Raw genomic sequence first — 113,920 nt, forward strand, 5'->3', positions numbered from 1 at the left:
GATATCGAGATCCGCCTGATGTCGCCTGCCGACGAAGCGGCAGTGCTCGCCTTTGGCAAGGGCCTGCCGACCCATGACCTCTTGTTCCTGCCGCGCAACATCAGCGAGCCGAAGGTGCTGTCCGCCTGGGTCAAGGAGATCGAGCGCGGCGCAATTCAGAGCCTGCTCGCGGTCAGGGGTGGCACGGTCGTCGGCTGCGGCACCCTGGTGCGCGACCCGCATTCCTGGTCGCCCCATGTCGGCGAGATCCGCATGGTGGTGTCGCAGGACGTGCGCGGGAAGGGGGTCGGGAAGGCGCTGTCGCAGGAGACCTTCGCGCTCGCGCTCGGAGCGGGGCTGGAAAAGCTCTCGGTCCAGATGACGGTCGACCAGCAGGCGGCGATCGCGCTGTTCGAGAGCCTCGGCTTCAAGGCCGAGGCGCTGTTGCGGGACCATGTCCGGGATGTCGGCGGCAAGACTCACGACATCGTGGTGCTCGGGCACAACATCGCGCAGGTCCAGGCCCAGATGGAGGCCTATGGGCTGCCAGGCGCCGTCCAGCACTAAAAGCGCCGTCCAGCACTAAAAGTGCCATCCAGCACTGAGAGCGCCGTCCAGCACTGGGGTGCCATCGGGGACCAAAAAACTGGAAAACAACCCCATGCACAGTAGGCGAGCCTAAAGGCAGCGGGTCGCCTCCCGCAAGATTATTCACGATTTCGTGATATCGCGATGCAACATGTATATTGCATCGCACAATTAACTGTGTCATATAAGCCGTGCCCCGGGCCATCGAGGACGGGGTGAGCCCATAGCTCAACCCAATGAGGATGGAGAGAACCCCATGACCACCGAAACCAACACCGCTTTCGAGGGCTTCAAAGACGCTTTCAAGAACATCCAGAATCTGGAAGTTCCCGAGGCTGCCCGCGAATTCGTCAAGAAGACCGCCAACACCGCCAAGGACCGTGCTGCCGAGGTGTTCGCTGGCTCCGAGCGCGTGACCGCCGCCGTCGAGAACGCGGTGACCGAGTCCGTCACTGAAGCCGGCAAGATCAGCCGCAACATCCAGCAGGCGATCTACGACGACGCCCAGGCCTTCTTCTCGGGCATCGACAAGCTCGCGTCCGCAAAGTCGTTCAGCGAAGCCGTCGAGATCCAGTCCAGCCTGCTCCGCGCCCGCGGCGAAACGTTCGTCTCGCGCGCCAAGGCGACCAGCGACTATCTCGGCAAGCTCGCTGCCAACGGTGCGAAGTCCGCTCAGGACAACTTTGCTAAGGTCTACAAGACCGCCTGATCTGGCAGCCTGAGACCAAACTGAAATTTGAGGCCCGCTTCGGCGGGCCTTTTGTTTTCAGCGCCGCTGCGGCCGTCATTGCGAGCGTAGCGAAGCAATCCAGAGTCTTTCTACGGAGGCAGACTGGACTGCTTCGCTTCGCTCGCAATGACGAGTACTGTGATGCAGTCATGGACTCATCTGCCAGTTTCTCCTTTGAGACACCTGCCGACGCCGAACGCGCGGCAGAGCTGCGCCGCGTGAAGGCGCTGGCGACGCTGGTGCTGGTCTCGACGCTGGCGCTGTTTGTCGTCGCGAAATGGCTTGTGCCCGTGCATCCCGTGTTCGGTTTCATCGCCGCCTTCGCGGAGGCCGCGACCATCGGCGGGCTCGCCGATTGGTATGCCGTGGTTGCGCTGTTCAAGCGGCCGCTCGGCCTGCCGATCCCGCACACGGCCATTATCCAGAGCAATCAGGCTCGCATCGCCGACAAGCTCGGCGAATTCATACAGGTCCATTTCCTCGAGGCTGGCCCTGTCGAGGCCAAGCTCAGGGAGATCGACTTTGGGTCCTTCGTCGCTGACTGGTTGCGCGACCGCAAGCGCAGCGATGACCTTGCACGCTTTGCGTTGCGCCTGCTGCCGGAGGCCGTCTCTGCGACGGAAAGCTCAGGCCTGATGACTTTCATCATCCGCCGCATGTCCTCGCAGATCCAGGCGATCGACCTCGCGCCGCTCGCGGCCGGCACGCTGCGTGGCTTCGTTGCGGAGGGGCGGCACCAGATCCTGTTCGACGATCTGCTGCGCGTGATGCACGAGACGCTGAATCAGAAAGAGACGATGGCAATGATCCGCGAAAAGGTTCGCGAGGAGTTGCCGACCCTGCTCAGGCTCTATCGCGCCGACAAGTTTCTGGTGAACAAGATCGTCTCGTCTGCCACCGCCTTCTTCAATGAGGTGCGCAGCGACCCCCGGCATCCCTTCCGCGGCGAGTTCGATCGCATGGTGCTGAGCTTCGTCGATCGGCTCGGCACCGACCAGGCCTATATCGACCGCATCGACGGCTTGAAGCGCGATCTCCTGGCGCGGCCCGAGCTTGGCGATCTCGCCCGCACCGTCTGGGCTAACGCGCGCTCGTTCATCGAACGCAGCGCGAGCGGCGAGACGCAGGTGCTGCAGCATCATCTCGCCGGCATGTTCGTTTCGGCGGGCGATGCGCTTGCCGGCGATGCCGAGCTGCGCGGCGAGATCAACAAGGGCCTCGTGACGGTGCTGCGCAGCTTCGTGGCCGACCAGAAGAGCGGCGTTTCGACCTTCATCTCCGACCAGGTCAAGGCCTGGGACATGGCGCAGCTGATTTCGCTGATCGAAATCAACATCGGCCGTGACCTGCAATACATCCGCTTTAACGGCTCGCTGATCGGTGGGCTCGCTGGTCTCACGCTCTACTCCGTCGAATTCCTGCTCCGATTGCTGTGACTTTTGCGTCACGCCCGTTAGCATTAGCGCGGGGCCCTATTGTCGCCCCGCATGTCTCCCGCTTGAATGGGCGGAACCGGCCGCCTAGCTGATTCATGTTGCGCTGCGGAACGTTCAAGAAGCCGGCGTATTGGAATTCATGCCCATTGCCGGCATCGCGTCCGGCGTCTTCTCCAGGGGATATCTTGATGACCGCTACTGCCCAGACGCTGCGTCCGCCGTCCCGTACTCTGATGTTTCTGGAGGGGCGCGCGATCCACGAGTTCGGTGCGTTCCTCGGCGCGTTGCCGCTGTTGAGCCTCGCGCCGCGCGGCGACGGGCATCCAGTGCTGGTGCTGCCGGGTCTCGTGGCCTCCGATGTCTCGACGCGCGCGTTGCGCACCTTTCTGACCAGCAAGGGCTATGCCGTCAGCGGTTGGCGCCAGGGCCGCAATTACGGCCTCCGCGAGGGCGTGCAGCATGCGATGGTCGATCTGGTCAAGGAGCTCAGCGACAAGCACGGCCGCAAGATCAGCCTGGTCGGCTGGAGCCTTGGCGGCCTCTATGCGCGCCAGCTCGCCAAGATGATGCCCGACCACGTGCGGCAGGTGATCACGCTCGGCAGTCCCTTCGCCGGCGATCCCCGGTCGACCAATGCCTGGCGCGTCTACGAATGGGCCAGCGGGCGGAAGTCCGACGAGGTCGATCCGGAGTTCGGCGGCGATCTCTCCGTTGCGCCGCCGGTGCCGACCACCGCAATCTTCAGCCGCACCGATGGTGTGTGCGCCTGGCAGGGCTGCATGGAGAAGGCGGGCGCGCAGACCGAGAGCATCGAGGTCGAGAGCAGCCATTGCGGCATGGGCCATCATCCCGCCGTGGTCTATGCCGTTGCCGACCGCCTCGCGCAGAAGGAAGGCCAGTGGCGTCCCTTCGACCGCAGCGGCTGGCGCAGCCTTGCGTTCCCAGATCCGCATCGGTGATCTCGTAGCGGTACCGGAAGCGAGAGCGGCCGTCGCCGCGACCGTCGCGTCTGTCCATTGTCGCGCCCGCACCAAACGCGCTATGCCTCGCGCATGGCGCATCCGCTCTCTCGCATCATCGACCAGCTCAAGCGTGAGCCGTCACGCACGGGCTCCATCGTCGTCACCATGTTCGGCGATGCCATCGTGCCGCGCGGCGGTTCGGTGTGGCTCGGCACGCTGCTGGCGTTCTTCGAAGGCCTCGATATCGACGGCAGCGTGGTGCGCACGGCGATGTCACGGCTCGCTGCCGATGGCTGGCTGACGCGCGAGAAGGTCGGCCGCAACAGCTTTTATCGGCTCGCCGACAAGGGCCGCGAGACGTTCGAGGCCGCGACGCGCCACATCTACGATCCGCCGCCGTCGGACTGGACCGGTCGCTTCGAGCTGCTTCTGATCGGCAATGGCTGGGATCGTGATGCCTCACGCGAGGCGCTGCGCAATGCCGGCTTCGGCAGCCCGCTGCCGGGCGTGTGGGTCGCGCCGTCAGGCGTGCCGGTGCCGGAGGAGGCTGCGGCCGCCATCCGCCTCGAGGTCTCGGCCGAGGATGATAGCGGCCGCCGCCTGCTCAGTGCGAGCTGGCCGCTGGAGCGCACCGCCGACGCCTATCTGAAGTTCATGAAGACGTTCGAGCCGCTCCGCGCCGCACTCGCGCGCGGCACGGATCTGTCCGAGGCCGACGCCTTCACCGCGCGCATCCTGCTGATCCACTACTACCGCCGTGTCGTGCTGCGCGATCCGCTGCTGCCCGAAAGCCTGTTGCCGGCGGATTGGCCGGGCAGGGCGGCACGCGAGCTTTGCGGCGACATCTATCGCGCGCTGCTTGCCCCGTCAGAACAATGGCTTGATGGTCATGGAACCAATGAGAAGGGCCCATTGCCGCCGGCCCGAAAACTCCTGGAGAGGAGGTTTGGCATCTGATTTATATGTTACAGAAATATCTTGCATGAAGTAATTTTTGTTATATATTGCCTCCCAACAAACGGGAGGAATGCGCATGTATACCCAGGCGCTGAATACGTCCGAGGCCGACGATCGCGGCCTCGAGGACGCGGCCAAGGCCGCGCAGTTCCAGGCCCGCATCGATGCCGAAGAGCGCATCGAGCCGAATGACTGGATGCCGGCGGCCTATCGCAAGACGCTCACCCGTCAGATCTCCCAGCACGCCCATTCCGAAATCGTCGGCATGCTGCCCGAGGGCAACTGGATTACGCGCGCGCCGACCTTGCGCCGCAAGGCCGCGCTGCTCGCCAAGGTGCAGGACGAGTGCGGCCACGGGCTCTATCTCTATGCCGCGGCGGAGACGCTCGGCACCTCGCGCGAAGAGCTGGTCGACGCCATGCTCGCGGGCAAAGCCAAATATTCCTCGATCTTCAACTATCCGACGCTGACCTGGGCCGACATCGGCACCATCGGCTGGCTGGTCGACGGTGCCGCGATCATGAACCAGATCCCGCTGTGCCGCTGCTCCTATGGCCCCTATGCGCGCGCGATGATCCGCGTCTGCAAGGAGGAATCGTTTCACCAGCGCCAGGGTTACGAGATCATGCTGACGCTCTGTCGCGGCTCGGACGAGCAGAAGGCGATGGCGCAGGACGCGCTGAGCCGCTGGTGGTGGCCGGTGCTGATGATGTTCGGCCCGCCGGATGCGACGAGCCAGCACAGCGACACCTCCACGAAGTGGAAGATCAAGCGCTTCTCAAATGACGAGCTGCGCCAGAAGTTCGTCGATGCCACCGTGCCGCAGGCGCAATATCTCGGCCTCACCATTCCCGATCCCGGCATGACCCAGGATGCGGATGGGCACTGGCGCTACAGCGAGATCGACTGGACCGAGTTCAAGCAGGTGCTCGCCGGCAATGGCCCGTGCAACCGCGACCGCATAGCCGCGCGCCGCAAGTCGCATGACGAGGGCGCCTGGGTGCGCGAGGCGGCTGCGGCCTATGCGGCGAAGCGCGCGCGGCGCCAGACCGCCCAAGCCGCGGAATAGGAGATCAATATGGCCACGCCGAACACGCCGTTGTGGGAAGTCTTCATCCGCAGCCGCAACGGGCTCGCACACAAGCATGTCGGCTCGCTGCATGCGAGCGATGCCACCATGGCCTTGCAGGCCGCGCGCGACATCTACACCCGCCGCGGCGAAGGCCTGTCGATCTGGGTCGTGCCGTCGACCGCGATCACTGCGAGCGATCCCGCTGAGAAGGGCATGATGTTCGAGCCGGCGGAATCGAAGGTCTACCGGCACCCGACGTTCTACGAGGTGCCGGACGAAGTGGGGCACATGTGATGGCCGCCGCCAACATTCAGGTCTCCGAAACGCCGCTGGTGCTGTACGCACTGCGCCGTGCCGACGATGCGCTGATTCTCGGTCACCGGCTGTCGGAATGGTGCGGCCATGCGCCGATGATGGAAGAGGACATGGCGCTGTCCAACATCGCGCTCGATCTCATCGGTCAGGCCCGCGAACTCTACACCTATGCCGCCAAGGCCGAAGGCGGGGACAACGACGAGGACAAGCTCGCGTATTTGCGTGACGTCAGGCAGTACCGCAATCTGCTTCTGGTCGAACAGCCGAACGGTGACTTTGCCCAGACCCTGGTGCGGCAGTTCTTCTATTCCGCCTTCGCCGACCTCTATTGGCGCGCAATGATGGCCTCACGCGATACGACGCTTGCGGCGATCGCGGCGAAATCGGAGAAGGAGAGCGCCTATCATCTGCGCCACACTTCGGAATGGATCATCCGCCTCGGCGACGGCACGGAGGAGAGCCACGCGCGCGCGCAAGGCGCGATCGATCACCTCTGGGCCTTCACCGGCGAGATGTTTGCCGTGGATGACGGCGAGCGCGCCCTGATCCATGCCGGTATCGCCATTGATCCTGGTACCTTGCGCGGCCGCTGGGCGACGACGCTTTCCGATGTCGCGCGTGAAGCAACTTTGACGCTGCCGCAAAACGACTGGATGCAGCAAGGTGGCCGCGCTGGCCGTCACAGCGAGCATCTCGGCCATCTTCTGTCGGAGCTGCAATCGATGCAGAGAACATTCCCGGGGCAGACATGGTGACGGTTCTCGAGCGTGACAGTGAGCTGCGCCAGCGCGCCTGGGACGCCGCTGCGAGCGTCGTCGACCCCGAAATTCCGGTGCTGACGATCGCCGATCTCGGCGTGCTGCGTGATGTCGTTCTCGACGGAGACCATGTCGAGGTCGCGATCACACCGACCTATTCGGGCTGCCCGGCGATGAACATGATCGCGCTCGAAATCGAGATCGCGCTGGAGCGCGCCGGGTTTCATCGCCCGAAGGTGCGCACGGTGCTGTCGCCGGCCTGGACCACGGACTGGATGAGCGAGCAGGGCCGCCAGAAGCTGCGCGCCTACGGCATCGCGCCGCCGCAAGCCTCGCAATCGCGCCGTGTGTTGTTCGGCGAGCAGGTTGTCGCGTGCCCGCAATGTGGTTCAGGGAATACCGAGGTCTTGTCCGAATTCGGCTCGACCTCCTGCAAGGCACTGTGGCGCTGCAAGGCCTGCCGCGAACCCTTCGATTACTTCAAGTGTCATTGAGGCGCACGATGCCAACCACATCGTCATTGCGAGGAGCGAAGCGACGAAGCAATCCAGAATGTCTCCGCGGAGGGGTTGTGGATTGCTTCGCTTCGATCGCAATGACGACGTCTCAGATCTAGGGCAATCCTGATGTCAGCAGCCGCACCGCGCTTCCATCGCCTGGCCGTCAACGATCTCCGCCGCGAGGCGTCAGACGCCGTTTCGATGACGTTCGCTATCCCGCACGAACTCGCCAACGACTATGCGTTCAGTCCCGGTCAGTATCTCACGCTCCGGACGACGCTCGACGGCGAGGAAGTGCGCCGTTCCTATTCGATCTGCTCCGGCCCTGACGACGGCGAGATTCGTATCGCCGTAAAGAAGGTGGACGGCGGCGCATTCTCGAGCTGGGCGGCGGACGATTTGAAGCACGGCGACGAACTCGACGTCATGACGCCGACCGGCCGTTTTGGCATGGTCCCACCCGCCGAAGGCGGGCGTATCCACGTCGGCTTTGCTGCAGGCTCCGGCATCACGCCGATCCTGTCGATCGTCAAGGGTATCCTCGCACGCGAGCCGGTCAGCCGCTTCTTCCTGTTTTACGGCAACCGCGAGACCGACAACATCATGTTCCTCGAGGCGCTCGAGGAGCTCAAGGATCGTTTCATCGATCGCCTCTCGATCTTCCACGTCATCTCCGGCGAGGAGCAGGACATCCCGATCCTGCATGGCCGGCTCGACGGCGACAAGGTGAGGGTGCTTCTGCGTTCGCTGGTGCCTGCGGCCAGCGTCGATCACGTCTTCATCTGCGGCCCGTCCGGCATGAGCGAGGACGTCGAGGTGACGTGCCGGGATATCGGCATCGCGGATGAGCGCATTCACGTCGAACGCTTCGTCTCGGAGTTCGGCGGCAAGCCGCGGCCCAAGAAGGTCGTTGCGCCCGATGCGCCGCCGAAGGCCATAGCGTCGCTGATCATCGACGGCAAGCGCCGCGACGTGCCGGTCGCCGAGGACGAAGCGATCCTCGATGCCGCGCTTCGCGCCGGTGTCGATCTTCCCTTCGCCTGCAAGGGCGGCATGTGCTCGACCTGCCGCGCCAAGCTGGTCGAGGGCGAAGCGCCGATGGAGCTCAATTATTCGCTGGAGCCCTGGGAGCTGAAGGCCGGCTTTGTGCTCACCTGCCAGGCCAAACCTTCGTCGGAGCGGGTCGTGGTCGATTACGACCACGTTTGACAGTGTTGGCTATCGAGCAGAACATCATGAGCAGGAAATTCGCCCGGAGAAGCGCGTGAACGTCAAAGCCACCCTGTCGCCCGAGGATGTTGCCCGCGCCTGCGCCGACGCGATGTGGGCGGAGGACGATGCCTCCAAGGGGCTCGGCATGGAGATCGTCGAAGTCGGTCCTGGTTTTGCGACACTTGCCATGACGGTGCGGCCTGACATGGTCAACGGTCAGCGGATCGCCCATGGCGGCTTCATCTTTACGCTCGCTGATTCCGCTTTCGCCTTCGCCTGCAATTCGCACAATGATCGCGTGGTCGCAGCGCAAGGCCAGATCACCTTCATCAAGCCGGGGAAGCTTGGTGACCGCCTCGTTGCGAAAGCGCGTGAGGTCACCCGTAGCGGCCGTTCCGGCATCTATGACGTGCGCGTCACCGCAGGCGATACTTTGATCGCAGAATTCCGTGGGCATTCGCGTGTCATTCCCGGCACGTGGCTGCCGGCGCAAGACCAATAAAGAGAAGAACAAATCAGTGTGGGGAAACGAGAATGGCTTCGACGAAGCTGAAGGACGGCGGCCACACCTATAAGGCCGAGATGGATGCGCAGGAGCGCGCGTCGCGCGACGAGATCATGACGCTGCAGAAGCAGCGGCTGGCCTGGTCGCTGAAGCACGCCTATGACAACGTCGCGCATTATCGCAACGCGTTCGACAAGGCCGGCGTGCATCCGTCCGACTTTCGCGAACTGTCCGATCTCGCGAAGTTTCCGTTCACGGTGAAAACGGACCTCCGCGACAACTATCCCTTCAACATGTTTGCGGTGCCGCGCGAAAAGCTGGTGCGCGTTCATGCGTCCTCGGGCACGACGGGCAAGCCGATCGTCGTTGGCTATACCCGGCGCGACATCGATACCTGGTCGGATGTGATGGCGCGCTCGATCCGCGCTGCCGGCGGCCGCACCGGCATGATCATCCACAACGCTTACGGCTATGGTCTCTTCACCGGCGGCCTGGGCGTCCACTCCGGCGCCGAAAAGCTCGGCTGCACGGTGGTGCCGATCTCCGGCGGCATGACCGAGCGACAGGTGCAGCTCATCAACGATTTCAGGCCCGACATCATCACGGTGACGCCGAGCTACATGCTGGCGATCCTGGACGAGTTCAAGCGCCAGAAGCTCGATCCGCGTCAATGCTCGCTCAAGGTCGGCATCTTCGGCGCCGAGCCCTGGACCAATGCGATGCGCAGCGAAATCGAAGATGCCTTCGACATGGACGCGACCGACATCTATGGGCTCTCCGAGGTGATTGGCCCCGGCGTGGCACAGGAATGCATCGAGACCAAGGACGGCCTGCATATCTGGGAGGATCATTTCTATCCCGAAGTGATCGACCCCCAGACGGGCGCGGTGCTCCCGGATGGCGAGAAGGGCGAGCTGGTCTTCACTTCGCTCACCAAGGAAGCTTTCCCGGTGATCCGCTATCGCACCCGCGATCTGACGCGGCTGCTGCCGGGCACGGCGCGGCCGGGCATGCGGCGTATGGAGAAGGTGACCGGTCGCTCGGACGACATGATCATCCTGCGTGGCGTCAACCTGTTCCCGACCCAGATCGAGGAAGTGCTGCTTGCGACCGACTGGTGCGGTGGACATTTCATCATGGAGTTGACGCGCGAGGGCCGCATGGACGAGCTGACCATCATCGCAGAGGCGCGGCCAGAGAGCTGGGACGGAAAGGGTCTGGTCGATCATGCCGACCGGATTTCGACCCATATCAAGAACACGATCGGGATCAGCTCCAAGGTACAGGTGGTCGCGCCGGCGACGCTGGAACGCTCGTTGGGCAAGGCCAAGCGGCTCTACGACAAGCGGGCCAAGGACTGACTTGACGGATTGACTTGACCGCCCCCAAAGGCGACAAGGCCCGCGAGAAATTGCGGGTCTTTTCCATGTCGCCAGCCGATAAAGCCGTCGAAGCGCGTTGCGTCCGCCTCAATGCCAAGGCCGAGAATGCCGCTGCAGTTGCCCCGGTGGTCGAGCATCATATGCTGTCGCGCGGGCCGAACGATCTGCTGATCGAGGTGAAGGCTGCGGCCGTCAATCCATCCGACGTCAAGGCCGCGACCGGGCTGATGCCCTATGCCATATTCCCGCGTACGCCCGGCCGCGACTACGCGGGCGTGGTGATCGATGGGCCTGCCGGCACACCAGGGCGCGAAGTGTTCGGCTCCTCCGGTGATCTCGGCATCCGCCGTGATGGTACGCACGCGAGCCATCTCGTCGTTGAGGCCGATGCCGTGGTTGAGAAGCCCAAGACGGTATCGTGGGAAGAAGCCGCAGGCATTGGTGTCCCCTTCGTCACCGCGATGGAAGGCTTTCGCCGCGCCGGCATTCCGAAGTCCGGCGAAACCGTGCTGGTGTTCGGTGTCAACGGCAAGGTCGGGCAATCAGCGGTGCAGATCGCGACCTGGCAGGGCGCGCGCGTCGTCGGCGTGGTGCGCAAGCCTGAGGCTTATGAAGGCCATGGCAATACGCCGATCGAGGTGGTCGACGCCTCCGCGATCGACGTCGCGACGCGCGTGCGCGAACTGACCGGCGGCAAGGGCGCCGACATCGTCTTCAACACGGTCGGCGATCCCTATTTTCAGGCCGCACACAAGTCGCTCGCGCTGCGCGGTCGCCAGATCCTGATCGCTGCGATCGACCGTATCGTGGAGTTCAACATTCTCGAATTCTATCGGGGGCAGCACACCTATGTCGGCATCGACACGCTCGGGCTGTCCTCGATCGCAACCGGCGCCGTGCTGCGCGAGCTCGGTCCGGGCTTCGCGAGCGGGCACTTGAAGCCGTTCCCGATCAAGGCGAGTGCCGTCTATCCGCTCGAGCGTGCCAAGGAAGCATATGCTGCGGTCGCCGGCTCTTCGCGTGATCGCGTGATCCTGAAGCCCTGATCATGGATCCCACTCAACTCGTCATCCTCGCTGGCCTTGCCATCGGCCTCATCTATGGAGCCGTTGGCTTGCTCAGCGGCTTCTGCCTGATGAGCAGCATGCGCGGATGGCTGGCGGAGGGAGACGGGCGGCTGGTGCGGAGCTACGCGCTGGCGATCGCGGTCGCGATTGCCGCGAGCCAGTTCCTCGCAGGCCAAGGCACGGTCGATCTCGGCAAGTCGATCTACCTGCAGCAGACATTCTCGGTGCCCGTGCTGTTCCTCGGTGGCCTGCTGTTTGGATACGGCATGGTGCTGTCGAACGGCTGCGGATCGCGCGCGCTGGTGCTGCTTGGGCGCGGCAATCTCCGCTCTTTCGTCGTCGTGATCGTGCTCGCTATCGCGGCGCAGATGACGCTCAAAGGCTTGATCGCGCCGGCGCGAATTGCGCTCGTCCAGGCGTCGCAAACGACTGTGAACGCGAATTCGCTGCCGTCGCTGCTGGCAACGCTCGGCGTCACCGAGGCTGCTTCGCGAGTATTGGCCGCAGCCGCGATCGTCGTGGCGCTGATCCTGTTTGCCTTCGCCCATCCGACGTTCCGCCGCTCGCCGGGCCAGATCGCAGCGGGCATCATCGTCGGCCTGCTTGTCGCCGGTGGCTGGTACGTCACCGGCTATCTCGGCGCCGATGATTTCAATCCCGTCCCGGTAACGTCGCTCACCTTCATTGCGCCGATCGCCGATAGCCTGCAATACGCGATGCTCTCGACCGGCCTGACGCTGAACTTCGGTGTCGCGACCGTTGGCGGGGTCTTTGCCGGCAGTCTGGTCACCGCGCTCGCCACCGGCCGCTTCCATCTCGAAGGCTATTCATCGCCCCGCCACATGCTGCGCTCTGCCGGGGGCGCCGCGCTGATGGGCATCGGCGGCGTGATGGCGTTCGGTTGCTCGATCGGGCAGGGGCTCACCGGCATGTCGACGCTCGCCCTCGGTTCGTTCGTCGCCGTCGCCGGCATACTGCTCGGCACGACGGCGGGTCTGCGTGGGAACATGCGCGTTCAGCCGCTCGCGGTGGCCTGACGGCGCAGCACACGGTCGCCGAGGGTCGCAAGACCGATGCCGGTGACGATCAGCGCAGCTGCGATGGCGAGACTCCTGTCGATCGGCTCACCCAGCAGCACCGCCGCGCTGGCGATGCCGACCAGTGGCGTCCCGGTGGTGCCGAGCGCCGTCGTCAGCGCCGAGATGCTCCTGTTGACCATCGACATCGCCCAATAAGCCAGCGCGCTCCCGATCAGGCCGGAATACAGGAACAGCAGAACAAGCTTCCACGACCATTCCACATGCGGCAGGCCATCCATGACGACCGCCGCGCCTGTGAGCACGATCGTTGCGACGAGCACCTGCCAGATCAGGAGCTGGAGCGGCGAGGCAATCCAGCGATGTGCGCGGATATAGATGATGTTGGCGGCCCAGGAGATCGCGGCCAGGATGACCATGCCGGCGCCGAGCACGACATTGCGGTTGGCCCAGTCGATCGACGTCGGGTTCAGGATCACGGCCAGCCCGATCAAGCCGAGCAGGGCGCCCGCGACCTTGGGTGCCGTCAGCGTGTCCTTGCCGAGCAGAGGGGCGGCGATCGCGACCCAGAGCGGCGTGGTGTAGCCGAGTACGATGGCCTTGCTCGCCGGCAGGAAGCGCACACCGGCCGCAACCAGGACCGAGAATATCGTCATGTGCAGCAGCGCGACGCTCAGTACCACGGGAACGTCCCGTCGCTCCGGAATCACCAGATTATTGCTCGATCCGAGGATCACGAACAACCCGGCCAGCGCGATCCAGCTCCGGATCGCCGACGTCCACAGCGGCGGAACGAATTGAACGAGCTGCTTCGTCACCGACCAATTCACGCCCCAGGCCAGCACGATGACGAGGAACAGGCCGACGGCGGCGCGAGGCGAGAGGGAGTTCATCGCAAAATCCTTGAAGCAGTCCGATGCGGTGGATAGCATCCGGATTGGCACCTGAAAAAGTGCCAGATTGGAGAGAAATAGGGTGCCAGTCGCGGAAAGTGTGATCTCGACACTGATCGACCTGAATCGCGCCGGTGACGAAGGGCTGGTGGCACAGCTGACGGGTCAGCTCAGGGGCCTGATCGCGGCCGGACGTCTCGCCAAGGGCCGCGAACTGCCGTCGAGCCGTCAGCTTGCGAGCGATCTCGGTGTCTCGCGCAACACCGTCACCTACGCGTTCGAGCAACTCGCCGCCGAAGGATATCTCGAGGCGTCGCATGGTCGTCGTCCCGTGGTGATGGTCGACGGTGGCGGGCGGGTGAGAGGAACCATCGCTGCAGCTTCAGGCGTCCGCTCGGCGAGGCGGCAGCTCTCGCCCTGGGCTTCACAGCTCACGCAAACCGACTGGCCGATGTCCTATCAGGCTCGACTGAAGCCGTTGCGTCCCGGCCACGGGGATGCGCGGGAGTTTCCGAACGAGGTGTGGGCACGCTGCCTGCGCCGTAGCGCCGTGCGTGCTGGCACACGTGAGCTTGGTCCGGTCAACCGCACACGCCTGCGCGAGGCGCTGGCGCATTATCTCGCGACCAGCAGGGGCGTTCGGGCCACGGCAGACCAGATCATGATCCTGCCGAGCGCGCAGGCCGCACTGACCCTGATCGCGGCTGTTCTCGTCGTGCCTGGCGACGAGGTCTGTGTCGAAGACCCCGGCTATCCCGGCGCCGCGGCGGCCTTCCGTGCATCCGGCGCGCATGTCACCGGCATGAGGCTGGATGAGCAGGGCATGCAGCAGATGCCGGAAACGGCCGCGCCAAAACTCGTCTTCATGACGCCATCGCATCAGCACCCGACTGGACGGCTGATGTCGCTGGCTCGCCGCACCGAGTTTCTGAGGTCAAGCAGGCCCGGCAAGACCTGGATTGTAGAGGACGACTATGACGGTGAATTCCACTACGACAGCCGGCCGGTGCCGGCTCTGCAGGGGCTCGATGCCCATGGCCGCGTGTTCTATGTGGGGACGTTCTCAAAGGCGATGACATCGGATATCCGGCTCGGCTATCTCGTCGCGCCGCCCGCGCTGGTCGGAACCCTGGAGATTGCGCAGCGGCATATCGGGTTGATCGCCTCCAGCCACATCCAGGAAGCCTTGGCCGAGTTCATCGCCGACGGGCATTTCCTGGCGCACCTGCGCCGGGTGCGCCGGCTCTATCACGCGCGTCGCGATCATCTTGTCGAGGGACTGGAGCGTCACCTCGGTGAGGTGCTCTCGGCCGAAGTGCCATCGGGCGGCATCCAGCTCGTTGCCCGGCTCAAGCGCGGCCGGGCCGATCAGGCGGCGGTGAAGCGGTTGGTCGAAGCAGGCGTCGAAACGCGGGCCTTGTCGAGCCTGGCGCTCGGCAAGCCACGCGATCACGGCTTGCTGCTCGGCTTTGCGGCCTGGCGCGAGGGCGAGATCAGCGCGGCGGTGCGAACGATGGCGTCGTGCTTTTAGAGCGCTAGTCTACGGCCTTCGTGACGATGCGGATCTCCGAAGTCAGCGTCCGGTGCACCGGACACTTGTCGGCGATCTCCATCAGCTTCTTGCGCTGCTCGGCATCGAGCGCGCCGTCGATTGCGATGTCACGCTCGATCTGGTCGAGCATCCCGTCCCGCGTCTCGCACTCGGCGCAGTCCTTGGCGTAAATCTTGGAATGCTTCAGCGTGACGGTGACGCGGTCCATCGGCAGCGATTTGCGGTCGGCATAGAGGCGCATGGTCATGGAGGTACAAGCGCCGAGACCGGCAAGCAGGAAATCATAGGGTCCGGGGCCTGCATCCTCACCGCCGGCGGCGACCGGTTCGTCCGCAACGAGATGATGCGGCCCGACCGTGATGATCTGGTTGAACTTGCTCTTGCGGGTCTCCTGCACCACGACCCTGCGCGGCTCTTCGGGAAGGTCCGCCACCTTCGCAGGTCTCGCCGTGTCGATATAGCGGCTGGCCCAGGCCGCGATCACGTCTGCCGCATAAAGCGCGTCGGCCGGTTTCGTCAGCAGATGATCGGCGTGGTCGAGCGAGACGAAGCTCTTGGGGTGCTTCGCCGCAACGAAGATCCTGGTTGCATTGTCGATGCCGACGGTGTCGTCGACGGGGGACTGCATCACCAGCAGCGCCTTGTGCAGGCCGGTGACATCCTTCATCAGCTCATGCTCGACGATGTCATCGAGAAATTCGCGCTTGATCCGGAACGGCCGACCCGCGAGCGAGACTTCGACTTCCCCCTGCTTGCGGATGTCGTCAAGATGCTCGCTGAACAGGCCGGTGACATGCGCGGGATCGGACGGTGCGGCGATGGTCACGACCGCCTTGGCTTCCGGAATCTTTCCGGCGGCCGCTAGGGTCGCCGCACCACCAAGACTATGACCGATCAGGATCGACGGCGCCTTCCGGACATCGCGCAGATGATCGGCGGCGCGCACGAGATCTGCGACGTTCGACGAGAACGTCGAATTGGCGAAATCGCCTTCGCTGGAGCCGAGCCCGGTGAAATCGAAGCGCAGCACCGCGATGCCCTTGGCGGCGAGCGCGACCGAGATGCGCTTTGCTGCCAGCGTGTCCTTGCCGCAGGTGAAGCAATGCGCGAACAGCGCGTAGGCAGCTGGCTCGCCGTCGGGCAATTCCAATGCGGCTGCGAGCTGGTGACCGCCTTCGCCGTTGAATTGAAAGCGTTCCGTCGGCATGGGCTTCCCCCGTGTTTGCTTGAACCTAATCGCCTGAATAGCGCTGTTCGGCCCAGGGATCGCCGCGGTTATGATAGCCGCGGACTTCCCAGAAACCCGGCGCGTCGTCGGTCAGGAATTCGATGGCCTGAAGCCACTTCGCGCTCTTCCAGAAATAGAGATGCGGCACGACAAGCCGCACCGGGCCGCCATGCTCGTCCGACAGCGGCTGGCCTGACCAGCTATGGGCGAGCAGCGCGTCCTCGGCGGCAAAGTCTTCCAGCGCGAGGTTGGTGGTGTAGCCGTCAAAGGAATGGAGCGTGACAAAGCGCGCATCCTCGCGCGGCTGGCAGGCCGCGAGCAGCTCGCGCGTCGCAAGCCCTTCCCACTGATTGTCGTAGCGCGACCAGGTCGTCACGCAGTGAATGTCGGAGGTGAACTGGTCCTGCTTTTGCGCAGCGAACTCGGCAAAGGTCCAGAACACGGGGTGCTCGATTGCGCCGTAGACGTCGAGCCGCCAGCGCTCGCGCGAAACCGGCGGCACGACTCCGAGGTCGAGCACCGGCCAGTCCTGGGTGAGATGCTGGCCGGGCGGCAGGCGCTGATCCCCCTGGCGCGTGATCTTGCCGGTGAGGAAACGGCCCTCGCGGGCCCATTTCTCTTTGGTGCGCGTCAGCTTGCTGTCGGACGGCGTTTCGTCGGCCATGGTTTACTCGTGAATGGGCTACTCGTGGCGGTGCATCGCGGAGGCGTGCTTGGTGTCGCGCATGGTGGAGTAGATGATGAGCGACAAGAAGATGATGCCGGCGAGATAATAGTAGAACCATTCCTCGTGCCCGATGCTCTTGAAATAGAGCGCGATCGCCGGCGCGGTGCCGCCGAAGATCGAGACCGTGATCGCATAGGGCAAGCCGACGCCGAGCGCACGGACATTGGTCGGGAACAGCTCCGCCTTTACCACCGCGTTGATCGAGGTGTAGCCGGCGACGAACAGCCAGGCGCAGCAGATCAGGATGAAGGCCATGAACGGGGACTTGGTCTCTTTCAGTGTCATCAGCAGCGGCACGGTTGCGAGCGTGCCGGCGACACCAAAGAAGATCAAAAGCGGCTTGCGGCCGATCTTGTCGGAGATGGCGCCATAAATCGGCTGCAGGATGGTCGCGAAGACCAGCGTGCCGAAGATCACGAAGGTGGTCTGGTCCGCGGTCAGGCCCACCGAGAGCTTGACGAAGGTCTGCATGTAGGTGGTGAAGGTGTAGAACGCCGCGGTGCCGCCCGCGGTGAGGCCGACCACGAGCAGCAGCTCGCGCGGATAGCGCAGCAAATTGGTGAGCGAACCGGTCGGCTGTACCGTCTTTTTCGCTTCCTCGAACGCCTCGGTCTCATGCAGGCCGCGGCGCATCACCGCTGCGAAAATCGCGAGCGCTGCGCCGATCGCGAACGGGATGCGCCAGCCCCAGGCCTTGAGCTCGTCGGGCGTCAGGAAGACCTTTTGCAACAGCAGCAGTACGATGATCGCAGTGAGTTGGCCGCCGATCAGGGTGACGTATTGGAAGCTCGAATAGAAGCCGCGATGCTTGGGATCGGCGACCTCGCTGAGATAGGTGGCGCTGGCGCCATACTCGCCCCCGAGACTCAGGCCCTCGATGACGCGCGCCAGCGCCAGGATCACCGGCGCGGCAAAGCCGATCGTGGCATAGGTTGGTGTCAGCGCGATGATCAGTGAGCCGAAGCACATGAAGACGACGGACAAGGTCAGCGAGATGCGACGGCCGAAATGGTCGGCGAGATAGCCGAACAGCCAACCGCCCAACGGGCGCATCAGGAAGGTTGCCGCGAACACCACGGCGACGTTCAGTTGCTGGACGACGGGATCGCTGCCGGGGAAAAACGCCGGGGCGAAATACAGCGCAAAGGCCGTATAGGCGTAGAAATCGTACCACTCGACGAGGTTGCCGATCGAGCCGATGAAGATCGCCTTGATCCGCCGCTCCGCGTCGGCGAGGTCGATGTGGTCAGAGGCCGGTTGGGTTGCTTGCTCAGTCACGTCCGGCCTCTCCGTCAATCTCGGAAAAGCCTACATCGCCTTTCCAAGCAGAAATGGCAACTGGCGCGGGCCTCGTACCGTGCCCTGGGACCAGGTCACGGTGCCTGCCGGATCGAGCCGGAAGTCCGGAATCCGTTTCAGCCATTCCTCCAGGGCGACCTGCATCTCCATCCGCGCCAGGTTGGAACCGACGCAGCGATGGATGCCCAGTCCGAACGCTGCATGCCGGTTTTCCTGGCGGTCGATCACGACCTTGTCAGCGTCCGGAAACATTTTGGGGTCGCGATTGGCGGCCGGGAAGGACAGCAGCACCATATTGCCCGCCTTGACCGGGCAGCCGGAAATCGTGGTCTCCTTCACCACCTCGCGGGCCATCGTCACCGGCGAATAGGCGCGTAACAGCTCCTCCACGGCGGTGGGGATCAATTCGGGCTCGGCGATCAGGCGCTCACGGTCCGCCGGAGTTCGCGCGAGATGCCAGAGCGAGGAGCCGATCGCGCTCCAGGTCGTGTCGATGCCGGCGATCAGGAGCAGCCGCAGCGAGCCCAGCACATGCGACTCCTCCAGCGGCTGGCCTTCCTTGTCCTTGGCATTCATCAGATATGAGATCAGATCATCGGTCGGCTTCGATCTGCGCTCCTCGATATGCGTCCTGAAATAGTCGCTCATCTCCTGCACGGCCTGGAGCAGCATGTTCTCGTCCTTGATGCCGAGCTCCAGGATCATGTGGATCCAGTTGATGAAGAGATCGCTGTCGCTCTCGGGGATGCCGAGCATGTGCGCGATGGCCTGAACCGGGATGTATTTGCTGTAGCGCCCGGCGGCGTCGACCTTGCCATCGGCGATGAAACCGTCGATCAGCTCGTTGCAGATTGCGCGCATCCGCGGTTCCAGCTTCTTCATCGCATCCGGCGTGAAGGGTGGCAGCAGCAATTGCTTGGCCGGCTTGTGCACGGGCGGATCGGAGGTGATCGGCGGCGCTGCGTTCCGGGTGATCTCGGGCCGAATGTCGCGAACGATGATGCGGCGCGAGGAGAAGTGCTCGGTGTCGTTGGCGATTGCGCGCACCGCCTCATAGGTCGTCGGCATGTAGCATCCGAGGAAGCGCTCGGTGTGCACGACTGGGCTCGCAGCGCGCAGCTCCTCCCAGATCGGAAACGGATCGTCCGTCCATTGCGGATCGGTGTGGTCGAAATCGTTGACCCAGTCGGTCACGGGCGGATGGGCGGCAGGCTGGCTGACGTCGGACATCTCTAGAAATCCCTTGGGGCTCGTGTTCGGCGAAGGTATGCGAAGGCGCGGGCAGGGGCCGCGCTACTCCTCGATCACGTCGATCGCGATTTCCGGGCAGTTGGATTTGGCAAGCCAGGCCTTGTCTTCGAGTCCCGGCGGAACCGTACCGTCGCCAGCCTCATGGGCATTGCCGTATTCGTCGAGCTCGAACAGCTCCGGCGCCAGCGCCTTGCAGCGCGCGTGGCCCTGGCATTTGTCGGGATCGACGTGAACTTTCAGTCGCTCTGCCATTACGGCTCCCTCGGTCGTATGCGCGGCCCGAAGGGCGGCGCGTTCCTCTTGTCATCTTGTCCGCGGCATTTGCCGCTTGTTCTAAGTTATATCCTATTACATTCGCGAGAGGCTTCCCCTGTCAAGCGCAAACTTATAGGCTCCGCCGTAACATGCGTTCACATTTGGCTCGCAAGCCCGAAAACACCTACCACCACGGCGATCTCCGCGACGCGCTGATCAAGGCCGCATTGCGCGAGGCGGAGCAGGGCGGGGCGGAAGCGATCAGCATCAAGGCGCTGGCAAAGCAACTCGGGGTCTCGCAACCGGCACCGTATCGCCATTTTGCCGATCGCGAGGCATTGCTTGCCGCGGTGACGGCAGAGGCGTTCCGGCAGTTCAGCGCGATGCTGCGCGACGCGATGGGCAAACCGTCGAAGCAATCGAAACTGTCCCGTCTGGCGCAGGCGACGCTCGATTTCGGTCTGCGTCGCAACGGTGTCTACCGCTTGATGTTCGCGTCCCGCACCGTCTCCTGCGCGGCCAAGGGCAGCGAACTGCATGAGGCTACGCGCGAGACGTTCGAACTCGTGATCGAGGCGCTGGAAGCGCCGGCGGTCGGCTATTTGCGCGAGCGGCAGGCACTCAAGATCTGGGCGGCGCTGCACGGCGTCGTGATGCTGGCCGAGCAGGGGCTGTTCACCGGCGAGGCGGCGCACGCCACACGCGAGGAACTGGTCGAGGATTTTGTCAACGAGACGAAGGCCGCGCTTGCCGTTGCCATCAAGGATGCGCAACGCCGCAAGAAGGCAGGCGCTTAGGCCCTCGCTTTCAGCAGCCTCATCAGCTTCTCGACCGCGCTATCCGGTGTGGTCACGACGGGGCGGCCGGTCACTTCTGCGACGAGCGGTGCGGTTGCTGCGATGCTGAATTGCGCCAAAGCAATGACGTCGCAGTCGCGCAAGTCCCTGGACGCCTCAACGATCAGCCGGTCGTGCGTGGCGCGGTCACCGCGATCAAGTGCCGCCAGCGCACCCTCGGCAAGTTTTGGCACAATTTGGACGGAGGTCGGAAACTCCGGCGGCATCGAGACCAGCGTCGGCGGGAAGGTCGAGAGCAGGCCGACCTTCTTGCCCATCGTTACGGCACGTTCGATCATCGCCTCATTCGGCTTCAGGACCGGCATGGGCGCATGCGTCCGCGCAACGGCCTCGATGCAGGGACCGAAGGCCGAGCACGTGAACAGGATGCCGTTCGCCCCGGTCGCTGCCGCATAATCGCCGAGCGCGAGGAAGCGATCGGTCATGGCATCGTTGAGCTTGCCGTCGCGGGCCAGATCGGCCGACAGGCTGTCGTCCAGCAGGTTCATCAGCCGCGCCTCCGGCCACGCCGTCGCGAACGCAGCCTCGATCGGGGCGATGGAGTGCTTGAGGGCGTGGATCAGGGCGATGCGCATGTTTTTTCCCCTCTCCCCGCATCCGCCTTGGCCGAAGCTTCGGCGGATGTGGCGGGGAGAGGTGTACTCCTTACTTGAACGGCACCGCGTACATCAAGCCACCCTTGCTCCAGAGGCCGTTGAGGCCGCGTTCGAGCTTGAGCGGGCTCGCCTTGCCGACGTTGCGCTCGTAGATTTCGCCGTAATTGCCGGTGGCCTTGAGTGCGGTGACCAGCCATTTGTTGTCCAGCCCAAGCCGCGAGCCGAGATCGCCGGAGGCGCCGAGCAGGCGCTGGATGGCCGGCGTCTGCGACTTCGTCATCTCGTCGACATTGGCCTGGGTCACACCGAGTTCTTCGGCTTCGATCAGGCCGTAGTGCAGCCAGGTGATGATGTCGCTCCAGACCTCGTCGCCGTTGCGGGTGAAGGGGCCGAGCGGCTCCTTGCTGATGGTCTGCGGCAGCACGACGTAGTCGGCCGGGTTCGGTGCCGCGGTGGTGACGGCACCGGCGAGCGCGGAGGCATCCTGGGTCATGGCATCGCAGCGGCCGCCGAAGAAGGTCTGGTACATGGTGTCGACGCGGTCGAACACCAGCGGCTTCCAGTCGATGCCGTTGGCGCGACCGTAGTCGCCGAGCGTGACTTCATGGGTGGTGCCCTGCGCGACGCAGACGGTGGCGCCCTTGAGATCCTTCAGCTCCTTCACGCCGAGGTCCTTCTTCACGACAAACCCCTGGCCGTCGTAGAAATTGATCGGCCCCTGCCGCAGGCCCAGAGTGACGCCGCGCAAGTAAGTTTGCGTCGAGTTGCGATAGAGCACGTCGATCTCGCCCGACTGCAGCGCAGTGAAACGGTTCTGCGCGGTCAGCGAAACATAGCGCACCTTGTTGGGATCGCCGAGCACGCCGGCCGCGAGCGCGCGGCAATAATCGACGTCGAGACCCTTGTAGTTGCCCTGCGAGTCCGGCGCTGAGAAGCCGGCAAAGCCCGCGCTGACGCCGCATATCAGCGTGCCGCGGCCCTTCACCGTGTCCAGCGTTGCTGCCGATACGACAACCGTCGATGCCGCGAGCACGCCCGCTGCGATAACCACTTTCCTCATCATGCTACTCTCCCCTCAGTGATTGACACTACGCAATACGTTGTCGACGGCCGTGCCGAGCTTGTCGACGATCTGGTCGATCTCATCTGCCGACGCGATATAGGGCGGCGCCAGGAGCACATGATCACCGCGGATGCCGTCCACGGTGCCGCCGCCGGGATAGCAGCCGAGCCCGTTGGCGAAGGCTTCCGCCTTGATCTTTTGATTGAGCTTGAGCGCCGAGTCGAACGAGGCGCGGGTCGCGCGATCGGACACGAGCTCGATCGCCCAGAACAGCCCGCGGCCCCTGATGTCGCCGACGTGGCGATGATTGCCGAAGCGCTCGGTGAGCCGCTGCTCGAGCTGCTTGCCGCGTTGCTTCACCTGCTCAAGCAGATTGTCCTCCCGGATCACGTCCTGCACCGCGAGTGCGGCCGCGCAGGCGAGGGGGTGCGCGAGATAAGTGTGGCCGTGCTGAAACGCACCGGAGCCGGCGCGGATGGTGTCGATGATCCTGCCGCTCGCGAGCATTGCACCGATCGGCTGATAGCCGCCGCCGAGCCCCTTTGCGATCGCCTGGATATCCGGCGCGACGCCTTCCTGCTCCCAGGCGTGCGTGGTGCCGGTGCGGCCCATGCCGGACATGACCTCGTCGAGAATGAGGAGCGCGCCATGCCTGTCGCAGATGTCGCGCACGGCCTTGAAGTAGCCATCGGGCGCCGTCACCGCGCCGGCGGTGGCGCCGACGACGGGCTCTGCCAGGAATGCGGCGACCGTGTTGGGGCCAAGGCGCTGAAACTCGGCTTCGAGCTCGGCGGCGAGCCGCGCCACGAATTGAGCGTCCGATTCACCGTCGTGCTTCTCGTGATAGGCGAAGGCCGGCGTCACATGGCTGAACGCGGCCGAGAGCAGCGGCGCATAGGGCGCGCGCCGCCAGGCATTGCCGCCGGCGGCGAGCGCGCCCAGCGTGTTGCCGTGATAGCTCTGCCGCCGCGCGATGAAATGCTGCCGCTGCGGCTCGCCGCGCTCGATGAAATATTGCCGCGCCAGCTTGATGCCGGCTTCGATCGCTTCCGATCCGCCGCTGACGAAATAGGCGTAAGCGAGACCGCCGGGCTCGTGGCCGACCAGCGTCTCGGCGAGCGCCTCGGCCGGCTCGGAGGAGAAGAAAGCGGTGTGCGCATAGGCCAGCGTCGAGGCCTGCTTCGCCATCGCGGCGATCACACGCGGGTGCTGGTGGCCGAGGCAGGAGACGGCTGCGCCGCCGGAGGCGTCGATCACGCGGCGGCCGTCCTCGGCAAAGAGATAGATGCCTTCGCCGCCGATCGCCTTGGGCGGCGTCTCACGCAACGAGCGATGCAGCACGCGGCTGGTGCGGGTGCTCATGGGTCAACCTTTCTCTGAGACGTAAGTGGAGGCCGCGGCGAGGCGCGCCTCGGTATCCTGAAGTCGCTTCTTGGCAGCCGCGCCGCCGAGCGAAAACGTCACCGCGGCCAGCGATTGTGCAATCGCAAGCGCGCCGGTGAGGCTCGGGAAGAATCCGGGCGAGGAAGCTGCTTCGAACAGCAAGACATTGTCGGCGCCCTCGGCCATCGGTGCGGCCACGCTGTCGGCGATCGCGATCAGCGTTGCGCCCGCGCTATAGGCAGCCTGTGCGACGCGGACGCTGACATTGGTATAAGGCATGAAGCCGATGACGATGACGGCCTCGCCGGGGCGGAACGCGCCGAGATCGAGATCGTCCGGGCCGGACGCCCCGACGATCTGCACCTGTTCGGGGCGAAACAGCCGGAGCTCGTAGTTGAGTAATTCCGCGACGCTGCGACAGCTGCGATAGCCGGCGATCCAGATCCGCTTTGCGTCGTGCAGCGCGCGGGCTGCGTCCGCGATCGCGTGGGCGGAGATGCGCGGCAGGCCCGCCGCTTCGGCCTCGAGCTTGTCGGTGATGAGCGCGACATCTGCGTTCGGGCCATGGCGGCGGCCTTTCGCGCGGCCGGAGAAGGGCGATGTCTGTGACGGCCGCCGTGCCTCGGTCAGCGCGGCGCGCAACTCGTCCCAGCCGGAATAGCCGATCGCCTTGGCAAGCCGTGTGAACGCGGCGGGGTCGGCGCCGGCCTCCGCCGCGAGATCGCGCATCGATCGCGTGGTGGCGTCGTAATCGTTGGCGGCGACAAAACGCCCGACCTCCTGCAAGCGCAGGGGGAGCGATGGCAACGCTATGCGGAGTTCGCTCAAAGGCGAGGATTTCGCTGATACGGCCATGAAACATTTGTTGCACGGTTCAGAGATTGGTGCAACAGTTGACGTGAGCCGCCGGAAATCGCTGTTTTCAGGAAGGATTTTTGTGCCGTGACCTCAGATGATCCCAGGCCGCCGCCGCGCCGCAGCTTTTTTGGCGCGCTCGGGCCAAACGAATTGAAGGGCCTGTTCTGGCAGGTACTGGTGGTCGGGGTCGCGGTCGCCGTCATCGTCTTCCTCTGGTCCAACACCGTCACCAACCTTTCGGCCCGCCGCATCACCACCGGCTTTGCCTTTCTTGGCCGCGAGGCCGGCATGCCGATCGCCGACAGCCTGCTCGCGTACAATCCGAGAGACAGCTACCTCTGGGCCTTCGTCGTCGGCGTCGCCAATACGCTGCGCGTTGCGGTGATCGGCATCGTGCTCGCGACCATCCTGGGCACGCTGATCGGGATCTCGCGGTTGTCGGCGAACTGGCTGCTGTCGCGCCTGGCCGCCGTCTATGTCGAGGTCCTGCGCGACATCCCGCTGCTGCTTCAACTGCTGTTCTGGTACGTGCTGATGCAGGCGTTACCGGCCGCGCGTGCGGCGTGGCGGCCGGTCGAGGGCGTGTTCCTTTCAAATCGCGGCCTGATCCTGCCTGCGATCCCGATCGGCTCGCCGCAGCTCCTGGTGCTCGGCACGGCCGTGCTGGGCTGTATTGCTTTCCTTGTTATTCAGCGATCGCTGGTTGCGCAGCAGATGCGCGACGGCAAGCCGCGGCCGGCCTGGCCCTTTGGGCTGGGCCTCATTGTCGCGCTGCCCTCAGCCGTGTCGCTGTTGCTCGGCGTGTCCTGGACCATCGAATGGCCGCAGCTGCGCGGCTTCAACTTCGTCGGCGGGTTGGCGCTGGCGCCGGAATACTTCGCGCTGCTGATTGCGCTTGTGACCTACACGTCGGCCTTCATCGCCGAGATCGTACGCAGCGGCATCCAGTCCGTGCCGCGAGGTCAATGGGATGCGGCCAGCGCGCTCGGCCTGCGCCGAAGCTTCATGCTGCGACAGATTATCCTGCCGCAGGCGCTGCGTGTGATCGTGCCGCCGATGACGAGCCAGTATCTCAATTTGACCAAGAACTCCTCGCTCGCCGTCGCGATCGGCTACCAGGACGTCGTCTCGATCGCCAACACCACGCTGAACCAGACCGGGCAGGCGATCGAGGCGATCGCGCTGATCATGGCTGTCTTCCTCACGATCAGCCTTGGCATCAGCTTCTTCATGAACTGGTTCAATGCGCGCATCGCGCTGGCGGAGCGCTGAGCATGACCGCGATCACTGACATGCCCGACCTGCCGCGCGCCGCCCGCCGTCCGCAAATCGGCAATCCGGTGCTACGCTGGCTGCGCGCCAATCTATTCTCGTCGATCCCCAACGGCATTCTCACGGTTGTCCTGTTGGCGGTGCTGGCGAAAGGCGTGTTCGGCTTCCTGCAATGGGGTGTCGCGAACGCGGTCTGGCTGACGCCGGCGAACGATTCCAGCGCCTGCAAGGCCGTGCGCGGCCTCGGCGCCTGTTGGGCGATCATTCCTGAAAAGTACCGCTTCATCCTGTTCGGGACCTATCCGTTCGACGAACAATGGCGGCCGGCGCTGTCGGTCGCGCTGTTCATCGCGCTGTTCCTTCTCTCCACGCGCCGTGCGCTATGGCGGCGCGAGCTCGCTTTCCTCTGGGTCGGTGCGCTCGCGCTGATCAGCGTGCTGATGTGGGGCGGTGTGTTCGGGCTCTCCTTTGTCTCGCAGGACCGCTGGGGTGGCTTGCCGGTGACGCTGATCCTGGCGACGTTCGGGCTGGCATTTGGTTTCCCGCTCGGCATTCTGGTGGCACTCGGCCGGCGCTCAAAGCTGCCGGCGATCCGTTCGCTTTCGGTGCTCTATGTCGAGCTGATCCGCGGCGTGCCGCTGGTCAGCCTGCTGTTCATGGCAAGCGTGATGTTCCCGTTGTTCATGCCGGCCGGGTTCAACATCGACAAGCTGCTGCGCGCGCAGATCGCGATCATCCTGTTCGCGGGGGCTTATCTGGCCGAAGTGATCCGCGGCGGTCTCCAGGCCGTGCCGCGCGGGCAATATGAGGCCGCCGATGCGTTGGGGTTGTCCTATTGGCGCAAGCAGCGGCTGGTGGTCCTGCCGCAGGCGATCCGCCACGTCATCCCGCCGCTGGTCAACACCTTCATCGCCTTCTTCAAGGATACCAGCCTGGTCCTGATCATCGGCATCTTCGACCTGCTGACGACCGCCAAGACCGCGATCATCGATCCGGCCTGGCAACAGTTTTCGGTCGAAGTCTACATCTTCGTTGCCGCGATCTATTTCGTGTTCTGCTTTGCAATGTCGCGGTACAGCCGGAGCCTGGAGGCAACGAGCGCGAGGTGAGAGCGCCAGCCCCGGACACACTGGGTCCGGGGCCTAGCAGCAGTTACTTCTTCACCCGCGGATCGATCGGCGTCTGCCCGCGCAGACCCAAAATGTCCTCCAGCACCCTCGCGCCCGCGATCACCTGCGCATCCGCGCGTGGTGCGCCGACGATCTGTACGCCGACCGGCAGGCCCGAGGTGGTGAAGCCGCAGGGCAGCGACAGTGACGGGCAGCAGGCGAGCGTGATCGCGTAGACGATGCCGAGCCATTCGACGTAGTTCTCGAATGTCTTGCCCGCGCATTCCGCAACATAGCGGTTCTCGATCGGAAAGGGTGGCACGATCGTGGTCGGCGTCAGCAACAAATCATACGTCTTGAAGAACTCGACCGCCCGCGCGGTCATGCCGACGCGCTGCGCTTCGGCGCGTGCGAGCTGGTCGACCGTGAGCTTGAGGCCTTCCTCGATATTCCAGATCACCTCGGGCTTGAGCTGGTCGCGCTTGGTGCGCAACAGACTGGCCTTGGTGATCGCAAAATCGAAGGCGCGCAGCACATGGAAGCACTCATGCGCCTCGCGCCAGTCCGGGTGCGCCTCCTCGACGATGGCGCCGGCCTCGGCGAAACGTTCGGCCGCCTTGCGGGTGATCGCCTTGACCTCTGGATCGACAGGGGTGATGCCGAGATCGGGCGAATAAGCGATGCGCTTCGGCTTCTTGCCCGATTGTGCCGCGGACAGGAACGAGTTGGTCGGCGCCGGCAGCGACAGCGGATCGTCGGCATAGTCGCCGCTCATGGCATCGAGCAGCAGCGCGAGGTCTTCTACGTTGCGCGCCATCGGACCGACGACACCGAGATTGCGGTCGATGCCTGATTTCGGCGTATGGGCGACGCGGCCGATGCTCGGCCGCATGCCGACGACACCACAGAAGGCCGCGGGGCTGCGCAAGGAGCCGCCCATGTCGGAGCCCTGTGCGAGCCACGCCATGCCGGTGGCAAGCGCCACCGCCGCGCCGCCGGAGGAGCCGGCCGCCGACTTCGATGTATCCCAGGGATTGAGCGTCGCGCCGAATACTTCGTTGAAGGTGTTGGCGCCGGCGCCGAATTCCGGCGTGTTGGATTTGGCGTAGACCACCGCGCCATTGGCCTCGAGATTTTCAACCATGAGGTCGGACGTGGCGGGGATGTTGTCCCGGAAGATCGGCGAGCCCTGCGTATTGAGCACGCCCGCGACATCGGTCAGATCCTTGATCGGCAGCGGCAAGCCCGCGAGCAGCCCGCGCGCGCCGGCGGGTTTCTTCATCAGCGCCGTGGCGTGGTCGCGCGCACGGTCGAAGCATAATGTCGGCAGCGCATTGACCTTGCCGTCGACCTCCTTGACGCGCTTCTCCACCACGTCCAGCAGCTCGAGCGGAGAAACGTCGCCGGAACGCAGCTTGTCGACGACGGTGCAGGCGGTTTCGCGGATCAGGTCTTGAGACAACGATCTAACTCCTGTGCTTATTCTGGTTCGTCATTGCGAGCGAAGCGAAGCAATCCAGTCTGTCACCGCGGAGGCATTTCTGGATTGCTTCGCTTCGCTCGCAATGACGGAAATCGAGTTAACCCCATCCGGCGCTGATGCCGCCATCGACCGTGTAGATCACGCCCGACGTATAGCCGGCGCGGTCGGAGGCGAGGAACGCCATGAGATCGCCGATCTCGCGCGCATGCGCGGGGCGACCGAGTGGCAGGCCTTTCTGAAATTCCTTGTAGCGGTTCTCGTCGCCGAACTGGTGCTTGGCTCGCGTCTTCAGCAGCGTGACGTGACGGTCGGTGCCGACTGGACCGGGGTTGATGCCGACCACGCGAATGTTGTCCGCGAGACTTTTTCCGCCGAGTGCGCGGGTGAAGGCCATCAGCGCGGCATTGCCGGCGCTGCCGCAGATGTAATTGGCGTCGAATTTCTCGCCGGCCGCGCCGATGTCGTTGACGATGACGCCGCCACCCCTGGCCTTCATCTGCGCGTAGATCTGCCGCGTGAGGTTGATGTAGCCGAACACTTTCAATTCCCAGGCGTGCCGCCAGGTGGCTTCGTCGATCTTGTCGATCGAGCCGCCGGGAATGTCGCCGGCATTGTTGACGAGCACGTCGATGTCGGCGGCTTCCCTGGCGAGCCGTGCCAGGTCCTCGGCCTTGCGCAAATCCACGATGCTGGTCGCGGCATCGATCTGATGGGCAGAGCGCAGGCGGTCGGCCAGCACCTTGAGCTGATCGCCGCTGCGGGCGGCGAGCAGGAGATGCGCGCCTTCCTCAGCAAACGCCTCGGCGGCGGCGGCGCCAATCCCCTTGGACGCGCCCGTGATCAGGACGCGCTTGCCACGCAGATGCAGATCCATGAGAGGTACTCGCAGGATGGGAACGGAATGAAATCAGTAGGCGCTCGGCTGCGCCATGGTCAACATTGCAGTGCAGCGTTGCGCTGCCGCTGACTTTGGTCCATTGCAGTGCGGTCAAAAGACGGCGGCTGCCGGACCAACCAAGGACGTTCTCAATGAGCAAGAAACAATACCGGATCGCAGTCATTCCCGGCGATGGCATCGGCAAGGAAGTGATGCCCGAAGGCCTGCGCGTTTTGGAGACGGCCGCGAAGAAGCACGGCGTGTCCCTGCATTTCGATCACTACGACTTCTCGTCCTGGGACTATTACGAGAAGCACGGCCAGATGATGCCGGACGATTGGAAGGAAAAGATCGGCAAGCACGACGCGATCTATTTCGGCGCGGTCGGCTGGCCGGCGAAAATCCCGGATCACGTCTCGCTGTGGGGCTCGCTGATCAAGTTCCGCCGCGAGTTCGACCAATATGTGAACTTGCGTCCGGTACGGCTGATGCCCGGCGTGCCGTCGCCGCTGGCGAACCGCAAGCCCGGTGACATCGATTTCTGGGTGGTGCGCGAGAATACTGAAGGTGAGTATTCTTCCGTCGGTGGCCGCATGTTCCCGGACACCGACCGGGAGTTCGTGACACAGCAGACGGTGATGACTCGCACCGGCGTTGACCGCATCCTGAAATTCGCCTTCGAGCTCGCGCAGTCGCGGCCGAAGAAGCATCTGACCTCGGCGACCAAGTCGAACGGCATCTCCATCACCATGCCCTATTGGGACGAGCGCGTGGAGGCGATGGCGAAGAAGTTCCCGGGCGTGAAGTGGGACAAGTACCACATCGACATTCTCACGGCGAACTTCGTGCTGCATCCCGACTGGTTCGACGTCGTGGTCGGCTCGAACCTGTTCGGTGACATCCTCTCCGACCTCGGCCCGGCCTGCACCGGTACCATCGGCATTGCGCCGTCGGGCAACATCAATCCCGAGCGCAATTTCCCGTCGGTGTTCGAGCCGGTGCACGGCTCGGCGCCCGACATCGCGGGGCAGGGGATCGCCAATCCGATCGGCATGATCTGGTCGGGCGCGATGATGTTCGAGCATCTCGGCGAGAAGGAAGCGGGCAAGTCGATCGTCGACGCGATCGAGCGCACACTGGCCGAGCGCACGCTGCGCACGAAGGATCTCGGCGGCAACGCCGACACCACGGCTTGCGGCAAGGCCGTCGCGGATATGGTGGACTAGGGCGGAGCTCACGCAGCGGACTCAGGTGTCGTCCCGGCGAAAGCCGGGACCCATACCCCCCAGGGAGTGGTTCTCGTACGCGCTGGTGACCGCGAGTCTTCGCCAAACCACGTCCTGTGGTTATGGGTCCCGGATCTGCGCTTCGCTTGTCCGGGACGACAGTGGTGCTTGAATCAGCTCGCGATCTTCTCGATCGCGGTTTGCTCCAGCCCGAACTTTTTCCCGGCCTCGATAATCTCCTGCCATGTCGTCGGGTCGACCGGAATGCCTTCGGCGAGACGCGTCTTCTTGGTCTCGCGCTCGGGCTCGCCGGCGATCTTCACCTTGTCGACGCCGGGTGCGGGAGGCGAGCCGGTGTGCCAGGCGACGAAGCTCTCGACTTCGCGCGCGAGGTTCTCGCCGGTGCCGAGCTTGCGGGGATCAATGACGATCGAGAGCATTCCGTTGAGGACGTTGTACTTGCCGTCGGACGGGCCCTTGACCACCTGCCCACCGGAGAGCGCGCCGCCGAGGATTTCGCACACCAGCGCGAGACCCGAACCCTTGTGCTCGCCGAACGGCAGGATGGCGCCGTGCGGGGGGATCACGGTGTAGCGCGGATTGACGGTGGGCTTGCCTTCATTGTCGATGATGGTGCCGGGCTCGAGTTCGACGCCCTTGTTGTGGGCGACGCGGGTCTTGCCCTGCGCGATCCTGCTGGTGGCGAAGTCGAGCACGATCGGGTCCTTGCCCGCGCGCGGGATACCGACGCAGAACGGGTTGGTGCCGTGGCGCGCATCGCTGCCGCCCCAGGGCGCCACGATCGGGCGCGAGATCACGTTGACGAAGTGGATCGAGACCAGCCCGTGGTCGATGCACTGCTCGGCCCAGTGGCCGATGCGGCCGATATGGTGCGCGTTGGAAAGGCCGACGAGGCATACGCCGTTTTGCCTGGCGCGCTCGGCCGCCAGCTCCATCGCTTCATGGCCGATCACCTGGCCGTAGCCGGTGAGTCCGTCGAGGGTGAGAAGCGGACCCGTGTCGAGCACGGTCTTGACGTGTGCGTTCACGGCGAGGCCACCGTTAACGACGCTCGAGACATAACGCGGGATCATGCCGACGCCGTGGGAGTCATGGCCCTTGAGGTTGGCCTCGACGAGATTGGTGGACACGAGCTCCGCTTCGCGATCGGTGGAACCACCGGCCTTGACGATGGCGCGGATGGCGTTGGTGAGCGGCTCTGCCTTGAAGGTGCGATAGTCGGCCATTGTTGTTGCTCTTATCCTTTCACGATCCGGCGGCAATGGACCCATGCCGCTTCAATCAGGTTCTCGCTCGCTTCCGGTGTCCGGAACGCCGAATGCGCCGACAGCGTCACGTTCGGAATCCTGGTCAGCGGATGGTCCGCCGGCAGCGGCTCGATGTTGAAGACATCGAGGCCGGCATGGCGGATGTGGCCGGACTTCAGCGCATCGATCATCGCCTGCTCGTCGACGATGGCCCCGCGGGCCGTGTTGATGAAGACGACGCCCGGTTTCATCTTTGCGATTGTCTCGCGTGTGATCATGCCGCGCGTTTCGTCGTTGAGCAGCAGGTGCAGCGACACGACGTCGCTTCGCGCCAGCAACGTGTCGAGATCGGTGAACTCGACGCCGGGATGGGTCTTCGGCGAGCGATTCCAGGCGATTACCTTCATGCCGCTGCCGGCCGCAATGCGCGCGACCTCGGCGGCGATTCCGCCGAAGCCGATCAGGCCGAGCGTCTTGCCGGTGAGCTGCATGCCGTCCTCACGCAGCCAGTTACCGGCGCGCATCTCGCGGTCCATCATCGCGATGACGCGCGCGGAAGCCCACATCAGCGCGATCGCGGATTCTGCCACGGCCGTGTCGCCATAGCCCTTGATCAGATGCACGGAGATGCCGAGCTCGGCGAGTTCCTCCGGGTTCATGTAGCTGCGCGCGCCCGTGCCGAGAAACACGACGTGCTTCAGGCCTTTGCATTTCTTCGCAACGTCGGTCGGCAGTGCGGTGTGATCGACGATCGCGATCTCGGCGCCGTCGAGGATCTCGGGATATTGCTCCGGCCTGATATCGGGATCCCGGTGGATCCGCACCTTGGGATCGCCAGGCCTTTCCAGCCGCTCCATGATCACGGCAAGCGCTTCATTGGCGTCGACGAAAACTCCGCGCATGTCTGTCTCCGATCAGGACGCGACGCCGGCGATCGCCAGCACGGTATGCATCAGCACATTGGTGCCCGCGGCGCAGTCGCCCTGCGTGGCATCTTCCAGCTCGTTGTGGCTGATGCCGTCCTTGCACGGCACGAACACCATCGCTGCGGGAATGACCGTGTTGAGGTTGCAGGCATCGTGGCCGGCGCCGGAGGTGATGCGGCGGGAGGAATAGCCGAGTGTCTTCGCCGCGTTCTCGACGGCTGAGATCAGCTTGGGATCGAAATGCGTCGGCGGCTTGCGCCAGACGAGATCGATATTGACCTCGACCTTGCGACGGGCCGCGATCTCGGCGATGGCGGCGCGCAGGTCGCGGTCGAGCGCATCCATGATGGTGCCATCGGCGCTGCGGCAGTCCATGGTGAAGGCGATCTCGCCGGGAATGACGTTGCGTGAGGGATTTGCGATCACGGCCTCGCCGATGGTGCCGACCGCCTTCGGTCCATGCTTGCTGGCGATCGCCTCCATCGCCAGCACGATCTCGGAAAGCGTCGCCAGCGCATCGCGCCGCAGCGGCATCGGTGTCGAGCCCGCATGACTCTCGAACCCGGAAATCCTGCCATCGTACCAGAGCACACCCTGGCCGGAATCGACCACTCCGATGGTCTTGCCTTCCGCCTCCAGGATCGGGCCCTGCTCGATATGCAGCTCGACGAAGCAGCCGAGCTTCTGGAAACCGACCGGCTTGTCGCCGCGATAGCCGATGCTGTCGAGCGCCTGGCCAACCGTCGTGCCCTCGATATCCTTGCGCGAGAGAATGTCGTCGGTGGTGAAATCGCCGACATAAGCCGCAGAGGCCATCATTGCCGGCGCAAAGCGCGAGCCTTCCTCGTTGGTCCAGTTGACGACGCAGATCGGCGCTTCGGTCTCGATACCGGCGTCGTTCAGCGTCCGGATCACCTCGAGCGCGCCGAGCGTGCCCAGAATGCCGTCATACTTGCCGCCAGTCGGCTGGGTATCGAGATGAGAGCCGATACCAACGGGCAGCTTCGACATGTCGCGGCCCTTGCGCAGGCCGAACTGCGAGCCGAGCGCATCGGTATGCACTTCGAGGCCGGCGTCCTCGCAGGCCTTCCGGAACCAGTCACGAACCTGCTTGTCTTCGCTACTCAGGGTCAGCCGCCGCACACCGCCTTTGGCCGTCGCGCCGAATTGCGCGGTCTCGTGGATGGCGCCCCAGAGACGGGCGGAATCGATTTGCAGGTTGGTTGCGGCTCGGCTCATGCGTTTAGTCTCTCATCTTATCCGGCGCCTTTTTCAATGACGCGCCAGCACGGGCGCGTCAACCGCGAGGCTGCTCTGCGCAATCTGACATGCAAGCTCGGCCACGCGCTGCACCGCGACGACGTCAGGCGAGGCGAGCCAGCTTGCCGTGAACGTCAGCGGCGCGATCTCCAGATCGGTATCGAGCAATTGCAGCCGGCCGTCGGCGAGCTCGTTCTCGACGATGGCGTCGGGGATCACGGCGATGCCGAGGCCTTCGACCGCCATGTGGATGACGGTCGCGAGCGAAGCCGATGCGTGGAGACGGATTGGGGGGAGTTCGGGCCGATCGAATACCTCGCGCACGACCTCGTAGGGCTTGGTTTTGCGCGGGAAGGTGATGATCGGAAACCGCGCGAGATCGGCGGGCGTTACCGGGCCATGGCCGAGCCCGAGTGATGGGCTGGCGAGAAAGCCGATCGGATAGTCGGCGAGCATGCGGTTGTGCACGCCCGAGGCCGACAGCGGCCCGACCACGAAAGCCAGCTCGATCTCCTGTGCGAGCAGTCGCGCGGTAAGGTTCGGCGTGATGTCGACCTCGATCTCCAGCGACAGGTTCGGGTAGATCTCGTTGACGCTCTTCACCAGCCGGGGCAGCCAGGTGTGCACGATGGTCTCGGCGACACCGAGCCGCATCACGCCGCGCATCGCCGAACGATCGCCGATCTCGGCCATCATCGCGGCGCGGAGGCCGATCAGCTTCTCGGCATAGACCATCATTTGCCGACCGCTCGGGGTGGGCGAGGCGAAACGATGATCGCGGTTCAGGAGCTTCACACCCATCTCGCGCTCGAGCTGGGCAATGCGCTGGGAGATCGCCGGCTGGGTCGTATTCAGACGGGCCGCGGCGCCTCGGAAGCTCCCAAGCTTCACGACCCAAAGGAAGGTTTCGATCGACCTGAAGTCCAGCATTGGAAGGATTTTCCCGATCGATAAAATAGTTTTATCGATATCGATTAGAAAGGACGATTAGACTTTATAGTATGCTTGATGTTGGCTAGGCTTGTCGAGTTCATAGGCAGGTCGATCAAATGACTGTTTTGGTGGCAGTGCAGCAAGCTGAAACGCCCGACACGCTCCCGAGTCGTCAGGCGAGGCTTGCCTATCGCGGCGGCCAAGTCGGTTCGACCGCGGGCGTTGCCCCCGGCTTCGTCCAAGGCAATCTGGCGATCCTGCCGGCGGAATACGCCGGCGCCTTCCATCGCTTCTGCCAGCTCAATCCGAAACCTTGCCCGATCATCGGCATGTCCGACGTCGGCAGCCCGCACATCCCCGCGCTTGGCGCCGATCTCGATATCCGCACCGACGTGCCGCGCTATCGCGTCTGGCGCGACGGCGAGGTCGTCGACGAGCCGACCGACGTGAAAAAGCACTGGCGCGACGACCTCGTTACCTTCGTGCTCGGCTGCTCATTCTCCTTCGAGGAGGCGTTGCTCGACGAGGGTATGCCCATCCGTCACATTGAAGAGAATGTGCGCGTGCCGATGTACCGCACCAACATCGCCTGCGGCGCGTCAGGTCCGTTCGCGGGGCCGATGGTCGTCTCGATGCGTCCATTCAAGCCGGCGGATGCGATCCGCGCGGTGCAGATCACCTCGCGCTATCCCGCCGTGCACGGTGCACCCGTGCATCTCGGCCATCCGCATCTGATTGGCATCAAGGACATCGCCAGGCCCGACTATGGAGATCCCGTATCTGTCGCAGATGACGAGATTCCGGTATTCTGGGCCTGCGGCGTGACGCCGCAATCGGTGATCAATGCTGCAAAGGTACCATTCGCAATCACGCATTCGCCCGGCCTGATGCTGGTGACAGATCTGAAGAACAGGAATATGGCCGTGATCTAGTGAGCAGCATTTGCTGCTTCTTCAGGCTTTACGCTCTCGACCAATCGCCTCATTCGATACACACAAAAAATCAGTAACAGGGGACTCTGCCATGACGATCTCTCGCCGCGACGTTCTGCTCGGTGCTACCGCCACTGCTGCGCTGGTGCCGCTCGCTGCTCGTGCCCAGGCTTCCGAAGTCGTGATCGGCGTGATCTACCCGTTCTCCGGCGGCAGCGCGCAGCAGGGCGTCGATGCGCAGAAGGCCTATGAGACCGCGCTCGAGGTCATCAACAAGGACAGCGATTTCGATCTGCCGCTGGCGAAGGGCGAGGGCCTGCCGGGCCTCGGTGGCGCCAAGGTGCGCCTCGTGTTCGCCGACCACCAGGCCGATCCGCAGAAGGGCCGTGCAGAAGCCGAGCGCCTGATCACGCAGGAGAAGGTCTGCGCCATCATCGGCACCTATCAGAGCGCGGTCGCGGTCACCGTCAGCCAGATCTGCGAACGCTACCAGATCCCGTTCGTCTCCGCCGACAACTCCTCGCCGAGCCTGCATCGCCGCGGCCTCAAATATTACTTCCGTGCCGCCCCGCATGACGAAATGTATTCGGCCGCGATGTTCGACTTCTTCGACGCCATGAAGAAGAAGGGCACCAAGATCGAGACGCTGTCGCTGTTCCACGAGGACACGATCTTCGGCACCGATTCCGGCAACGCCCAGTCAAAGATCGCCGGCGAGCGCGGCTACAAGATCGTCTCCGACATCAAGTATCGCGCCAATTCGCCCTCGCTCTCGGCCGAGGTGCAGCAGCTCAAGACCGCCAACGCCGACGTGCTGATGCCCTCGAGCTACACCACCGACGGCATCCTGCTGGTCAAGACCATGGCCGAGCTCGGCTACAAGCCCAACGCGATCGTGGCGCAGGACGCGGGCTTCTCCGAGAAGGCGCTCTATGACGCCGTCGGCGACAAGCTCGAAGGCGTGATCTCGCGCGGCACCTTCTCGCTCGATCTTGCACAGAAGCGTCCGATGGTCGGCAAGGTCAACGACATGTTCAAGGCGAAGTCGGGCAAGGATCTGAACGATCTCACCTCGCGCCAGTTCATGGGCCTGATCATCCTCGCGGACGCCATCAACCGCGCCAAGTCGGCCGATGGCGAGAAGATCCGCGATGCACTGGCTGCGACCGACATCCCGGGCGAGCAGACCATCATGCCGTGGAAGCGCGTGAAGTTCGACGAGATGGGCCAGAACAACGACGCAAATCCGGTGTTGCTGCAATATGTCGGCGGCAAGTTCGTCACCATTTTCCCGCCGCAAGCCGCGATTGCGGAGGCGACCTGGCCGATGAAGTAAGCGATCCGGTTGGGGACCAAGGCGCTGTGGGGCGCAGTACCGTCAAGCTGCTCCCACACCGTCATTGCGAGAAGCGAAGCGACGAAGCAATCCAGACTGCTTCCATGGAGACATTTCTGGATTGCTTCGCTTCGCTCGCAATGACGAAGCCTGTCGTGACGTTTCGAACGGGGGACTAGAGGTGACAGCCCAAGCCATTATCCAAAGTCTCGCGAGCGGCCTGCTCATGGGCCTGCTCTACGGACTGATCGCGGTCGGCCTTGCGCTGATTTTCGGCCTGATGGACGTCGTGAACTTCGCCCATGGCGAGTTCCTGATGATCGCGATGTACGTGTCCTTCTTTCTGTTCACCTTCTTCGCCATCGATCCCTTGCTATCGGCGCCGCTGGTCGCCGCCGCGCTGTTCGTGTTCGGGGCGGTGGTCTATCTATTGATCGTACGTTTCGCCATGCGGGCCAAGGCCAATGCCGGCATGGTGCAGATCTTCACCACTTTCGGCCTTGCCATCGTGATGCGCGGGCTGGCGCAGTTCTTTTTCACGCCGGACTATCGCAGCGTTCCGCATTCCTGGCTCGGCGGCAAGACGATCTCGATCGCCGGCATCTTCCTGCCAGAGCCGCAGCTGATGGGCGCGCTGGTCTCGATCCTGGCCTTTGCCGGACTCTACTTCTTCATCAACCGCACCGATTTCGGTCGCGCCCTGGAGGCCACCCGTGAGGATCCCGGCGCGGTCGCGCTGGTCGGCATCGACAAGAATCGCGTGTTCGCGCTCGGTTGGGGGCTCGGCGCCGCGCTCGTCGGCCTCGCCGGAGCGATCATGGCAAGCTTCTTCTACATCTATCCGGATGTCGGCGCGTCCTTTGCGCTGATCGCCTACGTGACCGTCGCGCTCGGTGGCTTCGGCAGCGTGTTCGGCGCCTTTGCCGGTGGCATCGTTGTCGGCCTGGTCGAGGCGATGACTGCCCTGATGCTGCCACCCTCGCTGAAGTCGGTCGGCATCTATGCGGTGTACTTGCTCGTCGTCTTCATCCGGCCGCGTGGCCTGTTCGGGTCGATATGATGGACAAGAATTTCGCCGCGCGGCGCCGCCGCGACCTCATCATCGCCGCGGTCCTGGTCGCACTGGCCGCGCTCGCGCCGCTGTTCGTCAAGGACGTCTACGTCCAGAACATCCTGATCCTGACCCTGATGTATGCGGCGCTGTCGCAGAGCTGGAACATCCTGTCCGGCTATTGCGGGCAGATCTCGCTCGGGCATGCGCTCTATTTCGGCATCGGCGCCTACACCACCGAGCTGCTGTTCACCAAGTTCGGCGTGTTGCCCTGGTTTGGCATGCTCGCCGGCGGCATGATCGCGGCTGCGATCGCGATGGGGCTCGGCTACCCCTTCTTCCGGCTGCGCGGCCATTACTTCGTGATCGCGACCATCGTCATCGCCGAGATCGGGCTGCTGCTGTTCCAGAACTGGGAATGGGCCGGAGCCGCGATGGGGATCACCATTCCGGTGCGCGGCGACAGCTGGGTGAAGTTCCAGTTCCTGCGCAGCAAGCTGCCGTACTTCTATTTCGCGCTGGCGCTGTGCAGCCTCGCCTGGTTCGTCACCTGGTGGCTGGAGGATTCTAAATGGGGCTTCTGGTGGCGCGCGGTGAAGGACAATCCGGAAGCGGCTGAAAGCCTCGGTGTGGTCGTGTTCAATTCCAAGATGGGCGCGGCCGCCGTCTCTGCTTTCCTCGTGGCCGTCGGCGGCGCCTTTTATGCGCAGTTTCTCGCTTATATCGACCCCGAAAGCGTCATGGGCTTCCAGTTCTCGCTGCTGATGGCGCTGCCTGCCGTGCTCGGCGGCATCGGCACCCTCTGGGGACCGGTGTTAGGGGCGGCCATCCTGATCCCGATGACGGAGCTGACGCGCTCCTATATCGGCGGCTCCGGTCGAGGCGTCGATCTCATCGTCTATGGCGCGCTGATCGTGGCGATCTCGCTGGCACTGCCGCAAGGTCTGGTGAGCCTGTTCTCCCGTTCGAAAGCCAAGAATCAGGCAAAGGGGGCCACGCGATGACCGCGCTCCTTGAAACCCGAAGCGTCTGGCAGCGGTTCGGCGGCCTCGTCGCCAACAGCGACGTGTCGATCTCGGTTGGTCGCGGCGAGATCGTCGGCCTGATCGGCCCCAACGGCGCCGGCAAGTCGACACTGTTCAATCTCATCGCCGGCGTCTTGCCGCCGACGCAAGGTTCGATCTGGTTCGATGGCGAGGACGTCACGAGGCTGCCGGCAGCCGAGCGCTGCCAGCGTGGCGTTGGTCGCACCTTCCAGGTGGTCAAGAGCTTCGAGACCATGACCGTGATCGACAATGTCATCGTCGGTGCGCTCGTGCGCAACACCGTGATGCGCGAAGCCCGCCGGAAGGCGCACGAGGTCCTGGAGTTCACCGGCCTTGCGGCGCGCGCCGACGTGCTCGCCAGCGATCTCGTGCCGGCCGAAAAGCGCCGTCTCGAGGTCGCCCGTGCGCTCGCGACCGAACCAAAGCTGCTGCTGCTCGACGAAGTCCTCACCGGCCTCACGCCGACCGAGGCGCAGACCGGCGTGGCGCTGGTGCGCAAGGTGCGCGATGCCGGCATCACGGTGCTGATGGTCGAACATGTCATGGAGATCGTGATGCCGCTGGTCGATCGCGCCATCGTGCTCGACCTCGGCAAGGTGCTGGTCGAGGGCAAGCCCGCCGACGTCGTCCGCGATCCCAAGGTGATCAAGGCATATCTGGGAGATCGTCATGCTGTCGGTGCATGAAGTCACGACCGCCTATCAGGGCCTGGTCGCGATCTCCGCGATCAGCATCGAGGTCACCAAGGGCGAGATCGTCTGTGTCGCCGGTGCCAACGGTGCCGGCAAGTCGACGTTGCTGAAGTCGATCGCCGGTGCGGAGCGTCCACGCTCGGGCACCGTGACCTTCGACGGCAAGCGGCTCAACGGCATGGCTCAGCATCACATCACGGCGGCCGGCATCGCCTATGTACCGGAGAATCGCCGCCTGTTCCCACGCCTGTCGGTGCGGGACAATCTGCGCCTCGGCAGCTATCTCTATCGCGGCGGGGCGGATCGCGAAGAACCGCTCGATCTGGTCTTCAAGCTGTTTCCGCGTCTGTCCGAACGGCTCGAGCAGCGCGCCGAGACGCTCTCCGGCGGCGAGCAGCAGATGCTCGCCATCGGCCGCGCGCTGATGACGCGCCCGCGGCTCTTGATGCTGGACGAGCCTTCGCAAGGCATCATGCCCAAGCTCGTCGACGAGATTTTCCAGGCGGTGAAGCTCATCCGTGATTCCGGCATGACCGTGCTGATCGTCGAGCAGCGCATGGCCGAGTGCCTGGAGATCGCCGATCGCGCCTACATCCTGCAAACCGGCCGCGTGCTGATGCAGGGCCCGGCCGCGGAGATCAGGGGCAATCCGGACGTGCGGAAGGCGTATCTGGGGCTATAGGTTTCAGCGTCATTGCGAGGAGCCCTTGCGACGAAGCAATCCAGAATTTCTCCGCGGAGAGACTCTGGATTGCTTCGCTGCGCTCGCCATGACGAGGAGGGAGCCGGGCGCTAATGCTCGTGCCCATGCTCCGGCAGCGTCAGCCCAAACACCTTCACGAGATCAGCCACCTGCTCGGGCGACAGATGCCGCGGGTTCAACCCTCGCAGCAGGAGATACAGCTTAGCCGTCTCCTCCAGCTCCTCCGTCGCGAATACGGCCGCTTCCAGCGTGTCGCCGGCGACGACTGGGCCGTGATTGGCGAGCAGCACCGATGAATATTTCCCGGCCAGCCCCTTGATCGCATCCGCGACTGCTGGATCGCCGGGGCGGTAATAGGGCACGAGCGCGGTGGCGCCGCATTTCATGAGGTAATAAGCCGTCATCGGCGGCAGCGCGGCGCGCGGGTCGATCTCGGGCAGCATCGAGAGCGCGACCGAATGGGTTGAATGCAAATGCACGATCGCGCGCGCACTTCCGCGCGTGTCATAGAGCGCAGTGTGCAGTGGAACTTCCTTTGTCGGCGCATCGCCGGAGACCAGGCGACCTTGCTCGTCCAGCCGCGACAGCTTTGAGGGATCGAGGAAGCCAAGCGAGGCGTTGGTCGGCGTCACCAGCCAGCCGCCGCCATCCAGCCGGACGCTGATATTGCCTGAAGAGCCAGGCGTCAGTCCGCGCTCGAACAGGGACCGTCCGAACCGGCAGATATCCTCGCGCAGCCTTGTCTCGTCGCTCATGGCCGTCATGCCTGCTTGTCTCACGCTTTGGCAGCGCGGCCAAGGCGTGTTATTCGAGGTTACGAGCCGCCGCAAAGGCCGGTCTGCCGGGAAACGTTCGCAAGGGTTAGTTGCATGTCCGCCTCCACGTCACAAAACCAGCGCATCGCGGTCATCGGGCTCGGCTCGATGGGATACGGGATGGCGACTTCGCTGAAGCGCGCCGGGCACACCGTGACCGGCTGCGATGTTTCTGCCGATGCGGTCGCGCGTTTCGTCAAGGACGGCGGCGCTGGCGCGACAACGCCGGCCGAGGCGGCCAAGGGCGCCGACATCGTCGTCAGCGTCGTCGTCAACGCCGCCCAGACTGAAGCGATCCTGTTCGGCAAGGATGGCGTCGCCGAGGCCCTGCCGAAAGACAGCGTCTTCATCTCGTCCGCCACGATGGATCCCGACGTGGCCCGGCGCCTGGCAAAACAGCTGGAAGCGACCGGCCGGCATTACCTGGATGCACCGATCTCCGGCGGCGCACAGCGCGCCGCGCAAGGCGAGTTGACGATCCTCGCGTCCGGCAGCGCTGCGGCCTTCGCCAAGGCGCGCCCGGCGCTCGATGCCATGGCGGCAAAGCTCTACGAACTCGGTGATGCCGCGGGGCAGGGCGCTGCGTTCAAGATGATCAACCAACTGCTGGCCGGCGTGCATATCGCTGCCGCGAGCGAAGCGATGGCGTTCGCGGCCAAGCAGGGCCTCGACATCCGCAAGGTCTATGAGGTTATCACGGCCTCCGCCGGCAATTCCTGGATGTTCGAGAACCGCATGCCGCATGTGCTCGACGGCGATTACACGCCGCGTAGCGCGGTCGAGATATTTGTGAAGGATCTCGGCATCATCCAGGACATGGCACGTACCGCCAGATTCCCGGTGCCGGTCTCCGCCGCGGCCCTCCAGATGTTCCTGATGACGTCGGCATCAGGCATGGGGCGTGACGACGACGCCTCGGTCGCGCGGATGTATGCGCAGATCACCGGCGTCAAGCTTCCCGGCGACAAGTAAGAAGAGGATCTGCAATGCCCCGTTTCGCCGCCAACCTCTCGATGATGTTCACCGAGGTGCCGTTCCTCGACCGCTTCGATGCCGCCGCTCAAGCTGGATTCACCGCTGTCGAATTTCTCTTCCCTTACGACCACGCGGTCGAAGCGGTCGGCGAGCGCCTCAAGCGCAACGGCCTGACGCAGGCATTGTTCAACCTGCCGCCGGGTGACTGGAACGCCGGCGAGAAGGGCTTTGCCGCGTTGCCGGCGCGGTTCAATGATCTCAAGGCGAGCCTGGAAACGGCGCTGCCTTACGCCAAGGCCACCGGCGTCAAGCGGTTGCATTTGATGGCCGGCATCGCCAATCGCGGCGAGCGCGTTGCGATCGAGGCCTTCTACAAATCGGTGGCGTGGGCCGCCGAATTCTTCGCAGCGCATGGCATCGACATCGTGCTCGAGCCGATCAACGCGCGCAACGTGCCCGGCTACTTCCTCAATGATTTCGGCTTCGCGCGCGACCTGATCCAGGAGTTGCGGCTTCCGAACGTGAAGCTCCAGTTCGATATCTATCACTGCGGGATCATCCATGGTGACGTCACCATGCGGCTGCGCGAGATGATGCCGATCATCGGCCACATCCAGATCGCCAGCATTCCCTCGCGCAACGAGCCTGACGGCGAGGAGCTGAACTATCCGTTCCTGTTCGATGAACTCGACCGCCTCGGCTATGCCGGCTTCGTCGGCTGCGAATACAATCCGCGTGGCAAGACCACTGACGGCCTCGCCTGGTTCAAGCCCTATGCGGGAGTGAAGCCGTGACCCTCGCATTGGGCTGCATTGCCGACGACTACACCGGCGCCTCCGATCTCGCCAACACGCTGACCCGCGCGGGCCTGCGCACCGTACAGACCATCGGGGTGCCGGCCTCCGACCTCGCATTGCCCGAGGTCGACGCCGTCGTGGTGTCGCTGAAGAGCCGTTCGATCGAGGCGGGGCTTGCCGTGTCGCGCTCGCGCGAGGCAGAGAGATGGCTGCGTGCTCGCGGCGCGGGCCATGTGCTGTTCAAGATCTGCTCGACCTTCGATTCCACCGCTTCAGGCAACATCGGTCCGGTGATGGACGCGCTGCGCGCCGAGGGCGTCGTGTTGGTGACGCCCGCTTTCCCGGAGACCGGCCGCACTGTCTATCAGGGCAATCTGTTCGTCGGCGCCGTGCCGCTGAACGAGAGCCCGCTCAAGGACCACCCGCTCAACCCGATGCACGATTCCAACCTGGTGCGCGTGCTGGCGCGCCAGAGCAGGACGCAGATCGGGCTCGTCGATCTCGCGACGTTGACGCGCGGGGCGGAGGCCGTACGGGCCCGGCTTGCCGAACTCTCGGGCAAGGGCGTCGGGGCCGCGATCGTCGACGCCGTGTTCGACCGCGACCTCGAGACCATCGGTCTTGTCGCCGCGGAACACAGGCTGTCCGTCGGCGCCTCCGGCATCGGCCTTGGGCTCGCCCGCGCGCTGGTGTCGACCGGCAAGGTCAAGTCGGCCGCGGCCAGCAGCGACCAGGGGGCCGCTGTTGGCGGACCGGTGGCGTGCCTCGCCGGCAGCTGCTCGCAGGCCACCTTGCAGCAGATCGCCAATGCCGAGCGCGTCATGCCGGTGCTTCATCTCGATACCGACCGTATTCTTACGGGGGCAAATGAAACGCAGCGTGCGCTGGACTGGGCGGGACAACGATTGGCCCAGGGACCAGTGCTGATTGCGTCGAGCGCGACGCCTGCTGACGTCGCCGCACTTCAGGCGCGGCACGGCCGCGACGCCGCAGGGCATGCGATCGAGCAGACGATGGCCGACATCGCCGAAAATCTCGTGAAATCAGGCGTGCGGCGACTGATCGTCGCGGGCGGTGAGACGTCCGGCGCGGTCGTCGATCGGTTGAAGATTCCCGGATTCCTCGTGGGGACAGAGATCGCTTCGGGCGTTCCGGTTCTGCGCGCGGTGGGGGCTGCGGCAGGTGAGATGCTGCTCGCGCTGAAGTCCGGCAACTTCGGCGGCCCTGAGTTTTTCTCGGATGCGATGAGGCTCATGCACTGAGCGCAGAGCATCCTTAGTCCCTCATTCATTTCTTTGAGGTTCCGTACCCCGTACGGAGTCGTAGATAACAACTGCTCAGTCGCTTTGTTGTTGGGTGTCGGCGCCGCTGCTTTTGGTTGATCCGCAATTCCAGGATGCGCCGCCGCGCCAACGCAAAGAGACCCGCTTATGCTCGCCACCATCTCCATCCGTGCCAAGATCATCAGTGTCGTGGCGTTCCTGCTGGTCGCCATGGCCGGCATGGGCTTGCTCGCCGTCATGAAGATGCGGGCCATCAATGCCAACACGGTCGATATCACCACGAACTGGATGCCGAGCGTGCGCGTGATCGGCGATCTGCGCGCCGGCGTCATCACTTACCGCAATGTCATCCGGGAGCACATGCTGGCGGAGACGCTGGATGAAAAGCTCGCGGCCGAGAAGATCCTGGCAACGGTGGTTGAGGCGAACACCAGGTTTCGCAAGACCTACGAGAGCATGATCACCTTGCCTGAAGAGAAGGCTCTCTACGGCCAATGGTCCAAGGCATGGGAAGATTACAAGAAGGGCACCCAGGAGGTCATGGCATTGTCGCGCCGGGATGCGGGCAAGATCCCGCACGATGCGCACGAGCTGAACTCCAAGACGGTCAACAAGATCGGCCTTGAGGCCGACGCCATTCTGGCCAAGGACATCGAACTGAACAACAAGGGCGGCGATCGGGCCTCTGAGGACGCATCCAGCACCTTCTATTACGCCTTCATGCTGGTCGCGATCATCCTTGGTGCCGCCGTCATCGCCGGCATCGGCGTCAGCTTCTACCTCGTCCAGGACGTCTCCAGCGGCATCAATTCGATCATCGCGCCGATGCAGGCGCTGGGTCGCGGTGATCTTTCCGCTCAAGTCCCGCATCGCGGCGAGAAGACCGAGATTGGATCCATGGCTGACGTGCTTCAGGTCTTCAAGGAGGCGTTGATCGCCAAGAAGGCCGCCGACGAGGCCGCTGCGGCCGATGCCGAGGCCAAGATCGAGCGCGGCCGCCGCGTCGACAACATCACCCGCGACTTCGAGACCATGATCGGCGAGATCGTCCAGACCGTGTCGTCGGCCTCGACCCAGCTCGAGGCCTCCGCCTCGACGCTGACCTCGAGCGCCGACCGTTCGCAGCGGATGGCGACCACGGTTGCCGCGGCTTCGGAAGAAGCTTCCACCAACGTGCAGTCGGTGGCTTCGGCGACCGAAGAGATGGCCTCGTCCGTCGGCGAGATCAGCCGCCAGGTGCAGGAATCGGCGCGGATGGCGGGCGACGCCGTCGGCCAGGCCCGCGCCACCACCGATCGCGTCAGCGAGCTGTCAAAGGCGGCGTCCCGCATCGGCGACGTCGTCGAGCTGATCAACACCATTGCCGGCCAGACCAACCTCTTGGCCCTCAATGCAACCATCGAGGCGGCGCGCGCCGGTGAAGCCGGCCGAGGCTTCGCGGTGGTCGCCTCCGAGGTGAAGGCGCTCGCCGAGCAGACTGCCAAGGCGACGGGCGAGATCGGCCAGCAGATCTCCGGCATCCAGGCGGCGACCAACGACTCGGTCGGCGCGATCAAGGAAATCTCCTCGACCATCGAGCGGCTCTCGGAAATCTCCTCGGCCATCGCGGCCGCGGTGGAAGAGCAGGGCGCTGCGACCCAGGAAATCGCCCGCAACGTGCAGCAGGCGGCCCAGGGCACCCAGCAGGTCTCTTCCAACATCACCGATGTGCAGCGTGGCGCGACCGAGACCGGCACGGCCTCCTCGCAGGTGCTTTCGGCGGCGCAGATGCTGTCCAACGATTCGAGCCGGCTGAAGAATGAGGTCGGCAAGTTCCTGACCAACGTCCGTGCGGCGTAAGCCCAAGGACCAATGGAAGTTCTGAAACGGCGCCCCCGGGCGCCGTTTTTACGTGACTGAAGGGCGTTTCCGTCATCTTTCGGGCCGAGGCTGCATATCTGAAATGCGATTTCGCTGGGCAATAGCAGGGAAGTGACCGCGCGTGACGCGCTGCCATTGGCCATTTCTGCGGTGTTCGGGTAAATCAGCGCAGGGAAACCGTGGGGGCGTGTTCCCTGTCCCCTTTTTGGAATTGCCTGACGAATGATTGCTCTGGTCCGTATTGCCCTGAGCCGGCCCTACACGTTTGTCGTGCTGGCGCTCCTGCTTCTGATCATCGGACCGCTGGCGGCGCTGCGGACGCCGACCGACATCTTTCCGGACATCCGCATCCCCGTGATCGGCGTGGTCTGGCAATACACCGGCCTGCCGCCCGACCAGATGTCCGGCCGCATCACCACGCCGTTCCAGCGGGCGCTGACGACGACCGTCAACGACATCGAGCACATCACCGCCAATTCCTATAACGGCGTTGGCATCATCAAGATCTTCTTCCAGCCCAACGTCGATATCCGCACCGCCAATGCGCAGGTCACGGCGATCTCGCAGACGCTGATCAAGCAGATGCCGCCGGGCGCGACGCCGCCGCTCATCCTGAACTACTCCGCCTCGACCGTGCCGATCATCCAGGTGGCGCTGTCGGGCGAAGGCCTGACCGAGCAGAACCTCGCCGACATCGGCATCAACCAGCTCCGGACCCCGCTCGTCACCGTGCCGGGCGCCGCGATCCCGTATCCGTTCGGCGGCAAGCAGCGCCAGATCCAGATCGATCTCGATCCGACCGCGCTCCAGGCCCGGGGGCTATCAGGCCAGGACGTCGCCAATGCGCTCGCGGCCCAGAACCTGATCACGCCGGTCGGCACCCAGAAGATCGGCACGTTCGAGTACAGCATCCAGCTCAACAACTCGCCGCTCAAGATCGATGAGCTCGGCAACCTGCCGATCAAGACCGTCAACGGCGCGATGGTCTATGTCCGCGACGTCGCCACTGTGCGCGACGGCAATCCGCCACAGACCAACATCGTCCACGTCGACGGCAATCGCTCGGTGCTGATGATGGTGCTGAAAGCGGGCGCGACCTCGACGCTGGATATCATCGCCGGCATCAAGCAGAAGGTGATCGACGTCAAGGATCAGCTGCCGGATGCGCTGAAGATCGGCTTCATCGGCGACCAGTCGGTGTTCGTCCGCGGTGCGATCGAGGGCGTCGCCTTCGAAGGCGTGATCGCGGCGCTGCTCACCAGCGTCATGATCCTCTTGTTCCTCGGCAGCTGGCGTTCGACCGTCATCATCGCGGTCTCGATCCCGCTGTCGGTGCTCGGCGCGATCATCATGCTGTCGGCGATCGGCGAGACGCTCAACATCATGACGCTCGGCGGTCTCGCACTTGCCGTCGGCATTCTCGTCGACGACGCCACGGTGACCATCGAGAACATCAACTACCATCTCGAGCAGGGCAAGCCGGTCGAGCAATCGATCCTCGACGGTGCCAACCAGATCGTGACGCCTGCGTTCGTCTCGCTGCTCTGTATCTGCATCGTGTTCGTGCCGATGTTCTTCCTCAACGGTGTTGCGCGCTTCCTGTTCGTGCCGATGGCGGAAGCGGTGATGTTCGCGATGATCTGGTCGTTCATCCTGTCGCGCACGCTGGTGCCGACCATGGCGAACTATCTGCTGCATGCGCATGTCCATCACGAGGGCGAACCGCCGAAGTCGCGCAATCCCTTCGTCTGGTTCCAGCGCGGTTTCGAGAAGCGGTTCGATCGCATTCGCGGTGGCTATCACGACCTCCTGGGCCTTGCGATGGCGCATCGCATGGTGTTCGTCGCGTGCTTCCTTTGCGTGGTCGGGGCGTCCTTCGCGCTGGTGCCGTTCCTGGGCCGCAATTTCTTCCCCGCGGTCGATGCCGGCAACATCCTGATGCATGTGCGCACCCAGGTCGGCACCCGCGTCGAGGAGAACGCCAACCACCTCGCCGACGTGCAGAAGGCGATCCGCAAGCTGATCCCGGGTGAGATCGAGACCATGACCGACAACATCGGCATGCCGATCTCCGGCATCAACATGACCTACAACAACACCGGCGTGATCGGTCCGCAGGACGGCGACATCCAGATCAAGCTGAAGGAAGGCCACAAGCCGACCGAGGAGCACGTGAAGGTACTGCGCGAGCAGTTACCCCGGCTGTTCCCGGGCGTCAGCTTCGCCTTCCTGCCTGCCGACATCGTCAGCCAGATCCTGAATTTCGGTGCGCCCGCACCGATAGATCTGCAAATCCGCGGCGCCAATCTCAGCGCCAATTTTGCTTACGCCAACAGCCTGCTGGCAAAGGTTCGCAAGATTCCCGGCGTTGCCGATGCGCGCATCCAGCAATCGCCGAACCTGCCGACGTTCAACATCGATGTCGATCGCACCCGCGCGCAATATGTCGGCCTGACCGAGCGCGACGTCACCAACAGCCTCGTGGTCAATCTCGCCGGCTCCTCGCAGGTGGCGCCGACCTACTTTCTCAATCCTGAGAACGGCGTGTCCTATTCGATCGTGATGCAGACGCCGCAATATCAGATCGATTCGCTTAGCGCGCTCCAGACGCTGCCGATTACCGCGGCTGGCGCCTCGCAATCACCAATCCTTGGCGGCATTGCCGACATCAAGCGCTCGGTCTCGAGCGCGGTGGTGTCGCAATACGATATCCAATCGATGGTGCAGATTTTTGCGACGACCTCGGGCCGCGATCTCGGCGCCGTCTCCAATGACATCCGCCAGGTCATCGCCGACACCGCCAAGGAGGTGCCGAAGGGGTCGTCCGTGGTGCTGCTCGGCCAGGTGCAGACCATGAACAGTGCTTTCACGGGCCTGCTGTTCGGCCTGCTCGGCGCCGTTGTGCTGATCTACTTCCTGATCGTCGTGAACTTCCAGTCGTGGTCCGATCCGTTCGTGATCATCACGGCGCTGCCGGCCGCGCTTGCCGGGATCGTCTGGATGCTGTTCACGACCCAGACCACGCTGTCGGTCCCGGCGCTGACGGGCGCCATCATGTGCATGGGTGTTGCCACCGCAAACAGCGTGCTGGTGATCTCCTTCGCCCGCGAGCGCTATGAAGAGCTCGGCGACCCCATCGCGGCCGCGCTGGAAGCCGGGTTCGTTCGGTTCCGGCCGGTGCTGATGACCGCACTCGCCATGATCATCGGCATGGCGCCAATGGCCCTCGGGCTCGGCGAGGGCGGCGAGCAGAATGCGCCGCTTGGCCGCGCCGTGATCGGCGGCCTGATCTTTGCAACTTTCGCCACGCTGATGTTTGTTCCCGTGGTGTTCAGTATGGTACACAAGAAGCAAGGCGCCAAAGCCGCCGCCCCCCTGGAGACTCCGCATGTCGCCCACTGAACCCCGCTCCCCGGTATCGCACCGGAAACTGGGCATTTTCAGCGTGGTGGCGCTGATTGCGGCAGGCCTCGTGGTCGGCACCGGCATCCGGGCCCGCGAGGACCAGGGCTCTAAGCTGAAGGAATGGACCGACGACCAGGCCATTCCCAGCGTCGCGGTAGCGCTGCCCAACTCCAAGGCGCTCAATTCCACGATCGACCTGCCGGGTCGGCTCGAGGCCTATTATCGCGCCCCGATCTTCGCCCGTGTCTCCGGCTATCTCAAAAGCTGGAGCGCCGACATCGGCGCCCGCGTCAAGGCAGGGCAGGTGATTGCCGAGATCGAGGCGCCCGACCTCGACCAGCAGCTCTTGCAGGCCCGTGCCGATCTCGCCAGCCAACAGGCCAGCGCCAGGCTGTCGGAGGCAACCCTGAACCGGCGCAAGACACTGGTCGCCTCCAACTTCGTCTCCGCGCAGGAGATCGACGAGCGTACCGCCGATCTCTCCAACAAGAACGCCGCCGTCAAGTCCGGCCAGGCCAATGTCGAGCGGCTCGAAGCGCTGGCCGGCTACAAGAAGATCACGGTGCCGTTCGACGGTGTGGTGACCTCGCGTGACACTGACGTCGGTGCGCTGATCAATGCGGGCGGCGGCTCGGGGCCGGCGATGTTCGTGGTCTCCGACATCACCAAGCTGCGCGTTTACGTCAACGTGCCCCAGAATTACGTGCCGTCGATCAAGATCGGCGCCAAGGCCACCATCTCGCTGCCTGAATATCCGAACCGGACCTTCCAGGCCACGGTGGAGGCCTCGTCGCAGGCTGTGGACGTTGCTTCAGGCACCACGCGCATGCAGCTTGGCCTCGACAATTCCAGCGGCGAGCTGATGCCCGGCGGCTATGCCAGCGTAAAGCTGAGCCTGCAGCGCGATTCCGCGCCGCTGAGCATTCCCGCCAGCGCGCTGATCTTCAACGGCAGCGGCCTGCGCATCGCAACGGTCGGTGCGGATGACAAGGTGCAGTTCAAGACCGTGACCATCGCCCGCGACCTCGGTCGCGAGATCGAGCTCGCCTCGGGCATCGCGCCCGATGATCGCGTCATCACCGCCCCACCGGACGGCCTGTCCGACGGCGACCAGGTGCGCGTGGTCGGTGGCGGTGGCAAGCCGGCGACTGCTTCGGAGAAGCAGGCGCCGAAGGGTTGAGGCACGGTCTCGTAGGGTGGGCAAAGGCGCCCTAGCGCCTTGCCCACGTTTTGTCCTCGATTGAGCGAGATGGTGGGCATGCTTCGCTTTGCCCACCCTGCAAGATCACGCCACCCGCCACTCCGGCGTGCCATCAGCGGCCATTGTGATCTCGCCGAGCGATCCCACAGGCGTGCGGTTCATGTCGAGGAGGCGCGCCAGCGTCGAGCTATCGCTCGCCGGAATCCGTGCCAGCGTGCGCCGGTCATCATCGGTGCGCAGCATCACCACGCCATGTTCGACATCGCCGCCGCGACCGTAGAGCACTGTGAAGCTCTCCACCTTACCCTTGCCGCTGGCCTGATCGACGAACTCCGGCACCGCACGCTTGTTGCGGTCGGCTTCGCTCTGCACGCTGGTCTCCTGCGCCAGTGCCTCGCGCGGTGGCGCCTTTGAGACGACCAGCGCATGATGCTTGGTGACGAAACCGCCCTGGCCATAGAGCAGGCCGAGCTTGTCACCGCCGCGCACACGTCGCACCATCGCGCACGCCGCGTGCGTCATGTAGGTGTTGAGCGGCGCGCCGAAGAAGGTGAGGCCGCCATTCACGGTGGGCTGCACGTCGGCGCCAAGGCCCAGCGTTCGCCGAGCCATCTTGGGCACGCAGGGGAAGCAGCTGTAGAGCTCGATCGCGTCGAACTTCCTGCTGTCACCGCCGGCGATCTCCATCGCGGCCTTCAGGACCGCATTCTGCGGATGGCTCTCGTAGAACTGGTCGCGCAGAAGATAATCGCGCGGCTCCTCGGCCGATGCGCCGCCGAGCGGGTAGACCAGCTTGTCCTCTGCGATGCCGGCCGCACGCGCCTTGGCGAGGCTGGTGAGCAGCAGCGCGCCACCCATGTTGACGCTGGGGTTGGCCACCATCAGCTTGTTGTAGGGCCAGGCGATGAGCCGGTTGTCCGCGGTCGGCGTCGTGATCTCCTCCGGCGCATAGCGCCGCTTCAGCCAGGCGTTTGGATTTTGCGCGGCGGCTTCCGAATAGCGCGACCACAACGTGCCGGATTCCGCCATGGCCTCGCGCGGCGTCTGGCCCCAACGCGCGGAGGAGGCGGCTTCATAGAACGGATAAACCGTAACCGGGCGGAACACGCTGAGCTTCACCGCGAGCGGCTTCTGGAACGCCGCGCCGCGCTTGGGCTCCTCGACATCATGAGCAAATGCTGTCCATGGCAGCTTTGCGCCGGCGCGCTCGGCCTTGGTCGCGGTCGATTGCGCCTCGGCGCCGCAGACCGCAGCGACCGTGCATTCGCCGCGTGCAATGCGCTTGGCAGCCTCGTGGATGAAACGGATCGGGCTCTCGCCGCCGACCGGGCCATAATAGCAATGCGCTGGTGTAACGCCGAGCCGCTGTGCCAACAGCTTCTCGGGATCGCGATAGCGCCAGCTCAGGAAGTTGACGACATCGAGCGACTGCACTTCGCCCAGCAGCTTCGCGCCGGCGTCATGCTCGGCTCGCCGCAGGGCTTGTTCGAGCAGATCGAGCGGCTCGAGGCCGGCGGTGATTTCCTTCGGGCGGTCGACGATCTCGCCGATGCCGACGATGACGGGGATGCGGTCTTCGGGGATGGAGGTCTTGGTCATTTCTTCTTGCTTCACGTTTTCAGATCTTGGGCACGCCGTTGGCGGAGCCTCGAAGAATGGGCCACGAGCACTTACTCCGCCACCAGCGCATTCATGTGCTCGACGGCCTCGGCAAACTCTTCCTTGAACTCCTGCACCACGGCGCCGGCCGACTTCACGCTGTCGATCAGGCCGACGCCCTGGCCGACGAAATAGCTGACGAGATCGCGCGCCCTGGCGTTGCCGGCGGCGGCTGCACGGTCGATCGAGTTGAAGGCGTCGCGGCTGACGATGCTTTGCAGTGGCATCGGCAGTGCGCCCGGACTTTCCGGCGCGCGATCCCAGGCATCGGTCCAGACCGAGCGGAGCTGCCGCGCCGGCTTGCCGGTGCGACCCTTGGAGCGGATCGCATCGCGCGACGACGCCGCGATCATCTTCTCGCGAAAGATCTCGGAGGTCTCGGACTCGACGGTCGCAAGCCACACCGAGCCGGTCCAGGCGCCGGCCGCCCCCATCGCCATGCAGGCCGCCATCTGCCGTCCCGTCATGATGCCGCCGGCCGCAAGCACCGGCACGTCGCGGATCGGCTTGATCGCCTTGATCACCTCCGGCACCAGCACCATGGTCGAGACCTCGCCGCAATGGCCGCCGGCCTCGGTGCCTTGCACCACAAGAATATCGACGCCGGCTGCGACCTGGCGCAGCGCGTGCTCCTTGGCGCCGACGAGGGCGGCGACCGGGACGCCGTGCTTCTTGCCCATCTCGATCATGGCCTTCGGCGGCACGCCGAGCGCATTCGCGATCAGCCGGATCGGATGATTGAAGGAGACTTTGAGAAGCTCCAGCGCGGTCTCGGCGTCGAACGGTTGCGGCTGATTGTCGGCAACCTCGGTCGTCGTCAGCTCGATATCGTATTTCTTCAGGAGATCGCGCGTGTATTTGCGGTGCTCCTGCGGCACGCGCGCTTCAAGGCTCTTCCAGGTGACGTCCTTCTCGCCCGATGTCGAGATGTTCTCGGGGATCAGCACGTCGATGCCATAGGGCTTGCCGTCGACGTGATCGTCGATCCATTTCAGCTCGCGCTCGAGCGTATCGGGCGTGTGCACGGTTGCGCCCAGAACGCCGAAACCGCCGGCGCGGCTGACGGCGGCAACGACGTCGCGGCAATGGCTGAAGGCGAGCAGCGGGAACTCGATGCCCAGCATGTCGCAGATCGGCGATTTCATGGTCCTCTCCCGGCGGCCTTGGCCTTGCTGTTCTTGTTTTGCCTTGCGAGGGCCATTCAACGCTAGTCCCCCCCTCGCAGTGATGCCACGCCGGATTTGGGCGAGCATCTTGCGCGCAGGCGTTGCGTCGCGGACGAACCATTCTGCTGCATGACGTCGGCCTGAGGCCCGCGCGGGACGCAGAGCCGACGGGGCTTGCCATCGGCCATTCGCAGGCTAATTAATGCACGCGCATCTTTCTGCCGGAGTTCTTCGCATGACCGACGCCCCTTACGTACCGCCCAAAGTCTGGACCTGGAACAAGGAGAATGGCGGACAGTTCGCCAGCATCAACCGGCCGATCGCCGGTGCCACCCACGACAAGGAGCTGCCGGTCGGCAAGCATCCTTTCCAGCTTTATTCCCTGGCGACGCCGAACGGGGTGAAGGTGACCGTGATGCTGGAGGAGCTTCTGGCGCTCGGGCACAAGGGCGCCGAATACGACGCCTGGCTGATCAAGATCGGCAATGGCGACCAGTTCGGCAGCGGCTTTGTCGACATCAACCCGAACTCGAAGATCCCGGCGCTGATGGACCGGTCCGGCCCCGAGCCGATCCGCATCTTCGAATCCGGCTCGATCCTGTTCTACCTCGCCGAAAAGTTCGGCGCCTTCCTGCCGAAGGAGATCAAGGCACGCACCGACGCCATGTCCTGGCTGTTCTGGCAGATGGGCAGCGCGCCCTATCTCGGTGGCGGCTTCGGCCACTTCTACGCCTACGCGCCGTTCAAGATCGAATACGCCATCGACCGCTTCGCGATGGAGGTCAAACGCCAGCTCGACGTGCTCGACCGGCGCCTTGCCGACAACGAATATCTCGCGGGCAAGGAGTACACGATTGCCGACATGGCGGTCTGGCCGTGGTACGGCGCGCTCGCCAAGGGACTGGTCTATGGCGCCGGCGAATTTTTGTCGGTGCAGGACTACAAGAACGTGCAGCGCTGGACCGACCAGATCGCGCAGCGTCCCGCCGTGAAACGCGGCCGTATGGTCAACCGCGTTTCCGGTGATCCCGCGAGCCAGCTCCACGAGCGCCACGACGCCAGCGATTTCCAGACGAAGACACAGGACAAGGTCGCGCCGGCGACGTAGCGGGCTCCTTCCTCGTCATGGCCGGGCTAGTCCCGGCCTCCATGTTCGCCGAATCCTCAATCCGGCAACATCTCCCCGGATCCGCCCAGCTCCGCGGGCAGATCAACATATTTCGGCAGGCCATCCCTGACCGACACCATCTTGCTTGCGTAGTTCGCATGCAGCGTCGGCTGGTGCGTATAGCCCTTAAGCAGGTTGGCGTAGACGTCGGTCAGCCGCATCCGCGGGTGCTCGGTCATGACATGACCGCCGCAGCGCTTGCAGAATTTGCGATGGGAGTGCTCGGTCTTGTTGAAGGTCCCGAGCTCCGCTTCGCCTTTGGTGACGCGGACACTGTCCGACTTCCACAGGCTGAAAGCGTTGATCGGAGCAGCCGACCAGGCCTGGCAGTCGGCGCAGTGGCAATAGCCGGCGAACACCGGCTTGCCCGTGACCTCGACTTCGACGGCTCCGCAGAAGCAACCGGCCCGATAGTTCGCGAGCGGCTCCGCCTGCGTACTCTCGCCGTCCGCAAGCAGATCGTTGTATCCGGGGTTCTTGCCCATGAAATTGCGGACGAAGTCGCACTCGACGGACAGCTTTCGTGCCTGCGCGCGCACCGCATCCAGCGTGGCGCGGCCAAGCTTTGAGCCGATGCCGCGGCCGCCGAGCTCGGGCGGCACCTCGGTGTGCACCAGCGTGATCACGCCACCGTCCCTGCGATAGGTGACGAAGGCGATGACTCCGTCGACATCGAGCTCGAACCGGCTGCGCGCCTCATTGTCGCGAAAGGCTTCCGGCATCGTCTCTCTCCCAGGTGTGTTTATTTGCTCTTCGCGCCCTCCGCCGCCGGAAACACCACACGGTCATCGGTGCGGCAGTAGCGGTCGGCGAACATGCGGCCGATCGGGTGATAGCGGTCCATGTGCACCCGCATTGCCTCGTCGTCCCAGAGCTCATCGCGGATATGGAAGTGGATGCCTTCGCCCATGATCAGGCGGCGATCGTCGTTGACGTCGATCATCTTCCACAGCTTGCACTCCATCGCCCAGGGCGTGTCCGCGAGCCGTGGGGCCGCGATCTTGCTTGAAGGTGCGAGCTTCAGGCCAAGATAGTCCGGCTCGCCGATGTCAGGCGGAAAATCGCCACTGCTCTCATGCATCGCTTTCGCCAGCGGCTCGTCGGCGAGATTGACCACGAACTCGCCTGTGCGCTGGATGTTGAGGAAGGTGTCCTTGTCCTGCCCGTTCGGCTTGCGGTTCGCCGCGAACATGCACAGCGGCGGATCTTCGCAGAAGGCGTTGAAGAAGCTGAATGGCGCGGCGTTGACGACGCCGCTCGGACCGACCGAGGTCACCCACGCGATCGGTCGCGGCAGAATGAAGGACGTCAGCACCTTGTAGCGCTCGCGTGGCGTCAGGTCGCTGGCGGCGTATTCCATGGCGGCTCCGTTACTTTCTTCCCCTCTCGCCGTAAGCGGGAGAGGGGAAAGAGAGAGGGCGGCTTACGCCATGCTCAGTTCGTGGCGGCCGACCACCATCCAGTGCACCTCGTCCGGGCCATCCGCAAAGCGCAGGTGGCGCACGTCCTGGTACATCTCCGCGAGCGGGGTCCAGTGCGAGATGCCGGTGGCGCCGTGCATCTGGATCGACTGGTCAATGATCTTGCAGGCGCGTTCAGGCACCATGGCCTTGACCATGGAGACCCAGACGCGGGCTTCCTTGTTGCCGAGCACGTCCATGGCCTTGGCGGCCTTCAGCACCATCAGCCGCATCGCCTCGATCTCGCAGCGGGCCTGCGCGATGATCTGCATGTTGCCGCCGAGATGCGCGATCTTCTTGCCGAAGGCTTCGCGGGTAAGGCCACGCTGCACCATCAGATCGAGCGCCTTCTCGGCCTTGCCGATGGTGCGCATGCAGTGATGGATGCGGCCGGGTCCGAGGCGAAGCTGCGAGATCTCGAAGCCGCGGCCCTCGCCGAGCAGCATGTTCTCCTTCGGCACGCGCACATTGTTGAAGCGCATGTGCATATGGCCGCGCGGGGCGTGGTCCTGGCCGAACACATACATGGGGCCGAGCACCTCGACGCCGGGCGTGTCGCGCGGCACCAGGATCTGCGACTGCTGCTTGCTCGGCGCCGCATCCGGACTGGTCTTCACCATCACGATGAGGATCTTGCAGCGAGGGTCGCCGACGCCGGAGATGTAGTATTTCTCGCCGTTGATGACCCATTCGTCACCGACGAGCTTCGCCGTGGTCGAGATGTTCTTGGCATCGGAGGAGGCGACATTCGGCTCGGTCATGACATAGGCCGAGCGGATCTCGCCGTTCATCAGCGGCTTCAGCCACTTCTCTTTCTGCTCCTTGGTGCCGACGCGCTCCAGCACCTCCATGTTGCCGGTGTCGGGCGCCGAGCAGTTCATGGTCTCGGACGCCAGCGGGCTCTTGCCGAGCTCGGAGGCGATGTAGGCGTAGTCGAGATTCTTCAGGCCTTGGCCGGTCTCGTCATCGGGCAGGAAGAAGTTCCAGAGGCCTTCCTTCTTGGCCTTGTTCTTGGCGACCTCGAGCACCTCGAGCTGCTTCGGGGTGAAGCTCCAGCGATCCTGCTTGCCTTCGCCGGCCTTCGCGAACTCGATCGACATCGGCTCGACCGTCTCGCGGATGAACTTCCTGACGTGATCGTAGAGCGGCCGGACCTGGTCCGACATGCGCAGGTCATTGAGCTCATCGCCGGGATTGAGCGTGTAGTTGGTGGTGCGGGGAATGTAGGTGTGCTTTGTCATTGTTCCTCCCGGGGTCACTGAGATCGTGTTGGCCGAGAGAATAGTCGCAGCGCGGCCAAAGCGCGAGCGCGTATTTTCTCACGCAAGCCATGCCATGCGATGGAATTTCGCGGCGGCGTTTGAAATGTTGTTTGAATGGGGGGAGGCGCGATCTCTCGCGGATGTCGTCCCGGACAAGCGAAGCGCAGATCCGGGACCCATACCCACAGGGAAGAGTTTGGCGAGGACTCGGAGTTGCGAGTTTGCGCGACAACCGCTCCCTGTGGTTATGGGTCCCGGCGTTCGCCGGGACGACGCCGAGTATGTAGCCCGCTCAGTTCGGCATCCGATGCATCGCGCAGATCTTGTTGCCGTCGAGGTCGCGCAAGTAAGCGATATAGAGCTTGTTGCCCGCGCCCTCGCGGATGCCGGGCGGATTTTCGATCGGCTTTCCGCCGGCGGCGACGCCGGCCGCGTGCCACTTGTCGACCTGCTCGGGCGAGTTGGCGGCAAAGCCGATGGTGCCGCCGTTCGCACAGGTCGCCGGCTCGCCGTTGATCGGCTTGGAGACGGAGAACACGCCGGTCTTGGTGATGTAGAAGATGCGATGGCCGTCGACGCGCGCGGGCCGCACTTCGAGCGTGCTCAGGAGGCTGTCGTAGAACGTCTTGGCCTTGTCGAGATCGTTGGTGCCAACCATGATGTGCGAAAACATCTGTCTATCCCCTCATTATGATTTGTAGCCCGGATGGAGCGTCGCGAAATCCGGGTCTTGCTTGGTTTTGGTGGTCCCGGATTGCGCTTCGCTCCATCCGGGCTACGAGACTCAGAACGCGGTATAGCCGCCGTCGATCACGAACGTATCGGCCGTGTGATAGGATGACGCCTTGCTCATCAGATACACCGCGATGCCACCGAAATCGCTGGCCTCGCCGAAACGGCGCACCGGAATTCGCGGCATCACGTTGGCGACGAATTTTTCGTTGGCCATGATGCCCGCGGTCATGTCGCTCTTGATCCAGCCGGGCAGGATCGCGTTTGCGGTGACGCCGTGACGGGCGAGCTCGACGCCGAGTGCGCGCACCAGCGCGTTGATGGCGGCTTTGGTCGCCGCGTAATGCTCGTTGCGCGCGGTGCCGAAGATCGAGGCGAGGCTCGACGTCGCGACCAGCCGGCCGAAGGGGTCGCCGGCGTTGGCGCGATCGGTCATGTGTCTTGCGGCAGCCTGGAACGCGTGGAACACGCCGTCGAGATTGGTCGCAAACATCGTGCGCCATTCCTCTTCGGTACGTTCGATGAATGACCTGCGGCCGCCACCGCCGATGCCGGCATTGGCAAAGCAGCCGTCGACCCGCCCGAACGTGTCGAGCGTCGCCTTCATCGCGGCGTTCACCGAAGCTGGATCGGTGACGTCGCAGACGCGGCTGTCGACCTTGCCTGACAGCCCCGCCATGCTCGCGGCGGCGGCCTTGTTCTTGTCGGCATTGCGGCCCCAGATCGAGACGTTGCAGCCCTGGCCGGCAAGCGCCTGCGCGATGCCGAGCCCGATACCGCCATTGCCGCCGGTGATCACGGCGACGCGTCCGGTGAGGTCGAAAAGGTTCATGGCGCGTTTCCTGTTTCTGGCGAGGTTTCTTGGCAGGGTTTCTTGGCAAGGTTTCTTCGCAGGGTTTCTTGGCAGGGCTTTTTGGGATGACGCGCATCAGCCGGTGCGCGCAAGATCATGCGATATGACGGTGGGGTATGCTTTGGCCACCATGGACAAGACCGCGCCAAAAATCAAATATGCGCCCGGACAAGCGTAATTCCGGTCTGCGAAACTGGCGCAGGCGGCAACTGACGAGGAAACGATGCAGTTCAAACACGTCACGCTCGAATTGGATGGTTCGGTCGCGATCCTCAGGCTCGACCATCAGGAGGTGATGAACGCCGTCTCCGTGGACATGCTGGGCGGGCTCTCCGACGCGCTCGATGCGATCGAGGAGAAGAAGGACGAGGTGCGCTGCGTCGTGCTGACCGGCGCGGGACGGGCGTTCTGCACGGGGGCGAATCTCCAGGGTCGCAACAACCAGTCGAAGAAGACCAAGGCCGGCCTGACGCTCGAGACCGGATTTCATCCCTTCCTGCGCCGCATCCGCAATCTGCATTGCCCGATCGTGACCGCGGTCAACGGTCCGGCAGCCGGCGCCGGCATGAGCTTCGCGCTGCTCGGCGACATGATTTTATGCGCGCGTTCCTCCTACTTCCTGCAGGCTTTCCGCCGCATCGGCCTGGTGCCGGATTGCGGCTCGACCTGGCTGCTGCCGCGCCTGATCGGCAAGGCGCGTTCGGTCGAATTGTCGCTGATGGGCGAGCGCCTGCCGGCTGAGAAGGCGCTGGAATGGGGGCTCGTCAACCGTGTCTATGACGACGGCGTGCTGATGGAAGAAGCGATGAAACTCGCACGCGACCTCGCCAGCGGGCCGACAATCGCATTGTCGCTGATCCGCAAGCTGTATTGGGACAGCCCCGAAAATTCCTTCGAGGACCAGCTCAACCTCGAATTCCAGTGCCAGTTGCGCGCCGGCGATACGCAGGACTTCCGCGAGGGCGTCGGCGCGTTTCTGGAGAAGCGGCCTGCGCAGTTCAAAGGCAAATGATCGAAGCGGAGCTTTCTCGCAGCGTCCAGCGCTGGTGTCCGGGTGCGACCGGTGTCACCGGCGCGGCCAAACTGTCAGGCGGCGCCAGTCAGGAAACCTGGCGCTTCGACATCGCGCATCCCGACGGACCGATCGGCGCGATCCTGCGCCGTTCGCCGAAGGGATATGGCGCGGCGCCGACGCGCGCGGCGGGTCTTGCCGCCGAAGCGCAACTGATGCAACTCGCCTACGAGGCCGGCGTGCCGTCGCCGCGCGTGATGCATGTGCTGACGCCGGACGAGGAGCTCGGCACCGGCTTCATCATGCAGCGGGTCGAGGGCGAGACCATCGCCCGCAAGATCCTGCGTGACGACGAATTCGCGGCGGCGCGGCCGCATCTCGCGCGGCAGATCGGCGGCGTTCTTGCGCGCCTGCACAGGCTGCCGCAGGACAAATTGCCCGGACTGCGCAGCCGGGGCGCGACGCAGGAGATCTCCGAGTTCGATCGCGACTATCGCAGCCTGAACTGGCCAAAGCCGGTGTTCGAGCTGGCGTTGCGCTGGCTGCGCGACCACGATCCCGGCCCTTCGGGTGAAACCACGCTGGTGCACGGCGACTTTCGCAACGGCAATCTCATCATCGGTGCAGACGGCGTCCGTGCCGTGCTTGACTGGGAGCTTGCCCATCTCGGCGATCCCATGGAGGACCTCGGCTGGGTCTGCGTCAACTCGTGGCGCTTTGGCGAGATCGACAAGCCCGTCGGCGGCTTTGGCTCGCGCGAGGATTTGTTCGCGGGCTATGAGGCCGCCGGCCGCAAGGTCGATCCGGCGCGGGTGAAATTCTGGGAAGTGATGGGCACGCTTCGCTGGGGCATCATGTGCGGCGGCATGATGCAGCGGTTCCGCGAGGGGCCGGACCATTCGATGGAGCGCGCCATGATCGGCCGCCGCGCATCCGAGACCGAGATCGATCTGTTGCGGCTGCTCGCGCCGCGCGGGAGTTGACCATGCAGGACGAACCGACACCGATCGAGTTGACCAAGGCAGTCGCCGATTTCCTCCGCAACGACATCACGCCGCTGATCTCAGGCCATCAGGCCTTCAAGCTTCGCGTGGCCATCAACATCCTCGACCTCGTCACGCGGCAGCTGACGCAGGAGGAGGGGGCCGATGCAAAGGAAGTCGAGCGGCTGCGCACGCTGCTCGGCGTCGATGGTTCGGTTACCGATCTCAACCGTGCGCTCGCCGAACGCATCGCCAAAGGCGAGGTCGATCTCGCGACATCGGGGTTGGCCGAGCATCTCTGGCAGACCACGATGGACAAGCTCGCTGTCGACCAGCCGAACTACGCGTCCTATAAGCGCGAGCTGTCGCGAGGCGGGTAGGCCTCTCCCCGTCATTGTGAGGAGCGAAGCGACGAAGCAATCCAGACTGTCTCCGCGGCGAGACTCTGGATTGCTTCGCTACGCTCGCAATGACCGACGAGTGACCTCCTACTTCCCCACCCATTTCGGCGGCCGCTTCTCCGAGAACGCCTTCGGGCCCTCGATATAGTCCTGTGAGGCCACCATGGCCTTCACCGCGGGATATTCGCGCTGCTCCTCGATTGCCTGCTCCAGCGACACGGCAAGGCCCTTCCGGATGGTCTGCTTCGAGGCCCGGATCGACATCGGCGAATTCTTGGTGATCATCTCCGCCCAGCGCAGCGCTCCCGTCAGCGCCTCGCCCTGTGGCACCACCTCGTTGACGAAGCCGAGTTCTTGGCCCTCCTTCGCACTGACATGGCGCGCAGTGAGGATCATGCCCATGGCGCGCTTCAGACCGATCTGCCGCGGCAGGCGGTGCAGACCGCCGGCGAGCGCGGCTAGGCCGACGCGCGGCTCGGGCAGGGCGAAGGTCGCATTCTCGGAGGCGATGATGAGATCGCAGGCCAGCGCGATCTCGAAACCGCCGCCCATGGCGACGCCGTTGACCGCGGCGATGATCGGCTTGTCGCAGTCGAATCGCGCAGTGAGGCCGGCAAACCCGCCCTTGTCCCAGCCGCGCTTGCCGCCGGCGGCCTGCCATTTCAGGTCGTTGCCGGCGCAGAACGCCTTGTCACCGGCGCCGGTGACGACCGCCACCCACTGCTCGGGATCGGCAGCGAAATCGTCAAACACCTTGTTGAGCTCGAAATGCGCATCGATATGCAGCGCGTTGTAGACCTCGGGGCGCGACAGCGTGATGATCGTGATCGGCCCCTTGCGTTCCACCTTTGAGAATTTCAGCTCCATCGCGCGCTCCCGCATTTTCTCGTCAAGGAATATTGGCGTCATACTACCGCGCGGCAGCGCACGAGCACCATCGAATTGCGCAACGCGCCTTGCGCGCCCGGCACGTCTCGCCTTGCTTGACTTGGAGGCGCTCTTCTCACCTTAATCGTGTGAAGCAAAACGCGTCTAGCGCCTTAACGCAAAACGATAAAATCAATCCGGGAGAGAACCGTGGATTTCTCATTGCCTGCCGATCTCGTCGCCTATCTCGGAGAGCTTGACCGTTTCATCGAACGCGAGATCAAGCCCCTGGAACAGGCCGACGACAACATCCGCTTCTTCGATCATCGCCGCGAATGGGCGCGCACGGATTTCGAGAATGGCGGCCTGCCGCGGCATGAATGGGAGCAACTGCTGCGCAAGGCCAAGGATCTCGCCGATGCCGCCGGCCATCTGCGCTTTCCGGTGTCGAAGCAATATGGCGGCAAGGACGGCTCCAATCTCTGGATGGCCGTGATCCGCGAGCATTTTGCCGCGAAGGGCCTCGGCTTGCACAATGACCTCCAGAACGAGCATTCCATCGTCGGCAACTTTCCTGTCGTCACCATGCTCGACCGCTACGGCCGCGACGACCAGAAGGCGATGATCGACGGCTCGATCAAGGGCAAGTACCGCATCACCTTTGGTCTCACCGAGCCGCATCACGGCTCTGATGCGACGCACATGGAGACGCGAGCGGTGCCGGCGACCCGCGACAACGTCAAGGGCTGGATCATCAACGGCGAGAAGATGTGGACGACGGGCATGCACGTCGCCACGCATTGCGCGCTGTTCGCGCGCACGAGCGGCAATGACGGCGATGCCCGCGGCATCACCTGCTTCCTGGTGCCGGCGAAGAGCCACGGCGTGAAGGTCGAGGAGTACATGTGGACCTTCAACATGCCGACCGACCATCCCCGGGTCAGCTTCACGGATGTGTTCGTGCCAGAGGATGCGCTGTTCGGCGAAGTCGGTCGCGGCCTGTCGCTGGCGCAGTGCTTTGTCCATCAGAACCGCATCCGCCAGGCCGCGAGCTCGCTGGGCGCCGCGGTCTACTGCATCAACGAGAGCGTGAAGTATGCGCGTGAGCGAAAGCCGTTCGGCAGGGCGCTCGCCGAGAATCAGGCGATCCAGTTCCCGCTGGTCGAGCTCGCGACGCAAGCCGAGATGCTGCGCCTGTTGATCCGCAAGACGGCCTGGGAGATGGACCAGCTCAACGAGGAGCAGATCGAGCGCACGCTCTCCGACCGCGTCTCGATGTGCAACTACTGGGCAAACCGCCTCTGCTGCGAATCGGCCGACCGCGCCATGCAGGTTCACGGGGGCATGGGCTATTCACGCCACAAGCCGTTCGAGCACATCTATCGCCACCACCGCCGCTATCGCATCACCGAGGGCAGCGAGGAAATCCAGATGAGGAAAGTGGCGGGGTTCTTGTTCGGATATATGGGGCCGGGGAAGCACTAGGCAGGATTACGAGCGCGGCGACGCAATCTGGAGTTTTTGCGTGGGGACAGTCTGGATTGCTTCGTCGCAAGTGCTCGTCGCAATGACAGCGGAGAGGCGCGCATCTGTCACCACACCGTCATTGCGAGCGCAGCGAAGCAATCCAGAGATGTCACCGCGGAGGGATTGGCTAATTCACCCGCCGATCCTTCCCCGCCCAATACGGCTCGCGCAATTGCCGCCTTAAAATCTTGCCTGACGGATTTCTCGGCAGCGCCGGCAAGAACTCCACGCTCTTCGGCGTCTTGAAGCCGGCGATGCGCTCGCGGGTGAAGTTGATGATGTCGGTGGCAGTCGCCTCCTTGCCCGGCTTCATCACCACGACGGCCTTGACCGCCTCGCCCCATTTGTCGTCGGGCACGCCGATCACGGCGGCTTCCGCGACGTCGGGATGATCGCACAGCGCGCTTTCGACCTCGGCGGGATAGATGTTCTCGCCGCCGGAGATGATCATGTCCTTGATGCGGTCGTGGATGTAGAGGTAGCCGTCCTCGTCCATGTAGCCGGCATCACCGGTGCGCAGCCAGCCGTCGCCGCGCAGCGTCGCGGCGGTGGCCTCCGGCAGGTTCCAGTAGCCGGCCATGTTGTGGGTCGAGCGCGTCGCGATCTCGCCGACCTGGCGCGGCGGCAGCGGCTTGCCGTCGGCATCGAGGATGGCGAGCTCGACGCCCGGCAGCGCCTTGCCGGCCGACCGCATCCGCTCGAGGCCCTCGACGTGGTCCTCCGGCGGCAGCGCGACAATGGTGCCGGTGGTCTCGGTCATGCCGTATAATTGCACGAAGTCGCATTTGAAAACCTCGATGCACTCCTTCAGTAGCGCTGCCGGAATCGGCGAAGCGCCGTACAACATGTATTTCAGCCGCGAGAAATCCATGGTCTTCGCGCGCGGCTGTCGCACGACGAACTGCATCGCCGCGGGTACCATGAACAGCTTTGTGATACCGAACTGCTCGAAGAAGTCGAGCACCTTGGTCGGATCGAACTCGCGGGCGATCACGCTGCGCGCACCGTGGCCGAGGCCCACCACGCCCCAGCCGGAGCCGCCGATATGGAAGATCGGCATGGCGACCAGCGAGACGTCGTCGGTCGACCATTTGTTCCATTCCGGAGTATCCGCGGCGCCGCCGGCCTGCAGCAGGCTGTCGAAGTTCGAATGCGACAGCATCGCACCCTTCGGCTTGCCGGTCGTGCCGGACGTATAGAGCTGCACCGCGATGTCGGTGACGCTGATCGGCACTTGCGGATCGTCGCCGCTCTGCGCGTCGCGCCAGGGCGTGAAATCCTGCCATTCAGGCGCGCCGCCTTCGGTGGTGATGACGGTGTGCACGCCCGGAATGTCGTTCTTGATCTGGCGCACCTGGGTGATGAATTCGGGGCCGACGAACAGCACGGGCGCCTTGCAATCGGAGACGATGAAGGCGACCTCGGGTCCGGCGAGCCGCCAGTTTACCGGCGCCATCACGATGCCGGCCTTCACGGCGCCGAGCAGCAGCTCGAAATAGATGTCGCTGTTTTTGCCGAGATAGGCGATGCGATCGCCCTTCTTCAGGCCCATCGCGAGAAGCGCGTTGGCGACCTTGCTGGTCTTGACATTGAATTCGGCGAAGGTCGTGACGCGACCCTCGAATTCGTAGGCGACGGCGTTGCCCCGGCTCGTGGCGCGGTCGCGCACCATGTCGGCGAGATTTGCCGTTGGCTGTAGCGTGGACATGTTTCTCCCGTGGCGCTTTGTTTTTATGCGAGGGAGTGTGGCGTCATCCGCGGGTGAAGACAAGGTGGGAGAGGTAAGGGAGCGCCGCTTCAACACCGTCGTCCCGGCGAAGGCCGGGACCCATAACCACTAAACGCAATTTTGCGAAGACCGGTCATGACCAATCTTCGCCAAATCAAACTCGGTGGCAATGGGTCCTGGCTTTCGCCAGGACGACGGCGGAGAGGATATCACCCCCGCTTCGCCCGATCCTTCTCATTCTGCGCCATGATGCTTTCGCGCGCTGTTTTCCAGTCGTCGTCGCTCCAGTCGCGGAGCTGGTAGAAATTGCCGCCCATGGCGAGTGCTTGTGCGCCGTCCATCGCGATGGTCTCGCCGGTGATCCAGTCGCAGCCGCCCGAGATCAGGAACACCGCGAGGTTCTGCAATTCCTCCATGGTGCCGACGCGGCCCATCGGGTTCATCGCCTTGGTGCGTGCGCCGGCCTCGTCGCCCGGCTTGATGCGCTTGCTCATGCCCTCGGTCGGGATCTCGCCCGGCGCGATCGTATTGAGACGGATGCCGTGACGACCCCATTCGGTTGCCAGCGACATCGTCATGGCGTGGATGGCCGACTTGCTCATCGCCGACGGCACCACATAGGGCGACCCGTTGCGCACCCAGGTCACGGTAATCGACACGACGTTGCCGGGCTGCTTCAGGGCGATCCAGCGCTTGCCGACCGCATGGGTCACGTAGAACGTGCCGTGCATGACGATGTTGGCGACGGCGTCGAAGCCGCGCGGCGACAGCTCCTCGCTGCGCGAGATGAAATTGCCGGCGGCGTTGTTGATGAGATCGGTCAGCGGCGCATCACGGAAGATGTTGTCGACCATCTCCTCGACCGCGAGCGCATTGCGGATGTCGACACCATGACTGGTGACGCGGCCGCCATACTGATCCATCAGCTCGGTTGCGGTCTCATCGCAGACGATCTTGCGTCGGCCGCAGATATGCACTTCAGCGCCGAGCTGGAGAAAGCGCGCGGCCATCGACTTGCCGAGCCCTGTACCGCCGCCGGTCACGAGAATGCGCCGCCCAGCCAGAAGATTTTCCTTGAACATGGCTGTTTCTCCCGTACGGATTGTCAGTTAATTGGTCGATTGACTAAATCCGGCCGTCAGCTTTCTGTAAAGCGGCACCGAACAAGAACAGGGGAGAATTCATCCATGGAAGAGCGCGTCTCGATCTCGATCTCGGAAGGCGTCGCCGACGTGCGCCTGGTGCGCGCGGACAAGATGAATGCGCTCGATCAGGCCATGTTCGAGGCCCTTGTTGCGGCAACCGAGCGGCTTTCGAAGGAAAAGGGCGTGCGTGTCGTCGTGCTGTCAGGCGAGGGGCGCGCGTTCTGCGCCGGTCTCGACATGGGGCGTTTTGCCGCCATGAAGGAGGGCGGCGGCAACGGAATTCCGGGTGGTGAAAATCGCGATCTCACCAAGCGGACGCATGGCCAGGCGAACTTCCCGCAACAAGCGGTATGGGGATGGCGACAGCTGCCGGTTCCGGTGATCGCGGCGATCCAGGGTGTTGCGTTCGGCGGCGGATTCCAGCTCGCGCTCGGCGCCGACATGCGCTTCCTTGCGCCCGACGCACGGATGTCGATCATGGAAATCAAGTGGGGCCTCGTTCCTGACATGGCGGGCACGCCGATCCTGGCCTCACTGGTGCGCGACGATATCCTGCGCGATCTCACCTACACCGGTCGGATCTTCTCGGCGCAGGAGGCGATGACGTATGGCCTCGCCACGCGCATCTGCGACGATCCGCGCGCAGCGGCTCTCGAGGTCGCACGCGAGATCGCCGGCAAGAGCCCCGATGCGATCCGCGCGGCAAAACGCTTGCTCAACAATCTCTCGGTGGATCCTGGTCCGGCGCTGCTCGCGGAATCCGTCGAGCAGCAGAAGCTGATCGGCAGTGCGAACCAGACCGAAGCGGTGCGCTCGAATCTCGAAAAGCGCGCGGCGAAGTATGCGGATTGAGCTTCTCCGTCATGGCCGGGCTCGTCCCGGCCATCCACGTTCTTGGCCCAAGGCGACAAAGCAAGGACGTGGATCACCGGGACAAGCCCGGTGATGACGACTAACGAAGACTGTCGTTGAACAACAAAGAAAAACAAAAATGAGCGAAACGTCCCCATTCCTCGGCATCGTTTCCGGCGAGCGCCGCCGTACCCACACCGAGGTCGCGGCCCGCGCTGATCGCATCGCGTCGGGCCTCGCCATGTCAGGCGTCAAGCAAGGCGATTGCGTCTGCATGCTGATGCGCAACGACATCGCCTTCCTCGAAGCCGCCTACGCCGCGATGCGGTTGGGCGCCTATGGCGTTCCGATCAACTGGCACTTCAAGCCGGAGGAGATCAACTACATCCTTGGTGACACCGGCACATCCGTGCTGATCGGACATGCCGACATGCTGCACGCCCTGCGCGATGCGATTCCGAAGGGCGTCACCGTGCTCAGCGTACCGACACCTCCAGAGATTTTGAACAACTACAAGATCGATCCCGATCATCTGAAGACGCCGGACTTCGCGATCGATTTCGAATCCTGGCTCGCGCAACACCAGCCGTATGACGGCCCGGTGGTGCCGCAGCCGATGAACATGATCTACACGTCGGGCACGACAGGCCATCCCAAGGGCGTGCGGCGCAATGCCCCGACATCGGATCAGCAGGCCGCCGGCGAGCGCATGCGCGCGATGATCTACGGGCTGAAGCCCGGCGCCCGCGCGATCCTGCCGGGGCCGCTTTATCATTCGGCGCCGAACTCGTTCGGCATCCGCGCCGGCAAGCTCGACGGCGCGCTGGTGCTGATGCCGCGCTTCGAGCCGGAAGAATTTCTCCAACTGATCGAGCGGTACAAGATCGACACCATCTTCATGGTGCCGACCATGTTCATCCGCCTGATGAGATTGCCGGAGGAGGTCCGCCGGAAATACGACGTCTCCTCGCTGCGTCACATCATTCACGCTGCTGCGCCATGCCCGGCGGACGTCAAGCGCGCCATGATCGAATGGTGGGGCCCGGTGATCTACGAGTTCTACGGCTCGACCGAATCCAGCGCCGTCACGTTTGCGACGTCTGAGGACGCGCTGAAGAAGCCCGGCACGGTCGGCAAGATTTCGCCCGGCGCCGAGCTGCGGTTCATCGGCGATGACGGCCGCGTGCTCGGCGTGGGCGAGATCGGGGAGATCTATTCCCGCATGGCCGGGATGGCGGACTTCACCTACCACAACAAGCCGGAGAAACGCTCGGAGATCGACCGCGACGGTTTCATCACGTCCGGCGATGTCGGCTACATCGACGAGGACGGCTACGTCTTCATCTGCGACCGCAAGCGTGACATGGTGATCTCGGGCGGCGTCAATATCTATCCGGCCGAGATCGAGTCTGTGCTGCACGCCGTATCAGGCGTGCATGATTGCGCGGTGTTCGGCATCCCAGACGCCGAGTTCGGTGAAGCGCTGATGGCGGTGGTCGAGCCGCAGCCGGGCGTCGCGCTCGATGCCAATGATGTGCGCGCAAGGCTGAAGACGTCGCTCGCCGATTACAAAGTCCCAAAACACATCGAGATCCGTACCGGACTTCCGCGCGAAGATTCGGGAAAGATCTTCAAACGCCGCCTTCGCGATCCCTATTGGGAGCAGGCCGGCCGCAAGATCTGACAATTCGAGGAGCGACAAATGACCGACCTGGCGAAAGAAGTCCTCTACGAGGTCGCAGACCACATCGCGACGGTCACGCTGAATGCGCCGGAGCGCATGAACACCATCTCCGGGCCGATGTTGAACGACCTCGCCCGGCTGCTGACCGAAGCCAATGAGGACAAGAACGTCCGCGTCGTGATCCTCACCGGCAAGGGACGAGCGTTCTGCGCGGGCCTTGATCTGCGCAAGGAACGCGACGGCAATGGCCTGAGCGCGGCGTCCTCGCCGACCACGATCAACCTGCGCAACACGCCGCCCACGGTCTTGCAGGCGATGGACAAGCCGACCATCTGCGCCGTCAACGGCGGCGCGGCCGGCTACGGCATGGACACCGCGCTCGGCTGCGACATCCGCATCATGGCGGAATCCTCAAAGCTCGCCGCCGCCTTCGTCAAGCGCGGCGTCGTGCCGGAATCCGGCGGCACCTGGCTGTTGCCGCGCATGCTCGGCTGGGCCAAGGCCTCCGAGCTGATCTTTACCGGCCGCACGCTCAGCGCGCGCGAGTGCCTGGATTGGGGCCTCGCCAACGAGGTCGTGCCCGATGCCGAACTGATGAACCGCGCCACCGCCATCGCCCGCGAGATCGCCGCCAACGCGCCGCTGGCGGTGCAGGCCTCCAAGCGCATGATGCGGATGGGCCTCAACGAGAATTTTCACGACCATGTCCACCACGTCTATCTCCAGCTGCTTCCGCTGTTCAAGACGCAAGATATGGCCGAGGGCATGAAGGCCTTCATGGAGAAGCGCGAGCCGAAATTCGAGGGACGCTAGCGGTCGTTCGCCTGCGCTGTCTTCGCAGCGACGGATTTCGCGCCTATATAGACGGGCTCATCCACGTTGGATCATCCCATGGCCCCCGTTTCCATCCTGCTCAACGTGATCTGGATCCTCATCGGTGGTGCCTGGATGGCATTCGGCTGGCTGGTGGCATCCATCATCATGGCCATCACGATCATCGGCCTGCCCTGGGCGCGGGCGGCGTTCAACATCGCCGTCTATGCCCTGCTGCCTTTCGGCTCGCGCGCGGTCAGCCGTGACGAGGTCTCCGGCCTGGGCGATATCGGCACCGGTCCGCTCGGGGTGATCGGCAATCTCATCTGGCTCTTGCTGGCCGGCTGGTGGCTGGCGCTCGGTCATGTCCTGACAGCCGTGATCTACGCCATCACCATCATCGGCATCCCCTTCGCCTGGGCCCATTTGAAGCTCGCGGGCATCGCGCTCTGGCCGATCGGCAAGGTGATCGTGCCGGCCTGACCTGCCGGGCGCTAGCCAGCCCGGCGCCCTGTCAGTGTGCACCGCCCCCAACTTCATCTTGCGCTGCGGCAAAAAACTTGCACACTCGGCCCCGCAGGGGAGCCATTGGGAGCTCTACAAGAGGAGCGAGCCATGTCCCTCCAGACCGTACCTTCAGACGCCACCGATCTTCGCCCGAACCGGCCTGAGGACGTCCAGGCGCAGGAGGCAGACGCGCGGCTGCGCGACGATATTCGTCTGCTCGGGCGTATCCTGGGCGACACGGTGCGCGACCAGGAGGGCGCTGAATTGTTCGACCTGGTCGAGCGTATCCGGCAGACCTCGATCCGGTTCCACCGCGACGAGGATCGGGTTGCCCGGCGTGAACTCGAGCAAATCCTCGACAGCATGTCGACCTCGGAGACGGTCCGGATCGTCCGTGCCTTCAGCTATTTCTCCCATCTCGCCAACATCGCCGAGGACCAGAACAACATCCGCCAGATGCGCGCCGGCAAGAACGGCGGCTCCGGCGTCCTGGCGGAGACGCTCGCCAAGGCCAGGGGCGCAGGAATCGGCACCGATGCGTTGCGCAGGTTCTTCAAGAGCGCGCTCGTCAGCCCGGTGCTGACGGCGCATCCGACCGAAGTGCGCCGCAAGAGCACGATGGACCGCGAGATGGAGGTCGCCGCGCTGCTCGACCGCCGCGAGCGCGTCGCACTGACCGCGGACGAAGCCGCCGCCAGCGACGAGCAGCTTCGGCGCGAGGTGCTGACCCTGTGGCAGACCAACCTGCTGCGCCGGACCAAGCTCACCGTGCTCGACGAGGTCGCCAACGGCCTGTCGTTCTACGATTACACCTTCCTTCGCGAGGTGCCGCGGCTGGTGAACCTGCTGGAAGACCGGCTGGAGGAGGGCGGCGAGCAGGCCGCCAGCGAGCTCGCCTCTTTCCTGCGCATGGGCAGCTGGATCGGCGGCGACCGCGACGGCAATCCCTTCGTCACCGCCGACGTCATGCGCGGCACGCTGCGGCTGCAGTCGAGCCGGGTGATGCAGTTCTATCTGGAAGAGCTGCACGTGCTCGGCTCGGAATTGTCGATCGCGGCCCACCTCGCCGACGTGTCCGAAGAACTACGGACGCTGGCGGAGCGCTCGCCGGACACCTCGCCGCACCGGAGCGGCGAGCCTTATCGCCTCGCGGTCTCCGGCATCTATGCACGCCTGACCGCGACGGCCGAAAAGCTCGAGGTCGAGATCACCCGTCGTCCCGTCGGCAAGGGCGCGCCCTATCAGAGTGTCAAGGAGCTGCAAGCCGATCTCGACGTGCTGCACCGCTCGCTGATCTCCAACAACGCCCGCGTCATCGCGCGTGGCCGGCTGCGATTGTTGCGCCGCGCGGTGGATTGTTTCGGCTTCCATCTGGCGCGGCTCGACATCCGCCAGAATTCGGCGGTGCATGAGCGCACCATCGCCGAGCTGATGGATGCGGCGAACCCCGGCATGTCCTATCTCGCACTCGGCGAGGAGGCGCGCATCTCGCTGCTCACCAACGAGTTGCGCTCGACGCGCGCGCTGGTCTCGCCGTTCGTCAAATACAGTGACGAGACCATGGGTGAGCTCAACGTCTTCCATGCTGCAGCAGAAGCGCATGCGCGTTTCGGCTCGGACGCGATCCCCCAATGCATCATCTCGATGTGCAAGGGCATGTCCGACATGCTCGAGGTGGCGGTGTTGCTGAAGGAGGTCGGCCTTGTCCACCCCTCCGGCCGCAGCGCCATCAACATCGTGCCGCTGTTCGAGACCATCGAGGATTTGCAGGCGTCGTCCGGCATCATGGACCGCATGCTGTCGCTGCACGATTATCGCCGCCTGGTCGACAGCCGCGGCAGCGTGCAGGAGGTCATGCTCGGCTATTCCGACTCGAACAAGGATGGCGGTTTCGTCACCTCGGGCTGGGAGCTCTACAAGGCCGAGATCGGTCTCGTCGATGTGTTCGAGCGGCACGGCGTCCGCTTGCGCCTGTTCCACGGCCGCGGTGGCTCGGTCGGCCGCGGCGGCGGTCCGAGCTATGACGCTATCGTTGCGCAGCCGGGCGGGGCCGTGAATGGCCAGATCCGCATCACCGAGCAGGGCGAGATCATCTCGTCGAAGTATTCCAACGCCGAAGTCGGCCGCAACAATCTCGAGATCCTGGCGGCTGCGACGCTGGATGCGAGCCTGTTGCAGCCGAGCCAGAGCGCGCCCCGCCGCGAATATCTCACCGCGATGGACGAATTGTCGAACCTCGCCTTCAAGGCCTATCGCGGCCTGGTCTACGAGACCGACGGTTTTGTCGACTATTTCTGGTCCTCGACCGTGATCAACGAGATTGCGACGCTGAACATCGGCAGCCGTCCGGCCTCGCGCAAGAAGACCCGCGCGATCGAGGATCTGCGCGCGATCCCCTGGGTGTTCTCCTGGGCGCAGTGCCGCCTGATGCTGCCGGGCTGGTACGGCTTTGGCAGCGCGGTCGAGCAATGGATCGCGGAGCATCCGGACAAGGGCATGCCGTTCCTGAAGGAGCTCTACAAGGAATGGCCGTTCTTCCGCATGCTGCTGTCAAATATGGACATGGTGCTTGCGAAAAGCTCGATCGCGATCGCCTCGCGCTATGCCGAACTTGTACCTGACGAGGCGCTCCGCGAAAAAATCTTCGGACGCATCCGCCGCGAATGGCATTCCTGCATCGAGACGCTGCTGGACATCATGGGGCAGGACCGGCTGCTGCAAGGCAATCCGCTGCTGGAGCGCTCCGTGCGCCACCGCTTTCCCTATCTCGATCCGCTCAACCACGTGCAGGTCGAACTCCTGCGCGAGCACCGCGCGCAAAACCCGGACGAGCAGGTGCTGCGCGGGATTCAGTTGACGATCAACGGCATCTCGGCGGGATTGCGGAATACGGGATAGGGGCGGCCCCTTAGCCGTCATGCCCGGGCTTGTCCCGGGCATCTACGTCTTTCTATGTGCGTGGCGGCGCGTGGATGGCCGGGTCAAGCCCGGCCATGACGCGAGGAGAGAGTGCGACCCTTACACCGGATCCCACGGGAAGATGTCGGCGGAGCGGTCGAGCTTGTAGAACGAGCCCTTCAGCGCCGGCATGCCGTGCTCCGCGATCGTCTGTGGCGTCCAGCCTTCGCTGCGATGGACCGAGCGCAGCGGGCGGTTCTGGCTGAACAGGAACAGCTCGTTCATGCGCGCGCCGAAGATTTGCCCGGAGACGTCCTTGGCGGCATCGGAGAGCAGATAGGCGCAGATCGGCGCGATCTTCTCGGGACCCATCTGCTTGATCTTCTCGACACGCGCCTTCTCGGCCTCGGTCTCGGTCGGAATGGTGCCGATCATGCGGGTCCAGGCGAACGGCGAGACGCAATTCGAACGGACATTGAAGCGGCCCATGTCGAGCGCGATCGACTTCGACAGCCCGATGATGCCGAGCTTGGCCGCCGCGTAGTTGGCCTGGCCAAAGTTACCGATCAGGCCGGACGTCGAAGTGAAATGCACGAAGGAGCCGCTCTCCTGCTCGCGGAAGATGCGGGCCGCGGCGTGGCTGACATAGAACGAGCCCATCAGATGGACCTTGATGACGGCCTCGAACGCTTCCACGCTCATCTTGTGGAAGATCATGTCGCGCAGGATGCCGGCATTGTTGACGACGCCGTCGAGCCGGCCGAAATGATCGGTCGCGGTTTTCACGATCTTGCTGGCGGGAACGGCTTCCGCGACTGATTCGAAATTGGGGACGGCAACGCCGCCGCGCTTCTTGATCTCGTCGACGACTTCTTCAGCCGGCGTCGCGCTCGAACCGGCGCCGTCGGCGGCCCCGCCGGGATCGTTGACGACGACCTTGGCGCCCTCCGCCGCGCAGAGCAGCGCAATCTCGCGCCCGATGCCGCGGCCTGCGCCGGTGACGATGATGACCTTGTCCTGCAGTGACTTTGCCATGTGGATTACCTCTCGTTCGTAAACACGATCGTGCCCGACGCGGCGAACATGCCGCCGACGCCGTGGCACACTGAAATCTTCGCGTTGGCGACCTGCGCCGGCGCGATGCCGCGCATCTGCCGCACGCTCTCCTGGAGCGCGTACATGCCGTACATGCCCGAATGCATGTAGGAGAGGCCGCCGCCATTGGTGTTGAGCGGCAGCTTCCCGCCGGGCCGCGTGTTGCCGTCCGCGATGAACCTGCCGGTTTCTTCATGCGGCATGAAGCCGAGATCGCCGAGACCGTACAGGGGCAGATGCGCGAACGCATCGTAGATCATCAAATGATCGACGTCCTTGTGAGCGATGCCGGCCTCCTTGAAGGCCAGCGGCCCCGCGGTCTTGAACGCGCGCGAGGAGTTGAACGTCTCCATCTGGCTGACCATCGGCGTCTCCACGCTCTCGCCGGTGCCCATGATGTAGACGGGCTTGCGCGGGAAATCCCTGGCACGGTCGGCCGAGGTCAGGATCAGCGCGCCGCCGCCGTCGGTGACGAGGCAGCACTGCAGCAGTCGGAACGGATAGGCGATCATGCGCGAATTGAGGACGTCGGCGACCGTGATCGGGTCCTTCATCATCGCGCGCGGATTCTTGGCCGCCCATTCGCGTTGCACGACCGCGACCGAGGCGAGCTGCTCATGCGTGATGCCGTAGGTCTTCATGAAGCGCAGCACGGGGATCGGGAACATGCTGGGCGGGCCGTAGACGCCATAAGGCGCCTCGAACTGGCCCTGCAGGCTGTCGGCGGGGATCGAGCGCGGCGCCTTGCCGATCATCGACTTGCCGCTCTCGGCATGCGTGATCAGCACGGTCTTGCAGAGGCCGGCCTCGATCGCTGCCGCCGCGTGGCGGACGTGCAGCATGAAGGAGCAGCCGCCAACCGAGGTGCCGTCGACCCAGGTCGGCTTGATGCCGAGATAGTGGCAGACCTGCTGCGGCGTCTCGACCGCGGTTGCAAAGCCGTCGATGTCGGACAGTTTCAGACCGGCATCGGCAATAGCGTTGAGCGCCGCATCCGCGTGAAGCTGGAGTTGTGACATGTTGGGGATGACGCCGAGCTCGGTGGTCTCGGCCGCGCCGACGACGGCAACCTGGTTCTTGCGCATGGTCTACCCCTTCGCCGGACGGAACACGGGGAGGGTGATCTTGTCGTCGAGCGCCTCGAAGGCGACCTCGAGCTTCATGTCGAGTTCGAGCGCCTCCGGCGTCTGCGGACAGTCGATGATGTTGCTCATCATCCGCGGCCCTTCTGCGAGCTCAACCACGGCGATTGCGTAGGGCGGCGTGAAACCGGGCGCGGCGGGACGATGGTTGATCACGTAGCTGTAGAGGAAGCCCTTGCCGCTCGCCTTGAAGATGCTGACCTTGCGCGAGGCGCAGGACGGGCAGAACGGGCGCGGTGGAAAATAGACATGCGCACAGGCATCGCAGCGTTGCAGGCGCAATTCGCCCGCTTTCGCGCCGTCCCAGAAATGCTGGGTTTCCGGTGTCGGTTTCGGTCGCGCGCGCTGCGGTTCGGCCATGTCGGCAGTTCCTCCCAAAGGCGAAGCTTGATACTCGCCCGTTTTGATCTTGATGCGCCAATTGACTATCGCGCGTCAACGGTCCAGCACAGAGCCCTGCGCGTCATGTATTCCACCATGCGCACAATTGCGGTTGGCGTGCTTGTGTGTCAGTAGGGCCGCACGGTACATAGGTGCCGAGACAAGAAGAGATCGGGAGGATTCCATGTTGAGAACACTGGGCGTTGCGCTGATTGCAGGTCTGACCTTCGCTGCTCCGGCCCTTGCTGCGGACGCGCCGGCCGAGATCAAGATCGGCACGCTCTACGCGTCGAGCGGACGCTATGCCTCGATCTCGATGCCGGTTCACTACGGATTGAAGCTGTGGGTCGAACAGAAGAACGCCGAAGGCGGCGTCTATGTGAAGGCGTTCGACAAGAAGATCCCGATCAAGCTCGTTGCCTATGACGACCAGAGCAACACGGCGACCGCGGCCACATTGTACAATCAGCTGATCACCCAGGATAAGGTCGATCTTCTGGTCGCCGATTCCGGTTCCGTGCTGACCGCGCCGGCCGTCGCGATTGCCCGCGACCACAAGATGTTCCTGTTCGACCAGACCGGCACCGGCGCCAGCTTCTTCTCCAAGGACAATCCGTACATCGCCCTGATGGCCGATCCGGTGTCGACCATCTGGCCGAAGCCGGTCGCCGATTTCGTCTCGCATGACGGACCCGGCCTCGGCATCAAGAAGATCGCGATCCTTTACTCCACCAACGAGTTCACGGGCACGCAGGCCAACGCCTTCCGCAAGTTCGTCAAGGATTCGGGCGCGCCGATCGAGATCGTCTACGATCAGGGCGTTCCGACCGAGACGACCAACTACACGGTCATCATCAACAACATTGCCAATACGAACCCCGACGCGGTGATTCACTTCGGTTATGCGCCGAACGACATTGCGTTCCTTCGCAACGCCCAGGATGTCGGCGCCAACTTCAAGATGCTGTTCTCGATCTACGCGGGCCTCGAGACCGAGTTGCTCGAAAAGAACGTCGGCGAGAAAGGCCTCGAGCACGTCTTCACCTACGTCCCGCCGCAGGAGCTGAAATATCCCGTGAACTTCGGCATGAGCATGGACGAGTACAAGGCGGCCTGGGACAAGAAGTATACCGACGGCAAGGTCGAGTTCGGCTTCAACTCGGTCGCCGGATATACGACGGCTCTCGTGATCGAAAAGACCTTGTCGGTCGCGACCAGCCTCGATCAGCTCGAATTGCGCAAGGCGACCTTCAGCCTCTCCAATCAACTGAAGACGCTGGACGGCACGTTCGCGCTTGACGAGATGGGCGGCCAGATCGGCGAGCTCACGCCGCTTGGACAACTCGAACTCAACGATCACGGCCACGTCAAGTTCATCTCGATCTATCCTCACGAGACGGCGACCGGAAAGCCGGTCTATCCGCGTCCATGATGCGGAACTCTGCTGAGCGAGACCCGGGAGTCGGCTGCTGATGTTGACCTACGCATTGGTCGCCGGCGTTCTGTTCGGGCTGTATTTCAGCCTGGTCGGTATGGGGCTCAATCTCGTCTTCGGCGTCATGCGCATCGTCAATCTTGCGCATGGCGACGTCCTGATGCTCGGCGCCTTCGTGGCGCTGGGCGTTGTCACCCTGGCCGGAATTGACCCGCTGTTCGCGGTGCCTTTGGCATTCGTGGTGTTCCTGCTCGTCGGCACGCTGCTCTATTGGGTGCTGGTGCCGCGGCTGCAGGGGTCCGCAAATCCGGAGATGCTGTCGATCATCCTGTTCTTCGGCCTGTCGCAAGTGGTCGAAGCCATCACCACGATCTTCGCCGGCACCAGCGAGCGCTCGATCCAGAGCCGGCTGCTCGGCACGGTCTTCTCGACCATCAAGGTGCAGCTGTTCGGCGGCAAGCCAGGTGCGAGCGGCCCCATCCGCATCCTCGGCCAGGGATTTCCTGCGCCCTGGGTGATCGCGGCAGGAACGAGCCTGGTCGCGATAGGTCTTGTCTACATCTATCTCTATCGCACGCGGCTCGGCACTCTGACGCGCGCCGTGATGTCGCGACGCGACGAGGCGCTGGCGTCGGGAATCGACGTCGATCGCGTGTCGGCCGCGGCGTTCGGAATCGGGCTCGGGCTCGCCGCGGTTGCGGGTGTGTTTGCGCCGTTCATGTTCGGCTCGATCACGCCGGCATTCGGTGCGGACGCGACGGTGACCTCGTTTGCGATCGTCGTGCTGGGTTCGCTCGGTAATCCGCTTGGCACCGCTCTTGGTGGTGTCGTCTATGGCGTCTGCTACATGCTGGTGCAGACCTATCTCAGCTCATGGGCCGATCTTCTGCCCTATGTGCTGCTGATCCTGATCCTCTTGCTACGTCCGAGCGGCCTGCTTGGAAGGCGGGTGCGCGTTGCCTAATGCCGTCAAGCACATGCTGTTCATTCTGGTGCCGCTGATCGCCGTGTTTGCGATCCTGCCTGGCGTCTACCAGAACCATCTGCTGCTGTTCAATTTCGTCACGTTCCTGATCCTCGCTCAGGGCGTCAACATCATCTATGGTTTCACCGGCTATCTGCCTTTCGGTTACGTCGGCTTCTTCGGAGCTGGTGCTTACGGTTTTGCGGTGCTGGTGATGCATTACCAGTCACCCGCAATCGTGGCGGTGCTGGCGGCGGGGCTGGTCGCCGTTCTGCTCGGCCTTCTGCTGACGCCATTGTTGCGGCTGTCGGGCGCCTATTTTGCGATTGCCAATCTCGCTGCGTCACTGGCCGTGCTGCATTTCGTCGCCAACCCGGCCCTGGAGGGCATTACCAAGGGGCCGTATGGGGTATCGCTGACGGGCACGTTCAACCCGACGGACGCCTACTATGCGGCCCTGGTCGTATTGGCGTTGACGGTGGGCGGCGTTGTCTTTCTGAAGAACTCGAGCTTCGGGCTTGCGTTGCAGGCCGTTCGCGAAGATGCGGTGAGCGCGTCGATGTCCGGGGTCAACGTCGTCAAGATGCGCATCGCCGCATGGCTCGCGTCCGCGCTCGTGGCAGGGCTCGCCGGTGGCATCTATGCCTGGTACGTCTCGGTGTTCTATCCCGATAACGTCTTCAGTGGCGATTTCAGCATCTTCGCGATCGTCTTCGCGCTGTTCGGCGGTGTCGCGACGATCTCCGGACCGATCATCGGCGTCCTGATCCTGTACGGCGTCTACAATCTGATCGGGTTCACGACCCCGCAATATTTCCAGCTCATCTACGGTCTTCTCATCATGGGACTGGTGTTGTTCCTTCCGGCGGGGCTTGTCTCGCTGGCGACGCGAAGGGGCTGGAATGTCCCCTGATACGAAACCCATTCTCAGCGTCCGCAAGCTGGTGAAACGCTTTGGCGGCTTCGTCGCGCTCGATGGGCTGAGCTTTCATGCCGCGCCCGGTGAAGTGTTGGGGCTGGTCGGTCCGAACGGATCGGGCAAGACCACGGCCATCAACGTGATATCGGGTCTCTACGCACCCGATGGCGGGGAGGTCGTGTTCGACGACGTCTCCATCGGCGGCGTTGCGTCCCACAGGCTGGTCCATCGCGGCATCAACCGGACTTTCCAGGTGCCGAAACCGTTCATGTCACTGACCGTGCGCGAGAACGTCAGGGTCGCCTTGGCCTACGGCCATATCGGTGGAACGCCGCCGACGCTCGATGCGCTGCTCGACGAATATCGCCTGTCCGCCGTCGCCGATCGTCCGGCAGCCGATCTCAACAGCGCGCAGCAGAAGATGCTGGATCTCGTCCGCGCGCTGGCGACGCGACCGCGCCTGCTGCTGCTCGACGAGCTCGCCGCGGGGCTCAATCCCGCCGAGCTCGACTGGATTGCCGAACGGATCAAGCAACTCGCGGCAGGCGGCATGTCGATCATCGTCGTCGAGCATCTGATGGGATTCATCGAGCACATCACCGATCGCGTCATCGTTCTCAATGCCGGCAAGGAAATCTTCGAGGGCAAGCTCGCTGCAGCCGTGAAGGAACCGCAGGTGATCGAGGTATTCCTGGGAGGCGAGCATGCCGCCTGAATCAATGCCTCTTCTCCACGCAGCAGGCGTCGATGCGGGCTACGGCACCATGCAGGTGCTGTGGGGCGTCGATCTCGATGTCAAACCCGGCGAGACGGTCCTGCTGCTCGGCGCCAACGGTGCCGGCAAGACCACGTTCCTGAAATCGCTGGTTGGGTTGGTCGAGGCCCGCCGCGGCAGCGTCGCGCTGGCCGGGCGGGATATCGCGCATATGCGCTCGAGCGAGCGGATGAAGCTCGGCATGACCTACATGTCGGAGCTTGCGGTGTTTCCGGACCTGTCGATCGAGGAGAACATTCTGGTCGGCGCTCAGGCGCTGGGACATGCCAATCCCCGCCGGCGCCTCGACGAACTCTACGGCCTCTTTCCCGTTCTGCGTGACAAGCGCCGCGACGCGGCCTCCAGCCTGTCGGGCGGGCAGCGCAAGATGCTCGGGATCGCCAAGGCGCTCGCGGCCGAGCCGAAGCTTCTCGTCATGGACGAGCCTTCGGCGGGGCTGTCGCCGCTCTTCGTCAAAGAGGTGATCCGCATTCTGAACGGCTTGCAGGGGCGCGGCATGGCGCTTCTGATCGCCGAGCAGAATATCGGTTTCCTTGAAGTGGCAACACGCGTATTTGTTCTGGAAGGCGGGCGCATTCGCTTTTCCGGCACGGTTGCCGAGATGACCGACAACGAGGCGCTGCGGCGCGCCTATTTTGGATTGAAATAGCGCGGTAAATTTTTGGCCGCGCCTGATGCAGGCGAACCAGACATGCCGAATGCACCGACCCTCGCCACATTGGCCGACGACCTCGAAAGCGGCCGGACCACGTCCCGCAAGCTGGTCGAGGCGTGTATCGCCAGGATCGCCGATCCCTCCGGCGAGGGCCAGCGTACCTTCATTCATGTCGATAGGGACGCGGCGCTCGCGACTGCGGACGCGATGGACGCCTTGCGCAGGGCCAAGGCGGCGCCGTCGCGCTATGCCGGTATCCCGGTCTCGATCAAGGATCTGTTCGACATCAAGGGCCAGGTGACGCGCGCCGGCTCCCGGGCGCTCGACGATTCCCCGCCGGCCGAGCAGGACGCGGCGACGGTGGCCCGGCTGCGCAAGGCCGGCTTCGTCGTGATCGGGCGCACCAACATGACCGAGTTCGCCTATTCCGGCATCGGCATCAATCCGCATTACGGCACGCCGAAGGGCGCCTGGAACCGGGCCGAAGGGCACGTGCCCGGCGGATCGTCCTCGGGCGCCGCGGTCTCCGTGCTCGACGGCATGGCGCATGGCGCGCTCGGCACCGACACCGGCGGCTCCTGCCGCATTCCCGCCGCCTACAACGGCATCGTCGGCTACAAGCCGACGCAGCGTCGCGTGCCGCTGGATGGCTCGGTACCGCTCTCGTTCTCGCTCGACAGTATCGGGCCGCTGGCACGATCGGTCAGTTGCTGTGCCATCCTCGATGCCGTGCTGGCGAACGAGCCCATCACGGCCTTGAAGCCGCGTCCCGTGAAGGGCATGCGGCTCGCCGTGCCGACCACGATCGCGCTCGACGATCTCGATGCAGCCGTATCCGGGACCTTCGAGCGCGCACTGAAATCGCTCGCCGATCACGGCGCCAACATCGAGCGCATCGAGATGGCGGAATTCCATGACATCGGCCCGATGAATGCCAAGGGTGGCTTTGCGGCATCCGAAAGCTATGCCTGGCACCGCTATCTCATCACGTCCAAAGGGGACGTCTACGATCCCCGTGTGTCCGTTCGCATCATGCGCGGCGAGGCGCAGAGCGCGGCCGATTACATCGACCTCCTCAACGAGCGCCGCTCGTTGATCGCCCGCGTCAACGCGCGGCTCGCGCCCTATGACGCCCTGGTGCTGCCGACCACCGCCAACACGCCGCCGAAGATCGCAGATCTGGCCGACGACAAGGCGTTCACCACGCAGAACCTGCGCGCGCTGCGCAATTGCACCCTGATCAACATGATCGACGGCTGCGCGATCTCGCTGCCCGCACATCGCGAGGGCGACGTTCCCGTCGGCCTGATGCTGGCAGGGGCGGGCGGCTCGGACCGCCGTGTCTTTGAACTTGCTGCCGGCATGGAGGCCGTCATCCGTGTTTGACCTGACATTCACCGTCGATGCCCGTGACACCACCACGCCGCTGACGCTCGCGATCGACCAGATGGTCATCGCCGGCTGGACCGGCCGCGATCCTGTTGCGCGCGACAAGCATATCGCCGAGTTGCAGGAAATGGGCATCGCCCCGCCGGCCTCGACACCGATCTACTATCGCGGCGCGGCGCGGCGGTTGACCCAGGAAGACAGCATCGAATGCACCGGCGGAGATTCCTCCGGCGAAGTCGAGTTCCTGCTGATCGGCTGGCAGGGCCGCATCTTCGTCGGCTGCGGTTCCGACCACACCGATCGCAAGGTCGAGGCCTACAGCGTCACCGTGTCCAAGCAGATGTGCGACAAGCCGATCGCCTCGACGCTGTGGGAGCTCGAGGACGTCATCGGCCATTGGGACAGGATGATCCTGCGCTCCTGGGCCACCATCAAGGGCGAGCGCGTGCTCTACCAGGAGGGCACCCTCGACGCGATGCTGCCGGTCGCCGATCTCATCGCGCGGGGTTTCGAGGGTGGGAAATTCCCCGACGGCTGCGCCATGTTCGGCGGAACGTTTGCGGCCAAGGGCGGCATCCGCCCGGCCGATCGCTTCGATTTCGAGCTTGAGGATCCCGTGCTGAAGCGGACCATCAAGCACGGCTATGATGTGGTGACGCTGCCGGTGCGGGGCTGAGGTCTCTCGGCCGTCATTGCGAGGAGCCCTTGCGACGAAGCAATCCAGACTCCCTCCGCGGAGGCAGTCTGATTTGCTTCGCTCCCGGTCGCGATGACGGGTGGAGATAGTCGTCGGAAATCGGGTGGCGGAGCGAACAGCCGGCTGCAAAGGTGATTGCCATGACAATGACCGCACGAAAATCGGCCCAGCCTTCCATTCCCGCCGCCTCCCACGTCGATGCCCTCGATTGGCCCGAAATCACCGCCGAGCTCGATTCCCACGGGTGCGCCCTGCTGAAGGGCCTGCTCACGCCGGAGCAATGCCGCGCCGTCGCGGCGCTCTATCCCGACGACACGCACTTCCGCAGCCGCATCGTCATGGGCCGCCACGGCTTTGGCCGCGGCGAATACAAATATTTCGCTTATCCGCTCCCTGATCTGATCGCGGAGCTACGCCCAGCGCTCTACGCGCATCTCCAGGGCGTCGCCAACCGCTGGAACGAAGCGATGGGGATCGACATCCGTTATCCGCCGGCGCATGCCGCGTTCCTCGAGCGTTGCCACGAGGCGGGGCAGGCGCGGCCGACGCCGCTGCTGCTGCAATATGAAGCCGGTGATTTCAACTGCCTGCACCAGGACATCTATGGCGAGCACGTGTTCCCGCTCCAGGTCGCGATCCTGCTGTCCGAGCCAGGCCGCGATTTCAGCGGCGGCGAGTTCGTGCTGACGGAACAGCGTCCACGCATGCAGTCGCGCGCCGAGGTCGTGCCGCTGGCGCAGGGTGATGCTGTCGCCTTCGCTGTGCATCACCGCCCAGTGCAGGGGACACGCGGCACCTACCGCGTTAATCTTCGCCACGGCGTCAGCCGGATCAGGTCCGGCCAGCGCCACACGCTGGGTGTGATCTTCCACGATGCCAAGTGAGCGCTGTGATTGACGGCTGATTTGTTCGATAGCGTTGCCGAGGCACAGCCGTCGCGCGAGGAGATCGCCGACGGCGCCGTGCTGCTGCGCGGCTTCGTCAGGCCGATCGAGAGCGAGTTGATCGAAGCCGTGCGCGGCCTCGTCGCGCAATCGCCGTTCCGGCGCATGACGACGCCCGGTGGCCACCTGATGTCGGTGGCTATGACGAATTGCGGCGAGCGCGGCTGGATTACCGATCACACCGGCTATCGCTATGATCCCATCGATCCCCGAATCGAGGCGCCATGGCCGGCGATGCCGCCGGTTCTTTGCGATCTCGCCCGCCGCGCCGCGGAGCAGGGCGGCTTCCAGAACTTCGCGCCCGATGCCTGCCTGGTCAATCGCTACGAACCCGGCACGCGACTGTCATTGCACCAGGACAAGGACGAGCTGGATTATTCCGCGCCGATCGTCTCGGTTTCACTGGGGCTACCCGCGACCTTCCTGTTCGGCGGCCTCGCGCGCAACGACAAGCCGCGGCGTTTTCGCTTGGTCCACGGCGACGTCGTGGTCTGGGGCGGACCGTCGAGGCTCGCTTATCACGGCGTCGCACCGCTGGCCGAGGGCGAGCATGCTCTGCTTGGACGAAAGCGGATCAATCTGACCTTCCGCCGGACGCGGTGACGATCAAGGCTTCGGCGGGTGAATGAAAGCCCACGGACTGACTTCGGAATCTCGCGTCACTTCCACCGAGATCAGATACGGCCCGCCATGCGCGAGCGCCTTCTCCATCGCCGACTTGAACTGGTCCGGCGCTGTGACGCGCGCTGAGGCCACGCCAAAGGACTCCGCGAGCTTGACGAAATCAGGATTGACCAGATCCGATGCCACAACGCGGCCGTCGAAACGTTCGCGCTGATCGCGACGGACATTGCCATAGGCGTTGTTGTTGAACACCAGCGTCACCACGCCGATGTTGAACTGCACGGCGGTGGCAAGCTCCTGCACGCCGAACATGAAGCCGCCGTCGCCGGTGATCGCGACCACCGGCTTGTCGGGGTTGGCGACCTTGGCGCCCAGCGCAGTCGGGAAGCCGGAGCCAAGCGTGCCCTGATAGCCTGAGGTGATGAAGGTGCGCGGCTGGTAGATCGGGAAACCGTACCAGGAGGCAAAGCCGAACTGCGACAATTCGTCGGTCACGATCGCATTCGCCGGCAGCACCTCGCGCAGGATGTTGAGATACGCCATCTGCGGCTGGATACGCTGGATCTCCTGCTGTGCGGTCGCGGTGGCGTCGCGGATCGCAGCGCGGCGGCCGGCGGTCTTGCTGTAGCCGGCCTTGCTGATGGCCGCAGCCAGATCGGCGGTCGCCGCTTTCGCGTCGGCGACGATGGCGGCATCCGAGATGAAGCGCCGCATTTCGACTGGATCGATGTCGATGCGGATGCTCTTCAGGCCGTCCGGTCGATAGGGCCAGCGCGACATCGTCGGTAGCTCCAGCCGCGTGCCGATGCCGATCATCAGATCGGTCTTGGCCCATAGTTTGTAGGCGGCGGCCATGGTGAGGCCGAGCTCATGCGCATTGGAGACGATGCCGCGGCCGCTGCGGAAGGCGACCACGGGCGCGTCGATCATCTCGGCGAGCTCCAGAATCTCCTCGCGCGCCTCGATCGCACCGCTGCCGACGAAGATCATCGGCGCCTTGCTGGCCTTGATCAGCGCAGCCGCCTGCTTGATCATATCAGGATCAGGCCGCGGCGCGGGCAGGGGCTCAAGCACTTGCGCTGCGGCTGTGTCCGCGCGCTGCGTAAAGATATCCCAGGGCATCTCGACCGAGGCGGGGCCGCGACGGCCTGATGTCATCTCCTGGAACGCGCGCGCGACCGTGGTCGGCGCGTTGCCGGGATGTTCGATGCGATCGGCCCACTTCACGTAGGTGCGCAAGGTCGCGAGCTGGTCGGGCATCTCGTGCAGATGGCCGCGGCCCTTGCCGAGAAACTGCGTCGGCACCTGGCCGGTGACGCACAGCACCGGCTCGTTGCAGCCGTAGGCGGTGAGCAGCGCCGCGCTGGCGTTGAGCACGCCGGGGCCGGGCACCACGCTGAACACGCCGGGCCTGCCGCTCGCGCGCGCATAGCCGAACGCCATGTAGCCGCAGGCCTGCTCGTGGCGTGCGCCGATGACCTTGAGCTGGGCCTGGTGGAAGGCGTCGAACAGGCCGTAGACCTGTGCGCCGGGCAGGCCGAACACGGTATCGACGCCGTGGGCGACGAGCCCGCTTACGATCGCTTCGCCGCCGGTCAGGGTGGTCATTGCATCATTCCACTTCAAGTGTTGATCAGGCTTCGTCGACGACGCCGTTGCGCAAGGTGCCGATGCCCTCGGCCGCGACCTCGATGACGTCACCGGGCTTCAGATATCGCGGGGGATCGAACCGCGCACCCGCGCCGGTCGGCGTGCCCGTGACGATGATGTCGCCGGGAACGAGCGTTGTGAAGGTCGAGATATAGCTGATGAGGTAGCGGAACGGGAACATCAGCCGGCTGGTGCGGTCGTCCTGCCGCAACTCGCCGTTGACATGCGTGGTCAGCCTGACGTCGGCGAGCTGGGATTCCCTGGTGTAGGGCACGAGCCACGGCCCGAGGCTGCCGCTGGAATCAAAGTTCTTGCCCTGCGTGACGTTGAATTTGGCGTGGCGCAGCCAGTCGCGCACCGAGCCTTCGTTGCAGAGCGTCAGCGCGGCGACGTGATCGAGTGCGGCGCTCTCGGCGATGTGCCGGCCGGGCTTGCCGATCACCAGCACGATCTCGCCTTCATAGTCGAGTTGCGCGGATGCGCGCGGACGCACCAGCGGCGTGTCGTGGCCGACAAACGAGCGTGGCGAGCGCATGAACATGCTCGGATATTTCGGCGCCTCCTGGCCGTCCTTGTACTCGGCATTGCGATCGGGATAGTTGACGCCGATACAGATGATCTTTTCCGGCGCAGGCACCGGCGGCAACCAGGTGATGTCTGCGGTTGCGTGGTCCGGCGTCAGGCCGGCGGCCTCTTCGGCGAGGCGTGCGAGCTTTCCCGCGGCGATGACTTCGCGCAGCGTCGGATAGTCTCTGGCGTAGCGCGGGGAGAGATCGACGATGCCGCCCTCCAGGACGGCGCCGTAGCGGGTTTCACCCTTGACGGAATAGGTGGCGAGGCGAGGGAGCTTCATGACTAATCCGCCACCAGCACGTCTGCCACGAACTTCGGCTCGCGCACGGCCTGGCCCGTGAAGGGCGAGCCCTGCTCGAACCACGAACGCGGCGCGGGAGCGCCCCACAGCGTCTGGCGGCGCGGATCGCGCAGCGACCAGCGCAGCGGCTCGTGGTCGTGATCGCCGGTGAAGTAATCGCTTGTGTAGAGTTCGAGGCGATGTCCATCGGGGTCGCGGACATAGAGGAAGAATGCGTTTGAGATGCCGTGGCGTCCGGGGCCGCGCTCGATGTTCTTCACAAAACCCTGTGAGGCCATGACGTCGCAGAGATGGATGATGTTCATCGCCGTCGGGGTCCAATAGGCGAAGTGGTGCAGGCGCGGGCCTTTGCCGTTGGTGATCGCAAAGTCGTGGACGTTGCCCTTGCGATGCATCCAGGCGGCGGCGATGCGTCCGTTGGCACCGTCCTCTTCGGCATATTCGGTGAGGCGGAAGCCGAGGCGGGCGTAGAACTCGACAGTGTCCTGCACTTCTGGCGCGAAGACGTTGAAATGGTCGAGCCGCTGCGGGTGGCATCCCCTGTAGAGGTCGTAGCGGCGGAGCAGATGCGGCCGCCGGTCCATCGCCGCGTAGAGCTCGATCTGGAAGCCGAATGGATCGGTGAATTGCAGCGTGCGGCCCTGGAAGGGCTGATCGACGAAGGCGTAGCCGAGGCCGTTCTCGGAGAGGAATTTTGCGGCCTTGTCGAGATCGCCGTCGTTCCCGACCTTGAAGCCGAGCCTGTTACAGGCGGGCACCGCTGCCTTGCGCAGCACCAGCGAGTGGTGCTGATGTTCCTCGGCGGCGCGCAAATATACGACGTTGTCGTCGGCATCCTCGACATGCAGGCCGACAGTGGTCTCGTAGAACGCACGGCTCAACTTCAGATCGGTCACGTCGAGCACGACGTGGCTGGAGCGGATGATGTTGAACGGCGGCTCGAAAACGTGTTGCGGTACGGGCATTGCGTTTCCCCAGGGAATGACGAGCGTCAGAGGCCCAGTTTCTGAATCTTGTGCGTGCCCCGCGCCAGCGAGACGTGCTTGGTTTCCATGTAGAAGTCGAACGAGTAGTCGCCACCGTCGCGGCCGATGCCCGAGGCTTTCATGCCGCCGAACGGCGTCGGAAGATGACGAACGTTTTCCGAGTTCAGCCAGATCATGCCGGCTTCCAGCGCATCGGCAACGCGCAAGGCGCGGCCGACATCATTGGTCCAGACATAGCCGGTCAGGCCGTAGCGAATGTCGTTGGCGATCTCGATCGCGTCCGCTTCGTCCTTGAAGGGGAGCACGGTGAGGAAGGGGCCGAACACCTCTTCCTGCGCCACGCGCATCTTGCCATGTGCGCCGGTGACCAGCGTCGGCTCGACATAATGTCCGCCGCCCGGGCCGTCATGGGCCTTGCCACCGACCGCAATGGTGGCGCCGTCCTGCCGCGCCACGTCGAAGTACGAGCACACCTTTGCCAGGTGCCGTTCGTGGATCAGCGGTCCGATCTCGGTCGCCGGGTCGAGGGGATGGCCAACCTTCAGCGCCTTGACGCGGGCGGTCAGCTTCTCCACGAATTTGTCGGCGATGCTCTGCTGGACAAGCAGGCGGCTGGACGAGGTGCAACGCTCGCCGTTGAGCGAGTAGATCATGAACACGACCGCGTCGAGCGCGCGATCGAGATCGGCATCGTCGAACACGATCACCGGGTTCTTGCCGCCAAGCTCGAAATGTACGCGCTTCAAGGTGGGCGCGCCCTGAACCATGATGGCCGATCCCGTCGCGCTCTCGCCGACGAAGCCGATCGCCTTGATGGCTGGGTGCTCGGTCAGCGCCTTGCCGGCCTCTTCGCCAAAGCCGTGCACGGTGTTGAGCACGCCGTCGGGGACGCCGGCCTCCTTGACGAGCCGCGCCAGAATGGCGGCCGTCACCGGCGACCACTCCGCCGGCTTGTGCACGACGGTGCAGCCGGCCGCCAGCGCCGGGGCGATCTTCCAGGTCGAGAGCATGAACGGCGTATTCCACGGCGTGATCACGCCGACCGGGCCGATCGGCACGCGGGTCGAGATATTCCAGTGCTCGTCGCTCGGTGTGTTCTGGCCGTCGCGCGCCTCCGCGCATTTGTCGGCGAAGAAACGGAAGTTTTCGGCGGCGCGGATCGCGGCCTTGGCCATGAAGCGATAGGCCTGGCCGGTGTCGATGCATTCGAGCACCGCGATGTCGTCCGCATTGTCCTCGATCGCGTCGGCCACGCGATGCAGCAGTTTCTTCCGCATCGCCGGCCCCATCTCGCGCCAGGACTTGAAGGCGAGCGAGGCAGCCGTCGCCGCTGCGTCGATGTCCTCGGCGTTGCCGCGCGCGACGGTCGCGAGCACCGTACCGTCGACCGGGGACTTCGTCTCGAAGGTCTGGCCGGAAATCGAAGGCACGATCTTGCCGTCGATCATGTGACCGATGCCGTCGGCGGCAAGCTTCTTCAGCAGCGGCGCGACGCGGTCGCGGTTGGCCTGGAACACATCGGCTTTCGGCGTGGGCTTATCCATGGGCGGCCACCACTTTCAGGGCTTCGTGGATGTTGTTGCGCTTCCAGCTGGTGTCCTTGTCGTTGATCTGCATGTCGAACGACAAAGCGAATTTGCTGGCGGCGAAGACGGGGTCGAGATGTTTCGAGAGCGCCTGGAACACATGCTCGCCGGCTTTCTGGCGCGTGGCGAGATCGCGGCCCTCGCCGATGCGGAGCACCATGTCGAGAAAGCCGTAGTCGTGCCCGGCATCGGCAATCGCATAATGCTCGCACCTGACAGCGCGGACGCGGATGCCGCCGAGCGGGAAGGTGCCGGTCTCGACCGCTGCCTTGCGCACCACTTCGCAGACGACGCCGATGTCGAGACGGCTATCGAGATTGGCCGAATATTCGATCGTGAAATGCGGCATGGCGGTTTCACTCCCTGTGTATTCTTATCGCTTCAAGCGAAGTAGCAGCTGACCGAGCCGTATGCGCCATAATCGGCTTGAATTGTGTCGCCCTTGCGGGTCTCGATCGGACGGATGAAGGAGCCGGCGAGCACGACCTGGCCGGGCTCGAGCGCAAGGCCGAGCGGCGCGATCTTGTTGGCGAGCCATGCAACGGCGGTTGCAGGATGATTGAGCACGCCGGCGGCAAGGCCGGTCTCCTCGAGCTGACCGTTCCTGAAGCAGAGCGCACCGATCCAGCGCAGGTCCGCATCGAGCGGACGGATCGGCCGTCCGCCGAGCACGATGCCGGCATTGGCAGCGTTGTCCGCGATGGTGTCGTAGATCTTTCGCGTGGCCTTGGTCTTAGGATCGACGCGCTCGATCCGCGTATCCAGAATCTCCAGCGCCGGCACCACGAAGTCGGTCGCGTTGAGCACGTCGAACATCGTGCAATCGGGCCCCGACAGGCGCCTGCTCATGACGAAGGCGAGTTCGGCTTCGACGCGGGTCGCGATGAAGCGCTCGGTCGGGACGAGGCCGCCATCGGCAAAGAACATGTCGTCGAGCAGCACGCCGGAGTCAGGCTCGTTGATGCTGAGCGCGCTCTGCATCGCCTTCGAGGTCAGGCCGATCTTGTGGCCCTTGACGATGCGTCCCTCAGCAATCTTGACGTCGACCCAGGCCTTCTGAATCGCGTAGGCATCGGTAATGGTGATGTCGGGGAAATCCTGCGAGAGCTGCCGGATCTGCACGCGGGTCTTCTCCGCCTGGTGCAGACGGCTCGCGCAAGCCCGGATATCGTCGTTGGAAAGCGCCATCGGTGATCCAGCCAAAATCGTGGTGCCGGGAGATACTTAACATGTTAAGTGAATTCGTCAAACGGAAATTGGCTTGCTGCACTGCAAACGTTTTGCGGACTGAAAGGGCATCATGACGAAGAGACCGGCCGATCCCGCGAACGGACACCCGCCTGCCGCGCGCCAGGTGCCGATGCGTGATTTCTCGCGCTCGCTGCCGATGTCGCTGCTCAGGGCGCGTGAAGCCGTGATGCGGCAGTTTCGTCCGAAACTGCGCGAGCATGGATTGACCGAGCAGCAATGGCGCATCCTCCGCGCGCTGGCCTCGATCGAGGCGGCGGAGGTCACGGAACTCGCGCGCACCGCCTTTCTCCTTGGACCAAGCCTATCGCGCATCCTGCGCGATCTCGAAGCGCGCAATTTGATCGAGCGCAAGACCGCGAAGACGGACCAACGGCGCAGCATGGTCTCAATCTCGAAAGAGGGCGTGAAGCTGATGGCCTCCGTCGCGCCGTCCTCGGAGGCGATCTATGCCGAGATCACGCAGCGTTTCGGCGCCCGCAAGCTCGCCGAGCTGCAGGAAATGCTCGGAGAGCTCGAACAGAGTCTGACTGGACTAGGCGGCGGCGACGGGGCAGGTGCCGACGAGTGAAACCAGATTTGCGCGGGCGGGCGGCGACAGCCATGGACATCCCTGCTGTTTTTCGGTCAGAGGTGCTGATTCCCGGCGATCCCGAGCGGAAAAGCCCGCTCACGCGCACCAAAAAGGCGTCCCTTGCCGGAGGCACCCGGGTAGCGATAGTCGCCGCCAGACCGCGAGGCCGGCATCCCGAGGGCGATTGCATAGGTCTTGCGTCATTGCGAGCGTAGCGCGGCGACCCGGTTCGCGGTAACAGCGAGGGGCTGTCGCGGCGCTCGTGATCGTGACGAAGGCTCAAATAACAAAGAAGGAAGGCAACGTGGCGAACAAGGTCAAGGAAATCTGGAAGTCGGGCAAGGCCGTGGTCAACGCGTGGCTCGCTATTCCCTCCGGCTTCTCGGCTGAGATGATCGCGCAATGCGGCTTCGACAGCGTCACCGTCGACATGCAGCACGGCGTGCAGGACTATCTGTCGATGGTGCAGTGCTTCCAGGCGATGGACAAGCACCCGGTCACCCCGATGGTCCGCGTGCCCTGGAACGAACCCGGCATCATCGGCAAGGTGCTCGACGGCGGCGCCTACGGCGTGATCTGCCCGATGGTCAACACGCCGCAGGAAGCCAGAAACCTCGTTTCCTACTCCAAGTACCCGCCGAAGGGCGTCCGCTCCAACGGCCCGATCCGCGCCGGCATGTACGGCACCGCGGGCTCCTACCAGAAGACGGCCAACGACGACATCGTGCTGCTGCCGATGATGGAGACCAAGACGGCGGTCGAAAACATGGAAGCAATCCTCGACGTCGAGGGTCTGAACGGTGTCTATATCGGCCCGTCCGACCTCGGCTTCTCCTATGGTCTCGAGCCGAAGCTCGATCGCACCGAGCCCGAGATCCTCGCGATCTACGACAAGATCATCAAGGAGTGCGACAAGCGTGGGCTCTTCCCGGGCATCCATTGCAGCGGCGCCGAGGGTGCCGCGCGCGCCATCAACATGGGCTTCAAGCTGGTGACGCTGTCGAACGAGGTCGGCATGATGACGACCTACGCCAAGATGCAGGTCAATGCGACCCGCAAGGACTCGGCCGGCAAGGCCTGATTTCGCTGTGTCCCGGACGCGGAGTGCCGCTCCGCAGGGCCGGGACCCAGTTGGCAACCTCACACGTGGGCCCCGGATCAGCAGCGCACCGCTTTCGCGCTGCGCAGCATCCGGGGCACGATAACTTGAAGACCCAAGGAGACTCCCATGACCATCAGCCCCGTCATCCGCCTGCATCCCGCTGATGGCGTGCTGATCGCGCGCGCGAGCCTGCCGCCGGGAACGGTGGTTGCCGATGGTGTCACCACGGTCGAGCGCATTCCTTCCGGCCACAAGGTCGCGATCAAGCCGATCGCCGTGGGCGAGCCTGTCATCCGCTACGGCCAGATCATCGGCTTTGCGACCCAGGCCATCGCGCCGGGCCAGCACGTGCACGTCCAGAACATCGGCATGGGCGATTTCGCCAAGGACTACGCCTATTGCGCCGACGTCAAGCCGACGCCGAATTTCGATCTGCCGGCAACCTTCGAAGGCATCCGCCGTCCGGACGGACGCGTCGCCACGCGCAACTATATCGGCATCCTCACCTCGGTGAATTGCAGCGCGCATGTCGCTGGCCTCGTAGCCGACGTCTTCAAGAAGAACCCTTTCACTGGCGACAACCCGCTGGCCGAATTCCCCAATGTCGATGGTGTCGTCGCGCTGACCCACAAGACCGGCTGCGGCATGACGCAGAACGAGCCGCTCGCGCTGCTCCGTCGCACGCTCGGCGGCTACGCGCGGCACGTGAATTTCTCGCACGTCATTGTGCTCGGCCTCGGCTGCGAGGTGAACCAGATCGGCGGGCTGATGGAAGAGCAGAAGCTCGCCGGTCGCCTGCGTGCGATGGACATCCAGGAAGTCGGCGGCACCCGCAAGACGGTGGAAGCCGGCATCGCCTTCGTGCGCGAGGCGCTCGCGGACTCCAACAAGGTCAAGCGCGAATCCGTGCCGGTGAGCGAACTCACCGTGGCCCTGCAGTGCGGCGGCTCGGACGGCTATTCCGGCGTCTCCGCCAACCCTGCGCTGGGCGCGGCCAGCGATCTCATCGTGCGTCACGGCGGCACCGTGATCCTCTCGGAGACGCCCGAAACCTATGGCGCCGAGCATCTGCTCACGCGCCGCGCGGTCAGCCGCGAGGTCGGTGAGAAGCTGGTCGATCTCATGCGCTGGTGGGACGAATACACCGAGCGCGAAGGCGCCGAGATGAACGCCAATCCGAGCCCCGGCAACAAGGCCGGCGGCCTCACCACCATTCTCGAAAAGTCCCTCGGCGCGATGGCCAAGGCTGGCACCACCAATCTCGTCGACGTCGTGCGCTATGCCGAGCCGGTGACCAAGCGCGGTTTCGTGTTCATGGATACGCCCGGCTACGATCCGGTCGCGGCCACCGGCCAGGTCGCCGGCGGCGCCAACCTCGTCTGCTTCACCACGGGCCGCGGCAGCGTGTTCGGCTGCAAGCCCGCGCCCTCGATCAAGCTTGCCACCAACACGCCCATGTACAAGCGCATGGAAGACGACATGGACGTCAATTGCGGCACCATCCTCGAAGGCGAGGAGAGCGTCCAGGAGTGCGGCCAGCGCATCTTCGATCTGATCCTGAAGACCGCCTCCGGCCAGCCGACCAAGAGCGAGAGCTTCGATTTCGGCGGCGCCGAGTTCGCGCCCTGGGTGCTGGGCGCGACGATGTGATCGAGCGAATGGCGAATAGGCAGTAGCGAACAGACGGCCACCGGCTGTTCGCCGTTACCAACTCGCCGTCTTGCCGGTCGACGGCATCATCGTCGGCTCGCCGAAGCAGAAGCTCGCCGTGGACGTGCTGCTGGTGGAGTGATCGTAGTTTCACCGCTCCCGCTGATGAACGAATGCGTCCGGGGGCGGGAGATTTGTTTCGGTGTGTTTCCTGGATGTGACGAGCGGCCGTTCATTAACACGCTGTTAACGCTACCCCGCGACATATTGGCCCACTTTCAACGCTGCTGAAGCCGAGCCGATGGTCGAGGGACTTGCATTGCTGACGGAGACCGCCGAACAGGTGGCGCTGTCGCGGATCCTGCGAAGCTTCAGACCGGATCTGGCGATCTGGCCGGCGGCTGATATCGAGGAGCTTCGCAAGCTCGGGCCCGCTTCTCTCCGCAACGCCCGGCTGGTCGCCTTCGCCTCCGGCGTCATCGTGCCGGCGGATCTGCTCGCGCGCTTCGGCCACGGCGCGTATAATTTTCATCCGGGTCCGCCGAACTATCCGGGCTGGGCGCCGGCTCATTTCGCGCTCTATGACCGCGCAGACAGCTTCGGCGTGACCTTTCACGCCATGGCGGAACGGGTCGATTCCGGTGCGATCCTCGACGTCGTTTCGTTCCCGATTCCGCAAGCCTGCAGCCTCATGGAGCTCGGCGAGCTCGCCTATGCCCATCTGCTGCAATTGTTCGAGGTGTGGGCCGAGCCTCTGGCGCGCGAGACCTCGCTGACCGCGCGCTGCGCTGTGTCCTGGAGCGGCCGCACCAATACGCGCCGCGGCTACAGGCAGGCCTGCGATATTCCACTGGATATTTCCCGGGACGAGCTGTGGCGCCGCATGCGCGCCTTCGGCGGCAATCATTACGGGATCGCGCCGGCGATCAATCTGCACGGTGTCACCTTCACGGCGTCACCTCCGGAGACCACATGACGTCTTCATCGATGGCGCTTGCGCTGCCTGCGGCCGGTACCCCATGCATCGCCAATTTGCTGCGCGCGGGTCGCGAGCATTACCGGCGCGGCGAGATCAGGCCCGCGATCGCAGTGTTTCAGGCTGGGCTCGCGCTTGCGGCCACGGTGTCGATCGGCGTCGCGGTCGATGGTGCCGCCGATCTGCACGCAGCGCTCGCCAACGCCTTCATGCTTTGCGACGACATCGGTTCCGCGGCCGAAAATTACAAGGCGGCCCTGCGCATTGCGCCGCATCTTGTCGCCTGCTGGTGCAATCTCGGCATCGTTCACCAGCGCAGCGGCCGGGCGCAGGATGCGATTTCGCTTTATCTGGAGGCGCTCCGGCGCAATCCGGGCCATCGGCCCTCGCGCACGAATCTGGTGCAGGCGCTGGTGGCAACGCGGCAGTTTGCGATCGCGCGGACGCTGTTGCTCGAATTGCTGGAGGAAACGCCCGAGGACGCGGAGCTGCGCGGCCAGCTCGGCAAGGTCTGCTTCGAGCTTGGCGAAACGGAAGAGGCGGTGGCGCAGTTCGAGCGGGCCGTGGCGCTCGCGCCCGGACAGGCCGAGAATTTCTACTGGGTCGGCGCGATCCGCCAGGCCCGCGGCGAGCTGGAGGCGGCACGGGCTGCCTATGTCCACGCCGCACAAGCACATCCGATCCTGCGCAGGCCCGCGACCACATCTCCACCCGCGTTTCGGGCGCTGGCCCTGTTTGCGCCTTTCGTCGGCAACACACCGGTCGAGTTTCTCTTCAGGGATTGCGCCTACCATACCAGCATCCTGTCGCTGCTGCCGGACAGCCAGCCGGACGTCGCGCTGCTGGCGAGCGAGGCTGATATCGTCGTCAATCTCGTCTCCGATGCCGATCAGGCAACGGAGGTGCTTCCGCTCGCGATGGCCGTTGCGCAAAGCCTCGGCAAGCCCGTCATCAATGATCCCGGAAAAATCCAGAACACCACGCGCGATGCCACGGCGCTGGCACTCGCCGACGTCGAGGGCTGCCGGGTGCCGCGCACGGTCCGCGTCGCGGCCGGTGAGGGACTTCCTGATGGCCTCGATCTCGTCTTTCCGTCGCTGGCGCGCCAGGCCGGCATGCATGGCGGCGACGTCTTCGAGAAGTTCGACGATGCCGCGGCGCTGACGGCCTTCCTCGCGGCGCATGCAGAGCATGACCGCTACGTCATCGACTTTATCGACTACCGCTCCGCCGACGGCTTCTTCCGGAAATACCGGTTCTTGTTCATCGGCGAGGACATCCTGCCCTATCATCTCGCTATCGGAGACGACTGGAAGCTGCATCGCGATGCCACCGACATGGCGCATCACGCCTGGATGCAGGACGAGGAGGAGCGCTTCCTGCGCGTGCCCGGAGAGGTGTTCGGCGCAGCCCATTATCAGGCGTTGCGAGTCATTCGCGATCGCATCGGTCTCGACTATTTCGGCATCGATTGCGGGCTCGATCCCGACGGCCGGCTCGTCGTGTTCGAGGTCAACGCCTCCATGCTGGTACACGACCAGAATCCGGAATTTCCCTACAAGGATCCGTACATCGGCAGGATCAAGGTCGCGTTCGACGGGATGCTCGCGCGGATCGCGCGGGGGAATTGACGCGACCTCCCACAGCGCGGTGCAGGCCTGACCCGGCCGCGGCGGCCGCCTCTCGCACGTCCCTCCTCGCAAGATGAACGGTCGGCCATTGGCCCGGCCGGCGAAACCCGCGCACGGCCTGCCGTGGATGCATCGGACCGCGGCCGCAACCGCGATGCTGCGCGGCGGGGCAGGATCATATTTACGTATTTTTGTTCCGGGATTTGGCCAGTCGCCCCAGATTGGGCTATGCTGGACCTGCGTCGAGGACGAAAATACGAAAAAATACGAAAATGAGGCGTCGGGAGTTACCGTGGGACACCACCGACAGACGGGGCTGCATCCATGATGACGTTACCGCGACTGGCCGCTGAATCCCTGGAGAAGTTGCTGGGCTCGTTCATGCGCCGCAGGTACGACGAGACCTATGCCAGGGTCGTTGAGGCCTCGACGCGCACCGCGATGGAATGCATCGGCAACAGCGACGCGCTCTATCACAATATCGAGCATACGATGCTGGTGACGCTGGCGGCCCAGGCGATCATGCTGGGCCGCAATCTCCATGCGCACATCGATGCCGATGACTACATCCATGTTCTGATCGCCTGCCTCGCGCATGACATTGGCTATGTCCGCGGGCTGTTTCCGGAGGATGACGAAGACGGTTTCATCATCGACGAGGCCGGGACCAAGGTGTCGCTGCCGCGCGGCGCGTCGGATGCCAGTCTGATGATGTATCACGTTGACCGGTCGCAGCTCTTCGTGCGGCGCCGGCTGCCGCCGATCCGCGGCGTGGACTCCGAGCGCGTCGTCCGCGCCATCGAAGGCACGCGTTTCCCCGCCCGCCAGGGCCAGGAATATGACGACGAAGCCTCGATCCTGCGCGCCGCCGACTTCATCGGGCAGCTCGGTGATCCCAACTATCTGCGCAAGGCCAACGCGCTCTATTACGAGTTCGAGGAGGTCGGCATGAACCGCCAACTCGGCTACGACTCGCCCGCCGATATCGTGAACCGCTATCCGCAATTCTACTGGAACAGCGTCGCACCGCATATCCAGACGGAGATCGGCTATCTCAACAAGACCGAGATCGGCCGTCAGTGGATCGCCAATCTCTACAGCAACGTCTTCCGCGCCGAGCGCGACATCTCGCTGTCCGGACCGCAGAAATAGAGTTGCTCAGCCGGTCTGCGCGACTGCACCGCTGGTCGCGCCTTCGACGCAATCGCGCCGAACGGAGTCGAGGCTTCGTCGCAGCCAGGTCTTGATCGTGCCAACCGGCACCCCGAAGCGCTGCGCCAGCATCGAGCGGCTTTCGCCATCGAGATAGGCCCGCGAGAGCAATTGTCGCCGTTGATCGGGAAGCCGCTGGATGGCGCGGGCCGCGATCGGCTGAACGAGGTCGTAGTCGAACGCGTCTTCGGGCTCGGAGATTTCGGGGACTAACAGCGCTTCGTCGAAATCCGCCAGCGGCATCTGCTTGAGCCGCACCGCGTCGATCGCAGTGTGGCGCATGATGGCGCACATCCAGGTGATCGGTGACGATCGGGCGGGATCGAAGCGCGCCGCGTGCTTCCAGATCTTCACATAGGTGTCCTGGAGCAGGTCATCGAGGTCGGCGTTGACAGGCGCGATCGGGCGGGCCGTCTTGCGCAGCTTGTTGCGCGTCGCGGCAACCAGCTCGGCGAAGGCGCGCTGATCACCGCGTCCGACCCGGGCGAGGAGATGGCTCAAACGTTCGATCGTCGGGTCCCGGGCCGTCAGTCTGCCGCAGCTCATTCCCTCGTCCTCCAGCGTCACTTGCGAAGAGAACGATCAGGCGGCGCGACTGGATCACATGAGGGCGCTCAAAGCCGCACGAAGGGCGAGATCAAACGACCGAGCCAGCCGCGCATCTGCAAATCCCCGCTCATGGCGACAAGGCACAGGCACGGCATGTCGTTGCCGACGATCGGCTGATGATCGACCTCGCCATCGCCGAAATCGAAATCGCCCGGCCTGAAATCGCCGCCCTGATGGCTGAAGCTGCCTTTGAGTACGAGGGTCAGCTCGGTGCCGGTGTGCGAATGCTCCAGCATCCGCGTGCCGGGTGCCGACCACAGCAGGAACGCGCGCGACTGGCCCGCGCCGGGCAGGACGATCGGCTGCATCTTGACGCCCGGCGCCACGCGCCGGCTCTTGCCGAACCGGCAACGCAGCAGGATTTCGGGAAGGTCGTCGTCGAGGAGCGGCACCGGGCGCGACAAAGCCGGTACCGGCGCCGCCTCCGGTTCATCGATCGCAGCCATGATCGTCGCGAACGCATCGTCCGCCATGGTAACCGGAGCGGCTTGTTCGAGCGCGGCCCCGGCAAGCTGCTCGATCGCGGCGATGAAACGCCGGCAGCGCGGGCATTGCGCGGCATGGACGCCGACAACGAGACGATCGGCCTCGTCAAGCCGGCCGGCGGCAAAATCGGCCAACAGATCTTCAGGGGGATGGTGGTTGATGGTCATGTCAATCGTCCAAGAAATCCCTTAGCCGGCCCACGGCAAGCCTGATGCGAGACTTCACCGTCCCGAGCGGAAGTCCGAGCCGCTCGGCGATCTCGCCGTGCGGCCGCTCCTCGATAAACGACATCCGGATCACCGTGGATTGCTCCTCGGACAGTCGCAGCAGCGCTGCCTCCACGCGCGAGACATCATCGCGCCGGGACATGATGGTTTCCGGCGAGTCCGCGACCTCGGGCGTCCCATCCCGTTCTGCGCTCACCGCGGCCCTGGCTCGCCGCGCCGCCTGCCTCGCGGAATCGATGCGCAGATTGCGCGCGATGGTGAAGATCCATGCCGCCGCACCTGCGGACGCCGGGTCGAATTGCGCCGCCTTCCGCCATACCGTCAGCAGCGTATTCTGCGCGATCTCCTCCGCGGCGTCGGCGTTCATCCCGGTCTTGACCAGGAATCCCTTCACGCGCGGAGCGAAATGCTCAAACAACAGCTTGAACGCGTCCCGATCGCCATGGGCCGCAACGCGTCCGATCAAGTCAGCCCATTCCACGGTCGCCTTGGGCCTTTCGCCTGAAAATCTTCGAGGCCGATTCCACCGGGGAGCCGCCGCAGGGTTGCTGCGCCACAGAGGTCCGCTCACAGCACGAAGACCGGTCGTCATGGAGCCTCGGTTGACATGTCCCATCCATAACGACGGACGGGGCCATCCGGATCACACCACGCGTTCCTCGTTTTAGGGGCCCGGCGCTGCCACGACAAGCGGCGGTATCCCGCAACCAAGGTTCCCGCTCGCGGGAAAGCTGCGGCGGTCACGAACCGTTTTTTCATCGTGTAGAGCACTAAGCCTGGCAGATTTTCCCCGTCGATACCGGCGCTTAAGGCGCGGCATGGCTGGTTCATTGCGTCGTTTTGATTGGGGGAGGGCCCGTTCAGACAACACTAACTCTGTTTGAACGCGTCCTGATCCAATCGCGATCCTGCCTCGTATCTGCTGTCCGGGAGAAAGAATTCGTATGTGGCAAGCTCTGACCTGTCTGCCCAGCCAGCACGACCTGCGTTACGTCGCGGTCGCGGCGCTGGTCTGCGTGCTGGGGTCGCTCTTGTCCATGCGGTTGCTTGCACGCGTCAGGCGCAATACGGGCGCGCGGCGCTTCAATCTGCTGTTCCTGTCCGGCCTGGTCGCCGGCGGCACGGTGTGGACCACGCATTTTGCGGGGATGCTCGGCTATAACGCGCCGGTTGCGCGCGCGTTCGAACCGGGACTGACGTTCGCCTCGCTGATGGTCACCGTGATTTTCGCCTGGGTCGGCTTCTTCATTACCACGCGCACCCGGCTCGGACCCGCGATCGAAGGCGGCGGCGCGATCTTCGGCCTCGGCATCGCGGGCATGCACTACGCCGGCATGGCGGCATTCGAAATTCCAGGCGTGCTCGGCTGGAATTATCCGCTCGTCGCACTCTCCATCGTGTTCGCTGCCGGCTTCGGCGCGGTGGCCGCCAACCGCATCGCGAGGCCGATCACGCGCTTCTGCAAATATGGCGGCGCGCTCTCGATGATCCTGGCGATCGTGTCGCTGCATTTCGCCGGCATGGCCGCGGTGACGGTCTATCCGGTGCTCGACATGGCAGTACCGCCGCAGGCGCTGTCGGATAGCTTCATGATCACCAGCGTCATCGTCGGTGTCACCCTGATGATGGCTATGGCGGCGTCGGCCTATGCGATCGACCTGCAGGCGGCCAATGAGGCCACCGAAAGCTACAAGCACCAGGCGATGCACGATCCATTGACCGGCCTTCCGAACCGCAACGGGTTGGCTCAGCAACTGCAGGATCTGCTGGCCGGGCGCGGCGACGATACCGCGCGCGTCGTCGTGCTGGCCATCGACCTCGACCGCTTCAAGGACATCAACGACGTCCATGGCCACGTCGGGGGCGATCATTTGCTGCGGCAGGTGGCGCAGCGCATCTCGGCCCAATTGCAGGCTGACGAATTTCTGGCGCGGATCGGCGGCGACGAATTCGTGGCCGTGAAGAGCAACGTTTTCGCCCGCGGCGAGGCCGTCAAATTCGCCGAGCGCCTGCGCAAGGTCGTGCTTGAGCCCGTCGAGTGGCAGCATCAGACCCTTGCGGTCGGCTGCAGCATCGGCGTCGCGCTGTTTCCCGAGCATGGCCAGGCGGCCGACTGCCTGACCCAACGTGCTGATCTCGCGATGTACCGCGCCAAGAGCCTCGGTCGCGGCAAGATCTGCACCTATGAGCCGTCGATGGACGAGGCCAGCCGCGTCCGCGCCGAGCTCGCGATCGATCTCAAGCGCGCGCTCGCAGGCAACGAACTCGAGCTGCACTACCAGGTGCAGAACGACACCAACACCGGCGGCATCGTCGGCTTCGAAGCGTTGATCCGCTGGAATCATCCCCAGAAGGGACGCATTCCGCCCGACGCCTTCATTCCGATCGCGGAAGAGACCGGGCTGATCATCGAGATCGGCGACTGGGTGATACGGACAGCCTGCACGACCGCCGTGCAATGGCGCTTGCCGTTCAAGGTCGCGGTGAACGTCGCGCCAATGCAGCTCAACCACGATCTGCCGCGACGCGTGGCCGAGATTCTGAAGGACACGGGATTGGCGCCGTCGCGGCTCGAGATCGAGCTGACCGAGAGCGGCATCATCGCCGACCGCCAGCATGCGCTCCAGGTCGTGCTGGCGCTGAAGGCGATCGGCGTCACCGTTGCCATGGACGATTTCGGCACCGGCTATTCCTCGCTGTCGACCCTGCAGGCGTTTCCATTCGACAAGATCAAGGTCGACAAGAGCTTCATCCAGGCAGTCGAGACCAGCGTGCACGCAGCCGCAATCGTCAAGGCAACGCTGCTGCTCGGCCGTAGTCTCAACATTCCCGTGCTGGCCGAGGGCGTCGAGACCACGCGCCATCTCGACTTCCTGCGCGAGGAAGGCTGCAGCAGCGTGCAGGGCTATCTGTTCGGCAAGCCGATGCCCGTCGAGATCGTGAACCGTATGATCGACGACGCGGGGGCGTCACGGCGGCCTGAGGCCGAAGCGCGCGAGGTCGAAGCCGCCTGACGCCTTGAGCGGATCGGCCTGAAGGGATTAAGCTGCGCCGTCCGCCTCGCCGGGAAAGGTCGCATGCAACACAAATCCATCACGACCGACATCCTCGACATCGCCTATCTCGATTATGGTGCGCCGGACGGTTGGCCGTGCATCATGGGCCACGGCTTTCCCTACGACGTGAACGCCTATGCCGAGACCGCGCCGATCCTGGCGCAAGCGGGCGCGCGGGTGCTGGTGCCGTGGCTGCGCGGCTACGGGCCGACGCGGTTTCGCTCCGCGACAACGCTGCGCTCCGGCGAGCAGGCGGCGCTGGGCGCCGATCTGATCGCTTTCATGGACGCACTCAGGATCGGGCGCGCCGTCGTCGGCGGCTATGATTGGGGCGGCCGCGCGGCCTGCGTGGTCTCGGTGCTGCACCCCGAACGCGTCGTCGGTCTCGTCTCCGGCAATTCCTACAACATCCAGAACATCGCGCGGTCCATGGAGCCGGCCTCGCCGCCAGAGGAGGCGGCGCTGTGGTATCAATATCTCTTCCACAACGAGCGCGGCCGCCGCGCGCTGGAGCGCAACCGCAGCGGATTTGCCCGCCAGCTCTGGACGATGTGGTCGCCGACATGGCAATTCGACGACGCCACGTTCGAGAAGAGCGCGGTGTCGTTCGACAATCCTGATTTCGTCGACGTCGTGATCCATTCCTATCGCCACCGCTACGCACTGGTCGAGGGCGATCCCGCCTATGCGGCGATCGAGGCGAAGCTCGCCGCGCAGCCGCCGGTCCGCGTTCCCACGATCGCGATCGACGGCGACAGCGACGGCGTCAACCCCGGCACTGCCCATCACGCGCGCAAGTTCGAGGGCTATTTCGAGCGGCGCGTGTTTGGCGGGGCCGGTCACAATCTGCCGCAGGAGCGGCCGGCCGAATGGGCGCAGGCGATGCTCGACGTGCGGAAAGCGGGCTGAAACGGCGCTGATTCCGATTTTTCCTGATCTTGGGAACCTTTTCCAACCGCAGCCGTCCAAGCTGTGGGGCCGCTTCTGTATGCGGCTCGTTGCAGGGGAGGTTTTCGATGAGTTCACAAGCGCGCAGGCTGGAACGTGTCGCGGTCGCACAGGCGCCGAGCGGACGGCCTGACAGGACAGAGGTCGAGCAGGCGATCCGGACCATGATCCGCTGGGCCGGCGATGATCCGGCGCGGGACGGTTTGCGCGACACGCCGGATCGGGTCGCACGCGCTTTCGAGGAATATTTCTCCGGCTACGCGCAAGACCCGACCGAGATCCTGCAAAAGACCTTTGAGGAGATCGAAGGCTACGACGAGATGATCGTGTTGCGCGGCGTTCGCTTCGAAAGCCATTGTGAGCACCACATGGCGCCGATCGTCGGTCGCGCCTGGGTCGCCTATATCCCGCAAGGGCGCGTCGTCGGCATCTCCAAGCTCGCGCGTCTGGTCGACATCTACGCAAAACGTCTCCAGATCCAGGAGAAGATGACCGCGCAGATTGCCAACACCATCAACGACGTGCTCAAGCCCGAAGGCGTCGGCGTCATCATCAAGGCGACGCATCACTGTATGACCACGCGCGGCGCGCACAAGCCCGGGACCGATCTCGTCACCAGCCGCATGCTCGGCGTGTTTCGCGACAATGCACTGACCCGCCAGGAGCTGCTGGGACTGGCCAATTCGGACGACTGACCCGCAAGGAGGCAACGCCATGACCGAGGACAAGAAGCCGAGCGGCCCCGACCTGACCAAGGGCGTGGCGCTCACCGCGTTCAAGGACGGCAAATTGCTCGGTCACGTCGGCGAGGAGGACGTCCTGCTGGTGCAGGCCGGCAGCGAGATCTTTGCGATCGAGCCGCTTTGCAGCCACTACCACGGCCCGCTCGCCGAGGGCCTCGTGGTCGGTGACACCATCCGCTGCCCCTGGCATCACGCCTGCTTCGCCTTGCGCACAGGAGAAGCCACCCGGCCGCCGGCGCTGAACGCGCTGGCGGTCTGGGACGTCGCGTGCGATCGCGACAGGATCGTCGTTGCACGCAAGCGCGAGGCACCGGAGCCGTCGATGGCCCATCGCAACGCGCCGACACCGGAAAAATTCGTCATCGTCGGCGGCGGTGCGGCCGGCTTCGCGGCCGCCGAGACGCTTCGCCGCGAGGGCTTTGCCGGTGCCATCACCATGCTCAGCAATGACGGCGCGATGCCGGTCGACCGGCCCAATCTCTCCAAGGACTATCTTGCCGGCAATGCGCCGGAGGATTGGCTGCCGCTGCGGGGCGAGGACTATTATCGGGACGCCGGCATCGATCTGCGGCTCAATTCCAACGTCGCGGCGATCGATCCGAAGACGCGGAGCGTGACGCTCGGCAATGGCGACAAGCTGCCGTTCGATCGCCTGCTGCTCGCCACCGGCGCAGAGCCGGTTAAGCTGCAGATCCCGGGGGCAGATCAGCCGCATGTGCACACATTGCGCTCGGTGGCCGACAGCCGTGCCATCATCAGGGCGGCGGGCAGCGCCAAGCGGGCACTGGTGATCGGCGCCAGCTTCATTGGGCTCGAGGTCGCGGCCTCCCTGCGTGCGCGCAAGATCGAGGTCCACGTGGTCGCGCCCGAGGAGCGGCCGATGCAGAAGGTGCTCGGCCCCGAGATGGGCGACTTCGTACGCGCGCTGCACGAGGAGAACGGCGTCAACTTCCACCTCGAGGAAGCCGTCGAGAGGCTCGACGGCTTCCGCGCCACGCTGAAGAGCGGTGCCGTGATCGAGGCTGACCTCGTCGTGGTCGGTATCGGCGTCAAGCCGCGCCTCGCGCTCGCGGAGCAGGCGGGGCTGGCGGCCGACCGCGGCGTCAGCGTCAGCGAATTCCTCGAAACCAGCGTGTCCGGCATTTTCGCGGCCGGCGATATCGCGCGCTGGCCCGATCCGTATTCGCGGCAGACCATCCGCGTCGAGCATTGGGTGGTCGCGGAGCGGCAGGGCCAGACCGCGGCCCGCAACATGATGGGCAGGCGCGAGCGTTTCGACGCCGTGCCGTTCTTCTGGAGCCAGCATTACGACGTGCCGATCAACTATGTCGGCCACGCCGAGAGCTTTGACGACATCGTCATCGACGGCAGCATCAAGGACAAGGACTGCCTGCTGAAGTACCGCAAGGATGGCCGCGTCCTCGCGGTCGCCTCGATCTATCGCGACCTCGACAATCTCAAGGCCGAGCTCGAGATGGAGCAGTCGCGCGCTTGATCTGTGTCAACGCCGGCGGCCGCCCCGGCTGATCTGCTGGCTGCGGTCCCGGCACCGTGCTATCCTGAGATGTGCTCCGGGGCATCACATGCAGGAGGTGCGTCATGTCGTCTGCTTCGGATACGTCTCCCCATCTCGGCCTTGGCACCGGCATCGCCGCGCTGCATGCCAAATGGGGCTGGATCGTTGCCTTGGGTGCCGTCTACCTCATCGCCGGCTTCGTCGCGCTCGGCAGCGTCGTCATGGCGACGGTGGCCAGCGTCATCGTGGTCGGCGCGATGATGATCGTCGCCGGTGTCGCCGAGATCATCGGCGCGTTCCAGATGAAAAGCTGGGGCAAGTTCCTGATCTGGGCACTGCTCGGGGTGCTCTATGTCATCGCCGGCATCCTCACCTTCGACAATCCGCTGTTCGCGGCGGTGTTGCTGACGCTGTTCCTGGGTGCATCGCTGATCGCCTCAGGCGCCGTCAGGCTGTTTCTCGCTTTCAGCATGAAGCGCGAGAGTCCATGGGTGTGGGTGGCGCTGTCGGGCGCGATCACGCTGCTGCTCGGCCTCCTGATCGTGGCACGCTGGCCGGTGAACAGCGTCTACATCCTCGGCCTGTTCCTCGGCATCGATCTGATCATGGCGGGCGCCGGCTGGGTTAGCCTGGGCCTTGCGTTGAAGCGACGCGGCTGAACCATCAGCAACTCGACGCAAGACCAGCTTCGCGCCACCTTCTTCCGTAAGGGGAGAAGGAAGCAGGAGACCAGCATGGACTTTCAACACTCCGCCCGTTCGCTGGAGCTGCAGGAGCGCGTGCGCCAATTCATGCGGACGCATGTCGAGCCGGTCGAGGAGCTCTATTACGAGCAGGTGAAGCCGGAAGCCGTGCGCTACAGGACGCCGCCTGTGCTGCAGGATCTGAAGCGGCTGGCGCGGGAGCAGGGGCTCTGGAACCTGTTCCTGTCAGGCGAGCACGGTCCCGATCTTCCCAATTCAAGCCTCACCAATCTCGAATATGCGCCGGTGAAGGAGATCATGGGCCGAATCCTCTGGGCGCCTGAGGTTTTCAATTGCTCCGCCCCCGATGTCGGCAACATGGAGGTGCTCGCCAATTACGGCACGAAAGCGCAGCAGGAACGCTGGCTGACGCCGCTGCTGGAGGGCCGCATCCGCTCCGGCTTCTCGATGACCGAGCCGCAGGTCGCCTCCAGCGACGCCACCAACATCCAGTGCGCGATCAAGCGCGACGGAGACGACTACGTCATCAACGGGCGAAAGTGGTTCACATCGGGCGCGATGAACGAGGATTGCGAGATCCTGATCGTGATGGGCAAGACCGCGCCCGATGACCCTGATCGTCATCGCCAGCAATCGATGATCCTGGTGCCGAAAAACACACCCGGCGTCCGCATCATCAGGGATATGCTCACTTACGGCTATGACGACGCGCCGGTCGGCCATCCCGAGATCGTCTACGAGAATGTCCGCGTCCCCGCCGAGAACATGCTGCTCGGCGAAGGCCGCGGCTTCGAGATCGCGCAGGGGCGGCTCGGTCCCGGCCGCATCCATCATTGCATGCGGCTGATCGGCTGCGCCCAGCGCGCGCTGGAATTGATGTGCCAGCGTTCGGTGGCACGCACAGCCTTCGGCAAGCCGCTCGCCGAGCAGGGCTCGGTGCGCGAGGACATCGCCCACTCCTTCTGCGAGATCGCGCAGGCGCGGCTGCTCACGTTGCAGGCTGCCGACAAGATGGACCGCGAAGGCAACAAGGCCGCACGCGACCTCATCGCGGCCGCCAAGATCGTGGTGCCGAGCATGGCCGCGCGCGTGATAGACCGCGCCATCCAGATCCACGGCGCCGCCGGCGTCTCGCAGGATACGTTCCTCGCGCGCGCCTATGTCTACGCCCGCTTCATCCGCATCGGTGACGGCCCGGACCAGGTGCATCTCGCCGCCGTCGGCAAGGAGCTGATCAAGCGTGGCGGTGTGATGGGGTAAGGCGCTACTTGACGGCGCCGCCGGTGATGCCGGCGATGAAGCGGTCGAGGAAGAGATTGTAGGCTATAGCCACGGGGACGGCGGCGATCAGGGCGCCGGCCATGATCTCGCCCCAGAAGAATACGTCGCCGCGGATCAGGTCGGTCGACACACCCAGCGTGATCGGCTTCTGGTCGGACGACGAGACGAATGTCAGCGCGTAGACGAACTCCTGCAGGGTCAGGGTAAACGTGAAGATCACCACCGTCAGGATCGCCGGGATCGACAGCGGTACCGCCATCTTGATGAAGGCGCCGAACAGACTGCAGCCATCGACGATCGCCGCTTCCTCGATCTCGACCGGGAGTGCCTTGAAGAATCCCATCAGCAGCCAGGAGCAGAACGGGATCGTGAAGGTCGGATAGACCAGCACCAGCGACCACATCGAGTTCTGCAGTCCGAGTTCGGCGATGATCCGGGACAACGGCAGGAACAGCAGGGTCGGGGGCACCAGGTAGGTCAGGAAGATGAAGATGCCCAAAGCCTCGCCCCTGCGGCTGGTCATGCGCGCCAGGCTGTAGCCCGCCGGCACCGCGGTGACCAGCGTGATGGCGGTAACACAGATGCCGATGATCAGGGAGTTCAACAGCCAGCGCGCGAACAGGGTCTCCTCGAACAGATACTTGATGTGTTCGAGCGTCGGCGACTCATTGAACCAGAACGGGGTGTTGGCGATGTTGTAGAGGTCGCTGTTCTGTTTGAACGCCGTGATCACCATCCAATAGAACGGAAACGCGGACAGGATGACGAAGATTGCGACGCCGAGAAAGAAGGCCGCCTCGCGGAACGAGCGGGCAACGGGGCGGGACATGTCAGATCTCCCGGCGACGAATGAAGCGCAGCATGAAAATCACCACGACAAGGAGAACCGGCAGCATGAACAGCGAGATGGCGGCGCCATGCGCGACGTCGCCGGACACGATGCCGGTCTGGAAACCGGCAAAGCCGAGCACCGAGGTCGCGCCGCCGGGGCCGCCCATGGTCAGCAAGAAGACGATAGAGAGATCGGTGAACGTGAAAACGATGCCGAAGATCAGGCCGATGGCCACGATCGGCAGGATCATCGGCAAGATGATCTGGTAGTTGCGGCGCCAGAAGCCCGCACCATCGACCGTCGCGGCGTCGATCACGTCCTGCGGGACCGCCGTGATGCCGGCGAGGAAGATCACGATGGCGAACGGGAAGAAGCGCCAGGCATTGATGACGACGATGCACAGCATCGCGAGGTAGGGATTGCCGAGCCAGTTCGGTGCGTCTTCGCGCGTGAGGATGCCGGCTGCGATCAGGGTCCAGTTGATCACGCTGTAGAGCGAATCGAACATCCATTGCCAGGCGATCGTGGCGAGCGCGACCGGTACCGCAAAGGGCAGGATGATAAGCGCGCGCACGATCTTGCGGCCGGGGAAAGGCCGCAACAGCAGGAAGGCGCCGAATTTCCCGAGCACGAGGCCGAGCAGTTGCGAGCCGAATGTGAAGACGAAGGTGTTGCGCAGGGTGTCGAAGAAAGTCGGGTCTTGCAGAATCTGCTCGAAGTTGGCCAGACCGACAAACTTCCAGGTCGGATTGTAGATCGTGTAGGCGCTGAGTGAATAGTAGACCGCGAGCAGGAGCGGCAAACCGACCAGAAGCAGGACATAGATGATCGCCGGCGCGACCAGGATCGCTTCGAACACCCCGCGGCGGTCGAGGATGAAGTGAAAGCGTGAAACCGGCTTGGCAACAGGTTCCGCGATGACGGCCATCGATGACCCTCCGGCTCAATGGCTCGCGCGGCGATCGCCGCTGGTGCCGAAATGGCGCAGCGCGCTGTTCTTCACCGCGAACCGGTGCCATTCACCGGGGCGGATGCTCCCCTCCGCCACGTGGGCCGGCGGCAACTTCGCCGTGATCGGCTGCTTCGAATCGAAGCCGTCCATCACGCCATAGACGATGCGCTCGGACCCGAGATATTCGGACCGGTCGACGCGAAACGAAAATTCGGTCGCGGCGCCGTCTTCGATCATCTCTCTCGGCAGGAAGTTCTCCGGCCGGAATCCAAGATAACCGCCGCCGTTGCGGGTAACGATATTCATCGGCGGCGCGCCGACAAAGGTCGCGACGAACAGGTCGGCAGGATCCTCGTAGATCTCGGTTGGCGTCCCCACCTGCCGAATCCGTCCATGGTCGATGACCGCGATACGGTCGCCCATGCCCATCGCTTCGACCTGGTCATGAGTCACGTAGATGGTGGTGAGACGAACGCGCTGTTGAAAGTTCCTGATTTCCTGCCGCGCCGAGGTGCGTAGCTTGGCATCGAGATTGGACAGCGGTTCGTCGAGCAGAAGTGCCGTCGGCTCGCGGACGAGCGCGCGCGCGAGCGCCACACGCTGGCGCTCGCCACCGGAGAGCTGACGCGGCCGCCGGTCGAGAAGATGACCGATGCCAAGCAGCTGCGAGGCCCACTCGACCTTCTTATGGATCTCCTCGCGGGGCATGCGCTGCGTGCGCAACGGAAAGGCAATGTTGTTGCGTACCGTGTAGTGCGGATAGAGCCCATAGCTCTGGAACATCATCGCAACGCCGCGGGCGCGAGGCGGGATGTCGTTGACGACGTTGCCGCCGATCATCAGGTCGCCGCTCGTCTGTTGTTCCAGGCCGCAGATGATGCGCAGAAACGTCGTCTTGCCGCAACCCGAGGGGCCGAGCAGCACCATGAATTCGCCGTCCGGCACGTTGAGCGAAATGCCGTTGACGGCGGGGACCTCGCCGAATTTCTTGACGATGTCCCTGGTCAAGACTGCTGACATCGAACCTCCCGGAATTGACGCATGGGCACGGAATCAGGTTTTGCCGTGCCACTTCGTGAAGATTGCCTCGGATTGCTGATGCGCCCATTTGACCGAGTCCTCGGCGGACAACTGGCCCGTCGCGGCCTTCGACATCATGTCGCAGATGATGAAGTTGTTGTAGACCTCGTCGACGGCGGGCCAGGATGGCCCGGGATATCCCGGAGAGGCCGACCACTGCTCGGAATCCTGCAGTGCTGCCAGTTTGTCTGATGGCGTCGAGGTCGGATCGTTCGAAAGAATCGGCATCGGCTTCGGCACGAGATTGGCAAAACAGGGATTGTTGTAGCCTTCGCTCGCCTTGAACGCCTCCGGCCAATGATCGGCGTAGTATTTGAGGAATTCGATCGCGCCTTCCTGGTTCTTGGCGAACTTCCAGATGCCATAGAACTCGGAAGCGCCGCCCATGATCTGGCGCACCGGTCCCTTCGGCGGAGCCATCACGAACGTGTCGTCGGCGCCTTTCTTGTTTGCCTTCTGGAAGGTCCGGTAGGCCGAGATCGGGTTGACGATCATCGACCCGATGCCCGAGACAAGATAGCGGTTATTGCTGGAGTCGTCCCACGACAACACTTCCGACGTCATCGCCTCCTTGTAAAGCGCGGTGACGAACTTGACGGCTTCGACCGTCTCCTTGCTGTTGAGCACGACGTTTTTGCCTTCGGCGTCTTGAAGCGCACCGCCAAAGCTCCACAGCAGGCCGCGCCAGGTCGTGTTTGGGTCGTTGCTGTGCCCGAGCGAGATGCCGACCGGATGTCCCTTGGCTTTCAGCTTGGCGCCGCCGATACGAACATCGTCCCACGTGTCCGGCTTCATCCCGATTTCATCCCACATGCTCTTCCGGTACATGGCGGGAAAGTTGATGTAGAAATCGGGGAATGCCGACCAGGTCTGGTTGTCCTGGTTGTAGCCGATCTGCCGGCCGATCGTGCTGACCTTGCCGTATTTCTTCTCGGTCGCCTCGACCAGGCTTGTCACGTCGACGAGGAATTTGCGGTAGAGGTGCGCTCCGCCTGCGCCGTTCCAGCCGAAGATGTCGTGACCTGATTGGCCCGAGGCTTCTGCAGCCGCACGCGCGGCGACGTTGCCGACCGGGATGTGATCGACGGTGACGCTGATGTTGTTCTTCGTGCCCCAGTCCTTCGCGAATTGATCGAACCACTTGTCGTATTCCGGAACGAAGTGGCTCCATTGCACGATGGACAGCGTCTTGGTGTCGGCAAGAGCTTTGGAGATGAATGGCCCGGTCAGGGACGGCGCCGAAGCGGCAGCAAGGGAGAGACCGGTTTGCTTCAGGAAACGCCGTCGCGTGACGCGCAGGGATCTAACCGTGCTCATCTTATCCTCCTCGGGATGTCGCCAGTTGGAGAAGGCTCATCCAGATGAGGGATCAGCTAGCTCGGCCCTGGATCTTGCTTTTTCCGCGTCACTATAGCTTTCCGGTACTGATCGGCCGTTCGACTAAAGCCGATCACTTGGTACGCTGCCGTACAGAGATCGACAGCGAGCGAGGCCGCGCGCGATGGCGGCATAACAAATGATAAAAAAGCTGTTCGAATGAGCGCCTCAGAAGCAGCTAAGGCAGCTGCGCATCTGGCTGTTGTCTGCGGACATGCGATGCTCGTGCAAGCCGCTGCGGTTCAGGTAGCCGTATTCCGATGCGATGATCTGATAGCATTCGCAGGTTCGACGCTCGAGCGCCGCGTGATTGCACACGTCGATGCCGCCGCGTTGCCTGACCAGTCCACCGGTCTCTTCCAGTTCGGCTAGCGCCGTCGTGATGCTGGCGCGCCGCACGCCGAGGATGACCGACAGCATGTCATGCGTCACGGGAATGACCCGGTCATCCAGACGGTCGACGGCAAGCAGCAACCAGCGGCTTAGCCGTTCTTCGAGGCTGTGGCGGGCGCTGCAAAGCGTGGTCTGGGCATTCTGGACCAGCAGCGCATGGATGTAGCCGGACAGTTGTTGCTGGACGTCGGGGTAACGGTGCGCGACCCTTCGCAGGTCGGATACCGCGATGCGCAATGCGTAGCCGGGGACCAGCATCAGGCATCGGTTGGCGGACCGCTGTATGCCGAGCACGGCCGCCACACCGACGAAGCCGAGCCGCCCGACCATCGCGATCTCGACCGGACCGTCGCGCTGCGTCCGCATCAGCATCGATGCAACGCCGCGCTCGATGAAGTAGATATGCTCGATGGGATGGTGATAATCCTGCAGGATTGCGCGGCGTTTGAGCGCGACGGGCTGAAGGTAAGGACGGAGGGGCTCGAAGGACGCAGGCGCAAGTCCAGCCAGCAGGCGGTTCTGGACGCGAACCGTCTGCTCACGCTTGGCACTGCTCAGGGCACTGTCCAGCGCTATCCCATGGCACGCCTCCGAAGCATTCCGTCCCGGGCCTTGGCGGCCGGCTTTCGAATGCCTTCCGCTTCAAGCTACTCGTTCTTCGATCCGGAGTCACTGGCCATCGCTCGCGCAGCTTTCTCGGGGCGGACCTCATCGCCGCGGCAGCGATTTGTCAGGCAGGCCGAACCAGTCTCAGGGCAGGGTTTTCGGCGGCAAGACTGACTTTGTTTCGTCCATCCTGCTTGGAGACGTACAGCGCCGCGTCGGCCGCTGCGAGGACTGCCGCGGGACTGCTGGCGTGGTCGCATCGCGACGCCGCAAGGCCGATGCTGATGGTCACCCGGCCGTGGCTGTTTCCCTGGTGGGCGATCGCCATATCGCTGACCGCAAGGCGCAACGCCTCCGCGACCGTCTCGGCGTTCTGAGCGCCTGTTTCCGGAAGCAGCACGGCGAACTCCTCGCCGCCATAACGTGCAACGAGGTCGCCCGGCCGCTTCAGGTTGGATTTGAGTGCGCTGGCGACGCGCTGGATGCATTCGTCGCCAGCCGTGTGACCATAAGTGTCGTTGAACAACTTGAACTTGTCGATGTCGATGAAGAGCAGGGACAGCTCCGACTGCGATCGGTAGCAGCGCTTGAATTCACGCTCGAGCATCTCGTCGAACTTTCGCCGGTTGGCGATCCCGGTCAGCGTATCCGTTTCGGAGAGGTCCTTGAGGCGGGCGTTTGCGGCGACGAGTTGCTCTTCGGCCGCCTTGCGTTTGGTGATCTCCCGGACGACGACGAGGACTTCCGGCGAAGAACCTTCGGTCTCCTGGATGAGGCTGAATTGCGATTCGACCCAGACGTAGTCGCCGGATTTTGATCGCATGAGATACTCGCGGATGGCGGTCCGCTCCGCCGGTCCAAGTCGGTTGACCGCGTCCTTGACGAACTCCCGATGGGCGGGATGGACGATTTCGTATCCCTCGTGTTGCAGCGCTTCGGCGGGCGTCCAGCCCAGCATCTTCTCGATCGAC

The 113,920-nt window shown here is 64.1% G+C and carries 108 protein-coding genes (2 of these 108 running past the window's edge); 63 read left to right on the plus strand and 45 right to left on the minus strand.

The features are described 5' to 3' along the window. The 14 genes from JQ631_RS02915 to JQ631_RS02980 form a co-directional block, all read left to right on the plus strand. On the plus strand, positions 1–546 hold the 3' portion of the coding sequence (locus JQ631_RS02915) for a GNAT family N-acetyltransferase (protein ID WP_212323860.1). It extends 48 nt beyond the left edge of the window; only the last 546 of its 594 coding nucleotides appear in the window; its start codon lies beyond the left edge, outside the window; it ends in the stop codon at positions 544–546. A 277-nt stretch (positions 547–823) separates the two neighbouring features. Then, the gene (locus JQ631_RS02920; protein WP_212323862.1) at positions 824–1,276 is read left to right on the plus strand and encodes a phasin; all 453 of its coding nucleotides are present in this window, start codon (positions 824–826) and stop codon (positions 1,274–1,276) included. 170 nt (positions 1,277–1,446) lie between these two features. Continuing rightward, the gene (locus tag JQ631_RS02925; protein ID WP_212323865.1) at positions 1,447–2,733 is read left to right on the plus strand and encodes a DUF445 domain-containing protein; all 1,287 of its coding nucleotides are present in this window, start codon (positions 1,447–1,449) and stop codon (positions 2,731–2,733) included. Positions 2,734–2,921: 188 nt separating this feature from the next. Then, complete coding sequence (locus tag JQ631_RS02930) at positions 2,922–3,692, plus strand: esterase/lipase family protein (protein ID WP_212323867.1); 771 nt, start codon at positions 2,922–2,924, stop codon at positions 3,690–3,692. 93 nt (positions 3,693–3,785) lie between these two features. After that, complete coding sequence (gene paaX / locus JQ631_RS02935) at positions 3,786–4,652, plus strand: phenylacetic acid degradation operon negative regulatory protein PaaX (protein ID WP_212323869.1); 867 nt, start codon at positions 3,786–3,788, stop codon at positions 4,650–4,652. A gap of 76 nt (positions 4,653–4,728) precedes the next feature. Beyond that, entirely contained in the window at positions 4,729–5,721 is a 993-nt protein-coding gene (gene paaA, locus JQ631_RS02940; RefSeq protein ID WP_212323872.1) for a 1,2-phenylacetyl-CoA epoxidase subunit PaaA, read from the plus strand. A gap of 9 nt (positions 5,722–5,730) precedes the next feature. Continuing rightward, a complete protein-coding gene (gene paaB / locus JQ631_RS02945) occupies positions 5,731–6,018 on the plus strand; it encodes a 1,2-phenylacetyl-CoA epoxidase subunit PaaB (RefSeq protein WP_212323874.1) in 288 nt (95 codons plus the stop codon). Then, positions 6,018–6,794 carry a 1,2-phenylacetyl-CoA epoxidase subunit PaaC gene (gene paaC, locus JQ631_RS02950; protein WP_212323878.1) on the plus strand — a complete coding sequence of 259 codons (777 nt, stop codon included), beginning with the start codon at positions 6,018–6,020 and terminating at the stop codon, positions 6,792–6,794. Before paaB ends, paaC begins: the two co-directional genes overlap by 1 nt. Beyond that, positions 6,788–7,291 carry a 1,2-phenylacetyl-CoA epoxidase subunit PaaD gene (gene paaD / locus JQ631_RS02955; RefSeq protein WP_212323886.1) on the plus strand — a complete coding sequence of 168 codons (504 nt, stop codon included), beginning with the start codon at positions 6,788–6,790 and terminating at the stop codon, positions 7,289–7,291. The genes paaC and paaD overlap by 7 nt, the downstream gene beginning before the upstream one ends. A gap of 132 nt (positions 7,292–7,423) precedes the next feature. Next, positions 7,424–8,506: a 1,2-phenylacetyl-CoA epoxidase subunit PaaE gene (paaE, locus tag JQ631_RS02960; protein ID WP_212323888.1), complete on the plus strand. Its 1,083-nt coding sequence runs from the start codon at positions 7,424–7,426 to the stop codon at positions 8,504–8,506. Positions 8,507–8,561: 55 nt separating this feature from the next. Continuing rightward, the gene (gene paaI, locus JQ631_RS02965) at positions 8,562–9,011 is read left to right on the plus strand and encodes a hydroxyphenylacetyl-CoA thioesterase PaaI (protein ID WP_212323889.1); all 450 of its coding nucleotides are present in this window, start codon (positions 8,562–8,564) and stop codon (positions 9,009–9,011) included. Positions 9,012–9,043: 32 nt separating this feature from the next. Then, entirely contained in the window at positions 9,044–10,375 is a 1,332-nt protein-coding gene (gene paaK / locus JQ631_RS02970; RefSeq protein WP_212323892.1) for a phenylacetate--CoA ligase PaaK, read from the plus strand. Positions 10,376–10,440: 65 nt separating this feature from the next. Next, complete coding sequence (locus JQ631_RS02975; protein WP_212323893.1) at positions 10,441–11,442, plus strand: quinone oxidoreductase family protein; 1,002 nt, start codon at positions 10,441–10,443, stop codon at positions 11,440–11,442. Between the two features lie 2 nt (positions 11,443–11,444). After that, entirely contained in the window at positions 11,445–12,500 is a 1,056-nt protein-coding gene (locus JQ631_RS02980; RefSeq protein ID WP_212323895.1) for a YeeE/YedE family protein, read from the plus strand. On the opposite strand, the gene JQ631_RS02985 is transcribed toward JQ631_RS02980, so the two are convergent. Continuing rightward, positions 12,479–13,393: a DMT family transporter gene (locus JQ631_RS02985; protein ID WP_212323897.1), complete on the minus strand. Its 915-nt coding sequence runs from the start codon at positions 13,391–13,393 to the stop codon at positions 12,479–12,481. The two genes, JQ631_RS02980 and JQ631_RS02985, sit on opposite strands and share 22 nt — an antisense overlap. An 82-nt stretch (positions 13,394–13,475) precedes the next feature. Here JQ631_RS02985 and pdxR point away from each other — a divergent pair, with 82 nt between their 5' ends. Continuing rightward, complete coding sequence (gene pdxR / locus JQ631_RS02990; RefSeq protein ID WP_349644953.1) at positions 13,476–14,924, plus strand: MocR-like pyridoxine biosynthesis transcription factor PdxR; 1,449 nt, start codon at positions 13,476–13,478, stop codon at positions 14,922–14,924. Between the two features lie 4 nt (positions 14,925–14,928). Here pdxR and JQ631_RS02995 read toward each other — a convergent pair whose 3' ends face one another. From JQ631_RS02995 to JQ631_RS03015, 5 genes are all read right to left on the minus strand, one after another. Then, positions 14,929–16,152 carry a bifunctional alpha/beta hydrolase/OsmC family protein gene (locus JQ631_RS02995; RefSeq protein ID WP_212323900.1) on the minus strand — a complete coding sequence of 408 codons (1,224 nt, stop codon included), beginning with the start codon at positions 16,150–16,152 and terminating at the stop codon, positions 14,929–14,931. A gap of 25 nt (positions 16,153–16,177) precedes the next feature. Further along, positions 16,178–16,837 carry a sulfite oxidase-like oxidoreductase gene (locus JQ631_RS03000; RefSeq protein WP_212323902.1) on the minus strand — a complete coding sequence of 220 codons (660 nt, stop codon included), beginning with the start codon at positions 16,835–16,837 and terminating at the stop codon, positions 16,178–16,180. 18 nt (positions 16,838–16,855) lie between these two features. Then, a complete protein-coding gene (locus tag JQ631_RS03005; RefSeq protein ID WP_212323903.1) occupies positions 16,856–18,178 on the minus strand; it encodes an MFS transporter in 1,323 nt (440 codons plus the stop codon). 30 nt (positions 18,179–18,208) lie between these two features. Continuing rightward, entirely contained in the window at positions 18,209–19,429 is a 1,221-nt protein-coding gene (locus JQ631_RS03010; RefSeq protein WP_212323904.1) for a cytochrome P450, read from the minus strand. A gap of 63 nt (positions 19,430–19,492) precedes the next feature. Beyond that, on the minus strand, positions 19,493–19,702 hold the full coding sequence (locus tag JQ631_RS03015) for a ferredoxin (RefSeq protein WP_018648108.1): 210 nt from the start codon (positions 19,700–19,702) through the stop codon (positions 19,493–19,495). A gap of 152 nt (positions 19,703–19,854) precedes the next feature. On the opposite strand from JQ631_RS03015, the gene JQ631_RS03020 reads away from it, so the two are divergent. Then, positions 19,855–20,502: a TetR/AcrR family transcriptional regulator gene (locus tag JQ631_RS03020; RefSeq protein ID WP_212323905.1), complete on the plus strand. Its 648-nt coding sequence runs from the start codon at positions 19,855–19,857 to the stop codon at positions 20,500–20,502. Here JQ631_RS03020 and JQ631_RS03025 read toward each other — a convergent pair. The 4 genes from JQ631_RS03025 to JQ631_RS03040 all read right to left on the minus strand — a co-directional run bounded on the left by JQ631_RS03025 (position 20,499) and on the right by JQ631_RS03040 (position 24,459). Further along, positions 20,499–21,137: an aspartate/glutamate racemase family protein gene (locus JQ631_RS03025; protein ID WP_212323906.1), complete on the minus strand. Its 639-nt coding sequence runs from the start codon at positions 21,135–21,137 to the stop codon at positions 20,499–20,501. The genes JQ631_RS03020 and JQ631_RS03025 overlap by 4 nt on opposite strands. A gap of 70 nt (positions 21,138–21,207) precedes the next feature. Then, positions 21,208–22,221 (minus strand): amino acid ABC transporter substrate-binding protein, encoded by a 1,014-nt coding sequence (locus JQ631_RS03030; protein WP_212323907.1) that lies wholly within the window; start codon positions 22,219–22,221, stop codon positions 21,208–21,210. A gap of 12 nt (positions 22,222–22,233) precedes the next feature. After that, a complete protein-coding gene (locus tag JQ631_RS03035; RefSeq protein WP_212323908.1) occupies positions 22,234–23,583 on the minus strand; it encodes an aspartate aminotransferase family protein in 1,350 nt (449 codons plus the stop codon). A gap of 3 nt (positions 23,584–23,586) precedes the next feature. Further along, positions 23,587–24,459: a MurR/RpiR family transcriptional regulator gene (locus JQ631_RS03040; RefSeq protein WP_212323910.1), complete on the minus strand. Its 873-nt coding sequence runs from the start codon at positions 24,457–24,459 to the stop codon at positions 23,587–23,589. 87 nt (positions 24,460–24,546) lie between these two features. On the opposite strand from JQ631_RS03040, the gene JQ631_RS03045 reads away from it, so the two are divergent. After that, a complete protein-coding gene (locus JQ631_RS03045) occupies positions 24,547–25,734 on the plus strand; it encodes an amino acid ABC transporter permease (protein WP_212323915.1) in 1,188 nt (395 codons plus the stop codon). 2 nt (positions 25,735–25,736) lie between these two features. Continuing rightward, positions 25,737–26,843, plus strand: coding sequence for an amino acid ABC transporter permease (locus JQ631_RS03050; RefSeq protein WP_212323916.1), 1,107 nt, complete (start codon positions 25,737–25,739; stop codon positions 26,841–26,843). Positions 26,844–26,886: 43 nt separating this feature from the next. Here JQ631_RS03050 and JQ631_RS03055 read toward each other — a convergent pair whose 3' ends face one another. Further along, the gene (locus tag JQ631_RS03055) at positions 26,887–28,305 is read right to left on the minus strand and encodes an amidase (protein ID WP_212323917.1); all 1,419 of its coding nucleotides are present in this window, start codon (positions 28,303–28,305) and stop codon (positions 26,887–26,889) included. Between the two features lie 118 nt (positions 28,306–28,423). After that, a complete protein-coding gene (locus JQ631_RS03060; protein WP_212323919.1) occupies positions 28,424–29,200 on the minus strand; it encodes an SDR family oxidoreductase in 777 nt (258 codons plus the stop codon). A 155-nt stretch (positions 29,201–29,355) separates the two neighbouring features. Between JQ631_RS03060 and JQ631_RS03065 the strand changes: the two genes are divergently transcribed. Next, positions 29,356–30,429 carry a tartrate dehydrogenase gene (locus JQ631_RS03065; RefSeq protein ID WP_212323921.1) on the plus strand — a complete coding sequence of 358 codons (1,074 nt, stop codon included), beginning with the start codon at positions 29,356–29,358 and terminating at the stop codon, positions 30,427–30,429. 173 nt (positions 30,430–30,602) lie between these two features. Here the strand turns inward: JQ631_RS03065 and JQ631_RS03070 are convergent, their stop codons facing one another. Genes JQ631_RS03070 through JQ631_RS03085 form a run of 4 tightly spaced genes read right to left on the minus strand, consistent with a single transcriptional unit; the run spans position 30,603 to position 34,813 of the window. Further along, the gene (locus tag JQ631_RS03070) at positions 30,603–31,676 is read right to left on the minus strand and encodes a malate/lactate/ureidoglycolate dehydrogenase (RefSeq protein WP_212323922.1); all 1,074 of its coding nucleotides are present in this window, start codon (positions 31,674–31,676) and stop codon (positions 30,603–30,605) included. Between the two features lie 11 nt (positions 31,677–31,687). Next, a complete protein-coding gene (locus JQ631_RS03075) occupies positions 31,688–32,599 on the minus strand; it encodes an NAD(P)-dependent oxidoreductase (RefSeq protein ID WP_212323923.1) in 912 nt (303 codons plus the stop codon). Between the two features lie 12 nt (positions 32,600–32,611). Beyond that, entirely contained in the window at positions 32,612–33,862 is a 1,251-nt protein-coding gene (locus tag JQ631_RS03080; RefSeq protein ID WP_212323924.1) for a Zn-dependent hydrolase, read from the minus strand. A 33-nt stretch (positions 33,863–33,895) separates the two neighbouring features. Beyond that, entirely contained in the window at positions 33,896–34,813 is a 918-nt protein-coding gene (locus JQ631_RS03085) for a LysR family transcriptional regulator (RefSeq protein WP_212323925.1), read from the minus strand. A gap of 119 nt (positions 34,814–34,932) precedes the next feature. Between JQ631_RS03085 and JQ631_RS03090 the strand changes: the two genes are divergently transcribed. From JQ631_RS03090 to JQ631_RS03115, 6 genes are all read left to right on the plus strand, one after another. Further along, positions 34,933–35,748, plus strand: a complete 816-nt coding sequence (locus JQ631_RS03090; RefSeq protein ID WP_212323926.1) for a putative hydro-lyase — start codon at positions 34,933–34,935, stop codon at positions 35,746–35,748. Between the two features lie 91 nt (positions 35,749–35,839). Continuing rightward, positions 35,840–37,084 (plus strand): ABC transporter substrate-binding protein, encoded by a 1,245-nt coding sequence (locus JQ631_RS03095; RefSeq protein WP_212323927.1) that lies wholly within the window; start codon positions 35,840–35,842, stop codon positions 37,082–37,084. A gap of 181 nt (positions 37,085–37,265) precedes the next feature. Beyond that, on the plus strand, positions 37,266–38,144 hold the full coding sequence (locus tag JQ631_RS03100; RefSeq protein WP_212323928.1) for a branched-chain amino acid ABC transporter permease: 879 nt from the start codon (positions 37,266–37,268) through the stop codon (positions 38,142–38,144). Continuing rightward, positions 38,144–39,139, plus strand: coding sequence for a branched-chain amino acid ABC transporter permease (locus JQ631_RS03105; protein WP_212328469.1), 996 nt, complete (start codon positions 38,144–38,146; stop codon positions 39,137–39,139). The genes JQ631_RS03100 and JQ631_RS03105 overlap by 1 nt, the downstream gene beginning before the upstream one ends. Next, positions 39,136–39,867, plus strand: a complete 732-nt coding sequence (locus tag JQ631_RS03110; RefSeq protein WP_212323930.1) for an ABC transporter ATP-binding protein — start codon at positions 39,136–39,138, stop codon at positions 39,865–39,867. The genes JQ631_RS03105 and JQ631_RS03110 overlap by 4 nt, the downstream gene beginning before the upstream one ends. Then, entirely contained in the window at positions 39,851–40,555 is a 705-nt protein-coding gene (locus JQ631_RS03115) for an ABC transporter ATP-binding protein (RefSeq protein ID WP_212323932.1), read from the plus strand. Before JQ631_RS03110 ends, JQ631_RS03115 begins: the two co-directional genes overlap by 17 nt. 110 nt (positions 40,556–40,665) lie before the next feature. On the opposite strand, the gene otnC is transcribed toward JQ631_RS03115, so the two are convergent. Beyond that, on the minus strand, positions 40,666–41,340 hold the full coding sequence (gene otnC / locus JQ631_RS03120) for a 3-oxo-tetronate 4-phosphate decarboxylase (protein WP_212323934.1): 675 nt from the start codon (positions 41,338–41,340) through the stop codon (positions 40,666–40,668). 105 nt (positions 41,341–41,445) lie between these two features. Here otnC and ltnD point away from each other — a divergent pair, with 105 nt between their 5' ends. The 6 genes from ltnD to JQ631_RS03150 all read left to right on the plus strand — a co-directional run bounded on the left by ltnD (position 41,446) and on the right by JQ631_RS03150 (position 50,891). Further along, positions 41,446–42,363: an L-threonate dehydrogenase gene (gene ltnD, locus JQ631_RS03125; protein WP_212323936.1), complete on the plus strand. Its 918-nt coding sequence runs from the start codon at positions 41,446–41,448 to the stop codon at positions 42,361–42,363. Between the two features lie 14 nt (positions 42,364–42,377). After that, complete coding sequence (gene otnI / locus JQ631_RS03130; protein ID WP_212323938.1) at positions 42,378–43,160, plus strand: 2-oxo-tetronate isomerase; 783 nt, start codon at positions 42,378–42,380, stop codon at positions 43,158–43,160. Further along, positions 43,157–44,425 (plus strand): 3-oxo-tetronate kinase, encoded by a 1,269-nt coding sequence (gene otnK / locus JQ631_RS03135; RefSeq protein ID WP_212323947.1) that lies wholly within the window; start codon positions 43,157–43,159, stop codon positions 44,423–44,425. Before otnI ends, otnK begins: the two co-directional genes overlap by 4 nt. Positions 44,426–44,593: 168 nt before the next feature. Beyond that, positions 44,594–46,285, plus strand: coding sequence for a methyl-accepting chemotaxis protein (locus JQ631_RS03140; RefSeq protein WP_212323948.1), 1,692 nt, complete (start codon positions 44,594–44,596; stop codon positions 46,283–46,285). A 243-nt stretch (positions 46,286–46,528) separates the two neighbouring features. Beyond that, entirely contained in the window at positions 46,529–49,708 is a 3,180-nt protein-coding gene (locus JQ631_RS03145; protein ID WP_212323949.1) for an efflux RND transporter permease subunit, read from the plus strand. Continuing rightward, positions 49,695–50,891 (plus strand): efflux RND transporter periplasmic adaptor subunit, encoded by a 1,197-nt coding sequence (locus tag JQ631_RS03150; protein WP_212323950.1) that lies wholly within the window; start codon positions 49,695–49,697, stop codon positions 50,889–50,891. The genes JQ631_RS03145 and JQ631_RS03150 overlap by 14 nt, the downstream gene beginning before the upstream one ends. Before the next feature lie 105 nt (positions 50,892–50,996). On the opposite strand, the gene JQ631_RS03155 is transcribed toward JQ631_RS03150, so the two are convergent. Both JQ631_RS03155 and JQ631_RS03160 read right to left on the minus strand, forming a co-directional pair. Continuing rightward, entirely contained in the window at positions 50,997–52,511 is a 1,515-nt protein-coding gene (locus tag JQ631_RS03155) for an acetyl-CoA acetyltransferase (protein ID WP_212323951.1), read from the minus strand. Between the two features lie 71 nt (positions 52,512–52,582). Then, positions 52,583–53,716 (minus strand): nitronate monooxygenase, encoded by a 1,134-nt coding sequence (locus JQ631_RS03160; RefSeq protein WP_212323952.1) that lies wholly within the window; start codon positions 53,714–53,716, stop codon positions 52,583–52,585. Between the two features lie 256 nt (positions 53,717–53,972). On the opposite strand from JQ631_RS03160, the gene yghU reads away from it, so the two are divergent. Beyond that, the gene (gene yghU / locus JQ631_RS03165; RefSeq protein ID WP_212323954.1) at positions 53,973–54,845 is read left to right on the plus strand and encodes a glutathione-dependent disulfide-bond oxidoreductase; all 873 of its coding nucleotides are present in this window, start codon (positions 53,973–53,975) and stop codon (positions 54,843–54,845) included. Between the two features lie 56 nt (positions 54,846–54,901). On the opposite strand, the gene JQ631_RS32565 is transcribed toward yghU, so the two are convergent. The 5 genes from JQ631_RS32565 to JQ631_RS03190 all read right to left on the minus strand — a co-directional run bounded on the left by JQ631_RS32565 (position 54,902) and on the right by JQ631_RS03190 (position 59,191). Then, positions 54,902–55,627: an N-acetyltransferase gene (locus tag JQ631_RS32565; RefSeq protein WP_349644954.1), complete on the minus strand. Its 726-nt coding sequence runs from the start codon at positions 55,625–55,627 to the stop codon at positions 54,902–54,904. A 20-nt stretch (positions 55,628–55,647) separates the two neighbouring features. Continuing rightward, entirely contained in the window at positions 55,648–56,265 is a 618-nt protein-coding gene (locus JQ631_RS03175) for a flavin reductase family protein (protein ID WP_212323956.1), read from the minus strand. A 63-nt stretch (positions 56,266–56,328) separates the two neighbouring features. Beyond that, positions 56,329–57,606 (minus strand): acyl-CoA dehydrogenase family protein, encoded by a 1,278-nt coding sequence (locus JQ631_RS03180; RefSeq protein ID WP_212323958.1) that lies wholly within the window; start codon positions 57,604–57,606, stop codon positions 56,329–56,331. 313 nt (positions 57,607–57,919) lie between these two features. After that, positions 57,920–58,300 (minus strand): VOC family protein, encoded by a 381-nt coding sequence (locus JQ631_RS03185; protein WP_212323960.1) that lies wholly within the window; start codon positions 58,298–58,300, stop codon positions 57,920–57,922. Positions 58,301–58,411: 111 nt separating this feature from the next. Continuing rightward, positions 58,412–59,191: an SDR family NAD(P)-dependent oxidoreductase gene (locus tag JQ631_RS03190; RefSeq protein WP_212323962.1), complete on the minus strand. Its 780-nt coding sequence runs from the start codon at positions 59,189–59,191 to the stop codon at positions 58,412–58,414. On the opposite strand from JQ631_RS03190, the gene JQ631_RS03195 reads away from it, so the two are divergent. The 4 genes from JQ631_RS03195 to JQ631_RS03210 are packed head-to-tail and all read left to right on the plus strand — an operon-like array spanning position 59,190 to position 61,587. Beyond that, on the plus strand, positions 59,190–59,390 hold the full coding sequence (locus tag JQ631_RS03195; protein WP_212323964.1) for a hypothetical protein: 201 nt from the start codon (positions 59,190–59,192) through the stop codon (positions 59,388–59,390). The two genes, JQ631_RS03190 and JQ631_RS03195, sit on opposite strands and share 2 nt — an antisense overlap. A 45-nt stretch (positions 59,391–59,435) precedes the next feature. Beyond that, on the plus strand, positions 59,436–60,224 hold the full coding sequence (locus tag JQ631_RS03200) for an enoyl-CoA hydratase/isomerase (protein ID WP_212323966.1): 789 nt from the start codon (positions 59,436–59,438) through the stop codon (positions 60,222–60,224). Continuing rightward, positions 60,221–61,207, plus strand: a complete 987-nt coding sequence (locus JQ631_RS03205) for a phosphotransferase family protein (protein ID WP_212323968.1) — start codon at positions 60,221–60,223, stop codon at positions 61,205–61,207. The genes JQ631_RS03200 and JQ631_RS03205 overlap by 4 nt, the downstream gene beginning before the upstream one ends. 2 nt (positions 61,208–61,209) lie before the next feature. Beyond that, positions 61,210–61,587, plus strand: a complete 378-nt coding sequence (locus JQ631_RS03210) for a DUF6285 domain-containing protein (RefSeq protein ID WP_212323970.1) — start codon at positions 61,210–61,212, stop codon at positions 61,585–61,587. Positions 61,588–61,695: 108 nt separating this feature from the next. On the opposite strand, the gene JQ631_RS03215 is transcribed toward JQ631_RS03210, so the two are convergent. Further along, positions 61,696–62,475, minus strand: coding sequence for an enoyl-CoA hydratase-related protein (locus JQ631_RS03215; protein ID WP_212323972.1), 780 nt, complete (start codon positions 62,473–62,475; stop codon positions 61,696–61,698). Positions 62,476–62,685: 210 nt separating this feature from the next. On the opposite strand from JQ631_RS03215, the gene JQ631_RS03220 reads away from it, so the two are divergent. After that, a complete protein-coding gene (locus JQ631_RS03220) occupies positions 62,686–63,960 on the plus strand; it encodes an acyl-CoA dehydrogenase family protein (protein ID WP_212323974.1) in 1,275 nt (424 codons plus the stop codon). A 169-nt stretch (positions 63,961–64,129) separates the two neighbouring features. Here the strand turns inward: JQ631_RS03220 and JQ631_RS03225 are convergent, their stop codons facing one another. Both JQ631_RS03225 and JQ631_RS03230 read right to left on the minus strand, forming a co-directional pair. Beyond that, positions 64,130–65,710 (minus strand): fatty acid--CoA ligase, encoded by a 1,581-nt coding sequence (locus JQ631_RS03225; RefSeq protein WP_212323977.1) that lies wholly within the window; start codon positions 65,708–65,710, stop codon positions 64,130–64,132. Between the two features lie 230 nt (positions 65,711–65,940). Next, entirely contained in the window at positions 65,941–66,813 is an 873-nt protein-coding gene (locus JQ631_RS03230; RefSeq protein WP_212323979.1) for an SDR family oxidoreductase, read from the minus strand. Positions 66,814–66,918: 105 nt separating this feature from the next. Between JQ631_RS03230 and JQ631_RS03235 the strand changes: the two genes are divergently transcribed. The 5 genes from JQ631_RS03235 (at position 66,919) to ppc (ending at position 73,630) form a co-directional block, all read left to right on the plus strand. Beyond that, positions 66,919–67,728, plus strand: a complete 810-nt coding sequence (locus tag JQ631_RS03235) for a crotonase/enoyl-CoA hydratase family protein (RefSeq protein WP_212323981.1) — start codon at positions 66,919–66,921, stop codon at positions 67,726–67,728. Positions 67,729–67,867: 139 nt separating this feature from the next. Beyond that, complete coding sequence (locus JQ631_RS03240; RefSeq protein ID WP_212323983.1) at positions 67,868–69,412, plus strand: acyl-CoA synthetase; 1,545 nt, start codon at positions 67,868–67,870, stop codon at positions 69,410–69,412. A gap of 18 nt (positions 69,413–69,430) precedes the next feature. After that, entirely contained in the window at positions 69,431–70,225 is a 795-nt protein-coding gene (locus tag JQ631_RS03245; protein ID WP_212323984.1) for an enoyl-CoA hydratase/isomerase family protein, read from the plus strand. 78 nt (positions 70,226–70,303) lie between these two features. Continuing rightward, positions 70,304–70,708: a YccF domain-containing protein gene (locus JQ631_RS03250; RefSeq protein WP_212323985.1), complete on the plus strand. Its 405-nt coding sequence runs from the start codon at positions 70,304–70,306 to the stop codon at positions 70,706–70,708. Between the two features lie 132 nt (positions 70,709–70,840). After that, a complete protein-coding gene (gene ppc, locus JQ631_RS03255; protein WP_212323986.1) occupies positions 70,841–73,630 on the plus strand; it encodes a phosphoenolpyruvate carboxylase in 2,790 nt (929 codons plus the stop codon). Positions 73,631–73,750: 120 nt separating this feature from the next. On the opposite strand, the gene JQ631_RS03260 is transcribed toward ppc, so the two are convergent. The 3 genes from JQ631_RS03260 to JQ631_RS03270 are packed head-to-tail and all read right to left on the minus strand — an operon-like array spanning position 73,751 to position 76,227. Beyond that, on the minus strand, positions 73,751–74,665 hold the full coding sequence (locus tag JQ631_RS03260) for an SDR family oxidoreductase (RefSeq protein ID WP_212323987.1): 915 nt from the start codon (positions 74,663–74,665) through the stop codon (positions 73,751–73,753). A 5-nt stretch (positions 74,666–74,670) separates the two neighbouring features. Continuing rightward, positions 74,671–75,810 (minus strand): thiolase C-terminal domain-containing protein, encoded by a 1,140-nt coding sequence (locus tag JQ631_RS03265; RefSeq protein ID WP_212323988.1) that lies wholly within the window; start codon positions 75,808–75,810, stop codon positions 74,671–74,673. Between the two features lie 3 nt (positions 75,811–75,813). Then, positions 75,814–76,227, minus strand: coding sequence for a Zn-ribbon domain-containing OB-fold protein (locus tag JQ631_RS03270; protein ID WP_092024334.1), 414 nt, complete (start codon positions 76,225–76,227; stop codon positions 75,814–75,816). Positions 76,228–76,432: 205 nt separating this feature from the next. Between JQ631_RS03270 and JQ631_RS03275 the strand changes: the two genes are divergently transcribed. From JQ631_RS03275 to alkB, 9 genes are all read left to right on the plus strand, one after another. Continuing rightward, positions 76,433–77,680, plus strand: a complete 1,248-nt coding sequence (locus JQ631_RS03275) for an amino acid ABC transporter substrate-binding protein (RefSeq protein WP_212323989.1) — start codon at positions 76,433–76,435, stop codon at positions 77,678–77,680. A gap of 40 nt (positions 77,681–77,720) precedes the next feature. After that, entirely contained in the window at positions 77,721–78,647 is a 927-nt protein-coding gene (locus JQ631_RS03280; protein ID WP_212323991.1) for a branched-chain amino acid ABC transporter permease, read from the plus strand. After that, positions 78,640–79,560 (plus strand): branched-chain amino acid ABC transporter permease, encoded by a 921-nt coding sequence (locus tag JQ631_RS03285; RefSeq protein WP_212323993.1) that lies wholly within the window; start codon positions 78,640–78,642, stop codon positions 79,558–79,560. The genes JQ631_RS03280 and JQ631_RS03285 overlap by 8 nt, the downstream gene beginning before the upstream one ends. Beyond that, positions 79,550–80,281, plus strand: coding sequence for an ABC transporter ATP-binding protein (locus JQ631_RS03290; RefSeq protein WP_212323995.1), 732 nt, complete (start codon positions 79,550–79,552; stop codon positions 80,279–80,281). Before JQ631_RS03285 ends, JQ631_RS03290 begins: the two co-directional genes overlap by 11 nt. Next, positions 80,271–80,990 carry an ABC transporter ATP-binding protein gene (locus tag JQ631_RS03295; RefSeq protein ID WP_212323997.1) on the plus strand — a complete coding sequence of 240 codons (720 nt, stop codon included), beginning with the start codon at positions 80,271–80,273 and terminating at the stop codon, positions 80,988–80,990. Before JQ631_RS03290 ends, JQ631_RS03295 begins: the two co-directional genes overlap by 11 nt. 42 nt (positions 80,991–81,032) lie before the next feature. Next, positions 81,033–82,382 (plus strand): amidase, encoded by a 1,350-nt coding sequence (locus JQ631_RS03300; protein WP_212323999.1) that lies wholly within the window; start codon positions 81,033–81,035, stop codon positions 82,380–82,382. Then, positions 82,375–83,061 (plus strand): DUF2848 domain-containing protein, encoded by a 687-nt coding sequence (locus JQ631_RS03305; RefSeq protein WP_212324001.1) that lies wholly within the window; start codon positions 82,375–82,377, stop codon positions 83,059–83,061. The genes JQ631_RS03300 and JQ631_RS03305 overlap by 8 nt, the downstream gene beginning before the upstream one ends. Before the next feature lie 161 nt (positions 83,062–83,222). Then, on the plus strand, positions 83,223–83,966 hold the full coding sequence (locus JQ631_RS03310) for a 2OG-Fe(II) oxygenase (RefSeq protein WP_212324002.1): 744 nt from the start codon (positions 83,223–83,225) through the stop codon (positions 83,964–83,966). A gap of 9 nt (positions 83,967–83,975) precedes the next feature. Continuing rightward, positions 83,976–84,629, plus strand: a complete 654-nt coding sequence (gene alkB / locus JQ631_RS03315; RefSeq protein ID WP_212324003.1) for a DNA oxidative demethylase AlkB — start codon at positions 83,976–83,978, stop codon at positions 84,627–84,629. A 3-nt stretch (positions 84,630–84,632) separates the two neighbouring features. On the opposite strand, the gene JQ631_RS03320 is transcribed toward alkB, so the two are convergent. From JQ631_RS03320 to hpaH, 6 genes are read right to left on the minus strand one after another with little or no spacing between them, the layout of a single operon-like run. Next, complete coding sequence (locus JQ631_RS03320) at positions 84,633–86,258, minus strand: thiamine pyrophosphate-dependent enzyme (RefSeq protein WP_212324004.1); 1,626 nt, start codon at positions 86,256–86,258, stop codon at positions 84,633–84,635. Between the two features lie 25 nt (positions 86,259–86,283). After that, entirely contained in the window at positions 86,284–87,153 is an 870-nt protein-coding gene (locus JQ631_RS03325) for a fumarylacetoacetate hydrolase family protein (protein WP_212324005.1), read from the minus strand. A 2-nt stretch (positions 87,154–87,155) separates the two neighbouring features. Continuing rightward, the gene (hpaD, locus tag JQ631_RS03330; RefSeq protein ID WP_212324006.1) at positions 87,156–88,139 is read right to left on the minus strand and encodes a 3,4-dihydroxyphenylacetate 2,3-dioxygenase; all 984 of its coding nucleotides are present in this window, start codon (positions 88,137–88,139) and stop codon (positions 87,156–87,158) included. 26 nt (positions 88,140–88,165) lie between these two features. Further along, the gene (hpaE, locus tag JQ631_RS03335) at positions 88,166–89,704 is read right to left on the minus strand and encodes a 5-carboxymethyl-2-hydroxymuconate semialdehyde dehydrogenase (RefSeq protein ID WP_212324007.1); all 1,539 of its coding nucleotides are present in this window, start codon (positions 89,702–89,704) and stop codon (positions 88,166–88,168) included. Further along, positions 89,697–90,095: a 5-carboxymethyl-2-hydroxymuconate Delta-isomerase gene (locus JQ631_RS03340; RefSeq protein WP_212324009.1), complete on the minus strand. Its 399-nt coding sequence runs from the start codon at positions 90,093–90,095 to the stop codon at positions 89,697–89,699. Before JQ631_RS03340 ends, hpaE begins: the two co-directional genes overlap by 8 nt. Positions 90,096–90,127: 32 nt before the next feature. Beyond that, the gene (gene hpaH / locus JQ631_RS03345; protein ID WP_212324011.1) at positions 90,128–90,934 is read right to left on the minus strand and encodes a 2-oxo-hept-4-ene-1,7-dioate hydratase; all 807 of its coding nucleotides are present in this window, start codon (positions 90,932–90,934) and stop codon (positions 90,128–90,130) included. Between the two features lie 112 nt (positions 90,935–91,046). Between hpaH and hpaR the strand changes: the two genes are divergently transcribed. The 6 genes from hpaR to JQ631_RS03375 all read left to right on the plus strand — a co-directional run bounded on the left by hpaR (position 91,047) and on the right by JQ631_RS03375 (position 98,079). Beyond that, positions 91,047–91,565: a homoprotocatechuate degradation operon regulator HpaR gene (gene hpaR, locus JQ631_RS03350; RefSeq protein ID WP_212324013.1), complete on the plus strand. Its 519-nt coding sequence runs from the start codon at positions 91,047–91,049 to the stop codon at positions 91,563–91,565. Between the two features lie 307 nt (positions 91,566–91,872). Then, entirely contained in the window at positions 91,873–92,649 is a 777-nt protein-coding gene (locus tag JQ631_RS03355; RefSeq protein ID WP_027533975.1) for an HpcH/HpaI aldolase family protein, read from the plus strand. A gap of 147 nt (positions 92,650–92,796) precedes the next feature. Further along, a complete protein-coding gene (locus JQ631_RS03360) occupies positions 92,797–94,320 on the plus strand; it encodes a UxaA family hydrolase (RefSeq protein ID WP_212324015.1) in 1,524 nt (507 codons plus the stop codon). Positions 94,321–94,621: 301 nt separating this feature from the next. Then, entirely contained in the window at positions 94,622–95,296 is a 675-nt protein-coding gene (locus JQ631_RS03365; RefSeq protein WP_212324017.1) for a formyltransferase family protein, read from the plus strand. Further along, positions 95,293–96,927 (plus strand): tetratricopeptide repeat protein, encoded by a 1,635-nt coding sequence (locus tag JQ631_RS03370; protein ID WP_212324019.1) that lies wholly within the window; start codon positions 95,293–95,295, stop codon positions 96,925–96,927. The genes JQ631_RS03365 and JQ631_RS03370 overlap by 4 nt, the downstream gene beginning before the upstream one ends. Before the next feature lie 324 nt (positions 96,928–97,251). Beyond that, on the plus strand, positions 97,252–98,079 hold the full coding sequence (locus JQ631_RS03375) for an HD domain-containing protein (protein WP_212324021.1): 828 nt from the start codon (positions 97,252–97,254) through the stop codon (positions 98,077–98,079). 6 nt (positions 98,080–98,085) lie between these two features. On the opposite strand, the gene JQ631_RS03380 is transcribed toward JQ631_RS03375, so the two are convergent. The 3 genes from JQ631_RS03380 to JQ631_RS03390 all read right to left on the minus strand — a co-directional run bounded on the left by JQ631_RS03380 (position 98,086) and on the right by JQ631_RS03390 (position 99,942). Continuing rightward, positions 98,086–98,685: an RNA polymerase sigma factor gene (locus JQ631_RS03380; protein ID WP_212324023.1), complete on the minus strand. Its 600-nt coding sequence runs from the start codon at positions 98,683–98,685 to the stop codon at positions 98,086–98,088. A gap of 68 nt (positions 98,686–98,753) precedes the next feature. Then, the gene (locus JQ631_RS03385; RefSeq protein ID WP_212324025.1) at positions 98,754–99,401 is read right to left on the minus strand and encodes a ChrR family anti-sigma-E factor; all 648 of its coding nucleotides are present in this window, start codon (positions 99,399–99,401) and stop codon (positions 98,754–98,756) included. 1 nt (position 99,402) lies between these two features. After that, complete coding sequence (locus JQ631_RS03390) at positions 99,403–99,942, minus strand: sigma-70 family RNA polymerase sigma factor (RefSeq protein WP_212328471.1); 540 nt, start codon at positions 99,940–99,942, stop codon at positions 99,403–99,405. A gap of 463 nt (positions 99,943–100,405) precedes the next feature. Between JQ631_RS03390 and JQ631_RS03395 the strand changes: the two genes are divergently transcribed. The 6 genes from JQ631_RS03395 to JQ631_RS03420 all read left to right on the plus strand — a co-directional run bounded on the left by JQ631_RS03395 (position 100,406) and on the right by JQ631_RS03420 (position 107,688). Continuing rightward, positions 100,406–102,475 carry a putative bifunctional diguanylate cyclase/phosphodiesterase gene (locus JQ631_RS03395; protein ID WP_212324027.1) on the plus strand — a complete coding sequence of 690 codons (2,070 nt, stop codon included), beginning with the start codon at positions 100,406–100,408 and terminating at the stop codon, positions 102,473–102,475. Positions 102,476–102,538: 63 nt separating this feature from the next. Continuing rightward, complete coding sequence (locus tag JQ631_RS03400) at positions 102,539–103,426, plus strand: alpha/beta fold hydrolase (protein ID WP_212324029.1); 888 nt, start codon at positions 102,539–102,541, stop codon at positions 103,424–103,426. Positions 103,427–103,533: 107 nt separating this feature from the next. Continuing rightward, positions 103,534–104,160, plus strand: coding sequence for a GTP cyclohydrolase I FolE (gene folE, locus JQ631_RS03405; protein WP_212324031.1), 627 nt, complete (start codon positions 103,534–103,536; stop codon positions 104,158–104,160). Between the two features lie 19 nt (positions 104,161–104,179). Beyond that, the gene (locus JQ631_RS03410) at positions 104,180–105,703 is read left to right on the plus strand and encodes an FAD-dependent oxidoreductase (RefSeq protein WP_212324033.1); all 1,524 of its coding nucleotides are present in this window, start codon (positions 104,180–104,182) and stop codon (positions 105,701–105,703) included. Between the two features lie 104 nt (positions 105,704–105,807). Further along, complete coding sequence (locus JQ631_RS03415; RefSeq protein WP_212324035.1) at positions 105,808–106,383, plus strand: HdeD family acid-resistance protein; 576 nt, start codon at positions 105,808–105,810, stop codon at positions 106,381–106,383. A gap of 75 nt (positions 106,384–106,458) precedes the next feature. Continuing rightward, positions 106,459–107,688: an acyl-CoA dehydrogenase family protein gene (locus JQ631_RS03420; protein ID WP_212324037.1), complete on the plus strand. Its 1,230-nt coding sequence runs from the start codon at positions 106,459–106,461 to the stop codon at positions 107,686–107,688. A 4-nt stretch (positions 107,689–107,692) separates the two neighbouring features. Here the strand turns inward: JQ631_RS03420 and JQ631_RS03425 are convergent, their stop codons facing one another. From JQ631_RS03425 to JQ631_RS03450, 6 genes are all read right to left on the minus strand, one after another. Beyond that, entirely contained in the window at positions 107,693–108,538 is an 846-nt protein-coding gene (locus JQ631_RS03425) for a carbohydrate ABC transporter permease (protein ID WP_212324039.1), read from the minus strand. Position 108,539: 1 nt separating this feature from the next. Continuing rightward, on the minus strand, positions 108,540–109,469 hold the full coding sequence (locus JQ631_RS03430) for a carbohydrate ABC transporter permease (protein WP_212324041.1): 930 nt from the start codon (positions 109,467–109,469) through the stop codon (positions 108,540–108,542). 15 nt (positions 109,470–109,484) lie between these two features. Next, on the minus strand, positions 109,485–110,513 hold the full coding sequence (locus JQ631_RS03435) for an ABC transporter ATP-binding protein (RefSeq protein WP_212324043.1): 1,029 nt from the start codon (positions 110,511–110,513) through the stop codon (positions 109,485–109,487). 33 nt (positions 110,514–110,546) lie between these two features. Then, positions 110,547–111,890 carry an ABC transporter substrate-binding protein gene (locus JQ631_RS03440; RefSeq protein WP_212324045.1) on the minus strand — a complete coding sequence of 448 codons (1,344 nt, stop codon included), beginning with the start codon at positions 111,888–111,890 and terminating at the stop codon, positions 110,547–110,549. 228 nt (positions 111,891–112,118) lie between these two features. Next, a complete protein-coding gene (locus JQ631_RS03445) occupies positions 112,119–112,715 on the minus strand; it encodes a Crp/Fnr family transcriptional regulator (RefSeq protein ID WP_212324047.1) in 597 nt (198 codons plus the stop codon). Positions 112,716–113,073: 358 nt separating this feature from the next. Further along, a protein-coding gene (locus JQ631_RS03450; RefSeq protein ID WP_212324049.1) for a diguanylate cyclase crosses the window boundary here: on the minus strand, positions 113,074–113,920 show its 3' portion. 1,052 nt of this gene lie beyond the right edge of the window; 847 of the gene's 1,899 nt are visible here — the last part of the coding sequence; the start codon falls outside the window, past its right edge; its stop codon occupies positions 113,074–113,076.

This window comes from Bradyrhizobium manausense (assembly GCF_018131105.1).
In the GTDB taxonomy this organism is placed as follows: domain Bacteria; phylum Pseudomonadota; class Alphaproteobacteria; order Rhizobiales; family Xanthobacteraceae; genus Bradyrhizobium; species Bradyrhizobium manausense_B.

Bases quoted from the DNA above. Each gene is read 5' to 3' on its own strand.
- JQ631_RS03210 (WP_212323970.1), top strand. From the start codon at position 61,210: ATGCAGGACGAACCGACACCGATCGAGTTGACCAAGGCAGTCGCCGAT.
- paaX (WP_212323869.1), top strand. From the start codon at position 3,786: ATGGCGCATCCGCTCTCTCGCATCATCGACCAGCTCAAGCGTGAGCCG.
- JQ631_RS03110 (WP_212323930.1), top strand. From the start codon at position 39,136: ATGACCGCGCTCCTTGAAACCCGAAGCGTCTGGCAGCGGTTCGGCGGC.
- JQ631_RS03375 (WP_212324021.1), top strand. From the start codon at position 97,252: ATGATGACGTTACCGCGACTGGCCGCTGAATCCCTGGAGAAGTTGCTG.
- JQ631_RS03115 (WP_212323932.1), top strand. From the start codon at position 39,851: ATGCTGTCGGTGCATGAAGTCACGACCGCCTATCAGGGCCTGGTCGCG.
- JQ631_RS03360 (WP_212324015.1), top strand. From the start codon at position 92,797: ATGACCATCAGCCCCGTCATCCGCCTGCATCCCGCTGATGGCGTGCTG.
- JQ631_RS03400 (WP_212324029.1), top strand. From the start codon at position 102,539: ATGCAACACAAATCCATCACGACCGACATCCTCGACATCGCCTATCTC.
- JQ631_RS03275 (WP_212323989.1), top strand. From the start codon at position 76,433: ATGTTGAGAACACTGGGCGTTGCGCTGATTGCAGGTCTGACCTTCGCT.
- JQ631_RS03050 (WP_212323916.1), top strand. From the start codon at position 25,737: ATGACCGCGATCACTGACATGCCCGACCTGCCGCGCGCCGCCCGCCGT.
- JQ631_RS03290 (WP_212323995.1), top strand. From the start codon at position 79,550: ATGTCCCCTGATACGAAACCCATTCTCAGCGTCCGCAAGCTGGTGAAA.
- folE (WP_212324031.1), top strand. From the start codon at position 103,534: ATGAGTTCACAAGCGCGCAGGCTGGAACGTGTCGCGGTCGCACAGGCG.
- JQ631_RS03205 (WP_212323968.1), top strand. From the start codon at position 60,221: ATGATCGAAGCGGAGCTTTCTCGCAGCGTCCAGCGCTGGTGTCCGGGT.
- paaK (WP_212323892.1), top strand. From the start codon at position 9,044: ATGGCTTCGACGAAGCTGAAGGACGGCGGCCACACCTATAAGGCCGAG.
- otnI (WP_212323938.1), top strand. From the start codon at position 42,378: ATGCCCCGTTTCGCCGCCAACCTCTCGATGATGTTCACCGAGGTGCCG.
- JQ631_RS02920 (WP_212323862.1), top strand. From the start codon at position 824: ATGACCACCGAAACCAACACCGCTTTCGAGGGCTTCAAAGACGCTTTC.
- paaB (WP_212323874.1), top strand. From the start codon at position 5,731: ATGGCCACGCCGAACACGCCGTTGTGGGAAGTCTTCATCCGCAGCCGC.
- ltnD (WP_212323936.1), top strand. From the start codon at position 41,446: ATGTCCGCCTCCACGTCACAAAACCAGCGCATCGCGGTCATCGGGCTC.
- JQ631_RS03340 (WP_212324009.1), bottom strand. From the start codon at position 90,095: ATGCCGCATTTCACGATCGAATATTCGGCCAATCTCGATAGCCGTCTC.
- JQ631_RS03365 (WP_212324017.1), top strand. From the start codon at position 94,622: ATGGTCGAGGGACTTGCATTGCTGACGGAGACCGCCGAACAGGTGGCG.
- JQ631_RS02925 (WP_212323865.1), top strand. From the start codon at position 1,447: ATGGACTCATCTGCCAGTTTCTCCTTTGAGACACCTGCCGACGCCGAA.
- JQ631_RS32565 (WP_349644954.1), bottom strand. From the start codon at position 55,627: ATGCCGGAAGCCTTTCGCGACAATGAGGCGCGCAGCCGGTTCGAGCTC.
- JQ631_RS03230 (WP_212323979.1), bottom strand. From the start codon at position 66,813: ATGTTCAAGGAAAATCTTCTGGCTGGGCGGCGCATTCTCGTGACCGGC.
- JQ631_RS03260 (WP_212323987.1), bottom strand. From the start codon at position 74,665: ATGGCAAAGTCACTGCAGGACAAGGTCATCATCGTCACCGGCGCAGGC.
- JQ631_RS03425 (WP_212324039.1), bottom strand. From the start codon at position 108,538: ATGTCCCGCCCCGTTGCCCGCTCGTTCCGCGAGGCGGCCTTCTTTCTC.
- JQ631_RS03030 (WP_212323907.1), bottom strand. From the start codon at position 22,221: ATGATGAGGAAAGTGGTTATCGCAGCGGGCGTGCTCGCGGCATCGACG.
- JQ631_RS03215 (WP_212323972.1), bottom strand. From the start codon at position 62,475: ATGGAGCTGAAATTCTCAAAGGTGGAACGCAAGGGGCCGATCACGATC.
- paaE (WP_212323888.1), top strand. From the start codon at position 7,424: ATGTCAGCAGCCGCACCGCGCTTCCATCGCCTGGCCGTCAACGATCTC.
- JQ631_RS03190 (WP_212323962.1), bottom strand. From the start codon at position 59,191: ATGAACCTTTTCGACCTCACCGGACGCGTCGCCGTGATCACCGGCGGC.
- JQ631_RS03065 (WP_212323921.1), top strand. From the start codon at position 29,356: ATGAGCAAGAAACAATACCGGATCGCAGTCATTCCCGGCGATGGCATC.
- JQ631_RS03090 (WP_212323926.1), top strand. From the start codon at position 34,933: ATGACTGTTTTGGTGGCAGTGCAGCAAGCTGAAACGCCCGACACGCTC.
- JQ631_RS03000 (WP_212323902.1), bottom strand. From the start codon at position 16,837: ATGGCCGACGAAACGCCGTCCGACAGCAAGCTGACGCGCACCAAAGAG.
- JQ631_RS03180 (WP_212323958.1), bottom strand. From the start codon at position 57,606: ATGACAAAGCACACCTACATTCCCCGCACCACCAACTACACGCTCAAT.
- JQ631_RS03175 (WP_212323956.1), bottom strand. From the start codon at position 56,265: ATGGAATACGCCGCCAGCGACCTGACGCCACGCGAGCGCTACAAGGTG.
- hpaR (WP_212324013.1), top strand. From the start codon at position 91,047: ATGACGAAGAGACCGGCCGATCCCGCGAACGGACACCCGCCTGCCGCG.
- JQ631_RS03075 (WP_212323923.1), bottom strand. From the start codon at position 32,599: ATGCGCGGAGTTTTCGTCGACGCCAATGAAGCGCTTGCCGTGATCATG.
- JQ631_RS03370 (WP_212324019.1), top strand. From the start codon at position 95,293: ATGACGTCTTCATCGATGGCGCTTGCGCTGCCTGCGGCCGGTACCCCA.
- JQ631_RS03080 (WP_212323924.1), bottom strand. From the start codon at position 33,862: ATGAGCCGAGCCGCAACCAACCTGCAAATCGATTCCGCCCGTCTCTGG.
- JQ631_RS03200 (WP_212323966.1), top strand. From the start codon at position 59,436: ATGCAGTTCAAACACGTCACGCTCGAATTGGATGGTTCGGTCGCGATC.
- hpaH (WP_212324011.1), bottom strand. From the start codon at position 90,934: ATGGCGCTTTCCAACGACGATATCCGGGCTTGCGCGAGCCGTCTGCAC.
- JQ631_RS03085 (WP_212323925.1), bottom strand. From the start codon at position 34,813: ATGCTGGACTTCAGGTCGATCGAAACCTTCCTTTGGGTCGTGAAGCTT.
- JQ631_RS03025 (WP_212323906.1), bottom strand. From the start codon at position 21,137: ATGCGCATCGCCCTGATCCACGCCCTCAAGCACTCCATCGCCCCGATC.
- JQ631_RS03385 (WP_212324025.1), bottom strand. From the start codon at position 99,401: ATGACCATCAACCACCATCCCCCTGAAGATCTGTTGGCCGATTTTGCC.
- JQ631_RS03140 (WP_212323948.1), top strand. From the start codon at position 44,594: ATGCTCGCCACCATCTCCATCCGTGCCAAGATCATCAGTGTCGTGGCG.
- JQ631_RS03015 (WP_018648108.1), bottom strand. From the start codon at position 19,702: ATGGCAGAGCGACTGAAAGTTCACGTCGATCCCGACAAATGCCAGGGC.
- paaA (WP_212323872.1), top strand. From the start codon at position 4,729: ATGTATACCCAGGCGCTGAATACGTCCGAGGCCGACGATCGCGGCCTC.
- JQ631_RS03410 (WP_212324033.1), top strand. From the start codon at position 104,180: ATGACCGAGGACAAGAAGCCGAGCGGCCCCGACCTGACCAAGGGCGTG.
- JQ631_RS03035 (WP_212323908.1), bottom strand. From the start codon at position 23,583: ATGAGCACCCGCACCAGCCGCGTGCTGCATCGCTCGTTGCGTGAGACG.
- JQ631_RS03325 (WP_212324005.1), bottom strand. From the start codon at position 87,153: ATGAAGCTCCCTCGCCTCGCCACCTATTCCGTCAAGGGTGAAACCCGC.
- JQ631_RS03150 (WP_212323950.1), top strand. From the start codon at position 49,695: ATGTCGCCCACTGAACCCCGCTCCCCGGTATCGCACCGGAAACTGGGC.
- yghU (WP_212323954.1), top strand. From the start codon at position 53,973: ATGACCGACGCCCCTTACGTACCGCCCAAAGTCTGGACCTGGAACAAG.
- JQ631_RS02975 (WP_212323893.1), top strand. From the start codon at position 10,441: ATGTCGCCAGCCGATAAAGCCGTCGAAGCGCGTTGCGTCCGCCTCAAT.
- JQ631_RS03060 (WP_212323919.1), bottom strand. From the start codon at position 29,200: ATGGATCTGCATCTGCGTGGCAAGCGCGTCCTGATCACGGGCGCGTCC.
- JQ631_RS03380 (WP_212324023.1), bottom strand. From the start codon at position 98,685: ATGAGCTGCGGCAGACTGACGGCCCGGGACCCGACGATCGAACGTTTG.
- JQ631_RS03185 (WP_212323960.1), bottom strand. From the start codon at position 58,300: ATGTTTTCGCACATCATGGTTGGCACCAACGATCTCGACAAGGCCAAG.
- JQ631_RS03195 (WP_212323964.1), top strand. From the start codon at position 59,190: ATGGCGCGTTTCCTGTTTCTGGCGAGGTTTCTTGGCAGGGTTTCTTGG.
- paaC (WP_212323878.1), top strand. From the start codon at position 6,018: ATGGCCGCCGCCAACATTCAGGTCTCCGAAACGCCGCTGGTGCTGTAC.
- hpaD (WP_212324006.1), bottom strand. From the start codon at position 88,139: ATGCCCGTACCGCAACACGTTTTCGAGCCGCCGTTCAACATCATCCGC.
- JQ631_RS03300 (WP_212323999.1), top strand. From the start codon at position 81,033: ATGCCGAATGCACCGACCCTCGCCACATTGGCCGACGACCTCGAAAGC.
- JQ631_RS03435 (WP_212324043.1), bottom strand. From the start codon at position 110,513: ATGTCAGCAGTCTTGACCAGGGACATCGTCAAGAAATTCGGCGAGGTC.
- JQ631_RS03440 (WP_212324045.1), bottom strand. From the start codon at position 111,890: ATGAGCACGGTTAGATCCCTGCGCGTCACGCGACGGCGTTTCCTGAAG.
- JQ631_RS03280 (WP_212323991.1), top strand. From the start codon at position 77,721: ATGTTGACCTACGCATTGGTCGCCGGCGTTCTGTTCGGGCTGTATTTC.
- JQ631_RS03310 (WP_212324002.1), top strand. From the start codon at position 83,223: ATGACAATGACCGCACGAAAATCGGCCCAGCCTTCCATTCCCGCCGCC.
- JQ631_RS02995 (WP_212323900.1), bottom strand. From the start codon at position 16,152: ATGCCGACGGAACGCTTTCAATTCAACGGCGAAGGCGGTCACCAGCTC.
- JQ631_RS03240 (WP_212323983.1), top strand. From the start codon at position 67,868: ATGAGCGAAACGTCCCCATTCCTCGGCATCGTTTCCGGCGAGCGCCGC.
- JQ631_RS03415 (WP_212324035.1), top strand. From the start codon at position 105,808: ATGTCGTCTGCTTCGGATACGTCTCCCCATCTCGGCCTTGGCACCGGC.
- JQ631_RS03265 (WP_212323988.1), bottom strand. From the start codon at position 75,810: ATGCGCAAGAACCAGGTTGCCGTCGTCGGCGCGGCCGAGACCACCGAG.
- JQ631_RS03420 (WP_212324037.1), top strand. From the start codon at position 106,459: ATGGACTTTCAACACTCCGCCCGTTCGCTGGAGCTGCAGGAGCGCGTG.
- ppc (WP_212323986.1), top strand. From the start codon at position 70,841: ATGTCCCTCCAGACCGTACCTTCAGACGCCACCGATCTTCGCCCGAAC.
- JQ631_RS03395 (WP_212324027.1), top strand. From the start codon at position 100,406: ATGTGGCAAGCTCTGACCTGTCTGCCCAGCCAGCACGACCTGCGTTAC.
- JQ631_RS02985 (WP_212323897.1), bottom strand. From the start codon at position 13,393: ATGAACTCCCTCTCGCCTCGCGCCGCCGTCGGCCTGTTCCTCGTCATC.
- JQ631_RS03250 (WP_212323985.1), top strand. From the start codon at position 70,304: ATGGCCCCCGTTTCCATCCTGCTCAACGTGATCTGGATCCTCATCGGT.
- otnC (WP_212323934.1), bottom strand. From the start codon at position 41,340: ATGACGGCCATGAGCGACGAGACAAGGCTGCGCGAGGATATCTGCCGG.
- paaD (WP_212323886.1), top strand. From the start codon at position 6,788: ATGGTGACGGTTCTCGAGCGTGACAGTGAGCTGCGCCAGCGCGCCTGG.
- hpaE (WP_212324007.1), bottom strand. From the start codon at position 89,704: ATGGATAAGCCCACGCCGAAAGCCGATGTGTTCCAGGCCAACCGCGAC.
- JQ631_RS03245 (WP_212323984.1), top strand. From the start codon at position 69,431: ATGACCGACCTGGCGAAAGAAGTCCTCTACGAGGTCGCAGACCACATC.
- JQ631_RS03225 (WP_212323977.1), bottom strand. From the start codon at position 65,710: ATGTCCACGCTACAGCCAACGGCAAATCTCGCCGACATGGTGCGCGAC.
- JQ631_RS03320 (WP_212324004.1), bottom strand. From the start codon at position 86,258: ATGACCACCCTGACCGGCGGCGAAGCGATCGTAAGCGGGCTCGTCGCC.
- JQ631_RS03155 (WP_212323951.1), bottom strand. From the start codon at position 52,511: ATGACCAAGACCTCCATCCCCGAAGACCGCATCCCCGTCATCGTCGGC.
- JQ631_RS03095 (WP_212323927.1), top strand. From the start codon at position 35,840: ATGACGATCTCTCGCCGCGACGTTCTGCTCGGTGCTACCGCCACTGCT.
- JQ631_RS03445 (WP_212324047.1), bottom strand. From the start codon at position 112,715: ATGCTGATGCGGACGCAGCGCGACGGTCCGGTCGAGATCGCGATGGTC.
- JQ631_RS03430 (WP_212324041.1), bottom strand. From the start codon at position 109,469: ATGGCCGTCATCGCGGAACCTGTTGCCAAGCCGGTTTCACGCTTTCAC.
- JQ631_RS03070 (WP_212323922.1), bottom strand. From the start codon at position 31,676: ATGGCCGACTATCGCACCTTCAAGGCAGAGCCGCTCACCAACGCCATC.
- JQ631_RS03010 (WP_212323904.1), bottom strand. From the start codon at position 19,429: ATGTCCGACGTCAGCCAGCCTGCCGCCCATCCGCCCGTGACCGACTGG.
- JQ631_RS03235 (WP_212323981.1), top strand. From the start codon at position 66,919: ATGGAAGAGCGCGTCTCGATCTCGATCTCGGAAGGCGTCGCCGACGTG.
- JQ631_RS03020 (WP_212323905.1), top strand. From the start codon at position 19,855: ATGCGTTCACATTTGGCTCGCAAGCCCGAAAACACCTACCACCACGGC.
- JQ631_RS03105 (WP_212328469.1), top strand. From the start codon at position 38,144: ATGGACAAGAATTTCGCCGCGCGGCGCCGCCGCGACCTCATCATCGCC.
- JQ631_RS03040 (WP_212323910.1), bottom strand. From the start codon at position 24,459: ATGGCCGTATCAGCGAAATCCTCGCCTTTGAGCGAACTCCGCATAGCG.
- JQ631_RS03270 (WP_092024334.1), bottom strand. From the start codon at position 76,227: ATGGCCGAACCGCAGCGCGCGCGACCGAAACCGACACCGGAAACCCAG.
- JQ631_RS02980 (WP_212323895.1), top strand. From the start codon at position 11,445: ATGGATCCCACTCAACTCGTCATCCTCGCTGGCCTTGCCATCGGCCTC.
- JQ631_RS03160 (WP_212323952.1), bottom strand. From the start codon at position 53,716: ATGAAATCGCCGATCTGCGACATGCTGGGCATCGAGTTCCCGCTGCTC.
- JQ631_RS02930 (WP_212323867.1), top strand. From the start codon at position 2,922: ATGACCGCTACTGCCCAGACGCTGCGTCCGCCGTCCCGTACTCTGATG.
- JQ631_RS03145 (WP_212323949.1), top strand. From the start codon at position 46,529: ATGATTGCTCTGGTCCGTATTGCCCTGAGCCGGCCCTACACGTTTGTC.
- JQ631_RS03295 (WP_212323997.1), top strand. From the start codon at position 80,271: ATGCCGCCTGAATCAATGCCTCTTCTCCACGCAGCAGGCGTCGATGCG.